The sequence below is a fragment of the Clostridium saccharobutylicum DSM 13864 genome (assembly GCF_000473995.1).
GTDB classification, from domain to species: Bacteria; Bacillota; Clostridia; order Clostridiales; family Clostridiaceae; genus Clostridium; species Clostridium saccharobutylicum.
In genome coordinates this window covers 1142501-1257843 of record NC_022571.1, presented here as the reverse complement: position 1 = coordinate 1257843, position 115343 = coordinate 1142501, and the positions used below count along the sequence as shown (strand labels likewise).

Below are 115343 nucleotides of genomic sequence, written 5' to 3'. Positions count from 1 at the left end.
CAAATTTGGATTGATGTCTCTAACAAAGGGGCTAATAAAGGTGTTGCCTTAAAAAATTTAATGGATACTGATAATATATTAAAAGAAGAAACAATGGTTTTTGGAGATTACTATAACGACATAGAGATGCTTAAACAAAGTGACTATAGCTTTGTAATGAAAAATGCTCCTGAAGACATGAAACAATATGGAAAATATGAAGCTGCAAGTAATGTAGAACAAGGTGTACTAAGAGCAATCGTAGAATACGCTCTTTAATTACAAGTTTTGCGATACATCACCGAAATTAGCCACATATTTGTTCCATAGGACTAAGAAAATTTCGCTGGGAACATCTAAATGCCAGATTGCACCCACTTCAGTTTGCTCCAAATATGAAATTTGGACAAACTAAAGTGGAACAACCTAACATTAAGATGCTTCAACAGCTTATTTTCAATGCCTATTTAACAAATATGTGGCTAATTTCTCTGTTTGTACTAAACTTTAAATTATAATTAATCATTAGCCGAAATGCTTCGCATTTTACTAAAATTATCACAAAACAAAGAAATATTACACATATATGTGGAGTAGGTATTGGAAAATGAATTGCTAGAGTTACTTAATGAGAGGTTGTTCACTTAAAGATTGTCCCAAGCTTGTCTTTGGAGCAATCTTTAAGTGGTGCAACCTCTCATTTAGTAACTCCCAATGAAATTTTCCTAATCCTGCGAAACATATATGTGTAATATTTCGGTTGGTGCTGCGAGACTTTAAATTTCAACTCTATTTCTTTGTTCGCCTCTATTGTATGCACTTATATTTTCTAATAAATCTGCAAATAATCTATTTCTTGCTTCTTCACTTGCCCAAGCTACATGTGGAGTTAATACTATTCTGCTTTTATTTTTAATAGATAGTATTGGATTTTCAGCTGGCATTGGTTCGCTTTCAAATACATCTAAAGCAGCTCCGCCTATTATTTCCTCATCTATAGCTCTTGCTAAATCTTGATCAACTACTATAGGGCCTCTTCCAACATTAACTAATATTGCATCCTTTTTCATCTTACTAAAAGCTTCATAATTCATTAACCCTTTAGTTCTTTCATTTAAAGGCGCATGTATTGAAATAACATCTGATTCTTTTAATAACGCTTCAAAGTCTACTCTTGCATAATCTGGATCAGAATTTTTTCCAGATGTTGAATAGTAAATCACTCTAGCTCCAAATGATTGCGCAATTTTTGCTACTCTTTTACCAATAGCTCCAAGTCCAATTATTCCCCATACTTTTCCGCATAAATCTCTATAAGGAACTTCTATATTTGTGAACATACCCGATTTAGAATATTCTCCGCTTTTTACAAAATTATCGAAGTAACTTATATTATCATAAAGATGTAATAACATTGCAAATGTATGTTGAGCTACGGTATTAGTAGAATATCCAGCAACATTAGTTACTGCAATATTTTTTAATTTTGCATATTCTATATCTATATTGTTATATCCAGTAGCCATTTCGCATACTAATTCTAAATTAGTTGCATCCTTTAAATTATCTGCATTTAACACAACTTTATTTGTTAATACAATATTAGCGTCTTTTACTCTCTCTGCAACTTCTTCTTTTAAAGTTGAATCATAATATATTACTTGTCCAAATTCGTTTAGTTTTATATAGTCTACATTACCTAATGTTTTTCCATCTAACACTACTATTTTCTTCATAAACATTCCTCTTTTCTAAATTTTTGTCTTTCAAATGTCTCTTAATTTAATAATATCTTAAATAAATTTAGTTGTAAACTTTGGCATAAGAATTCCTATACATTATATGGCATCTAAAACCATTCTAACAAACTCAATTTAAATTAGAATAAAAAAAATATATTTTTTATAAAAAGTAAGACTTATAGAAAGTGTGTGTTTGCACTAAAACTATAAGTCTTAATCTTTATTTTAATATAATTAACTCCACCCTAAGCGCATGAAAGAAAATAACAAGTCCAAAATGTTATGCTGAAAAATAGATTTGGTAGATGGACTTGTTATTTTTTTGAATGTGGCTTAAATATAGTTACTTTGATTATACATTCTCGAGGTTACGATACAATCAAAAAGTTAAATTTCATATAGATGCATCTTTAAAAGTTATTGGTTTTATGTCCCAGATTTCATCAGCATATTGCTTTATTGTTCTATCACTTGAAAATATCCCTGCATTACAAAGGTTAGCAAAACATTTTTGTGCCCATTTCTTCTTGTCTTTATAATCTTTAAACACCTTTTCTTCTTCTTTTTTAAATAATTCAAAATCTGCAAGTACATAATATTGATCTCTTTCTTCTAATAGCGCATTATATAAATCTTCAAAATATCCACATCCACCATCATTTAATGTACCATTAATGAGAGCATCTACAACTCTTTTAATGCTTGGATTTTCTCTATAATACCACTTAGGATTATAGCTATGCTTTATTTTTTCAATGTCTTCAACTCTTAATCCAAATATATAATTGTTTTCTTCTCCACTTGCTTTTACAATTTCTATATTTGCTCCATCATAAGTTCCAAATGTAGGAGTTGCATTAAGCATAAACTTCATATTCCCAGTTCCAGATGCTTCCTTTCCAGCTGTAGAAATCTGCTTAGATAAATCTGAACCTGGAAATAATTTTTGTGCATAAGAAACTCTATAGTTATGAACAAATACAACTTTAATCTTCTTTGAAACAACTTCATCACTATCAACAAGTCTCGCTATTTCATTTATAAATTTGACAATTCCCTTAGCTCTTTTATATCCAGGAAATGCCTTAGCTCCAAATATAAATGTAGTCTTTGGAATATCCAAATTTGGATTTTCTTTTATTCTATAATATAAATCTAAAATATAGAGAGCATTTAATAATTGCCTTTTGTATTCATGAAGTCTTTTTATTTGAATATCAAAAAATGAATCTGGATCAATTTCTATTCCTTCCTCTTGTTTAATATAAGAAGCTAACTGTACCTTTTTTTCATGTTTAATTTTCATAAGGTTCTTTAATACTTCGTCATCATCTTTATATTTTTTCAATCCCTTAAGCAATTCTAAATTTTTAACCCAATCTTCGTTTCCTAACAAATCTGTTATAAATTTTGATAGTTCACTATTGCAAAGTCTAAGCCATCTTCTTGGCGTAATTCCATTAGTTTTATTTTGAAATTTATTAGGATATAACTTGTACCAGTTATTTAATTCGATTTTTTTCAAAATTTCTGTGTGGAGTTCAGCAACTCCATTTACAGCTCTCCCTACAAATATTGCCAAGTTAGCCATTCTCATAACATTATTTGCAATAATTTTAAAATTCCAAATTGCTCCCTCATCATATCCCTTTTGCCTTAGTTCTTTCATTAATTCATAATCTACTTGGTATGCAATTTGTAATATTCTTGGAAACAATCTTTCAATTAATCTTATATCCCATTTTTCTAAAGCTTCTGCTAATATAGTGTGATTGGTATATCCAAAGAATTCTTTTGCAATTGATAGTGCATTATCAAAACTAACCTTCTCTTCATCAACTAATATCCTTATAAACTCAAGAATTGAAATTGTAGGATGAGTATCATTTAATTGAGCGACATTATATTTTGCAAATTGTGAAAAATCATTTCCAAAGTTAGCTTTGTATTTACTTATTATATCTTTCATTGATGCACTTGAAAAAAAATACTGTTGTCTCAATCTCAATATTTTACCTGCTTCTGCTGTATCATTAGGATATAATACCCTTGATATATCTTCTGCTTTGTTTCTTGCAGATACAGCCTCAATGTATTGTTGATTATTAAATAGATTAAAATCGAATTCTCTTAATGCTTCACACTGCCATAATCTTAAGGTATTTATATTTTTAGTTTTGTATCCAATTATGGGTACATCATACGGAACAGCTTTTACTGTCATATCTGAATATTCTATTATTTGAATTTCATCTTCCTTTCTTATGCTCCACGCTTCTCCATATTTAAGCCATGTATCTTCACATTCAGTTTGAAATCCATTTTCTATGTTTTGTTTAAACAAACCATTACTATATCTTATACCATATCCAACTAAAGGCATATTTAAAGTTGCAGCTGATTCCACAAAACATGCTGCAAGCCTTCCAAGTCCTCCATTTCCAAGACCTGCATCTTCTTCAATTTCTTCAATCTTATTTAAATCTATATTTAATTCTTGTAGTACCTCTTTAACTTCATCATATATTCCTAAATTCATTAGATTATTTCCAAGAGCTCTTCCCATTAAAAACTCTGCTGATAAATAATATGCCCTTCTTCCTTTATTATAAGTTTCAGTTGTATTATTCCAATTATCTATAATATCTTCTAATACCGTTAGAGATAGCGCATTGAATATTTGGTAATCGTGAGCATCTTTTAATTTCACTCCATGCTTTACTTTTAAATATCTTTCAATACCTTCTTTTATTTTTTGTTTCTCCATCATTAATCACACCTTCCATAAATCTTAGTTAATCTATAAATCTTATTTGCCAATTCATTGGTAAAACTTCCGTCTTTTGCTCGCCATGTCCAATTTTTTTCCATTGTTGAAGGCAAATTAAGTCTTGCTTCGTTTCCTAGATTTAAAAAATCCTGCATTAATGCTATGGATACATTTGCTACACTACTCCATACCCCCCTTATAAATCCCCAATTATACCCTTCTTCTTTTGTTAATCTTAAATATTCAATTGAATTTTTAACTTCACTCCTAGTACCCGAAGAATCAAACCAACCCTTTACTGTATCATTATCATGGGTTCCTGTATAAGCTACAAAATTTCTTTCATAATTATGAGGTAAGTACAAATTGTTATTTTTACCATCAAATGCAAATTCTAAAACCTTCATTCCTGGAAAACCTGTTTTCTTTATAAGCTTTATAGTTTCTTCTGTTAAGAAACCCAAATCCTCTGCTATAATATCTATTTTTCCTAATTCATTTTTTATAGCATCAAATAGCTTCATTCCTGGACCTTTAATCCATTCACCATTTTGAGCTGTTTTATCACCATATGGTACAGCCCAATATGCTTCAAATCCTCTAAAATGATCTAATCTTATTACATCATATAACTCTAAACTTTGTTTAACTCTACTTATCCACCACTTATATCCAGTTTGTTCAATATAGTTCCAATTATATATAGGATTTCCCCATAGCTGGCCTGTAGATGAGAATATATCCGGAGGACATCCCGCTACTTTTAATGGCTTTAACGTGTTATCATCTAGTAAAAATATTTTTCGATTACTCCATACATCTGCACTATCTTCTGCAACATATATAGGAATATCTCCTATGATTTTAATACCTAAATTATTTATATACGTTTTTAATTTTCTCCATTGCTTGAAAAATTCATACTGTATAAACTTCCAATAACATATTTCATCCTTAAGTTCTTCTTTATATTTTTTTAATGATATCTCACTTCTAAACTTTATATCATTATCCCAACCCTGCCAGCTATTTAGATTAAATTTAACTTTTACTGCCATAAACATAGCATAATCATCTAACCAATATGATTCTTCTGATTCAAATTTTTCTAAATCACTATTATTAATTTTTTTAAAGTTTTCATATGCTTTTCTTAAAATTTTTGTTTTTTCATTAAATAGAAGTCCATAATTTATAATTTCAGTATTATCTTCAAAATTTATTTTTTCATAATCTGCTTTTTTCAGTAATCCATCTTCAACAAGAATATCAAAGTCTATGAAATATGGATTCCCAGCAAATGCTGAAAATGACTGATATGGTGAATCTCCATAACTAGTATGTCCTAGGGGAAGTATCTGCCAATATCTTTGTCCAGCTTTTTTTAAAAAATCACTGAATTCATACGCTTTTCTACCGAATGTACCTATTCCATATTTCCCGGGTAAAGATGCAATATGCATAATAACACCACTACCTCTTTCCATTTTCAATCCTCCTAAACATTACTTTTTTAACAATAATATACAATAAATAAAAATATAAGTCCATTTAAGGCGCACAAAAATAAATAACATGTCCAATTTGCTGCAGATATTTTTTCTCAGGCAAGAAGGTGAATTGTCCTCTTAGCCGGTCCTATTAGTCCCATTTGTGGCCGAAGCATAATGACAAATAGGCTGGCAAATGGACTTGTTTTTGAATGTGCCTAACTTAGTGATTGATTAAAACTTATTTATCTAAAACTCATATTATACAAGTATGCTTCCTTATCTAATTAGAAATATGCATCATGCTATAAACTTATCATCTTCTTTTATATGATCAATCTATAATTATCACCTAAAAATACCTAGGCGCATACAATAGTATATTCTTTTATTTTTTAATAATGTTAATCTTCTGAATATTTTTGTGTTTATTTTAAATAAACAACTTAATATCTTGACTTATGTGGTAATTTTATCGAAATCAAATACATTTTGTTCCACACCACTATAAAACATTCATTATAAGTTTCTAAATAAAATATTGCCCCATTCCTGCCTTATTCTCAAGTACATTAAGAATAAGCAGAAATGGAACAATATCTTATCAATAAACTTCCTCAACTAATTTTTAAATATCTATTTCACAAAAATATATTTGATTTCTAGTATAGATCTATAGATGATATCCAAAAGTAGAAATAGAGGGCATGCATTTGTGTAGCGTTACGTTAAAAAATTTTGATAGCTATGCTTCTTAGATTGTAAGTTGTTCCACATGTGCTTGTTCACAGCATGTCTGTGAAGCAAGCATTGTGGGTACAACTTGCAATCTTAGAAGCATCTATCAAAGTTTTCAGTAACCGAAACAAATGCATGACCTCTATTTCGGTTATTTATTGCATATGTCTACGACTTAATTTAGATATCTATATAATTTAACTTAAATATGTCTATTCATAATATCCTTTTGGTGCTGATGGGTAGCTTTTCCTATCCCAAACATAATTATTATCTAACAAAAAATTATCTCCTACTAAAAAGTATTTATCTTTTTTAATTGAATCATTATTAGTTATATCCAAATTATACCATTCTCCGTCAATCTTAACACAATTCCACGAATGAGAAATGTTTCTGGCCGTTCCAACAACAATTCGATTTTCAATTCCTGCGTAATTTAACATTTTATATGCTGCCATGGAGTATCCCTGGCAAATAGCAACCGAAGTAGTTAATGCTGAATATGCACTTTTTGATTGAAGTGTATAATCATATTCAAACCTATTAATAATATAATCATTTATTGCTTTTACCTTTTCAAAATCAGACATTCCTGAATTAGTAACTTTTGCTGTTTCTTTTATTAATTCATTATTAACATAATCCTCTTGTTCCTTGGTTGTTAAATAAGTTGCATTTATAGTAGTTTCAATCCCTTGAGTTGTAACTTTTCCTTGTGGACGCAATTCCACCCATGATCTTTCCAAATAGTCATCCTTTGAATATGCATCCTTTATAGCTTGTCTTATGTTTTGCTGAAATTCCTCTTTTGTTCCTGTATATAAAAATGAAAAGTTTGCATCCCTATTTACAAAATGATGATACATATCATTTTCTATGTCGTTCCAATTAGAAAAGGTTCCCTCTGCAAATGCGGCTATTGTCATAACTTGCATAATAATTAATGTTATTATTATAGTCTTAAAGAATCTTTTCATAATGCTGTCCTCCTAAAGTAATTTTTATCTTTTACTATTCTCATATGTATGTGAGCTTTTATTTCTAAATTTAAAATCTTCAATAATTCCTTCTATGATATATGCTTTGATTTAATAACACTTGTACTTATTATATATTACAATCACCTTTATATAAATAGGGTCTTTTTTATTTAATCATAAAATAATTAATTTGTATCATTGAATTAATTCTATAAAAATATATTTATAAATATAAACAATTCTGGGAGCTAAATATGTATAATTTACGTACTTGTAATTTATATTACGATCCAAGTGTAGAAAATTATTTAATTGAATATAGAGGTAACTTTAAAGAACAGATAGATAAGATTACTTATGCTTGTGGAGCTATAATCACTGATACTATTGGAATTGTAGCAGTGAGTGCAAATGATTTAGATAGATTGATAAAGGATGTTCCAACAATTGTTTTCGTTGACTTTAGACCAATGTTTGTATTACAAGATATTTCGCCTTCTTATGTAGATAACATAAATAATATAAAAATGAATCCATATTTAAATTTAACAGGACGAAATGTTTTAATAGGAATTGTAGATACCGGAATAGACTATCTTAACCAAGAGTTTATAAGGGAAGATGGTACGTCAAGAATAGCTAGCATCTGGGATCAAACTATTCAAAACAGCAACAATGAATCTGTATATATTGGTGAAACTTATTCTAACGAACAAATTAACGCAGCAATAAATGCCTCTAAAAATAATCAAGATCCTTATAAAATTGTTCCTTCAAAAGATGTTATTGGACATGGAACAAATATGGCTGGAATTATGGGCGCCAGAGGGTATACTAATAAATTTCAGGGAGTTGCAAATGATGTGGAATTTGTAGTTGTTAAACTTTTCGAATCCTCTAATTTCAGAAAAATGTTAGAAGAAAATAATGTAACATACGCACCAGTTTATAACAGTTCTGAAATTGTAGCTGCATTAGAATATTTAAAAAATATGTTTTTAAAACTAAACAAACCTATGGTTATATATTTAGGTGTCGGAACAACAGAAGGAAGTCATGATAGTGCAAATCTAATCTCCAGATATTTAACAAGCATAGGAAACTTCAGAGGACTTTGCATAGTGACTGGTGTTGGTAATGAAGGTGCTGCGCAAGGACATGTATCGGGATATATAAAAACAAAAGGTGATAAAAAAACATCTGAATTAAAAATCCCTAAAGAATTAAAGTACTTTTCATTTAACATATGGATTCAAAGACCAAATAGGGCTTCTATAAATGTAATTTCGCCTACTGGAGAATCATCAAACGTTATACAATCTAAAATAGATGCACGTGAAATCTATAATTTTGTTTTTACAGATACTAAAATGTTCGTACGATATTATACTCCTGAGCACTTTACAGGACATGAAGTTATTCAAATCATATTTAATGACATAAAACCAGGCATATGGAAAATACAGCTAACTGGAAGTTATATAGTAAATGGACGATACGACATATGGCTTCCTCCCCATAATACTTTGCCTGAAAATCTAGTTTTCCTTGAACCAGATCCTTTTAATACATTAACTATCCCTGGAACAGTTGCAAATGCAGTTACTGTTGCATACTATGGAACTGGTAATTCACTTATAGCCTCTTCAGGCAAAGGATTTAATGCTAATAATGTAATCAATCCAGATATTGCAACTATAGGTGTTAACATTATAACAACAAAAGTTTCAGGCGGAACTACCGCTGTTTCCGGGAGCTCTGCTGCTACTGCAATAGTTGCTGGAGCCTGTGCTCTTTTATTAGAATGGGGAATAATTAACGGTAATGATACTACTATGTATTCTCCAAAAATAGTAAGCTATTTAATTTATGGTGCATATAGAAATGAATTATACAAATTCCCTAACAGAGAGACTGGATATGGAGATTTTGATTTATTAGGAGTCTTTAATGTTATTAGCAGATTATACAGAAATAATAGTCGTGGTATACCAATTCATACCTCACACAATCTTGAAGATGATAAATTTATAGAATATTACGTAAATAAATTATTCATAAGAATTCCCCAAAATGATTTCGGAGGTTTTTTTAATGGAAATGAAATTTAAAGTTCCAGAAAACATTTTTAAAGATGTAAATTATTATAGTTATATTGTTCAATATCAAGGAGATATTCAATCAGAAGTCTCTAAATATCCTGGTTATTATGTAATAATAATAAACAATAAATACGCTATCGTAACTGTTAAAAGGGAAATAATATTACAAGGTAATGACATCAACTTAGCAGGGCCTCATTTTTCAACTATTGTATATGTAAAACCGGCTGAAATGTATACACTTGAAGAAATTTCGCCTCTACAGGCATCTAAGGCTGAATTTTTAACACTAGATTTGCCCCTAAATTTAACTGGAAGAGGAGTCAATGTAGCAATTATTGATTCCGGTATTGATTATTTAAGTGATGAATTTATGAATTCAAATGGTGAAACTCGAATTGAATATATTTGGGATCAAACAATAAGTCCTGCATCAGAAATTGAAAACAACATAGTTCCATTTGGAAGCGTATATACTAAAAGCCAAATACAAGAAGCAATAAACGCTTATAAAGAAGGAAAGTCTCCTTATGAAATAGTTCCAACCAGAGATGAACTTGGACATGGAACGAGTATGGCTGGAATTATTGGAGCAACAGGTCAAAATCCTAATCTAAAAGGAGTCGTTCCAAACTGCAATTTCGTAGTTGTAAAGTTAATTGAAGATTTACCATTTGAAGCATGGTTTAACGTAACAGTTCCAGTATTTAATATAACAAGTATTTTTGCAGCTTTAGAGTTTTTGTATAGATATTCGTTAAGAAATAATAAACCACTGGTTATTTACCTTCCTCTTGGCAGCACTTTGGGTGGTCATAAGGGCAAAGGTATTTTAGAACAATTTATAGAGTCTATTTGTATAAATAGTGGAATAACCGTTGTTACAGGTGCTGGAAACCAACGTGTAGCTGGTGGACATGCTTCTGGTATAGTATCTAGTGTTAATAGTATTAGTTCTATAGAATTAAATATTGCTCCTGAACAAAAAGATTTATGGGTTGAAATTTGGATTGATTCTCCAAATATTATGTCTCTGGACATTATATCTCCTTCTGGTGAAAACACAGGCACACTAACTGCTTTAATTAATAATACTGAAGTTTATACATTTTTATTTGAAAAAACAACGACTAAAGTTAATTATTATTTACCAGAAGAAAATACCGGTGATGAATTAATACGTATTCGATTTTATGATTTACAACCTGGCATATGGAAACTAAGGTTAATTGGCAATTCAATTTTAGATGGTAAATATAATGTTTGGATACCACAAAGTGGTATATCCATTGGTGGTACTAGATTTATACCTGCTGATATTTATGGAACAGTTACAATTCCAGGGACTTCGAATTATGCTATCACTGTTGCTGCCTACAATCAAAACAATAATAATATTGTTGATTATTCCGGTATGGCATTTATAAATGATTACATTAATGTAATCAATGTTGCTGCTGGTGGAGTAGATGCAGTTACTGTCGCTCCTGGTAATAAAACCACAGTAGTAAATGGTACCAGTGTTTCAGCTGCAATAGTTGCTGGTGCTTGTGCTATGTTGTTTGAATGGGGAATTGTTGATGGCAATGATCCATTTATGTACTCTCAAACAATAGCCACTTATCTTTCACGTGGAACTTCTACACGTGTTGGCGATATATATCCTAATCCACAATGGGGATATGGGATGTTAAATATATTAGCAATGTTTCAAAATATGACATAAAATTAATAATTTTTACCACTACCATATTTTTTCTACAAATAATAAACATTTTTTTATAATTTCTGCATAACTTCGAATATACAACACATAATATTTGTATGTGTTGTACTACAATGGATGATAAGCAAATTTAATATGCTTTTCAATAATTAGGCAAGAGTTTTTTCATTGATTATATTTATTTACGAAAGAAGGTCAGATTTTTGAAAATTTCATCAAACTATTTAGAAAATATGGAACAAATCAACTCGCGATTAACTGTAAAAGAAAGTTTTGATATTATTGAACGAACCATAATCATTGGTGGAAAACATGCTTTAATTTATTACTTATCAGGATTTGTTAAAGATGATATTATGCAGCAGATACTAAGAAATTTTTTTAATAATATATCTGAATCGAGAATGGAGTCATATACAGATATTAATAGTTTTATAGACAATGAAATTCCTCATGTATCAGTAGAACCTCAAAAAGACTTAGATAAGATGATAGATGGGTTGCTCACTGGTCAGACAGTAATAATTATAGATGGTTTTGATTCATCTATAGTTATGGATTTACGTGCTTATGCTGGCAGAAGTACATCCGAACCAGCTAAAGAAAAAACTTTAAGAGGTTCAAAAGATGGTTTTGTTGAAAAAATTATTCTTAATTCAGCATTAATTAGAAGACGAATAAGAGATCCTAGATTAATATGTGAAATGCATTCTATCGGTTATATATCAAAGACTGATGTATGTTTAGTATATTTAGATAAGGTTGTTGATAAAAGAGCCCTTGACGTCATAATTCAAAAAATCAATAGCTTATCTATAGGTGCTCTAACTGTTGGTGATCAAAGTTTAGTAGATTTGCTACTTTCAAAGAATTGGCTTAATCCATTACCTAAAATTAGGTATACTGAACGACCTGATGTTGCTGCAGCTCACATTGTTGAAGGAAAAATAGTTATATTAGTTGATAACTCTCCTACTGCTATGATTCTTCCAACTGGAATTTTTGATTTTCTTCAAGATGTAAATGATTATTATTTTCCCAATTTTACTGGAAATTATTTAAGACTTATAAGAAATGTTGTAATATTTTTCAATATATTTTTAATTCCAGTCTTTATCTTATTTGCAAATGGGAATATTACTTTGCCGAGTTCTTTTGATTTTATACGGCCAGAAAAACCCTCTGCGGTTTCTATAACCACACAATTCATAATTTTGGAAATTGCTGTTGATGGCTTAAAATTGGCTTCATTAAATACGCCTGATCCGCTTGGAAGTTCACTTTCAATAATTGGCGGATTGATACTTGGACAATATGCAGTAACAACAGGTTGGTTTACAAATGAAACCATACTTTATTCTGCTGTGGTTTCACTCGCAGGCTTTGCACAACCAAGTATAGAACTGAATTATGCCTTTAAATTTCTGAGAACACTGTTAATAATATTGTGCGGAACAATTGGATTTTGGGGGCTCATACTTGGAACGGTAATAGGTCTTATAGTAGCTGCAAGTTCAAAGACAATAACTGGCGAGCCTTATTTTTATCCTTTGATTCCATTCAATTGGATAAAACTTAAAAACTTAATTTTTAGAACAAGAATTTCAAACAAAGTTCAATAATAATTAATTTAATTACATAAAAATACAAAGCATAAAGTAAAGACTTCATACACGAATAATATGAAGTCTTTACTTTGTGCTTTATATTTTTTCTTAAAATCATTAAGCAACATCTACATATATTTTCATTATATATATATGTTCACGTTCTACTTTTAATATTTTTAATAAGTTATTTTTCCATATATACTCAATTGCTTCATCAAAATCCTGAATACTTAAATTTGCATTATTACTAGATAATATTGCTATTGATTTTTTACCAGATTGTATTGTTGGTGATTCTTTTACTTTTTCTAATACTATATTTACATTGGTTTCTATATTATCCATACTGTCATCCCTCTCCTACAACTATTATATAATAATAATCCCATTTTTTTCTAATAAAAGTCAATAAAATATTTATACGTTTTTTTGCAAATTAGTTCTGTTATCTTTTAAATTTTTCTATAATACACTAATCTTCTCTCAAAACTTTTTATATTCGCTCAAATAGCTATCCTTCAAGTTCAATAATTATCCTATCACTTAAGCTAAAATATAAATTCTATGATATTCTCTTAATAAAATCTAATATTTTCCTCAAAAATATTTTTTTAAAAATAGCCGTCGGAGGAATCAAAAAAATTATCCTTCTATTCTATAAAATGTTTTGCACGCAAAAAAAGCAAGGTAAATTTAAAGGAAAATACTCAAACAGTATTCCTCAAATCCTTGCAATTACTTGGCCATGCAGATTTGAATACCACGAAATATAAAAATTTATTTTATCAGAAATCAAGTATTTGTTATTACTTTACACATGCAACTATTTATAATGAAAATAGATAAACTTTATTATGATGACCATATCTTAATAATAGTCTATTAAATCAAACCATACATAATGATGAAAATTCCATAGTTAATGCTAATTTCACTTGCAGATTTTTACTTTCATTTTTTTTCAGCATATAAATGTGAATTAAATACCTTTGCAGATTGGTAGAAACGTACATAATCATTGTTTTCCTCAAATACTACATATCCAGCATCCTTTAATAATTCAATTTCTTTTTTGAACCTTTTAATTGAAGTATCTTCCCTAAATATTTCTATTACTTCCCTAATTACCACAAAAGCCTCACCTTTCTATAAATATTATTCATTATTTCTATCAAGTTGTTTTTTGTATGCTTCAATAATAACCGCATCCCATTTTTTTACTTGATTTTGATATATAACCATTATTTAATTCTTTATTATTAGTTATTGTATTATATAACATGTGTCTCCACATATCTAATTCGGATGATGTTTTTTTAATAAAAATTTCTACTAGTTTATTTCAGAAATATACTTCAATTATTTTATTCTTATACAATTTTGTTATAAATATTAAATTTTTGTATATTTTTCATTTTTTTCATTATATCAATTCCAAATTTTAACGTCAATACAAAATATCATTTTAAAAAATATTTTCATATCAAATGTCAATTTTGTTGATATTTACTTATATTATTTCACTTAAATAACATCACAAAAATAGAGTATCCTTTAGATACTCTAAATAAATCTACGAAAATAGTCTAAATTTAACGAAAGGCCCTATTTCTAACATTTAACGTATAGCAAAGTATATAATCAGTTGTTACGTTAAATAGTTCTGCTAATTTCAAAACATTTTCTATTGTTAATCCTGATGATCCAGACTCATATTGCGATATGGAATTTGTTTTAACATCTAAATATTTAGCAACATCACTTTGACTTAAATTATTTGATTTTCTTAATGATCTAATTCTTTGACCTATCTTTTTATTCAATGGTATGCTATTTCCTTTAAAAAATTCTATTGATTTTATTATCGCTTCTATATATACGATTATTTTTTCAAAATCCCCTGTCTTTTCAATGTATCCTTGTATATCCATTTCATCTAATGACTTCATCGCTGGAACTTCTTCTGCGTATCCTGTTAATAATGTTATGTACATTGATGGATTAAATGATCTTATTTCATCAACAATTTCCTTGCCATTTAAATCATCAATAAAGTAGTCTAATATTAATAAGTCAAAGTCACCTTTTTCTAATGCTGCCAATCCCTCTTTTGAACTTATAAATCCTTCAACATAATATTTATCACCTAGAAAAGATTCTAGTGTATCAATTATTCCTATTTCATCATCTATTATGGCTATACTTATTCCTTTATTCATTTTTCTGCTCCTTTGTTGGTATTTTTATAAAAAAAGTAGTCATCTCATTGTCACTATTAAAATATATATCACCTTTAAATCTACTTTTTATAATAGATTTGGCTATATATAGACCTAGTCCTGTCCCATCCTTACCTTTTGTAGTGATCATCTCTGTAAATATTTTCTTCTGAACGTGTTCTGGTATAATATTCCCTTCATTAGTCACAGCAAATACAATATTTTTACTTTCCTTATAAACACTTAAAGTTATATTTGTATTATATTTTACTGCACTTATAGCATTACTTATAAGATTATTTAATACTTGAATTAAAGAATTAATATCACCAGCAATTTCTATTGAATCATCTATATTTATTTCTTGTATTAATTTACATTTATTCTTCTTTAATTCATACGACATTAATAAAACTATATCTTTAATAACATCCTTTATAAGAAAATTTTCTTTCTTATTTTGATCGAAATCTTTTAACTGACTTTTAATTGCGTTAATAATATCAGTCATATAACGTAGATATGCTTGTCCTCTTTCATGCCAGGAATTTATTTCCACCATTAATTTTTCAATATCATCATTATTGTCATCGTTGAAATAAGGATATAGTTTATTAGTATCTTTTTTTATTATTGAAAGACCTCCTGCTACACTCATAATTGGAGTTTTTAAATTGTGTGCTACTCCTCCAATAAGTTGGCTTAAAGACATTAATCTCTCTTTTTCTATCATAAGTTCCATGTTCTTCTTTTGAGCAGTTATATCTTTAAAGAAGACTATTGTACCAAAATAATCACCCTTTACTATTACACAATTTACCTGTACTTCAAAATAAGCAACTTCCTCAGCTACAACTTCTATTTGCATAGATTGATTAGTTCTTGTCATATGAGCCTTATCTATTAAATTAGTTAATAACTCCTCATAATTTCTCAAACTACTCTCTCTTATCAAGTTTTTATATTCCTGATATTCCTTCTCCTTATTAAGTTGAAACTTTTTGTAAAATATATTATTAACTTCTTTTACTATTAACTTTTCGTCTATGATAATAATCGAATCGGTAATATAGTCAATAATATTTTCAAAAGCAAAATTATATTTATCAAATTTCATAGTAACCCCAAATACTGCAAACTTATTTGCGAAGTAAATAAATATCAAAAAATGTATTGGTATTAAAATAGAAAATGCCTTCCAAGAATTTTCCATTCCAATAGCCCTTAATATAAAATTAAATAAAATTATGTAAACAAGTCCTGGTACTATAACAACTATATTAACTAACTTATACTTTTTTATTAGATAAGATTTTTCCTTTACAAAGGAATATATTAATAACGCAATAGAAGAAAATAAATAAGGCAACTCAACAATACATAATATTCTCATGTAGTTTAAAAATTCTGTTGTTGTTTTTAAATCGTTATTTTTTATTGGTAATAATATATAGCATAAAATTTCTGGAATAAATAGTAGCATATATACTATTTTATTACTTTTTAAATTTGAATAAATCATTGAATAAATCAGTATACAAACTGGTGCTAAATAATGAGCAGAAACTGATAACCATGCACTAATATAATATACTAAATCCATAGTTTTAGAATCTACTTTATTAATAAATAAATTTGTAGTTATAGATGAAAATGCACCTAAACCGCATAAAAGTAAAAAGCCTGCTAACCACCATGTAGATTCAGTTTCATTATCTTTTATTAATATTATAATTCCAGTTACAACTAATCCGAAAATTGTACCGACCATATACATAACAGTATCACCTTTACAATTCTTTATTTATAAAGTCTATAACTTTATTTCTAATTTCCTTTTTATTAATAACAATCCCTGAATGCCCGCATTTTAATAGTTCATTTTTTATTCCCCAATTTTCAGAAATTTTCCTAGTATCTTCATATAAAACGTATTTATCATAATCTCCTTGGATTAATAATATTTTATTCAAATCAATTATAGGCTTGTTCAAACTTGGATTTATAATTGTCCAAATTTCACTTAACTTATTAAATTCAAAAGATTTTTCTAAAAAGTCCCTCTTTACATATTTCCCTACTTCTGATTTAAAACTTGTGAATGCTAAACTATTTGCTGGAAATATAGATATAAGCAAATCAATATTTTTTTCACATCCTGCTATTAAATTTGCTACCAATCCACCCAAAGATAATCCAATAATAACAACTTTATTATTATTCTCTTTTAGATATGTAATTAAAGCCCTTATATCATTAACAGACTGCTTAATTGATTTCAATGTCCTATTAATATTGGCACTATAAAAATATTCTCCACTATAATTTAATTTATCACATCTATCCATGTGATAAGGTAAAATATACCTATATGTATTATATTGTTTCTTTTTAAATTCGTCTAAAAACACAGGTTCTAATCTATTTAACTTTTCAGATCTCCAACCATGGATCATTATAATACTTACATTTTCTTTTGTTTCATTTGAATATAAATCGGTATAAAATATAGCATCCCTATTACATTCTTCATTATGTACCTGGCTTTTAAATATAATCCTATTATTTTCAAACTTAATTTTAGGTAAATCTGGCTTAAAATAAAACTTTTGATAATCACCTATTAATTTAGCGATTTCAATTTCATCATAATGAAATTGATTAATTTTGCTATATGTTTTATTTAAGTCCCATAATCCATAACTATCTGCTATGGATGATATAATTTTTTTCAAAGTAACATCCCCCACATTTCATGATCATTTTATTACATTATTACCAATTTTTATCTTTTTTTATATATACCTACAAGGTATCAATTTGTTTATACTCGTTTAATAAGTTAATCAAATTAAATCATTTATTATAACTCTATTACAATCTCATTATCTATAGTTTCATCAATGCGAGATAAACTATATTCTTTAAAAATCAATTTAATTCCAGAAATATTATCAGGTAGTAAAGGTGATACAACAAAGTTATAATGAGAATGTCCATTACCTCCACACATGTCGAGTATTCGACAATCATAGTTTTCATTTATAGACAATCCAAAACTAGTATGTCGTGGCTGGTTTTAGGATGAATTGCTTATATTGTTCAAATCTATGCAAAAACCCACAACACTGGAATTTGAATACTGACGAATAAAAATTATAGAAAAAAAGGCGGTTATCTCTTTCTATTAATTTTAACACTGGTAAATTCTTTTGGCCTAACTACAGGTTTATATAATTTTTCATTCCAAAACGATTGAAATACTGATTTTAATAAATCCTCATATAAATCAAATTTTTTTGCCCAGTTAGAAATGTATTCAAAAGGTGGATAACCTGGATCATTATCTGAAGCATTCTTACGTTTATTAATTAGTTCACATATTTTTTCATCTAGTTCTTTAATTCTTTCATCATAATGTGTAGTTGGTCGTTTATATGGCATTCTTTCCAATTTTAATACCTCCAAAAACTTTCCCATTCTTAAAATTTATTATTGTGATTTTCTTATAAATATGTAACTATTATAGCATATTATGTAAATAATGCATGTTAAATAGGGAACAACTTTATTTTATAATATTTCCATAGTGATTTATAAAAGTAATAATTTTTTAGTTAACAAATTAAATTCTAATCTATAAGCAATTTCAAACCATTTTACTGAATCATATGCTGCATCTACAAGTATTAAAAATGGGTTATAAATTTAGCTTCATATAGTAAATCTGAGACTTGATTGTCATAAACATTAGCTGTTATTAAATCAAAAACCAAGGGAATTATAATATCACTAACAGCTGCAATACAATGCAATTTATAACCTTTATAGTATCCAAGACGTGTACCCTTACCAGATTTAGCTTTGTTATCGTATTTTGAACTTCTTAAAGCAGTGCCATCTATTGCACACAGTCTAGTTTCAGGATTGATAAGTTCAACAAACATAGCATAAATACCACAATATATATGCGTCTCTAAAATTTTAGTTCTTAATGATAATGGATTTACTTTCAAGGAGTTAGAAAAAAGATTTTATAAATATGCTTGCGATGAAGCTTGCAAGGTCTTGAAAAGCATATCAAAGTCTTTGGATGAGTATTTAAGGATGGACACTATAGGAAATGTGTCTATAAATCTCGTTGAAACTATTTTAACTAACGTGACGGAGGTTTCTTTTAGAAAGGCATCTGATAATATTAAAACTATGTGCAATCAAGAAATTAGCGCTCAAGGCGTTTGGAACGTAGTTCAAACAGTTGGAGAAAAGATTAAAGAACTAGAAAATCGTAAAATTGAATTAAATGACAAAGGTATATTAAAAGGCAAAAAGGAAATATATGTATTATTCCAGAAGCAAGATGGCGTTTGGCTCTATCTTCAGGTAAGGATAGAACGAAAGGGAAAAATAAAAAGAAAAAGTTAAAACTAGCAGTATCATATATCGGCTGGACTTTACGTCCGGGCAGTAAAAAGGAATATGTAGTTGTTGATAAAACTGTTTGTGCAAGCTTTAGCAATTCTAATCACTTTAAAAAGCTTACTGGCGCAACAATTGCAGAAAAATACAATGTAGATGAAATTCAAACTAGAATATTAAACGGTGATGGAGCAAGTGGATTAAAGCAACTTGTGAGGATCAAGGCATTCATTTTCAATTAGATCTATTTCACATAAGCCAATCAATTATACGTAAAATAAGTGATAAAAGATTTCAAAAGCAATTACTAAAGCTATTTAGGGAAGGTAAAATTGATGAAGGTCTAGAAGTTATTGTAAATATGCTGATACTTACTAATGAAGAATATATTGCATTTAAGAAGCTTATAGAATTATATGATTATTTAGTTCACAATAGAAATGGATTAACACCGTACAAATTAAGAAGTGACATAGAAAAATATATTCGTTGGCATGATCTTAGGCATAGTAATGCAACCATATTATTGAAAAGTGGCATATCAATGAAAATAATTCAAGAACGTTTAGGTCATTCTATAATGCAGACAACATCAGATATTTATGCTCACGTAACAAAAGAAATGAATACCGAAGCTACAGATATTCTATCAAATGTTTTGTACACAAAAAAAGCAAGGGAAAGTTAAGGGAAAATACCCAAACGGTATTCCTCAAATCCTTGCAATTACTTGTTGCGAGATAAGCCATAAGCCGAGTTCTGTATTAAGCAATCATCTATCTAGGCTTATTGTTGCCAATAAGCTCAAGCGACGCACCCAGAGGCGGGACGGGCAGCCCCTTAATGCCTCTCTATTCGGTCTTGCTCCAAGTGGGGTTTACATAGCCGTGAAGTCGCCATCACGCTGGTGAGCTCTTACCATCACCTTTCCACCCTTACCTAAGAAAATCTTAGGCGGTATATCTCTGTTGCACTTTCCTTCAAGTTGCCTTGACTGGACGTTATCCAGCACCCTGCCCTATGGAGCTCGGACTTTCCTCTCCTAGATCTAGTCTAGCAGCGATTGCACGTCTTACTCGCAAGATATATACTAACATACTTTTTTTAATTATACAAATGTTTTTTTAATTATATCAAAATAAATATTAATATTAATAAAATTATTATTATTAATCCATATATGCTAACACCACAAAGTAATAATGTTAAGGCTATTATTCCTGCAACAATTAATTTCGGATAACATAGCATAACCCAAGGTGATCTGGGCTTAAAAAATGGTGGTCCTCCAAATGGAGGTCTTCTTCTATCACATCCATTTCCCCTATTTCCCCCTCGAAAAAATCCCTTAACTAATCTTTTGCTATGTTTTAATATATTTGAAAAATCTTTTTTCAAAGCATTTCCAGCACTATTTTTTAAATCATCATCTTTACTCATCGCGCTTATATAGCTCCATAAAATTATTATCAAAATAATATATGCACATATACCATGATTTAGTTCTTAAACTTTATGCAGTTTGCGACAGATTAAAGTTTTGAAATATCTGTAGCTTAAGCAAACTCATATGGATCTTGGCATGTTTTTGATGCCATAAATTCTACATCATTAAATTCTTTCTTTAGAAATTCTAAAGTTTTTAAAAATGCTATATACTCTGTTGAGAAATGTCCTGCATCAATTATACTTATTCCCATTTCTTTATAGTCTAATGCAAAATGATACGTTGTATCTCCAGTTATAATACAATCAGCTCCAAAACTTTTAGCTAATGGAAATAAATCTTGCCCACTTCCATTTATTATTGCTAAAGTAGTTACCTTTTCATTTCCTTTAACAATTTTCATATTATTTATATTTAATGTCTTTTTAATTAAATCTACGAGATTGTTTAATGAAATTGGATTATCCAACTTTATCAATCTTCCTATTCCATCTTCTTTATAATTTCTGCTTTCATTAGGTTCTAAAGTTATGCATGAATTAAAACCAAGCATTTTAACTATTGTTTCATTAATACCATCTTTTGCAGAATCTAAGTTTGTATGACATGAATACAGAGTTATATCTTCTTTTATTAGATTAATTACTTTATTCCCTAAAAGATCTTTTTTTACTATGCGTTTAGGTTTTCTAAAAAATAAAGGATGATGTGTTATCATCAAATCGCACTTAAGATTTGTTGCCTCTTCAATTGCATCATTAGTACAATCTAAAGATAATAACACTCTTTTTACTTCCTTTTCATCATCTCCAACCATTAATCCTACATTATCATAATCTTCTTGAAGACATTTAGGTGCAAACTTTTCAATTTCTCTTATAATATCTTTTATCTTAGTCATAATAACACCCCTTAAAAAGCTTTTAGTAGTTTTTCTAACGTGTTGATTTTTTTATTTAATTCTTCTTTTCTTTGTATTGCATGTTCGGTATTTTCAGTAATAAATTCTATAACCTTCTTACACTTCTGAATTTTATCTTCTATGTATTCCTTTAAAACTAAAGATTTTTTATTTAAAAGAGAAGGACTTATTTCATAAAATATAGGCTCTAATGATATATAATCTCCTTTTTTATATTTTACTTTAAATAATTCGTAGTATTTCCCTTCATCTTTACATATATCTTCTTCAATAATTTGATAATTATTAGTATATAAATATTCTCTTAAAACTTCTGGATTTTGTGCAGGTTGAAGGATTAAATAATCCATATTTTTAACTTTTTTTAAATCTGCTTCTAATATATCTCTAATAAGATTTCCGCCCATACCAGCAATTATTATTCCTTGTGCTTCTTTATCATTTAACGGAGCTAAACCTCCACCTAATCTTAAATCTATTTTATCTAAAACTCCATCTAACGTTGCGTTGATCTTTGCTTTTTTTAGAGGTTCTTTATTTATATCTGATGCAATAACCTTGCTTGCTATATTGTTCTTAACTAAATATATAGGAATATATCCGTGATCTGTCCCTACGTCCATTATAACCTCACACTTATTGAGCTTTCCTACAATCCAATCTAATCTCTTACTTAATTCCATTTTTACCTCACCTTTTTATAAAGTAGTACACTATGAATTTTTATCATTCAAAATATTTAATTAATAATTGAATTTTTTTCAAATTATTAACATTTTTAACTGTTAACAGACATGAAAGGAAATAATAAATCCAAAATGTCATGAATATTTTTCATCAGAAAAAAGCAAATTGTTCTCATAGCAGACTATTATACGAATTTGATAACATGTACTGAAAAGCCCACGATTTAATGATAATTGCTTGCCCTGTGAATACTCATTAAGCATATACGAATCAAGCTTCCTTTAATTCAAAATATACTTAGCATATAAATTTATTATTTTTTTAATGTACCTAAAATATATTACTTAAAAAGAAGCACCTTGTGCAAGGTGCTTAGTCTAAATAATCCTTTAATTTTTTACTTCTTGACGGATGTCTTAATTTTCTTAATGCTTTAGCTTCAATTTGTCTAATTCTTTCTCTAGTAACATTGAATTCCTTACCTACTTCTTCAAGAGTTCTAGCTCTTCCATCATCAAGCCCAAATCTTAATCTTAATACTTTTTCTTCTCTAGGTGTTAAAGTATCCAATACATTAATTAGTTGTTCTTTAAGCATTGTAAATGCAGCCGCTTCAGCTGGTGCTGGTGCTTCATCATCTGGAATAAAGTCTCCTAAATGTGAATCTTCTTCTTCTCCTATAGGAGTTTCTAAAGAAACTGGCTCTTGGGCAATCTTTTGGATTTCACGAACTTTATCTACTGGAAGTTCCATAACTTTTGATATTTCTTCAGGGAATGGATCTCTTCCTAATTCTTGCAATAATTGTCTTTGTACTCTTATTAATTTATTTATAGTTTCAACCATATGAACTGGTATTCTAATTGTTCTTGCTTGGTCTGCAATTGCTCTAGTTATTGCTTGCCTAATCCACCATGTGGCATAAGTTGAAAATTTATATCCCTTTCTATAGTCAAATTTTTCAACAGCTTTTATAAGACCTAAGTTTCCTTCTTGAATTAAATCTAAAAATAACATTCCTCTTCCAACATATCTTTTAGCTATACTTACAACTAATCTTAAATTTGCTTCTGCCAATTTCTTTTTAGCTTTTTCATTTCCTTCTTCAATTTGTTGTGCATATGTTATTTCTTGTTCAGAAGATAATAGAGGTACCTTTCCAATTTCTTTTAAATACATTCTAACAGGATCATCTATAGCTATACCTTCCGGTACTGATAAATCTATTTCTTCTGGAGCTTCTTCTGCTTCATGTTCGCCTCCAATAATTTCGACTCCCATTATTTCTAAAGCTTCATAGATTTTTTCTATTTGTTCTGGACTTAAATCAATATGATCCATTGCTTCCATTATTTCTTTATATGTTAATGAACCAGTCTTCTTACCTTTATCAAGCAATTCCTTTACAGCTGCCATTTTAGCGTTTTTATCTTTTTTATCATCCACCGGTTTTACTGCTTTTCCTTTTACTTTTTGTTCCATTTTATTATTGCCTCCTTCCGTCACAACCTTTAACCTCTCTCTCCCTTTTTCAATGCTACTGATAATTTAGTGAGCTCCATTGCAATCCTTATAGATTCTTCAATTTGACCATTTTTTTCAAATTTACTTTGTTGCTTTTTCAAGTCTTCAATCTTTAATTGCAATTTAAATTTTTGAACTTGCCTTAGACAATCATTAATCAATCTATCCTTATCGGTTAAATCTAAAATTTTATGTTCTTTTATTTTAATCAATTCCTTAGAACTTTCTATGTCATCACATCGGCTCTCTACATAAGATATTATATTATTAGTATCTTCACTTTTACCCTGTAATATTAATGAATAAATTTTATTATGTGCATCTAACACAAAATCTCCATATTTTACAGACTCCTTAAGTTCATCATAAAATTCATCATACAGCATCAATTTTATCAATACTCTTTCAGCTTTTAAATATCCTGGTTCTACATATAATTTTGTTCCAAAATATTCCTTTTTATTCATAAAGTTATCTTGTTTTTGTTTTTTTGCCATTACTTGTGAAAGTAAGTCATATAATGCCTGTTCTTTAATAGATGTTTGCTCTGAAATTTTCTTTATATATACATCTTTTTCTATCGGATTTAAGTCAGCCAAAATTTCTGCAAATCTTTCCCCATATTTTATAAGCTCATTCCCATCTTTTATGTTTATGCCTTCTGCTGCTTTTTTAATCCTATATTCAATTAATGGCAGTGCTTCATTTGCTAATCTTAAAAATGCATCTTTTCCATTGTTTCTTACAAATTCATCTGGATCTTTACCCTGTGGTACTGTTAATACCTTGACATCAAATCCAGCATTTCTTAAAATCTCAAGTCCTCTAAGAGTAGCTGTTTGACCAGCTACATCAGCATCATAAGAAATTATAACCTTGTTTACATACCGCTTAAGAAGTCTTGCTTGATTTACAGTAAGTGCAGTTCCTAATGATGCTACCGTGTTTGTTATACCATACTGATGAAGTGATATTAAATCCATATATCCTTCAACAATAATCATATAATCCTTAACTAAACCATTCTTAGTTGCAAAATTTAATCCATAAAGATTAATTCCTTTTTGAAAAATCATTGTTTCTGGTGAATTTAAATATTTTGGTTTTGAATCATCTAAAACCCTGCCTCCGAACCCAATAACTTTTCCTCTTACATCAAATACAGGAAACATAACTCTATTTCGGAATCTGTCATAGTTCTTCCCTGTTTTTTCACTTTTAGAAGTCAAACCTGCATCAAGTAATAAATCATCTTTATATCCTTTTTTTCTTAAATAATTTATTAATCCTTGCCAACTATCATGTGAATAACCAAGTCCAAATCTTTTTATGATTTCTTCCTTTATTCCTCGTTTTAAAAAATATTCTTTTGCATCTTTAGTTCTTTGCAAATTGGCAAAAAAATATCTGGCAGCTTCTACGTTAACCTTATATAAAAGTTCTTTTTTTAAAGAAATTTTATTATTTTCCTGCCCTGATGTTTGTAACGGAATATTAACTTTATCTGCTAAATACTTTGCAGCTTCTAGAAAAGTAAGCTTTTTGTATTTCATAACAAATGTAATTACATTTCCTGCTTCTCCGCAAGAAAAACATTTATATATCTGTTTATCTTGAGAAACACTCAATGATGGAGATTTGTCATTATGAAATGGACATAATCCTATATAATTTCTGCCCGATTTCTTAAGTCTTACATGCTCTGAAACAATATCTACAATGTCATTTTGATCTTTTATTTTTTCAATTACTTCTTCTGGTATCTGCAAGGAGACATCTCCCTCTCTACTGCTTTTTTAACAATTATATATTATTCGACAGTATTATAATTTTTCCTTCTAAATTATAATAAAAAAATATTAATTAATATATTTATAATAATTTATTTAAAGCACTATTTTTAAATAATTCTTTTTTTTATTTTAAAATCCTCTTTAATTTTCAAAATTTGTTTGATATTATAAAATTTATTTTAAGAGATTAGAAATAATTTGCACTATTTACAAATCTATTACTACCTTTGGAACAAATATTCTATTAAACAATAACAAGCAATAATCATCGCTCATCCCTGCAATATAGTCCGCAACGCCTCTTTGTAGTCCTTCTTTTTCCACTATATCAACATAAATATCTGGCATTTCATTAGGATTATTTTCAAAATACTTTATTAATTGCGATAATATAAATTTTGCTTTATTTCTCTCAACTTTTAATGTATTCCCTAAATATATATTTTTAAACATATATTTTCTAAGTTCTATCATAGCTTCATTAATTTCCTTACTTAGTCCAACTTCTTTTATTCCATTCTTAATATTAAAATTTGAAGTTTTTATAAAATCTTTTATCAAAGTATTTAATCTTTCAGTTGAATTATCACCTAATATTCTAACAATATCCTTAGGCAAATCCTCTTTTCTTAATAATCCTGCTCTTATTGAATCATCTATATCATGATTCAAATATGCCATTTTATCGCTAACTTTAACTACAACGCCTTCTAGAGTTATAATATCTTTTACAGTTCCAAGTCCGCTATGATTAATTATTCCATTAATAACCTCTTGAGTTAGATTCAATCCTTTTCCATCATTCTCAAGTTTTGTTACAACTCGTGCACTCTGTTCATTATGTCTAAATCCACCTTCTAAATAACCATTTAATACTTCTTCACCTGTATGCGCAAATGCAACGTGACCTAAATCATGCCCTAAAGCTATTGCCTCAATTAAATTTTCATTTAATCCAATTCCAACGCCTATATTTCTTGCAACTTGAGCTACCTCTAATGTATGTGTTAATCGAGTTCTATAATGATCCCCAGAGGTTTTTATATAAACTTGTGTTTTGTGCTTAAGACGCCTAAATGATTTACTCTGAATAATTCTATCTCTATCAACCATATAGCAAGTTCTAATATCATCATCTTTTTCCTTTATCTTTCTTCCTAAGGAGTTTGATGAAAAAGCAGCTTCTTTAATTAGTGTCAAGCTTTCAAAACTCTGAATTTTTTCTCTTATATTCATATATTATCACCTCTTTTTATGTATTCTATATTTATCATTATATTCCTCTATTTATAATGCATATATATTATTTGCAAATATTTTAAAAATAATATATATAATCTACAAAATTTTATATTTTTATCAAACAGTTTATGTATATTCCCGAAATATATTTAATATTATTAATAATGAAGATTTTTATCACACACTAAGGCAAGTAAAAAAAATGACAAGTCAGCCTTTTATATTATAGTCTCGTTTGTGCAATACAATATCAAAGTATATTTTTATTGCTAGTTCACGTCCTCTATTAAAAAATATATATTTATCATTTTGTTTTACATGCCTAATCACTTTATAAAGGAGAATATTCATGAGTATTGAGATTTTACCTTCAAAAAAATCTAATCTTTCACCTGAAATTATAAAACAAAATGTTTTACCATATTATAATTTAGAAAACGCTCACGTTTCTATAATTAAATTTAAGAATACAGATAAACAAAGAGCCGTATATAGAGTCGATTTTAAAGAAAAAAGTTATTGTTTAAAAAAAGTGTATTATGATTTGCAAGATTTGTTATATGTATATTCTGCTATTGAATGGCTATATAGAAATAATATAAAAGTACCAAAACTTATACCAACCATTGACAAAAATAGATTTGTCTCTTATGATAATATGCTTTTTATACTTACTCCTTGGATTGAGGGTGAAAAATGTAGTTTTGATAATATTAATCATGTAAAACTTTCTGTCAAAAAACTTGCTATCATCCATTCAATATCTAGAGATTTTCATCCTATTTTAGGCAGTTCATTACGGGAAGGATTTGATGATTATTACATAACAACCTTAAAGCACTTTCAAGACCTATTACATGCTTCTAATGAATCCTTTAAATACAAAGATAAATTTTCAAGACATTTTATCTTAAATTTTGATCTAAATTTAAAGCTTGCTCAAATATCGTTAGATATCTCTAATAATATTGATAAAAATAATCTAAGTAAATCTTTATGCCATGGGGATTATGTAAATAAAAATTTAATTTTTAATAGTGCTACAGATCCATGGATAATAGATTTTGATAAATGCAAAGCTGATTATTGTGCAAAAGATCTTGCTTATTTTATGCGTAGAATTTTAAAACGTGAAAATACTAAATGGAACATTGAATTAGCACTTACTATATTAAAAAGTTATAATGAAATATGTCAATTTACACAATCCGATTTAAAATATTTAATATCCTACATTTGTTTTCCACAAAAATATTGGAAAATATCAAGAGATTATTATAAAAATGTTCATAAATGTAACAAACCAGCTTTTTTAAGCCTCCTTTCAAATGCAACATCTAAAACGAAGTCTCAATATGATTTTTCACTAAACATAATAGATATAGTTCAAAATGAATTTAATGTAACATTGCTTTAACTATTTTCTTAATACTAACAGAAATAAAACACATATCTGTTAGTATTGAGAAACTTTTATTGATATTCACTAAATGAGAACTTGAATCTATCACCATTTGTTTCAAAGACAAACTTCTGATAATGCTTAATTGAATAACTTTTCATTAAATAACTTTTTCTTTTTTAAAATTTAATTTTATATAAAAACAAAGGTATTGTAATTAAAATCAATAATGAAATTAATCACAATACCCTTATTTTTTATAGTTTTGATAGCTTCAATCCTTTATAATAAGACTTTTCAGCCATGCTTAACTTATGCTATTTGTTTTATTTTTATCTCTTATTTTTTACTTGTGCTTGCGCTGCTGCAAGTCTTGCAAGAGGAACTCTAAATGGTGAACATGATACATAATTTAGTCCTATATTGTGACAGAATTCAATTGATGATGGATCTCCACCATGTTCTCCACATATTCCAAGATGAATATCAGGACGTGTAGATTTTCCTTTTTCTACTGCAATTTTAATTAAAGAACCAACCCCTGTTTGGTCTAATTTACCAAATGGATCTTGTTCATAAATCTTTTTGTCATAGTACGCTGATAGGAATTTAGCTGCATCATCTCTAGAGAATCCAAATGTCATTTGAGTTAAATCATTTGTACCAAATGAGAAGAATTCTGCTTCTTTAGCTATTTCATCAGCTGTCAATGCAGCTCTTGGAATTTCAATCATGGTACCAACTTTATATTCTAAAGTCACACCTTTTTCTTCCATTACCTTTTTAGCTGTATCTACAATTACATCTTTAACATATTTTAATTCTTTAATTTCTCCTACTAATGGAATCATTATTTCAGGAATAATATTGTATCCTTTATCCTTCTTAACTTCAATAGCTGCTTCTATAATTGCTCTAGCCTGCATCTCAGCTATTTCTGGATAAGTTACAGCAAGACGGCATCCTCTATGACCCATCATAGGATTGAATTCATGTAAATCTTGAACTGTAGATTTTAATTCCTCAAAAGTTATTCTCATCTCATTCGCCAATGATTTGATGTCTTCATCAGCACTTGGTAAGAATTCATGTAAAGGTGGATCTAGTAATCTAATTGTAACTGGCTTACCTTCTAATGCTTCATAAATTCCTATGAAATCTGATTTCTGCATTGGTAATATTTTAGCCAATGCTACTTTTCTTTGTTCTAAATCTTTAGATGTAATCATTTGTCTTACAGCCATAATTCTATCTTCTGCAAAGAACATATGCTCTGTTCTACAAAGTCCTATACCTTCTGCTCCGAATTCAACTGCTTGATGAGCATCTCTTGGGCTATCAGCATTAGCTCTAACTTTTAATTTTCTTATTTCATCAGCCCAACTCATAAATGTTGCAAAATGTCCTAAAATTTCTGGAGTAACTGTTTTAATCTTTTCTCCATAAACATTACCAGTAGTACCATCAAGTGAAATAGAATCATCTGAAGTATAAATTTTACCATTTGCTTCAACGGTTCTCTTTTCCTCATCTACTTTAATAGCTCCACATCCTGCAACACAGCAAGCTCCCATTCCTCTGGCAACAACAGCAGCATGAGATGTCATACCACCTCTTACTGTAAGAATTCCCTTTGCAGCTATCATACCTTCTATATCTTCTGGAGAAGTTTCAAGTCTTACAAGTATTACATCTTCACCAAGAGCTGCTCTCTCTTTAGCTTCATCTGCGCTAAATGCAATCTTACCACATGCTGCTCCTGGAGAAGCTGGTAACCCCTTTGCTATTGGAGTAGCATTCTTTAAATCTTCGGTATAGAATGTTGGATGCAATAATGTGTCTAATTGTTTAGGTTCAACTTTTAGAATTGCTTCCTCTTTAGTAAGCATTCCTTCTTCAACTAAATCAACAGCAATTTTTAAAGCTGCTTGAGCTGTTCTTTTACCATTTCTAGTTTGTAAGAAATATAGCTTTCCTTCTTCTATAGTTATTTCCATATCTTGCATGTCTTTATAATGTTTTTCTAATGTATTAACTATATTTTCGAACTGCTCATATATTACAGGATCCTGTTCTCTTAATTTAAGTATTGGAAGTGGTGTTCTAATACCAGCAACAACGTCTTCACCTTGTGCATTCATCAAGTATTCACCATATATTCCTTTTTCTCCAGTAGCTGGATTCCTTGAGAAAACAACACCAGTTCCTGATGTTTCTCCCTTATTACCAAATACCATTTGTTGTACATTTACAGCAGTACCCCATTCTCCTGGAATATCATTTAATCTCCTATAAACTATAGCTCTTGGATTTTCCCACGATCTAAATACTGCCTTTATAGATTCAACTAATTGTACTTTTGGATTCTCAGGAAATTCTTCTCCTTTTTCCTTTTTGTAAATTTCTTTGAATTGAGAAACTAAAGTCTTTAAATCATCAGCATTTAATTCTGTATCAAATTCAACACCTTTCTTCTCTTTAATTTCATCAATTTTGTTTTCAAATAATCTTTTTTCTATTCCCATAACAACATCAGAGAACATTTGAATAAATCTTCTATAAGAATCATACGCAAATCTAGGATTATTAGTTAGCTTAGCTAAAGCTTCCACTGCAATATCATTTAATCCTAAATTTAAAATAGTATCCATCATACCTGGCATTGAAACTCTTGCTCCAGATCTTACTGATACTAGCAAAGGATTTGTATTATCTCCAAACTTCTTTCCTGTTGCTTCTTCAAGCTTCGCTAGACTCTCATAAATTTGATCAAGTATTTCTTTTGAAATCGATTGACCATCCTCATGATATTTAGTACATGCCTCTGTTGTAACAGTGAAACCATGTGGTACTGGAATTCCTATGTTTGTCATTTCAGCCAAATTAGCACCTTTACCACCAAGTAGATTTCTCATCGAAGCATTTCCTTCACTAAATAGATATACATACTTATTTGTCATCTCAATACTCCCTCTTTTCTTATAAATTTCTCAATATATTTACTATCGATGTCTATGTAATTCACTTTGAAAAAATAACAAGCTAGTATACCAGTTTATTTTATGCTTTACTACATCAGTATGTTTATCCACTATACTCTCACGAGTTAACCATGCTACTTCGTGCTGCAAAAAATATACATTATTTCTTTTACTTATCATATTATCAAATGTGCTCAAGACTTCGTAGTTACCCTTTAATAATTAATCCTCATTTTTTCCAAGCTTAACAAATAACTTTGTTATATTAGTTTTAGAAACTTTCCCAATTATTTTCATTTGATCTTTTCCATCTGTATTATTGATTATCTCAACAACCGGAATGCTGTCAATTTCATGTTCTATGATTTTCTTTGCCAAATCATAAGCATTATCATTTTCGTTTGCACAAATTATATTTGGCATTCTAGTCATGATCACTCCAACTGGAACCTTGTGTATATCCGTCCCTCCTATTGAGATTTTCAAAAAATCTTTACGTGAAACGGCACCTGTTAAAACCCCATTATTTTCAATGAATAATGTTCCTACATCATTGAGAAACAAGTATACGATTGCATCATATACCATTGTATCTTCGCTTACTGTAATAGGTTTTGACATTATTTCAGATACTTTAATTTTACTAATATGCTGATAAACTAATCCACTAGAAGATTTTCCAAGATATACATATCCAACCTTAGGTCTAGCATCCAAAGTGCCTATCATTGTAAGCACCGCCAAATCAGCTCTTAATGCTGCTCTAGTGACACCAAGTCTTTCAGCTAAGCTTTCACTTGTTATCGGTTGATGTTCTTTAACTAAGCTTATTATTTCTTCTTGCCTAGGTGATAATTTCAATCTTATCCCTCTTTCTATAAATATAAGAAATATATGTCTAATATTCATAATTTTATATTACAATCTAATTATATCATTTAATTATTGTTTTACTACAATTAATTTTCAGAAAAATCAAATAAATTAATCAAATATTTGTCTTATAATAATTTTATACAACTTTTAGACTTGTTTTTCTCTATATTTCTTTCTATATCATTTATTTTTCTTCATTATCATCATCAAATTTAACAGTATAGCTATATACTGCTTCTCCACCCTTGTATGACTTTTTATTTGTATTTTCATTATTGCTTTTATTCTCATATTTTACTTCATTAACTTTATTTTTTACTTTATCTGCAAAATCACTCGCTTTATTTTTTACATCATTGGCAACTTTAGAAACATACTTATTTATTACTTCAGTAGAACCATCTTCCTTAGTGATTTCTATAGTAATTTTAGCTGCTACTGCCACTATAAATGCTGCTGCAAGAATTTGTGGGATTATAATAGCTATAACCCCTGCTGCAACACCTGCATTAACAGGAATATCAGCTAATTCCATATCATCTTTTTTTATCTTTATCCTTGTTATATTCCCTTTTTCTATAAGTTCCTTTAAAAAAGTTTTTAATTTATCTATAGAAATTTCCACTTCATTTTCTTCATATTGACTATAATATTTTTTATCTTTATTTATATCCTGATGTTGTTCAATATATACTAAGGCATCTAAAACATTACCTTGACATATTTCTAAAGCTTCCTTTGCCTTTTCATAGCTAACACCTGTTCTTTCACGCACTATATCAACTTTTTCTAAAGTTATATCTTCCATAAACAATCACTCCTTAATGAATTTTAACATTTCTAAACTCTTTGGTTTTTTAGCATAATTATTTGATATTAGAAAAGTTGTAACTTTCTCTATTTCAGCTTTTACCTCAGTACTTAAATTTAATCTATATAATTTATCTACACTAATATTCATTAAAAATCTCAAAGCATTATATGCGCCTTTAGATATGTATAGCCCATGCTCCTTAGGACATTCATCACACACCCCACCATAGTAAGATAAACTTATATAATTTGCAGCTGATATCTTTTTTCTGCAAATACTACAATTATCTAATGTTAAATTATAACCTGTACTTCTCAACAATTTTAATTCAAACGACCTTATTAACAATTCATAATCTAATGCATCTGTACTTAATAGATATAGTGTTGTAACCAAATTTCTAAAAAGTTCATTACTAATTTCATTTTCAGTACAAGCTATATCTATTAACTCACACAAATATGATGAATATGTAAGTTTATTCAAATTATCTAAAAGCCCTTGAAATGAATTTAAAATTTTTCCTTCTTGAAGTGTATACAAATTCTTGCCTTTATATACCATATATTCTCCATAACATAGTGGCAATGTAAGAGCCAAAAATTTACTTTTACTTCTTTTAGCACCTCTAACTACTGCAGTGATTTTTCCTAATTTTTCAGTATAGAACCAAACCAGTTTATCATTTTCTTTAAAATCCTGCGTTTTTATAATTACAGCTTTAGTTTCAAAAACTGACAGATCAATCATCTCCTATAAAGAATTAAGAATTAATGATGAATCATTAATTGAAGATAAAATTGCTTTTTAAATTTATCCTGTCATCCTTTATCATTCATTAATTTTACTTATTTTTCTTATAACCTAATTCTTTTAATAAAAGTTGATTATCTCTCCATTCTTTTCTAACTTTAACCCATATTTTTAAGTTAACTTTAGCTCTCAAAAATCTTTCCAATTCATATCTTGAATTTTCTCCAATTCTTTTAAGTGTTTGACCATTTTTCCCTATTATTATTCCTTTATGAGAATCCTTTTCACATATTAAATCTACTTCTATGTGATATGTTCCAATATCATTTTGCTTCATTTGAATTATATCAACGGCTATACCATGAGGAACCTCATCTCTTAATGTTCTCAAAGCTTTTTCTCTTATTATTTCTGATACAACAAACTTTTCTTGTACATCAGTTATCATATCATCTGGATAATATTTCGGTCCTTCTGGCATGGCTTTTTTCATAAGTTCTACTAAAGCATCTACGTTTTTCCCTTTAATTGCAGATATCGGAATTATCTCATTAAAATCAAATTCCTTAGAATACATTTCCAAACTCTTTGCAACTCTATCTTGTGTACTTTCATCCACTTTATTTAACACAAGAAATATTGGACACTTTTTACCTTTTAATGTTTCTAATATAAATTTATCTCCTCTTCCAATCTCCTCATCTGGATTTGTTAGAAACAATACTAGATCAACATCTTTAGTTGATTCCTTTGCAGAGTTCACCATATATTCACCTAATTTATGTTTAGGCTTATGTATACCTGGAGTATCAACAAATACAATTTGATAATCATCCCCTGTTAATATTGTTTGAATATTATTTCTTGTTGTTTGCGGTTTATTGGAAACTATTGATAGCTTTTCTCCCATAATATAATTTAATAAAGTTGATTTTCCTACATTAGGTCTCCCAACAATTGTAACAAATCCCGATTTAAACATTTTTCCTCCTTAATTAGCTTAATCTTATAAATCTCATTAAGCTTTCTTTTCTAAAGTTTTAGTTAATTATATCTTGCGTAGTTTTATAATTAGTATACTCTATTTATATACCAATTGACAATGTATAGCAAATAATGAATAACTCGCCATAGCATTTTTCTAAAATGTCCAATAAGTTCATTTTAATATAAATTAAGATAATAACTTATTTTTCAATAGCACATTATTAAATCAAAGCCTAAACACAGTAAATATTAATAAAGTTAATAATATTCCAAATGATGCTCCAACTACAACCTCTATGATACTATGAACTTCAGAATCAACCCTGCTTTGTGCTGTTATGAATGCTAGTAAAAAGCTAAGTAATATACAAATAGGTTCTTCTGTTATTAAAGATATTGCTGTTGCAATTGAAAATCCTAAAGCACTATGACCACTAGGCATTCCACCTTTTAAAGGTGTTCCTTCTCCAAATATAGCTTTAGCTATTATTGTAGCAATGCATACTATAGCTAATACAATAAGTATTGTGTATGGCTCTGAATTTTTAACTTTAGTAATTAATACATATGATAAATTAGCTAGCTTATCCCAAAATATTACATATCCAACTATCAGTGCATTTATTGCTGTAATAAGAACAGCTCCTGCCGCTGCATTTTTTGCAATCTTTGCTAATGGATGATAATAATTAGTAGTCATGTCTATTGCTGCCTCTATAGCAGTATTCACTAATTCAGCTGCTATAACCATAGATATCGTAACTGCTAAAACAAGAAATTCATATCTAGTTATATCAAATAAAAAACATGAAACTAGGACACCAAGAGAAATTATAAGATGTATCTTCATATTCTTCTCTGTTCTAACTGTATTTATAATACCATTTATTGCATTGTTAAAGCTATCTAAAGTTTTATTTATCTTCATTACCTTCACCTACTTATTTTATATTTGATATACGGTAGATATATAAAAAATCATTTGTTCATAATATAAAATATATTTACTGGTAAATATCACAATATATTTTTTCATGATTGACTATTTCTTCAAATATGACACGAAAGCATAACATGAAACATACTGATATTTAAATTTATTACTTTTTAATATATCTAAAGAAGTAAAAGTGAAATTTAAGAAGTAATTTTCTATCTAGTTATGTTAAGTTTGTTTAGTATTTCTTCCTCTCTACTTCTCATAATTACTTTATCTTCCTCCTCAATATGATCATATCCTAAAAGATGCAACACTGAATGTACAACTAAATATGATGCTTCTCTTTCGTATGAATGATTAAATTCTTTACTTTGTTCTAATGCTTTTTCTAAACTAAGCACTATATCACCTAGTACTAATTCATTTCCATCAAAATCACTTTGTGAAAATTCATAATTCTTATACAATTGTTTGAATACTTTTTTATCCTGATATTCTAGCATAGGAAAAGATAATACATCTGTTTCTCTATCTATACTTCTAGTCTCATTATTAATTTCTCTGATTTCTTCATTATCTACAAATAATAACGAAACTTCACATTCTACATCAACTTCTTCTTCCATTAATGTGAATTGTATTACTTTTTTCAAATTTTCTATTAATATCTCGCTTACTTCTATTTTTTCTTGTCTGTTATCTACATAAATCATTGCTAAATTACTCCTTAGTTTTAATTTGATTTTCTTTGTCATTTAACTCTTTAATTTTTTCTTTTGGATATTCTATTCTATGATGGTATATACTATTTAAAGTTGTTAAAAAACATGCTTTTATTTTTTCTATATCCTTTAATGTCAAATCACAGTTATTTAGTTGTCCTGAAGATAACTTATCGCTTATTATATTATTAACCATTTCAGTAATCTTATCTTTATTAGGTTCCTTAATCGATCTAACAGCTGCTTCAACACTATCGGCTAGCATTACCACTCCAGATTCTCTCGAACTTGGAATAGGACCTGTGTATTTATAATCTTCCTGTTTTATTTCTTCTGGATTTTGTGAATTATTTTTCATTGTATAATAAAAATATTTAACCAATGTAGTACCATGATGTTCTGCTATAATATCCTGAATCACCTTTGGTAAATTGTGCTTTTTAGCAAGTTCAATCCCATCTTTAACATGAGCTATTATTATCATAGTACTTAAGTTAGGTGTTATATTATTATGAGGATTATCTCCACCAATTTGATTCTCACCAAAATAATATGGTCTTTCGGTTTTTCCTATATCATGATAATAAGAACCTATTCTTGCAATTACAGGATTAGCCCCTACATGTTCTGCTGCCATTTCTGCAAGATTTGCAACAAGCATACTATGATGATATGTTCCTGGCGCCTGCATTAACAATTTCTTTAAAAGTGGATTATTAGGATTAGATAATTCTAGTAATTTTAGTGTTGTAACTTCATTGAAGGTTCCTTCTAAAAATGGCAATATCCCTAGAGCAAATATACCAGATAGAAGACCGCCTATAACTGTAATTCCAGATTTCAGCATTACATCTCCAACATTACTAGACACCAAAATTCCAGTAGATAAAGTAAGTATTGCACTAACTACCGCAATATATAATGTTGAATATAATAATTCATTTCTTTGCTGCATCTTTTTTAAAAGAGTAGCTCCTAAAAGTGAATTCACTAAACCTATTGTCATTATCTGAATATCAAATCCATTTAACGCACATATAATTATTACATTTAATGTGCTTAACATAAGTGATATCTTATAGTTGAGTAAAAGTGTAAGCAACATAGGTGCACAAGCAAAAGGGATCAAAAATGGCGAAATCATTCCTATTGCTCTTCCAAGTATTAATGATACTATGTTAATTACACTTATCAATATTAACTTTTTAGTACTTTGAAATATTTCTTTATAATTTAATCTAAGATAATTATATTGAAGGAACAGTATTATTGCTAAAAACATTGCAATAACTAAATAGACATATAAATTTACTGCTGCATTCTCATTATTCAGCATTCCTAAATCTGATAAAATATCCAGTTGATCCTGTGTTACAGGTTCCCCTTCTTTTACTATAATTTGATTTTGTTTTATTATTACCTTAGACACACCTTTTTGAGCTTCTTTTATTTTTTCTTCAGTCTTTTCTTTATCATAAAATACATTAGGCATTATTTGAGTCTGAACAATTGCTTTCAATGTATTTGACACATCTGCTGATAAATTTAAAGAATCTATCTGCGTAACTGCAAGATATTTTGCATTTTTAAGTGCGACATCATCATTCTCATCTATTCTATTTTCATATGCTTTGTCAATTACCTTTAATATTTTCACTTCTAAATCAGCCAAATTATCTTTAGGAATATTAACCAACACTTTACAATCACTTTCACTTAGTTGAACTTCTGTTAATTTCTCTAATTGTGTTATTTTTTCATTTTCTTTAGCTTCAGTTGTTGTTGATGTGGAATTCCCACTAGCGTTAATGTCTTCTAGTTTATTAAACAAAGCTTGAATATTATCTTCTGCTTGTTTCTTAACCTCAGTTCTCAATGTATATTGCTGTCCAACCTTATCTATAGCTTGATTTTCCTTTTCTTTAGTAGCTTTTTCATCTACAGTATCTCTTGGTGCCTTTATATCAGTTCTTGGTATTTCTCCTTCTTTTAGATTATATTGCTTCGGAGCTATTGCTGTTGCAATCAGTATATACCCAATACAATACACTACTATGAACAATATAATTCTTTGAACTTTGTTATTTTCCCATTTATTCTTATTTTCTTTAACCTTCATGTTATTCACCTTTTCATCCCATAATAAAGTAATTACGATATATTATTTGCAATATCTTGTTCTACAGTAAATATAACTCGAACTAATATCTTTCCTTCTCCAATATCCTCTACTGTAGCTTTATTATCTATAATTTTAGCATTATTACTTAATGTTTTCCCTAATGATTCCTTTAATTTATCTGAAGCTTCTTTTATTGCACTTTCTTTATCTACATTAACAGGCTTTCCTTTTTTTTCAAAGTAAATTACTTTATTAAAAATTCCATTCTTTTCTTCTATTTTATCATAAGATTCAAAACGATTTATAGCTTTTTTCAAGTAAATTTTTTTTCCAAAAATATTTAAATAAATATCACCATCTTTTTTACCAGTTCTTTCAAGCTTATCTCCACTTATCTGAATCTCCATAAATTTTTCATAAAAAGTGTTAGCAATAACCGTTCCACTTGGCTTTACTTCTTTTTCAAATCCTTCCCTACCTTGAACTGGCAAAATTAAAACATCACCAGTCTTTACTATATCTCCAGGAACTACAGCTGCATTGCCAGAAGTAGTATATACTCTTTTTATTTCTCCATCCATTTTAGCTACTACTGAATTAGGTAATGTTTTTTCTGTAGATGGTGGATTTACTTTTTCTTCTATTACCAATTTCAATGTTGAACCTTGTATTCTTACTCTAATCCACATTATTTGATCATTTAAATCTTCTAATTTTCTTTCTATATCATATACATTTATCTGTGATTTCTTAAGTCCTGGTTTGATTCCAACTGCTGTAAGCTGCTGTCTAACCTCAAATGGTGACAAATTATTTTTAGTTTGTATGTCTATAGCCCATATATAATTAGATAGGCAGTATATTACTAAAAAAAATACTCCTGCTCCAATAACTAAAGACATTCTTCTTTTCAAATTTAATAATAAAACTATCATACCACTTTTTCCGATTACTTTCATTTTTAGCTTTTGCTTTTTAATTAACATCTCTGTTTCATTGTAATCTTCAAAAGCAATATTAAATCTAATAGTTGTTAAATTAATTTTAACTACTTTGCATGTATAAATTCCATTGTTCCAAAGCACATTTAATATTTTTTCTGGCATCAAAGCACTGACTTCAATTGTTATTTGTCCTGATTTAATTCTATTAAAAAACATTATTATTACCCCTCATATGAAATACCATTAAAAATTCCATTTATCGTAATACTTGTTTCTCCTATAAAGGTTATTTCAAAATCTTTACCCCTTATTATAATAGAACCGATTCTGGAATTTATTTTAACCATATTAGTATCAAATACTTTTATTCCTTTATGATTTTCAATAGTTATTTCTCTATTTCCAACTACTATTATCTTAGGTAAATCTAACGCAATATCTGTTGGAAAATCTAATTTATCAAGTATTTTCTCTTTTCCCTTTTGAATTTTTTCTTCCATGCCTTTCCCTCCTACATAAACTTCTTCATTGTAATTTATGATATTAGAGTAGAAAAAAGCACCTTAACAGAATAATTTTTCACATTTTATCTTTGTAATATCTTTAAAATGTATGAGAACAAATAACAAAATAACAATTGTCCATTCCTATATAGTTTTATCTTTTCATTATTCGTAAATAATAAAAGAACTCAAGAAAGTCTTGAGTTCTTTTATTATTTATTATTTAAATATTCTTTAATAATTTGACTTACAAGTTTTCCATCAGCTCTACCTACTATTTTAGGTCTTACAACTGACATAACTTTTCCCATGTCTTTAATGCTATTTGCACCCACTTCTTCAGCTGATTCTTTTACTATTTGTTTTATTTCTTCTTCACCTAACTGCTGAGGAAGGTATTTTAACAAAATTTCAATTTCAGCTTTGCACTGATCTACTAAATCTTGTCTATTTCCTTTTTCAAATTCAACCATAGACTCACGTCTTTGCTTGACTTCTTTAGCTAATATAGTAATAACTTCTTCATCTTCTAGCTTTCTATTATCAGTTTTTTCAACTAATAATATAGCTGATTTAGCAGTACTAATTACGTTAGCCGTGAATTTATCTTTTGTCTTTAAAGCAGCTTTCCAATCTTCTTGTAATCTATCTTTAATTAATGACATTTTTGTACCTTCTTTCAAAAGAAATCATCACTATTTGAATTTTCTCTTTCTAGCAGCTTCTGATTTTTTCTTTCTCTTAACGCTTGGTTTTTCATAATGTTCTCTTTTTCTAACTTCTGAAATAACCCCAGCTCTAGCACATTTTCTCTTAAATCTTCTTAACGCACTTTCAAGTGTTTCGTTTTCTCCAACTTTAATTTCTGACATTTAATATCCCTCCCTCCGCTAGCTTAAATTAACTCAGCTATGGGCTTAATAACACATATTGTATTATACAGCATTTAAACAATCACTGTCAAGAAATTAAGCAAAAATCTATATCGATTTCTAACTTATTTTCAACATTTTTTTTAACCTGGTGGCCATTGTAAACTTCTGCCTCCAAGTACGTGAAAATGGAGATGATTTACGGTTTGACCGCCATCTTCACCACAATTATTTACAATTCTATAGCCTTTATCTGATATTCCAAGATCTACTACTAATTTATTAATAACCATAAATATATGTGAAATAATATCTACATTTTTTTCATTCAAAGCATTTGCACTTTCAATATGATCCTTAGGTATCACTAAAAAATGTGTAGGCGCTTCTGGATTTATATCATAAAACGCATATACTTTATCATCTTCATATAATTTATTGCTTGGAATTTCTCCATTTACTATTTTGCAAAATATACACCCTTCCATAATTTCACCTCCTTAAATGATAAGTGAGAATCCAAATTTTACATTTGGTTATTCCACCTTAGTTAACTTATGTATATAAGTTAACTTCCTTTTTCATATATTGGTTTCCCCGAACGTAAATTTAGTTGTCTATGATTGTAATTATACAAAATGCTATATTAATTTTCCAGTAAGGTAATCTCCATTTGCCTCTTCTATTTTACAATTAACTATTTTACCTATCATATCCTCATTACCATTAACTATTTCAACCTTTACATAGTTTCTTGTATATCCTTCAAATATATCTTTCTTTGTAGGAACTTCTTGTTCTACTAAAACATCCATTTCTCTTCCTACTAAAGATTTACTAAACTCAGATTCATTCTTTGCATTTAATTCAATCAAGTCCTTACTCCTTTTTTCTTTAACAGTACCATCTACTTGATCTGGCATATCTGAGGCCTTAGTTCCCTTTCTAGGACTGAATTTAAATATATGAGTTTTAGTTAATTTGATTCTCTTTAAATATTCATATGTTTCATTAAATTCATCTTCAGTTTCTCCTGGAAATCCTACAATCACATCAGTTGTTATAGACGCATCTTTTAAATTATTTCTTATCTTATTAACTGCATCTTCATATTCTTTAGCTGTATATCTTCTATTCATCCTTTTTAAAGTTGCATCACAACCACTTTGAAGAGATAAATGAAATTGTGGGCAAAGTTTTTTCATATTTTTTATTTTTTCTATAACCTCATCTGTAAAGAAACTTGGTTCAATCGATCCAATTCTCACTCTTTCTATTCCATCAATCTTTTCAATATCTTCTAATAATGTTACTAAAGTGATATTTCCATCTAAATCAACACCATATGACGCAGTATGAATTCCTGATAATATTATTTCCTTAAATCCATGATCTGATAATTTTTTTATTTCATTTTGCACTTTTTCCGGATTCTTTGAACAAGTTGTTCCTCTTGTATATGGTATTAAACAATACGCACAGAATCTATTGCACCCATCTTGTATCTTTAAAAACGCCCTAGTCTTATCTTGGTATTCTTCTATATTTAAATCTTCAAATTCTTTATTCTTAAGTACCTCCGCAACTACTATTTGCTGCTTTTGTTCATCTTTTGCTTTATTCACATAATAAACAATATCGCCTTTATTTCTGCTTCCAAGTACTACATCCACACCTTCAATTTTTGAAACTTCTTTAGATGCAACCTGTGCATAACAACCAACTGCTGCAATTATTGCGTTTGGGTTCTTTCTTCTTGCTCTACTTATTATTTGTCTAGATTTTTTATCACTCATATTAGTTACTGAACATGTATTTATAACATAAACATCTGAATAATTATCAAAATCTGTAACTTCATAACCTTCTCTTATGAATTTTTCTGCCATAGCTTCTGTTTCATAATGATTTACTCTACATCCTAATGTAGCAAAAGCTACTTGTTGTTTTCCATCAACATTTTTATTAAGTTGTTTCTTAATGTTAAGTTTATCATTACTCGATCTAACTATTTTCATTTGGTTTTCTCCCATTACAGTAACTTTCCTCCTAAATCTCCTAATTCATATTGAATTAAAGCTGTTGCTGTAAATCCAGCTGTTTCCGTACGTAATATTCTATTTCCAAGTGTTATAATATAAGCACCTTGGTCTTTTAAAATTTTAATTTCTTCTTCCTCAAATCCACCTTCGGGACCTATTAAAATTCCAACATTATTTATTTTATTTAAATCTATATTATTCTTATTAAGATCTTTTATAAGACTTTTTATACCAAAGTCTTCTGCATTTTCATACGGAATTAAAATTAAATCCATGTCTTTTAACTCTTCCAATGCTTCATCAAAAGTAACAACTTCTTTTACCTTAGGAATTATACTTCTTTTAGATTGCTTTGAAGCTTCTAACGCTATTCTATTTAATCTATCAAGTTTTTTAAATTCTCCTTTTAACTTTACATCAACTCTTGAAGTAATAGTAGGAATAAATTCAAACACTCCCAATTCCGTTCCCTTTTGAACTATTAAGTCCATTTTTTGTCCTTTTGGCAACCCTTGAAAAAGATGAATTTTAACGGTACTCTCATTATCTATATCTAATTTGCTAATTATGTTAACTATAACTTCACTTTTTGTTATAGAGCTTATTGTTCCTAGATATTCTATACCTTCACAATTATTTAATATTACTTTTTCTCCTTCAGATAATCTTAAAACCTTATATATATGTTTTACATCATCACCATGGATACGTCCTTCTGTTTCAGTAATATTATGAGACTCTGTAAAAAACTTATGCATATTCGCTCCTTATCCAATAGATTTTGCAACTATACAGTTCCATTCTCCATCTTTATTTATTTCCATAACTTCAAATCCACATTCTGCAAACTTTTCTTTAACCATATCTACTCTATCATGAATTATACCTGATACAATGAATAATCCACCTTCATTTAAAGCCTTTTTAACATCTTCTGTTAATACACAAATAATTTCTGCTATTATATTGGCAACTACTATATCTGCTTTTCCACTAACTACATCTAAAAGGTTTCCTTCTAAAACTTCAATGTTATTCAAATTATTGAATGATATATTTTCCTTAGAAGAATCAACTGCAACAGGATCCAAATCAACTCCTACTACATGATTAGCTCCAAGCTTTGCAGCTGCTATAGCAAGTATTCCTGATCCACATCCAACATCAAATACTGTTGTATTAGGTTTCACATATTTATCTAATGCCTTAATACACATTCTAGTAGTTTCATGAGTACCAGTTCCAAAAGCCATTCCTGGATCTAATTCTATTATTAGTTCATCATCTTTCTTTTCATATTCTTCCCAAATAGGTTTAATAACAATTTTATCTGTTATTTTTACCGGCTTGTAATATTGTTTCCAATTATTAGCCCAGTCTTCTTCGTGCATTTTTCTATAAGTTACTTTTCCTTCACCTATATCTAGTCCAAGAGACTTAATCTCTTCAAGTTTTTGTCTTACAGTTTCAACAACCTCATCAATATTATCTTCTTCTGAGAAGTAAGCTTTAACTACAGCTGCATTCCCCTTATGTTCTAATATATTTATATCTGCAAAATCCCAAGTTAATGGACCTTGTTCTCTTGAAAGTAAATCTTCTGGATCTTCAATAGCTACATTTGGGCAGCCTAATCCATAGAATATTCCTGATATAGGTTCCAAAGCCTCACTTTTAGTTATTACAGTAACCTCAATCCATATTCCATTCATGTTTATCATCCTTCCTACTTCTCTAATAATATATTATAATTATCATATTTTTCTACTTAATATAATTACTTTCTTTATATCTATATAAAGAAAACTTTATTCTTTGACCGCAATTAAAAACTTAGTTTTAATTCCCTGCTCTGTAAACATCTTTTCATGTTCAGTTTCTACATTCCCTACAAAATCGCTATTATGAAGATCATATGTTATATATTTAATTCTAAACTTACCTTCCTTAAAATATTCAAGAGATTCTTCAAATAATTCATCATCATCTGTTTTAAAGTAAATCTCTCCTTCATTCTTTAAGAAAAGTCTATATTGTTCTAACTGCCTTGTATGAGTTAGTCTTCTCTTTTTATGTTTCTCCTTAGGCCAAGGATTGCAAAAATTTATGTATATTCTCTCTATTGAATCATCTTCACCCAAGATTTCATTAATAATTCTAATTTCTTGAGCCATTAATTTTACATTATCTACAGTTCTATGTTTTTCCTCATATGCTTTTTCAATATTTCTTTTGGCTAAACCCAAAACTTCGTCTTTTATGTCAACAGCAATATAATTAATATCTGGATTTTCAGAACCATGCACTGCCATAAAAGTTCCCTTTCCGCAACCTAACTCTAAGTAAATAGGATTATCATTTCCAAACACTTCTTTCCATTTACCGTTATACTGCTTAGGATTTACAACAAAAAAATTACAACTTTCCAGTTCAGGTCTTGCCCATGGCTTTTTTCTCATTCTCATGTTCATTCACTCCATCTTTTATCATTCATAATAATTATACATATATTAAATTATATTGCAATTTTTTAATACAAACTTTACATGTATTAATAAACAGTAAAGTTTTCTGATGCCAACCGAAATGTTACATATATATATTTCGCATGACTAGGAAAATTTCATTAGGAGTTACTAAATGAGAGGTTGCATCACTTACAGATTGCTCCAAAGGCAAGCTTTAAACAATCAACGAGTGAACAACCTCTTATTTATCAACTCTAACAATTCATTTTTCAATAATTGCCCATATATATGTGCATTTTTTTGTTTCGTACTCAAATTCAAATTAGGATAACGACTTATATTGACTTGATTTTGATAAAAAATTTAGAGGATTTTATGCAAAACTTATTAGTAATTTAATTATAAAAAATAACAAGTCAATTCATTAAATTATATTTTACGTATTTGACTTGTTATTTTCTTTCTTTTCCCTACTTCATTATTTTTTATATTTATTTGTTAATTCGTTTAACTCTTTTTCATAAATATTAACATATTCACTGAAATTAATATTTTTATTTTCTACAAGTAATGCTAGTTCATATAAAAATTGTGGAACTTCACATGCAAGTATGTCACCATAAACCTTTCCAAGTCTTGCATTATTAGCTTCAAATGATCCATTAATATGAAGTTCAAATACATCTTCAACATTTCCATCCACTCTTTTACGCTTTCCTGTCAATCCAATTGGAACTACTTCATGAATTCCACATGAATTTCCACAACCTGATATGTGAATTCTAGGCAATATATCTTTTTTATATCCCTTTTCATTAAAATAATTAATTATATCATTAAGGGTCTTTTGGCTTTGTAAAATTCCAACCTGACATATTGGCACACCAATACAAGATACACTTTGCTCTAGAGCTGTTTCCCCACCAATATTTTGTGTTATACTTAAAACTTTCTTAGCTTCTTCACCATTTAAATTTCTAAAGTATATTCCTTCTGTCATTGTTAATCTTATTTCTAAATCTTCTATATCTTTTATATCATCTAAAATTTTTCTTAATTTTTTGATATATATTTGCCCTCCTATTGGATGGAAGTATACACTATATAATCCTTTTTGTTTTTGCTCAACTAGTCTAGGATGCTTTTCATCTATTTCTTTACCTTTTTTAGTATATTCTTTTAAACTTACATTCAAATCAAGTCCGCCATTTTTCATAATTTCTTGTAAATGCTCTTTGTATGCTTCTATAAATTTTTCTTTTCCCATTCGCTCTACAATGTATCTTATACGAGCCTTGCTTCTATTTTCATAATCTCCTTCGTTTATAAATAAATTTGTCATAGCCTCTACATGATATAAAACTTTGCTTGGCTCTATAAGTTCATCATATTCAATAGAAATCTTAGGATCTCTTCCAAGACCTCCGCCCATATAAACTTTAAAGTATTTTTTATTATCTTTAACAACTGCCAAGAAACCTAAATCTGTAGCATTACAATGTCCTAAATCCTTATTACTGCTTGAAAAACCAACTTTAAATTTTCTAGGCAACTTATATGTTGTTATTTTGCTTAAAAAATGATTGTTAACAGATAAAGCATATGGCGTTACATCAAAAGCTTCTTCCTTATCTACCCCAGCCAATGGAGACATAGCAACATTTCTAGGATAATTTCCACCTCCACCTCTAGAATATATATTATTTTCAATTCCATCTTTCATAATTCCACAAACTTGGTCTATTGATAGATTATGATATTGAATCGCCTCTCTTGTAGTCAAATGAAATTTTTCTAGTTCATATTTTTCAGCTATATCACATAACCAATTCATTTGATCTAGACTGCTTATTCCTGAAGGAATTCTAAGTCTTATCATGAAATCCTTCTTACTACGTTCTGAATACACGCCCATTCCACCAGAAACTTTTTTGAAATCTCCAACTGAAACTTCGCCATCTAAAAATTTATTTCCCAATTCTTTAAAATTTTCCACTTCACCTAATAATTTTTCTTTTAAATTATCCAAAATTTTTCCCCCTTATATTAATTTGTTTTTAATTTATTATAACCTAATTTTATAATTCTTACTACATTTATAGGTTTTATCGGATAAGTTTTAAAAATTTATATTATAACCAAATAAATATATACATTAATTTATTAACTTATTAATACTTTGTATGTTTTTTTATTATTTTTTTATTCAAAGTCATTACTTTTTTAAATCCACATAAATTTTATTATAATATTTGTAATAGTATCATGTATCTCTAAATAAAAATATTGGACATATACAGATTCTAATATTAATAATTTTAAACTAAATAATTGTGATGTTATTATAAAAATACATAAACTTCAAGTCATTTCACATAGAATCACGAAATTAACTACTTTCTTATTATTGCAAATCATATATATGGTTATGTAATCTATATAAATAAAAAAACCACCTAATATTAATTTATTATCATAATTAATATAGATAGTTTTTTTATTTAGGCACATTCAAAAAATAACGAGTCCATGTACCTTATACTTTTTTATTTATTTTTCCCAAATAATTTTTTCTTATGAGGCGTAACATCACCAGATGATTCTCCTGATGCTTCCATCAAATCATATAGTGCTTTTTTCTGTCTCTCATTTAATGTCTTAGGAATATCAACAATTACTTTTACATATTGATCTCCATTACCACTTGAATTTACTCTTTGTATTCCCTTACCCTTCAATCTAAACATTGTTCCAGATTGAGTACCTGCTGGTACTGTATATTTTACGTTTCCATCTACAGTGGCTACAGTTATTTCCGTACCTAGAGCTGCCTTAGCCATTGAAATATGAGCGTCTATATATACATCATTTCCTTTTCTTGTAAACACTTTAGATGGTGTCACGTTGATTCTTACATATAAATCCCCTGGACTTCCACCTCTTAATCCATGTTCGCCTTGTCCTCTTAAAGGCATTACATTTCCTGTATCAACCCCTGCTGGTATGTTAACTTTTATCTTTCTAGTTTTTCTAACATTCCCATTACCCCTACATGCATTACATGGCTTTTCTGTAATTTTGCCTGAACCTCCACATTGATCACAAGTAGAAGTTGAAACAAAATTTCCAAGAGGTGTTTGTCTTTGAACTCTTACTTGGCCTGAACCTCCACATTTAGGACAAGTCTTGACACTTGATCCCGGTTCTGCTCCAGAACCATGACAATGTTCACAATTTTCACTTCTAGTAACTGAGATTTCCTTTTCAACACCAAAAACTGCTTCTTCAAAAGTTAATGTTATTGTATATTCAATATCATTTCCTCTTACTGGACCATTTCTTCTTCTAGAGCTTCCACCTCCGCCCCCAAAGAATGATTCAAAAATATCTCCGAAACCACCCATATCAAATCCATCAAATCCACCGAAGCCGCCGCCTCCAAATCCACCGCTTCCATCAAATGCAGCTGATCCAAATTGATCATATCTTGATTTCTTTTCAGGGTCCGAAAGAACTTGATAAGCTTCATTTATTTCTTTAAACTTTTCTTCTGCTTCTGTGTTTCCTTGGTTTCTATCTGGATGATACTTTACAGCTAATTTTCTAAAGGCTCTTTTTATTTCGTCATCACTTGCACCTTTTTGAAGTCCAAGCACTTCATAATAGTCTTTATTTGCCATTTGTTTTCATTCACCACCTAGTTTTATTTTATTGAACAAAATATATATTGTAGTTAACAATTTACTAATATTTTATTCAAATCATCACAACTTATCTTTCCCGTAACTTTAGAAAAAGGAAGACGAGCTTGCCTTCCCTCTTCCTATTATATTAAATAAATATATTTTAGTAAATCTTATTTATCTTCATCTACTTTAAAATCTGCATCTACTACATTATCATCATGTGGTGCACTTTGAGCTCCAGCATTTGCATTTGCATTTGGATCTGCTCCTTCTGCTGCTCCAGCTTGTTGATACATCTTTGTAGCTATTGGATAGAATGATTGATTTACAGCTTCAATTGCAGCTTTAATAGCTTCTACATCATCGCTATCTTTCACTTTCTTAAGTTCTTCGATTTTAGCTGTAACAGCAGCTTTTTCATCTTCTGTAGCTTTATCTCCAACTTCGTTTAATGTCTTTTCTATTTGATAAATTGTTTGATCTGCATTATTTACAGCTTCAATCTTTTCTTTTCTCTTCTTATCTTCTTCAGCAAATTTTTCTGCTTCTTTTACAGCCTTATCTACTTCATCATCACTTAAATTAGTTGAAGCTGTAATTGTAATATTTGCTTCTTTTCCAGTTCCTTTATCTAATGCTGATACTTTAACAATACCATTAGCATCTATATCAAATGTAACTTCGATTTGTGGAATTCCTCTTGGAGCTGGAGCTATTCCTGATAATGTGAATTGTCCAAGTGACTTATTATCCATAGCCATTTGTCTTTCACCTTGAACTACATTGATTTCAACTGATGTTTGATTATCTGCTGCAGTTGAGAATACTTGGCTCTTCTTTGTTGGAATAGTTGTATTTCTTTCAATTAATGGAGTAGCTATTCCACCTGCTGTTTCAATTCCTAATGTTAATGGAGTAACATCAAGTAGTACTATATCCTTAACTTCTCCTGTTAATACACCTGCTTGAATAGCTGCACCGACAGCAACACATTCATCTGGATTAACGCCCTTAGAAGGTTCTTTTCCTGTAAAGTTCTTAACTGCTTCAACAACAGCTGGAATTCTTGTTGATCCACCTACTAAGATTATCTTATCTATATCGCTTAATGAAAGTTTAGCATCAGCTAATGCTTTTTTCATTGGCTCAATACTTCTTTGAACTAAGTCATGAGTTATTTCATTGAATTTAGCTCTAGTTAAAGTTAAATCTATATGCTTTGGACCAGTTGCATCAGCAGTAATGAATGGTAAATTAATGTTTGTTTGTGTTGAAGATGATAATTCAATTTTAGCTTTTTCAGCAGCTTCTTTTAATCTTTGAAGTGCCATCTTGTCTTGCATTAAATCAATTCCATTTTCAGCCTTGAATGTATCAGCTATATAGTGCATGATCTTTTCATCAAAATCATCTCCACCAAGCTTTGTATCTCCGTTAGTTGATAATACTTCAAATACTCCGTCTCCTAAATCAAGGATAGATACATCGAAAGTACCACCACCTAAATCGTAAACTAAAATCTTATGAGCTGAATCTAATTTATCTAAACCATAAGCTAATGATGCAGCTGTTGGTTCATTGATTATTCTTAATACTTCTAGACCAGCAATTTTTCCTGCATCCTTAGTTGCTTGTCTTTGGCTATCATTAAAGTAAGCTGGTACTGTAATAACTGCTTGAGTTACAGTTTCTCCTAAATAGCTTTCAGCATCAGCTTTGATTTTTTGAAGTACCATTGCTGAAATTTCTTGTGGTGAATATTGTTTATCATCTATATTAACTTTGTAACTTGTTCCCATATGTCTCTTTATTGAGATAACAGTTTTGTCTGGATTTGTGATTGATTGTCTTTTTGCAACTTGGCCAACTAATCTTTCACCATTTGCTTGGAATGAAACTACTGATGGAGTAGTTCTTGCTCCTTCTGCATTAGCTATAACAGTTGGTTCTCCACCTTCCATAACTGCTACACATGAATTTGTAGTTCCTAAGTCAATTCCTATAATCTTTGCCATTATATATTCCTCCTAAAACTTTAATTAGTTTATTTTCAATTTTAATTTTGTGTTTTAATTTTATTTTCAAATTATTAATTAGCTACTTTTACCATTGTGTGTCTTATAATTTTATCTTCTTTTTTATATCCCTTTTGGAATACTTCTGCTACTACATTTTTACCTAAGTTTTCATCTTCAATATGCATTACTGCATTATGATAATTTGGATCAAATTCTCCACTGGCATCTATTTCTTCAACACCAAGCTTAGTAAATGAATCTTGACAACCTTTCATTGTCATTTCAATACCTTTCTTTAGATCCTCTAAACTTCCTTCAGCATCTACAGCTCTCTCTAAGTTATCCATAATTGGAAGTATTTCTTTTAATACATCAACATATGCATCACTATAGATTCCTTCTTTTTCTTTTGTTGTTCTTTTTCTGTAATTATCATATTCTGCTGTCAATCTTAAAAGTCTATCCTTTGCTTCATCTAATTCTTCTTGTAATTTCTTATTTTGTTCTTTTAACATACTAAGATCATCCTCTTCTGCATTTTCAGCCTCTTCTGAAGCTTCATTAGCTTTTTGAGTTTCTGCTTCATCGATAACTACATTTTCTTCAGTATTATTTTCAGTTTCTTCAACTATCTCTTCTTTAATTTCTTCATTTTTAATTTCTTTATTATCTTCCATATATTTTAAAATACACCTCATCTCTCGAAATATAGTAATTATATTTTTTGATTGTTTAATATATTGTTAAGCTCTTTTATAACCTCAGCCATAATTGTTATTACTTTTGAATAGTTAATTCTTCTTGGACCAATTAATCCTATTTTTCCTATTGGTCTATTTCCAAATGAATATTCTGCAGATATTATACTGCACTCCTTAGCTTGCGGTTTATAATTTTCATCTCCTATACTAATAGTTATATCCTCCTGTGGATTAAATAAATCCAGTATAGTTTCCTTATCATTAAGGAGAGAGAGCATTTCCTTAGCTTTATTAATGTCATTGTATTCTGGATAGTTGAATATATTTGTTGCACCTTCCATAAATACTTCTGATGAATCTGATACATTTAATGTCTCATATAAAATAGGTAAAATGGCATTAAATATCTCTTCATATTCACCTAAATCTCTTTTTAAATTATTAATTACTTCAAGATTAATTTGTTCTATTGAAAGACCAACAAGTCTATTGTTAATGACTTCATTTATTCTAGTTAAAGTTCTAACATCTGGCGCTTTATTAATTAACTTCATTATATGATTTTTTATAAGCCCTGTATCTGTTAAAAATACTGAAACTATATTATGCTCATCAACCTTAATAAGCTGAATGGATTTAACAAAGCTTTTTTTTACTGATGGTGTTTCAATTACACAAGTTAATTTTGTAAGTTCTGATAATAGAGCACTTGTTTGCCTTACTATCTTATCCACTTCAAGCATTGCAGAATCAATTATATATTGTTTTATCTTCAAGTCTTCTTCTTCAGTTAATCTTTGATTATCCATAAGTTTATCAACATATAATCTATACCCCTTACTTGAAGGAATTCTTCCTGCTGAAGCATGAGGTTGTTCTAGGTATCCCATATCCTCAAGGTCAGCCATTTCATTTCTTATTGTTGCAGAACCAATACCTAAATCATAGTTTTTAGCTATAGTTCTCGATCCTACGGGATCCCCTGTACGAATATAGTCATTGATAATAGCTTGAAGTATTTTTATCTTTCTATCATCAATACTCATAACCTCACCTCTTTTTATTAGCACTCGTTAAGATTGAGTGCTAATGACTATGCTTTTAATATATTATTTATGAGGTTTTTTGTCAATTCCATTTATATTTAATCTAAGTATTTATAGAGAATATTCACGGATTTTTTAGAATTTATCTTTATATATCTCTTAATTTCTTTCATTTTCTATTTAATATGCTTTTAAATTTATTATTCATTATAATGTATTTGTTCAATTTCATTACAATACTCTTCATATTTGCTATTATTACTAAAACTTAGAACTTACATTATTAAAAACAATATTTGTATATTGATTTTTTTAATTAATATCATGTTAGTATAAAATCGCTCATTACATAATTTGAAAGTTCAATTCCCTTAGACGATAGGTATAGCTTTCCCGAATCATAAATTAATAATCCTTCATTTATATTTTTTTCAATTACTTCCTTATAGACTTCGTATATATTTTTATTAAATCTTTCTTTAAAATAATCTATGCTTATACCTTCAATCATTCTAAAACCCATAAACATAAATTCTTCTATATCATCTTTCATATCATTTACGTGAATTTCATCTTCAACACTTTCATTGTTATTTATTCTTTTTATATATTCTCTAATATTATCTATATTTTTTATTCTCTTTTTATCTATAAATGAACTTGCAGATACTCCGAGTCCTAAATATTCATTACATTTCCAATATGCTTTGTTATGAAAACATTCATTTCCCGCCTTCGAAAAGTTTGATATTTCATATTGATGATATCCATGATTATTTAAAATTTTCTTTGTATATGAATACATAAGTCTTTCCTCATCTTCTGATGGAAGTTTTAATTTATCTTTTTCATACAAATCGTAAAAACATGTTCCCTCTTCTATTATTAAGCTATATGCTGAAATATGCTCTGGATTAAGTTTAACTATTTCTTCTAATGATTCTTTCCATTCATTAACTGTTTGATCAGGTAATCCAAACATTAAATCCACATTTATATTTCTAAATCCTATCTTTCTTGCTAAAAAATAATTCTCCTTAAATTGTTCATAATTATGTACTCTTCCTATATTTTTTAGAATATTATCTTTTGTAGACTGTAATCCCATACTAAGTCTGTTTACATTATATTTCTTCATAATTTCTAGATTACTTGCATTTAAAGTTCCTGGATTACATTCCACTGTAAATTCCAAATCATCTTTTAAATTTAATTTATTTAATGCACTTAATAATTTATTCAAATTATCATCATTCAGATAAGACGGTGTTCCTCCGCCAATAAATATACTACTAATTATATAATCTTTTCCTTTTTGTAATATTTCTTTGTTTAATGATTCAATATATTCATCAATTAAAATTTCTTTCCCTGCATACGAAGGAAAATCACAATATAAACATTTTTGCTTACAAAATGGAATATGTATATATAAAGATATTTCTTTCATTAAAATTCCTCCTCTTTTTTCAATATATACGGTATCGTGAAACATTAAAGTTTAGCGATACCAACCGAAATATTACACATATATGTTTGGCATGACTAGGAAAATTTAATTGAGAGTTACTAAATGAGAGGTTGCATCACTTACAGATTACTCCAAAGGCAAGCTTTAGACAATCAATAAGTGAACAACCTCTCATTAACTAACTCCAGCAATTCATTTTCCAATGCCTGCTGCACATATATGTGTAATATTTCTTTGTTTTGTAATAACTTTAAGTATTCTGTATATATATACATTGTAAATCGCCCTCATGCCCTAAATATATATAAGAAATTAATCACTTTTATCTATAGTTAATGAATCAAATCAATAGTTCTAACTATATTAATTTTTAATATTCATTATTATTCTAATTTAAAGTTTAGTACAAATAAAGAAATTAGCCACGTATTTGTGGAATAGGCGTTGAAAATAAACTGTTTGAACATCTTGATATCAAGTCATTCCACTCTAGTTTGTCTAAATTTCATATTTGAAACAAACTAAAGTCGGTTCAGTTCAACCTGATATTTAGATATTTCCAGCGAAATTTTATTAGTCCTATAGAACAAATATGTAGCTAATTGGGTAAGGTATTACAAATCTTTCGTGTTTGTAATACCCATAAATATGCATTATATTACTTTTATTAATAAAACATACTAAAATTTATTATTGTTAATCTACTTTTAATACCGCCATAAATGCTTCTTGTGGAACTTCAACAGAACCTACCTGTCTCATTCTCTTCTTTCCTTCTTTTTGCTTTTCAAGCAATTTCTTCTTTCTTGAAATATCTCCACCATAACATTTAGCTAATACGTCTTTTCTCATAGCTTTTACTGTCTCTCTTGCTATAATCTTAGACCCTATTGCTGCTTGGATCGGAACTTCAAACAATTGTCTTGGAATTATTTCTTTTAATTTTTCAGCAATTCCTCTTCCTTTATGATAAGCTCTCTCATCCGGAACTATCATTGACAGTGCATCCACAATATCTCCATTTAATAAAATATCAAGCTTAACTAACTTAGTTTGAGTATAGCCCTTAAATTCATAGTCTAAAGATGCATATCCTCTAGTTCTAGATTTTAATGTATCAAAGAAATCATATATTATTTCATTTAATGGAATATCATAATTGACAACTGCTCTAGTTTCTTCTATATATTGCATATCAATATATGTTCCTCTTCTATCTTGACATAATTCCATAACAGCGCCAACATAATCTTTAGGAGTAATTATAGATGCTTTTACAACTGGTTCTTCCATATAATCAACTTCCGTCATTTCTGGAAGATTTGTAGGATTAGTTATTTCTAATACTTCCCCATCTGTTTTTATTACTTTGTAAATAACGGATGGTGCAGTTGTAATGATATCTAAATTAAATTCTCTTTCAACTCTTTCTTGAATTATTTCCATGTGTAATAATCCTAAGAATCCACATCTAAATCCAAACCCTAATGCAATTGATGTTTCTGGCTCAAAGCTTAAAGCTGCATCATTTATCTGTAATTTTTCTAATGCTTCTTTTAATTCATCATATTTAGCTCCATCGACTGGATATATACCTGAATAAACCATAGGAATAGCTGGCTTATATCCTGGGAGTGCTTTTTCAGTTGGTCTGTTATCTTCTGTTATTGTATCACCAACTCTGGCATCTCTAACATTTTTAATTGATGCTGTGACGTAGCCTACATCTCCTGCACTTAATTCTCCTATAGGAAGTACATTTGGCGTAAATACTCCAACTTCAGTAACATCATAAACTTTACCTGTTGCCATAAGCTTAATCTTAGTTCCAACTTTTATCTTCCCATCAACCACTCTTACAATACATACAACACCCTTATAGCTATCATAATACGAATCAAATATTAAGGCTTTTAATGGCGCTTCTTCATCGCCTTCTGGTGCTGGAATATTTTTGACAACAGACTCTAATACATCTTTTATATTAAGTCCTGTTTTAGCTGATATCATAGGTGCTTCTTCAGCATCTATACCTATAACATCTTCAATTTCTTGTTTAACTTCGTCTGGTCTTGCAGATGGTAAATCAATTTTATTTATTACTGGTGCAATTTCTAAATCATTGTCTAATGCTAAATAACAATTAGCTAGAGTTTGAGCCTGAATACCTTGTGTCGCATCAACAACCAATACAGCACCTTCACAGGCTGCTAAACTTCTAGAAACTTCATAATTAAAGTCTACGTGACCTGGAGTATCAATCAAGTTAAAAATGTATTCTTGACCATCATCTCTTCTATATATAAGTCTCGCTGCTTGGGACTTTATTGTTATTCCTCTTTCTTTTTCTATTTCCATATTATCTAGAACTTGCTCTTCCATTTCCCTTTTTGTCAAGGTTCCTGTAGTTTCAAGTAATCTATCAGCAAGGGTTGATTTACCGTGATCAATATGTGCTACTATTGAAAAATTTCTGATATATTTTTGTCTTTCACTTTTCATATGCATAACTGCCATTCTATACTTAAGGCAGTTCCTTCACCCCCGTTATAATTAAATCAGCTAAATTATAACATATAACTATTTAAAAATGCTATTAAAATTTAACTTAGCTAAATGAAATAACATAATAAAACCAATATGCAATATATAATTTATATATTACGCTAACTTTAATGTCCATAATGACTTAATAACAGCTAAACTTTATTATATATAATGATTCAAAATTAATAATTATATTAACTGCTATTTTTAATGTACTTTTATTCTTATATTATAATTAAAATGTACTATAATATTTTGTCTATAGTTTCTTTAGCTCCATTTATTCCATGTGAAATATTATTAAATACACCTTGTATCTTTTTTAAAAAGTTAGATTGATTTGTTATTCTAAAATCACTATTTCCTAGTCTTATTAATATATCATCTCCATCTTCCTTATATATTTTTAAAAATGAATTATCTTTAATAAAATTAGAGAAATCTTCTCCAAATTCTTCACTAACAATTTTATAATTTTCATTTGTATTTCCAAGTGGTGATAATGCATTTGTGTTAATTACATCTACCTTTATTAATCCCATGACAACAATAATTATCATTAAACACCCTGGCAATATTTTTCTAAAAACATAATTTTTTAGAATATTCTTCACTGCAAAACATCCTTTTCAATTAGTTTAGGAACATAAAAATAAATAACAAGTTACAATTTACTGTTGATATTTTTCATAAGGCAAGTAGGTAAGTCGCCCTCATAGCGGGCCTATTATGAAAATTTGACGACGTAATATAATGAAAAATAAGCCAGCAAATGGACTTGTTATTTTTTGAATGTGCCTTATAAATATTTATTATTTAAATTCTCTCCAAACTTTAAAATTATTATTCAAATAAAAAAATTACAACATTACCAAATCACTGACTAAAAAAAAAGAACATCAATACTTAAAATAAAGTATTAAAATGGTCCCTATGTCAAGGACATTTTGAAAAAGGCTAGGCAGCTAAAAGCTGGTCCCGATATTGAACAGGGGCCAGCTTTTTAAGTCCCCATTGGTATCTGTAATTATTATAGTAATCCATATAATTATTAATTGTTGATTCTAATTCGTAAAATGTTGTACAAATTTTTAAGTCTATTTCATCTTTCATATGTCCAAAAAATGATTCCTGCGGGGCGTTGTCCCAACAGTTTCCGCGTCTAGACATGGATTGTCCAATTTTATATTTCTTAAGAAGTTTTTGAAATCTAGGACTAGTGTAATGAACGCCTTGATCTGAATGAATAAAAACATCTTTATCAAGTAATTTTTTATGATTCCTCATCAGCTTTTTAACAGTTTCAGTAGCTATATCTAATGTAAGACTTTCTGAAAGATGATACGAGAGAATTTCATTTGTAGAAGCATCTTTAATAGTAGATAAATAGGCTCTATTAGATGCTCCATATGTTAAATAAGCTATATCAGTTAATAATACCTTACCGACCAAACCTTGTTTGAATTCCCTGTTCAAAGTATTAGGTAGAACTGTATGTTCTTTAGTAGCTTTCATCATTCTACGATAAGGGTTTGCCTTTCTAATTGGACACACAATATTATATTTTCTCATAATTCTTTGTATACACTTTCGATTTATTACTCTATTAAATTCATGTTCTAAAACCATTTTTATAGAGCGTGATCCTTTCTTGTAGCCTCTATGATTAAATGCTTTAAGAATTATATGCTTTAATTCTAAATCCTTTTCATCTTTAGAATTACGCTTATTACTTGAATTTAAATAATTATAATATCCTGATCTAGAGACTTCAGCTATTTTGCATAAATGAGAAATTATATTTTTATAACTGTATTTTGAAATTATACTCTGTATGATCTTGAATATTGATGTTGAACTTAATTTATTATTTTTCACCTGCCTTTCTTGCAGCTCGATTTTTTTTAATAGTTCTGCCTCCGCTTTCCAATAAGCAATTTCAGCATCTTTTTTAGCTATTATTTCATTCACGGTTAGTTCACGTTTTAGTGGACGACCACTATTTAATTTTCGAGAATCTCTCAATCCAAGCGCTCCTGATTCATTATAAATATTACGCCATCTTTTACTTGCGCACCAAATTCTATTATTTCCAATAACATCTGTATCAAATCCTGCATCCTGAAAAATATAAATAGGTAGTTTACCTTTGCTACGCTCAGCGATAAAAAGTATTTTAAATTCATCTGTATACGTGATTGCTTTATTTGTGACGTTTTTTATATATTTATTCTTTGATAACAATTCAATTTCTTTATTAGTAAATAGTTTTTTACTCATTAGTTCACATCCTGACTGAATTTATACTTGATTTTATTGTACAAAAAAAGAACCTATAAAAATAGTCTTTTTTAAGTGTCTATTTCATAGGTTCCATTTTATATAAATGTTCTTTTCCTTTATTATTTTTTATTTATAATTTCTGCAATCACCCTAGCCATACATTGCGCAGTTACATGTGTTTCTTCAGGTGTATTTGAATCCGATCCAATTTCAAAGAGTACACACGCATCACTTTTACTCTGATTAAATGCATTTTTTCCTCTATTATATGTTAATATCTTTATTGGTAAGGTTGGGAACAATTCAGAAGTCTTATTAAATATTTGTTCTGTAAGGGCTTTATTTTTTCCATATCTTGTACTATTTTTTGCATTTACAAACATTATCTTTGCCGCACTCATTCCATATATGTCTGTTGTTGTTGCCGATTTATCTATTCCTGAATCTCTATGCAAATCAATTATCAATTTAAAGTCTCCATACTTTTGTAAATACTTGTCAACAGTTTCCCCTGATCTTGTATAACTATCATTGTAAGACACAGAATGATTAGTTTTGTCATGTATAACTGAAATTCCATAATTATCCTCAAGTTCTTTAGAAAGAACATCACCTGCTCCAACTACATTGGTATTCTCATCTGAACTATCTGGTTGAGTCTGAGAATAATTTTCTGTAGTATGGCTATGATAAATTAATACTTCTGGCTTTGATTCATCTATCTCCTTTTTTAAACTCGGATTATATATTTGTGTATTTTTGCTATCAGTAGTTGTTGGAGTTGATTCTACTTTAGATATACTATCATCACTCACCTGAAATGGATTAAATGTAAATACTGCATCCTTTTTAGGATTTGATATATTGGTATTAGTTAAATAACATAATTCACTTTCTAATATTCCCTTATAACTAATATTATTAAAGCCTAATACATCAAAACAAACATTTCTTAGTGATAACTTATTCTCTGTATAACTCCCCTCGTCATAAACCTGAGTTTCTATTAACGGCATTCCAAAATTCAGCAATTGAACATATGCAAATGCACCTCTTTCCTTATTATCTTTTAAAACTCCAACAAGTCTTACAAAAAATATCATTACTAAAGTTACAAGGATTAATACACCTATATTAGGTTTCGCTCTACTGCGTTTATTTGAACTACTATTTTTTACTCTTCTATTAAGATACATGACTTTAACCCCTCCCCCTTGTACTCCTTATATTTATATTAGGTATTTTACATAATTATTCTAACTATACATATTTTAATATTGAATATATTATATTAACCCATAAACTTATTTATTTCCTCCATATCCATGTTAGGTTGAACAGCCATATTTATCCCATTTGCTACTATCTTTGAGAGTGAATTTATTACTAAATCAATATCCTTAGGAGTAACTATCATATCTCCAAGAACCTTAGACTCTAATACTTCTCTTATTAAAGCCCCCTTTTCATTTTTATCAAGATTCTTAAGCATTTTATAAAAATCACTCCCATTTGATGAATTACTTATTAATGAATCCACAACTAAATCTATAGTATCATTAGCAATCGTAACTGCATCTACAACCGTTGGAACTCCAATTGCTATAACTTTAACACCTAAATTCTCTTCATTTATTTGTTTTCTATTATTTCCAACACCAGCACCTGGTGATATTCCTGTATCTCCAATTTGAATTGTTGTATTTACTCTTTCAACTCTTCTAGCTGCTAGTGCATCTATGCATATTACTAAATCTGGCTTAACTCTTTCCACAACCCCTTTAATTATTTCCACTGTTTCAACTCCTGTAACACCTAAAACTCCAGGTGCTATTGAGCAAACTGGCCTAACAGAATCATCAATAACTTCAGGCATGACAGTTTTCAAATGTCTTGTTATCATTATTCCTTGTGTTACCTTTGGGCCTAAAGCATCTGGAGTTACCTGCCAATTTCCAAGACCTACAACTAATACTGTTTTTTCACATTCAATCTTTATCAACTTTTCTAAAGCTTTTGCAACTACCTCAGAAACTCTATTCATTGTTTCTCCATCATATGCTGTAAAATCGGGAATCTCTATTGTTATATAATTTCCAGTTGGTTTTCCAATTTTTTTAGCTCCTTCTTCATTTTTTACTTTCACTGTTGTTACCTTAATATCATCTTTTGTCTCTTCAATAAATTCAATTCCATCTATTTCTTTCTCTTCCTTATGCTTTTCTTTATAAATTTCTCTTGCTTCTAGTGCTAGATCTGTTCTAACATCTATCATATAAACACCTCACTTCATAAATTAATCAGTATTATTTTTCCTTTATATTTAAATTTAATACTTGAATTACATAACTTCTGATGCTATAATAAGGTTTGTTGAATATGAACTCGTACGCAGATTTCCCCAAAAACTGCAGAGACCCTATAAAAATCTAAGGGGGTGAATTAAGAATGGCAAATATAAAATCAGCAAAAAAGAGAATTAAAGTTACTGAAACTAAGACTTTAAATAACAGAATGATCAAATCTGCTTTAAAGACTGCTATAAAGAAGTTTGAAGCTGCTATAGAAGTTAAAAACGTTGAAGAAGCTAAAACTTTATATACATCAGTAGTTAAGTCATTAGATATGGCTACTTCTAAGGGAGTTGTTCATAAGAACATGGCTGCTAGAAAGAAATCAAGATTAGCTGCAAAATTAAATGCTATGGCATAATCTGTTAAACCCACCTAATTAGGTGGGTTATTTTTTATGCAAAAAAGACACTGTAAAAATATCAAACTTTTACAATGTCATTAAGGCATATTGTAAAAAATAACAAGTCCATTTACCATAACGCTGTATCGGTAAATTAGATTTGTTATTTATTTTCACGTACCTAAATTATTTTTTCACTGTAAGTGTATTTATAAGAAGGAACTCCATTTCCATAGTTTTATCTATACCTGTAGATTTCATTTTAGTCTCTGTACTAACACAAAGCTTAATAAGTTCTGTTAATTGCTTTTCAGTAAATCTGCTGCTTTGCCCCATTAACTTTTCGCATACAAATTGAGGAAGTCTTAATTCAGATATAAAGTTCTCTACTCTTTTCCCTTGTAACACACCTAATTTTATTTCATATAATCTCAAAAAATGCCTTTGAATCGCACTTATCATAAGCATATGTTGATCTGACTTATATAATATTTCCTTTGCTATATCTATAGCTTTGTCTATCTTTCTTTGAGCAATTAATTCTACCAAATCAAAAATATCATCTTCATTAGAACTTGATATAAGTAAATCAATATCGGATTTCTTTATCTCTCTATCTTCACAATACGATATAATTTTATCAATTTCTCTTTTTATAATATCAAAGTTATTATGTACCTTCTCCGAAAAATAAATTAATTCAGTTCTTCCAATTGCTTTTCCTTTCTCTTTAAATATTTCACCAATCTTTTTAATGTATCTGTCTTTTTTTAATTTATCACAATATACTATTGATGCAAATTTACTTAGAGCAGTTATTTTTTTATTTTTATTTGGCCTCTCTCTTTTATCTTTAAATAAATAATACATAACTAAAATTGTGTATGGTGGAATATTAGATATGTACTTTTTTATATCATTATATAACTTTGTTCCTGCCGAATCACTTTTATCCTGCAAAAAATTAGCTCTATAAATTAATACAACTTTTTTTTCACTCATGAAGGGCATTGTTTCACAGGCATTCATAATAGTATCAAAATTAGCATTCATACCATCAATTTTAATTAAGTTTAACTCCTTCGCTTCATCATTTATCTCCTTTTTAACTATTAGATTTATCCCTTCTTTAATAAGTTCTTCATCTAATCCGCAAAATATATATCCGTTTATTATATTTCCTTTTTCAATTTCTTTTTCGTAAACTTCATAATTAATCAAATCAATTTTCCTCTCTAATATATTCATATATCTCAAGATTATTGAAAAGCCCTTATAATTTTTCCATCTAAAATAAATATTCTTTTTGTAGGCCCATCTTTAAAATTTATTATACCATAATCCTTTGATTCATTTTTATTACTTGTCATTTTTAGCAGGTATTTTTCATTATGTGTATCTAAAAGATAATTATCACCTTGTGGTTTAATATTACAAATATTATCAATGTTTATTGATTTTCTCTTTCTATAATAACTAGTTGCAAGCGCAGCCTTTGACAGTCTTTCCAAATCAATTTGATTTTTATTAGAAATAAGTATTCTTTCTCCTCTATAATTAACTAAAATAGCTCCTTCATCATAATACTTTATGTTTGGAATAGGACTATACAATTGAACTGCTATTATAAATACAGCTATAAAAGGCAAATATATGAATTTTTTATATCCTTTATTAATAAAATATATACTTATTAACAAAAACAAATAGAGAAAAACTACATACTCATTTCCATAAAACATTGGCAGTGAAAATTTATCAATTGTATTTAATGTCAAATCAAATATTTTTATAAGGTTCAAATTTAAATAACTAATAAAATCAAATAGAGCTGGCCATGCATATACTACGCACAAAACATTTCCTAAAACAACCATCATATCAACAAAAGGAACGAGCATCAGATTTCCAACTATAAAATTCATTGAAAAATCCTTAAATATTAGCATTAAATATGGCAAAGTAAAAACTTGAGCACTTAAAGTTAAACTTAATGACTCTCTTAACTTTTTGGGAATTTTATACATTAAATTATTAAATTTTTTGTTAAGAATTATTATACCTAAAGTTGCTAAATATGATAAATCAAATGATACTTCAAATATACTATATGGTTTGTATATTATCAAAATTATAGCTGATAAGCAAAGTGCTGAAATAGAGTTATTATTTCGTTTAAGTATATGTGCGCCCTCAATCGAACTAAGCATTACAAATGCTCTTATACTTGGATAATTATACCCTGTAAAAATAACATAAAAAACAGTAGCTAAAAGTCCTAATTTTCTACCCATTAGTTTTCTTACTAATCCATAAACAATAACTACATGTAATCCTGAAACACTTATACTATGTATAATCCCCCAATTTTTCATGTCATCTTGATCTTCTGGGTCCAAATAATCACAATATCCAAATGCAATTGATGATATTAATCCTGCTTTCCTTCTTCCCAAATTTTTTTCTAATCTATAATAAATATTTTTTCTTATTTCATAAAGCTTAGCAGTAAAATCACCATTATTCTTACTCATATGCAAAACTTTCACCTCTCCTACAATTCCACTGCTCATGTCTTGCACTTTCTCAATTTCACCTGTTATATTATATTTTTCTCCAATCTCTAAATTTTCTATAGCGTTTTTTAATATTATATTTTTACCTTCATAGCTCCCTATAGTCTTGTAACTACTTATTTTAACAATTCTCACTTCTCCATTTATTTTATTCCCAATATTATAATAAGAGTTATTTATATACAATCCTACTAAAAAAAATATAATCATCATAGAGCTAAATTTAATTCCACAATAATAAAATATGCATATAAAAAAGAAGACTCCAATAAATATTGTGAGTCCTCTAAAATCTTCTTTCATCCCATAGCAAATCGAACTAACTGCTAAAGATAAGAAAATATATATTATGGGATTTCCTACTTCTTCTATTTTCTTAGAAAGCATTAACTCACCTCATTAATGAGTTTTTCCACTTTCTCGATAAAATTTCAAAAATAATTAAAAATATAATTGAAACTATTAATTCAATAATAATTATATCTCTAAGAACTATCCCATTAACAATAATAATACATCCTACAGATATAAGAATTAATATAAATGATATAATCGCTAATTTCAATTCATTCGAAAATTTTCTTAAAGAGACGTTATTATTAGATAATGTTAATATCAACATACCTATAGATATAATTGTTAGAGGTATTATTGTTGCTTCTTTTCCATTAACTTTATAAATTGAAATCATCGTAATTATGCTTAATATTAATGATTTTATTACAATTTCGTTTTTGCTAATATTTCTACCTTCATTCAATATGTTAATTAATGATAATGGTACTAATAAGATTCCATTTAAAATTAATACATTCCAAAAATCTAAACCTTCCGTTTGTCCTATTATAATACTTCCAATTAAAATAAATAACTCGGAAAGAATCATAATATAAAATGTACTAAAAGTTCTATCTATATTTTTATTAAGAGCTCTTGAAAAATCTCTTATTTTAAAAAATCCATCTAAATAATTCTCCTTAATATAAACATCTGATATTTTTTTAACTACAGGCGATACATTTCCTTTAGCTATTCCAACATTAGATAAATTAAGTGCTGGTAAATCTCCAAATAGTTCTCCGGTAGTCACTACCTGATGACCATCCTTTATAAACAATGATATTATTTTTGATTTAATTTCAGAAGTTACCCTACAAAAAACCCTAACTCTGCATAACAGCTCCTTAAGTTCTTGTTGATTTAAAGAATCCAACTCTATACCTGCTACTACTTGATTACTGTTTTTTATTAGATTTGCTTTTTTAGCATTTGTTATAGCACTTAATTTACTTTCTTCAGTAAATATAATTGGCACTAATCCTTTGTCTTTAATTTTATTTAAACTAATATGTAAATCGTCTTCTAACGGATTTTCAAGTCCCACAATTCCTACAAAAACCATGTTACTTTCTATATTTTCATCACTTGATGGTTCATATGTAAAATTCCTATAAGCAAAACCTTGAGTTATTAATCCTTCTATGGAAAAATTCATATCCATAGTTTTTATTTTTGTCTTATATTCCTCTGTGAGTTCCCTCTCAACACCTTCAATCATAATATATGTACATTGTTCTAAAACTGCATCAACATTACCTCTTGTATTTGCTCTATATCTGTTGTTTAATCTAGTTACTATAGTTAAAAATCTTTTGTCAGAATCCATTGGTATTTCTATAATTCGTGAATATGCATTATCTATACGATATTTAGAAAATTTCTTTCTTGTACCATATCTTAAAAAAGCTATTTCATCCAATCCGCCAACTTCACTCTTAACTCCCATATCATATGAAGCATTGTTGCATATCAAAGATATTTCTACAATTCTATCGAAAGTTGTTTCCTTCAGATAAGGATCATCAGTAGATATCAAATCATCGTTAATAAATAATTTTTTAACTACCATTTCTTTTTTACTTATAGCTCCAACTTTATCTAAAAACAAAATATTTACATCTTTTATTAAATTAAATACAGAAAAGTTAAGAATATCAACATTTTCATTTGCGAATTTCTTAATTACACCTTTAAAACTAAGAAAAGCTATTATTCCAAATGGTAAACATCCAAGAGCAAATAATGCTGTTGCTACACATTTTTTTTGTATATCTTGTCCAAAATATATAAAATATGAACCTAAACTTATAATTGCTAATAAATAAATTAATAAATCCTTTTCCATTTTTTTAAAAATCATTTCTGCGAAATTATGTTTTCTACTACTTGAATATATTAACATCGCAAGTATTCTTCCTAACTGAGTTGACTTTCCTGTTGCAATAACTATTCCTAATCCGTTACCACATTCAATTTTAGATCCCTTAAATAATATATTCTGCATTTCTTTCAAGGAATCAATGCTTCCTATTATTTTCTGTTCATTTTTTTTCTTATGCTGCTCATCTCCAGTTATAAAGTTTTCATCAACTTTTACGTCATTTGCATTTATTATTCTTAAATCTGCTGGAATAATAGAATCTGTAAAAAACTTAACCATATCTCCTACTACCAATTCATCAGACTTGATAACTTTCTCAATTCCATCCCTTATAACTATCGCTTCTGTAGAGGCTAGTTTTTGCAAACGAACAATTTCCTTATTTCTTTTTATAGTATGTAATATTGCTATTGACAAATTTAATATTAAAAATCCTCCTACAACCGAACTAAATAAATAATATTTTAGCAAAAGTAAAATTATTAAAATAATTAACTGTAACATTAAAACTTTTTGTTTTAATGCATTAAACATATGCACATAAAGTTTATTTGCACTTGGTAAATCCATTTTATTTCCACCATATTTTTGCCTTATTGCAGCACAATCCTTATCACTAATACCTAGTTGAATATCACTATCAAACCATTCAACTATTTTCGTCCAAGAATTAATACAATATTTCTCCAAAATTCTCCCCCCGTCCTCAATTAGTTATTTAAAATTATTAGATGACTTATCATGCTAAATCATTATTAATTATTCTATTAATAGTATAATTATACGTGTTCATGCAAGAAAAGGCAAAATTAAATCACCTGTTTATTTTCGTCATATTATATCTAATACTTAATACTTATTTTTTAGTCTTTGGATTAAATATAAGAGCCATTAAATATCCAAAAAATATTGCTGCTGTAATTCCTGCCGCAGCTCCTTTTATTCCTCCAGTAAATGCTCCTAAAAGCCCAATTTCTTTTACTTCTTTTAATGTTGCCTTTGCTAATGAATTTCCAAAACTAGGTAGAGGAATTGTGGCACCTGCACCACCAAATTCAATTAATTTATCATACCATCCAAAAGCACCTACTATTACTCCTAGACTGACAAATACCACTAATATTCTACCAGCTGTTAATTTAGTTGTATCTATTAATATTTGACCTATTACACAGATAAGTCCTCCAACAATAAATGCTTTTACATAATCCATATTCTTATACCATCCTTTCATGTTCTTATTTTAATAAGATATATGTAAATATAAGACTTTATAAAGCTTTATTTATAATAATTAATTCATCTCAATAGCAACTGCATGTGCTATTCCAGGAATAGTTTCACCTTGAAGTGATGATGTTGTACTCATAAGCGCTCCTGTTGAAACTAATAACACTTTTCTTATTTCTTTCTTCATTAATTTCTTATATAAATACCCAGTAAATACAACTGCTGAACATCCACATCCACTTCCACCTGCTTTAGTATTTTGCTTTTCATTATCAAATATAATCTCTCCACAATCAATATGCTGTTGTCTAATATTATATCCATACTCATCCATTAACTTATCTGTTAATTCTCTTCCTATTTTTCCCAAATCCCCTGTTGCTATAATATCATAATCACTTGGTTTTCTTCCTGTATCTTTAAAATGACTTACTATGGTATCTACTGCTGCTGGTGCCATTGCAGCTCCCATGTTATTTGCATCTTTTTGTCCAAAATCTTTTACTTTCCCTGTTGTTACATAAGTTACTTGTGGGTATTTGCCCTCATGTCCAAGTACTAAAGCACCTGATCCAGTTACTGTCCATTGAGATGTCTGAGCTCTTTGCGAACCATACTCTAGAGGAAATCTAAATTGTCGTTCTGCTGAACTAAAGTGAGAAGATGTTGCAGCAACTACATAATCAGCAAAACCTCCATCCATGATTATAGAAGCTAAACTTAAAGATTCTGACATAGTAGAACATGCTCCATATAATCCAAAGAATGGTATACTAAATTCTCTTGCTGCAAAAGTTGAGGAAATTATTTGATTTAATAGATCGCCAGAGAATAAATAGTCAATATCCTTCTCTTTAAGTTTTGCTTTTTTTAATGTTTCACTAATAGCAGTAAACATCATTTGACTTTCTGCTTTTTCAAAACTTTCTTTTCCACATGTATCATCATTTAATATTTGATCAAAATATGAGCTTAATGGACCTTGACCTTCCTTTGGCCCTACTATTGAATATGTTGATATTATTTTAGGCGGATTTTCTAATTTTACAGTTTGCCCACCTATTTTTTTCTTCTTTATTGTCATATCAAAACACTCCCTAAAATAATATAGTTATGTAATAAATTATTCCAACAATAACTGATGTACCTATTCCATAAACTAAAACAGGTCCAGCAATTGTAAACATCTTTGCTGCAACTCCAAATATAAATCCTTCCTTTTTAAATTCTATAGCTGGTGCAACTACAGCATTTGAAAAACCTGTTATAGGAACAACAGTACCCGCTCCACCAAAGTTAGCTAATTTACTATACAGTCCTGTTCCAGTTAAAAGTGCTCCTAAAAAAATCATTATAATAGGTACAATATTGTTAACCTGATCTTTTGAAATTCCATAGTTAATTGCTATATTATAAATAATCTGACCAACATCACAAATCAAACCACCAACTAAAAAAGCTCTTAAACAATCTCTCATTATTTTAGATTTTGGTGCTACTTCATTAGCCATAGTTTCATATTTCTTTTTTATTATCGCTTCTTTTATTTCTTTATTGTTACTCAAAATAATTCACACTCCTTTTTGATGCACACGAAAGACAATCATAGCCCAAAGAATGCCACGTATATTTTGTGTCACACAAGTAGAAAATTGCAATTAATAGCGAACTATTAACCAAAATTCACAACACAATATAATGCAAAATAGGGCCGTATACTGGTTTATTATTTTTTAATTACGCCTAACTATACATTTATTATTTGTAAATATTCAAAAATTAACTATGTTACTTTATGGAAATATATTTAATAATAAAAAAATAGAACATCTACATACTTATTAGACATAAAACTTGACTTTTGATATATAATTATTGATATTTATGATATTAGATTACTACAATCTATTACTTAGTAATAATCTTAAATTTTCATAAAACTTAATTAAATATATCTAGCAAAATTTTATCATCTATTTTTGCATATATATGTCCTATACTTTGTTTACATTATAAAATTTAAACTTTAATTTATAATGATTTTAACTCACTATTCTTCTTCCAACTTTTTTTTCATTTGAGAGAGTACCTTTTTTTCAATTCTGGATACTTGAACTTGACTTATACCAAGCATTTTAGCTACTTGAACTTGTGTCTTATCCTTAAAATACCTTAACATTATGATTTGTCTTGCTTTTTCATCTAAGCTTCTTAATGCTTCTTTAAGCGCTATTCTTTCAATTAGATTATCATTATCATCACTTTTTTCACTTAATTTATCTATTAAGAGAACTGGTGCACCATCATCCTGATGTATTGTATCATATAAATATTGAAGACTATTTGCAGACTCTATCGCAAATAAAATTTCTTCTTTATCTACGCCTGCATAATCTGCAAGCTCATCTATGGTAGGTGATCTTTTAAGGTTTTTTGTTAATTGTTCTTTGTAGAAATGAATTTTTCTCGATAACGTTTTAACATTACGACTCACCTTTATCATTCCGTCATCTCTCAAAAATCTTTTAATTTCTCCTATAATCATAGGAACTGCATAAGTTGAAAATTTAACATTATAAGTTAAATCAAAATTATTTATTGCTTTAACTAACCCAATTGAACCTATTTGAAATATATCCTCATAATCATATCCCCTATTTAAAAACTTTTTGCTTATTGATGATACTAATGGTAAATTCATTTCTATCAACCTATTCATAGCATCACCATCACCACCTCTAGCTAATGACAACAATTCTGGGTTTTGATCATAATTATAATCCTCTCGTTTTAAATTCTCTTTTTCCATTCTATTTCACCTAACTTACTACGTTAAATTTCTTCTTAATTACCACCTTTGTACCCACGCCCTTTTTACTCTCTACACTCAAATTATCCATAAATGTTTCCATTACTGTGAATCCCATACCTGACCTTTCCAAATCAGGTCTTGATGTATACAATGGCTCCATAGCTTTTCCAATATCCTCAATTCCAATTCCTTTATCAACAATTGCTATAGTTACTTCATTATCATGAATGTCTGCCTCAATTCGGATTATACCATCCTCCTTATTTTCATATCCATGTATGATAGAATTAGTAACCGCTTCTGATATTGCTGTTTTTACATCACTTATTTCATCTATTGTTGGATCTAATTGAGCAACAAAAGCTGCAACAGCAACTCTTGCAAAACCTTCATTTTGGGATTTGCTTACAAATTCCACACTCATTTTATTATCAGACATGATAACCCCTCCATCTAAATGCACCTTACTGCTTCATCTACAGTATTATATTTATTAATAACCTTATATAAACCTGCTAATTCAAATATTCGATCAACATTTTTATTTGCCTCAGCAATGCAAAGATTTCCACCCTTATTACATAGTTTCTTATATCTTCCAACTACAGCACCAATACCTGAACTATCCATAAAAGTAACACCCGAAAAATTTAGCACAACTTTTTTTATATTATCAATATCAATCTTATTATCAATCTTTACTCTGACCTCTTCAGCACTATTATGATCTAACTCTCCACTAAGACTTGCAACTAAAGTTTCTCCTTGCTTTTCAAAACTTAAATACATATTAATTAGAATATTTTAAAATACTATTTTAAAATATCCATCCTTCACCTCCTCATCTTGATTTAATTTCTATCCTTTTTACCATATTTTAACATACTAATTTATTCGTAGTCAAACTTTTTATTCCATTTTATGTATTTTTATTTTCTAATTACATAGAAAAATACCTTAGATTATTTTTCTATTAACCTAAGGCATCTTTCACAATAACTTATTCTTATCTATTTGTTTTTCTTTTTTCCACCTTTATACTTTAAAATCTCATCTTCTATTTCTTTAAAAAAGCTCTTTACTGATTCCCCTTCATCTAGAATTAATACTTCAATAGCGTCTTCTAATGTGTCCATTGTATAAATATGAAATTTATTATTCTTAATATCTTCTTCTACTTCTGATTTTAATATTAATTCACTTACATTTGTACTTGGAATTAATACACCTGTTCCTTCAACTTCACCTATTATACTGCACACTTTATGAAACCCTTCTATTTTTTCATTAACTCCTCCAATAGGTTGAATTTCCCCTAGTTGGTTTATTGAACCTGTTACTGCAATATTTTGCCTTATTCCTTTCTTACTTAAAGCAGATAAAATACAAATTATTTCAGCAACAGATGCACTATCCCCCTCAATCATTCCATAAGTTTGCTCAAAGCTTAATTGAAGATCCACTGGAAGCTTTTCGTAAGGACTTATCAAAGAACTAACAAGTCCTTTTAATATGCTTATTGATTTTTCATGAATATTTCCACTCAATCTGCACTCTTTGTGAATATCAATTATTCTTCCTTCACCTTGAAGTGCTAAACAAGTAACTCTCATAGGCTTTCCAAAACTATAACAAGATGTTCCAACTACTGCTAATGCATTTATTATTCCTACTTTTTTACCACTAGTAGTTATAAGAATTTTATTATCTTTATAACTATCCATTACCTCTTCTAAAATTTTCTCTTCTTCATAAGCAATATCTCTTATATCTTGCTTATCTATATTTTTTTTACCTGCTATCCTTGCATTATTATTTGATAGATATAGCAATTTATTTATATAATAATCATCAACAGATACTTTGTTTCGTTCCCCTACAACTCTAGCTAAATATTTTATTATTTCTTCATATGCATCATCAGTTACATTTAATAAATTATCTTTATTTATTTTATTCTTAACCATCCCTATGATAGCATTTCTTACAATTTCATTGTATTTTATATCACTATCTGCATCAATTCTTAATGGAAATATTCTCTTGAAATCCTCATCTTTATCATATAATATCTCAAAACTTTCGTAATCTCCTATTAATATAACTTTTAACTTAATTTGAATAGGCTGTGGTTTTAATCCAGTAATCGATAGCACATCCAAATAACTTCTTGTGTAACTATAATCTACTTGTCCATGAATTAACGCTTTCTTCAAATAATAATAACTTGATGGACTATTTATTAGCGATGATAATCGCACTATTAAACAGCCTTCATTGGCTTTTACTAAACTTCCAGCAGTAATTAATGATATATCTGTAGTATATCCGCCATTATTGTTCCTGTATTCAATATTTCCTATTAAATTACCAATAGTTGGATCATCCTCATAAATCACTTTTGGATGATGCAGCTCTGAATTATCAACAATTACATTCACTACGTACTTCGAGAAAATTTTCTGTATATCCTCTTCATCATCTTCTAAATTTATTGTATAACATTCTATTATTTCATCTTCTAAATAATCAAATGTTTCTATTAAATATCTATATACACTGTCGTCGGATATGAATTCTAGTAAAAGATCATCTTTGTATTTTTGCATAGAATCTTTTATATAAATTCTATACAAATCTTTAAGTTTTTCAATTGATTTTAATTCAATATCCTTTAATTTCTCTAAAATAGCCTCTGCTTCTTTTTTTAAATTTGATGCTTGTTTTTCAATGCTTTCTTGCGTATCATTTTCTAATTCATCATACTCATCTTGAGTCATCTCAATGCCTTCATCCTTTAAAGGAATAAATACAAATCCACCACTAGTTGATTTAACATCAAAATTTTTAGATTTAGCCATAGCCATCAATGCAGATATATAACTATTTCTTTTTTCATTTATTTCTTCTAGTATATTCTCTTTTTCATCATCTGAAGAACTACTATAAAAATCAACTATACACTTAAGATATTTTTCTTTAATATCTTCAATCATATCTTTTAACAAGGTACCTTTACCATTTTGCAAAAATAAAACTATTGGTTTTATTTTTTCTTGAGATGTTACATAGCAAATATCCTTAGGAGCCGGATAATTTTCATATATACCATCAATATATTTTTGTAAAAATTCTAATTTTTCTTTTGAAAATGAATCTACATAATATATATTGTACCCATCTTTATCAATAGTTAAAGCTTTCTTTATTTTATTTAATGTAGTCATAACTTCCGGTATTCTATTGATACTACTCTGTTTTATTGCATCCTTACATGATGCACAAAAAATAATTTCATTTGGAGTTAACTCTTTCTTCATACCTTATCCCACTTTGAATTTACTATTCTCTATTTTAGTTGCATTTCCAAAGTAGTCTCCTCCTTAAATTAATAGTATATAATATTAATATTCTTTAAATACTAAAATAGGTATAGTTTTTTCAAATAAACTTTAAATAGTTATTTTGCCAGTGTTGTAAAATATTAAAGTTTCGTAATGCTAACCGAAATTAGCCACATATTTGTTCCATAGTACTAAGAAAATTTCGCTGGCAATATCTAAATGTTAGGTTGTACTACTTCAGTTTGCTCCAAATATAAAATTTAGACAAACTAAAGTAGTACAACCTAACATTAAAATATTTCAACAGCTTATTTTCAATGCCTACTCCACAAATATGTGGCCAATTTCTCTGTTTATGAGACTTTATGTTAAAATAAGTATAGAATGATTCCACAATACAAATCAAATTTATACAAAAAATCGAGTACAATATATATAATTTAATCTTTAATATCTAATAGACCTTGGTTTAAACCATTTTGCAAAATTGCTTAATTTAGTATCCAAGTCAAGTTAGTTAAATATGTTTGATTGTAATACCAAATATTTCAGTTTATGCATGTTCTCTTATTATAACTTTAAAATAAAATTTTATTTATCACATACTCCTTGGCATGAGATAAATTTAGATTGGGTATCTATATGCAAGATACTCAAAGTTATTGCAATACAAAGAAAGAGAATACATATATGTGAAGCATACATTGAAAAATAAGCTGTTGGCATATCTTAATGGAGAGTTGTTCCATTTTTAGATTGTCCCAATCTTGCATTGGGAGCACTCTGAAATGGATGCAGCTTTCCATTTAGATATGCCCAGCGAAATTCTTCTAGTATGCGAAACATATATGTATTCTCTTTCGGTTAATTTTTGCCAAACCCTGGGCATTTTACAACATCTATTGACATGATTAAATTTACATTTCTTTACTCAATAATTTCTCCTGCTGTTGAAATAGTTACTACTTGCCATGGAATCATTTTATCACTTGATCTTAATGCATTTGTTACTGCATTTACTATTCCACCACAGCATGGTACTTCCATTCTAACTACTGTAATATTTTTTATATTATTTATTTTAAAAATTTCTGAAAGCTTTTCTGAATAATCAACTTCGTCAAGTTTTGGACATCCTATTAATGTGATTCTATTTCTAATAAACTCATTATGAAAATTTGCATATGCATAAGCTGTACAATCAGCTGCTATAAGTAGACTACAATTATTAAAAAATCCTGCCTTAGGAGATACAAGTTTAATCTGTACTGGCCATTGACTTAATTGTGATGACATGGCACTAATATCTTCATCTTTTTTAATGTTTATTTTATTACGCGTTATCATTTTTGCTTGAGCTCCTGGGCATCCAAATGATATTTTTTGATTTTTATCTGTATTTTCTTGTTTTACTTTTCTTTCTTCAATATTTCTCTTTACTGCTTCTTCATCATATGGTGCTGCTTCACGTTCTTCAAATGTAATAGCACCAGCTGCACATGAAGGTAGGCAATCACCAAGTCCATCACAATAATCATCACGTAATAACTTAGCTTTTCCATTTATTATTCTAATAGCACCTTCATGACAAGCACTTGCACAAAGTCCACACCCATTACATTTTTCTTCATCTATTTTAATAACTCTTCTTATCATAAAATTCACCATCCTAATATAATTTTATATATTTGATTTATTGTCTTTAGTATACTTTAATTTAAATATATTCTCTGTTTCATTTGAAACAAACAATTGCATTTTACTAATAAAAAAAAATCTCTTGCTAGCTAAAAAACTTGCAAGAGATTTTAATAAAACATCTGAATTATAAATTAATCTTATCGTTTTTGATTTTATATAATTCATAAACTTCTTTAAAACGAATTCTATATAATTTTAAAACTTTACTTAATTCTTATCTCTAATTATCATCAGAAATCTTAAATTTAGTTACTAATTCATTAAGTCTGTCTGAAAGTTTTGATAATTGAGTAGCAGTATTTCCAATTTCATCCATGGCAACAGATTGTTCTTCCGCAGATGCAGATACTTCTTCAGTTGCAGATGCCGTCTGCTCTGAAATAAATGATGCTTCTTTCATTTCTGTAACAGTACTTTCTGCTGTTTCAATCATTACTTCTGTAGCAGAAGATACATCACGAACAACATTAAAAATATTACTGATAGCTTTTTCAATATCTTCAAAATGCGTTTCAGCTTGTAATGCTGTCTCCATACCACTTGTAATTTCCTTAGAACCAGTATTCATACTATCAGTTATACATTGAATCTGTTGTTGTATGCCATTAATAAGATTAGATATTTGACTAGCTGCAACAGATGACTGTTCTGCAAGCTTTCTTACCTCATCAGCAACAACAGCAAAACCACGACCTTGTTCTCCTGCACGAGCTGCTTCAATAGCTGCATTAAGTGCAAGTAAATTAGTTTGATCTGCAATACTAGTAATAACCTCAACAATTTTACCAATCTCAGATGATTTTGCAAGTAATATTTTACTTTCATTTAAATTATCATTATTGTTTTCAACAATTATTTTCATGCTGTTTACTGCTTTATCTACAGCTTCAAAAGCTACAGCACTTATATTATGCGATTCCTCAGCCTTTTCAAGCATATAATTACATTTACTTGTAACATTCTCACTTGTCTCTTTCATCTCAACAGTCTTATCTGTAGATAAAGCGACTTGTCTTGCTTGTTGAGTAGTGTTTTCTGCAACAACTTGTATAGCTTTAGAAACTTCAGTTGTCACCACACTAGAATCTTTACAGGAAGCTGCAAGATCACTTGAAAGATTATTAACCTTTTGAGACTCCGTGTTTATATCCGTTAATATACTTCTCAGTGCTTGTACTGTATTATTAAATGCTGTGGCAAGGCTTCCAATTTCATCTTGCGATTCAACCTCTATAGAACCACTTAAATCTCCAGTAGATACATTATTAGCAAAATTACTAAGACGAGTTAATGGTTTAACAAGTTTACTTGCTCCTAAGTATATAGCTAATGATAAAACAATTGTAATTCCTAATGCTATTATTAACATAATTATTATTAACTTATTAGATGCAGCAAAAAGTTCATTTTCATAAACTACATTAACTACAGTCCAATCAGCTATTGGAGCCTTAGCGTAAAATGCAATTTTCCTATCGTTTCCTTCACCAAAGCGGAATATTCCAGGATTACCACTCGCAATAAGTTCACTTAATTTTGTAAGCTCAGGATCATTAACTGTAGTAATCTTTTCTTTCATTGCCCAATCTTTGTTTGGATGAACAATAAAAGTACCATCCTTTGCTAATAACATTCCATATCCCTTTTGTCCATACTTCTCATTTTCTACTATCTTTTGTATAGCTTCTATTTTTAAACTCGCACCGGCACCACCTACAACATTACCATTCTCATCCTTTTGCCATGCAAGCATTAGTACCATATTAGCTGAATATGCGTCAGAATATGCTGGTTTTAATATAACATCATAAGGAACACCACCATTTTGAGAAAACCTTTCTGATGCTTCTGCTACTGCTGCCTTTGCCCAAGGAGAAGTTTTACATTGTCCATCTTTTACATTAACATATCGTGCTGTAAGCTTAGTTAAACTATCAGCATTATTCCATTGATCTTTAGGTAATGAATTTACAATATGTAAAGCTGCATATTGATCTGGATATGTATCTTTAATAAATTGCCATCTAGATAGATTTAGTTCATCTATCAATTTTGTAGATTCATCATCTTTGCTTAAGTCCAGACTAGGATTACTTTCTAAAATACGTTTCATCATAGGATTTTGAGCTGTTTCACGTACTTCCCCAAGTCTTCCTGTCAACCAAGTATTGATGTGATCTGTAGCTTCAGTCGTTCTCATTGACATTGAATCCATTATTTCTTTTTCGATTATCTTGTTAAATTTAACATATGCAATTCCTGTTAGTGACAATAAGCCAACTATAACTAATGGTAAAACTAACAACATAAACTTAGATTTAAAAGACATTTTCATATTTTCTAATCCCCTTATAAATATTAAAAATTTTACTTGTATATATTTTATTTTTGAAATTCGTTATTATAAAACCATATATGATTTAATTCTTCTTCATTCTTATCTAAATTTTTTCTTCCTCTTATAACCTTTGCAGGCACACCTCCCACTAAAGCATTATCCTCTACATTTTTATCTAGTAGAGAACACGCAGCTACTATTGATTGCTTTCCAATTGTAACTCCTGGCAATATAGTTGAATTCGAATATATTTTAGCATAATCCTTTACAATTACAGGAGCATAAGTCCTTAATTCATGATCATCTTCAGTATGTGAATGAGTAAATATTGTTACCCCCTCAGTTATTACAATTGAATCCCCTAATATTACGCCTCCCTTTGAATCTAAAAATACCCCCCTATTCAGAAACACGTCATCTCCTATTTCAATGTTATCTGGAACATTAAAACGAACATTTTCCTCCGCCACAAAATTCTTTCCACATGATTTAAATAATTTGTTTGCTAATATCCTTCTAAATGGAATAGAAAAATTAGCTGCAAGGCACATCGGAGATTTATCCAATGCATCCCATAAAAAATGCAAATATCTCTTTTCTTGTGAAAAACCTATTTCTTGATTTTTAGGCAAATAATCTCCATACAATTTAAGTTCATCCAATATTTCAATCGGAAAAGAACATTTTAAAGTATTTAAGATTTTAATAACACCCTCTTTAGTTATCCCATTATTAACAATGCATTCCACTTCGTTCAGTAAATTATTTATTTTATTCATATGTTAGTTTGATTATTAAAATCGTAATAAAAATAATCAATCCTCCTCTCAATACAAAATCATTAACTATACGATTTTATTGGCTATTAAGCACAGTATAATACCAAAAATAATCTCTTATACCTATGTGCAATTATTGTATATTTTAAATTAAAAGGTGCCTATTATATATAGACACCAAAGTTAAAACAAATATAAAATTCATGAATTTAACTATATTTTGGCAACCTGACAATCATAGAAAATAAAATTTTCCTTAGACTCATAGCTTTGTGGCCCTACTTTTCAGTAAGTGTACTATTATCATTATAAAGTTTTAATCTTCTAATAAACATTATTACACTTTTTGTGGCAAATTTCAATATAATAAATTAGATTTTTCCAATAATATTGTTATTTTTACTTAATTATATATTTTTTACATATTAGGATAATTACAATTTTTATAGAACTCAATAAATATTAAAAAAAGCAGTTGATATTATATGAACTGCCCCCTGTCAAGTAGACAGATGAAAAAATAAAAAAATTATGAAGCTAAGGTCTGATTTCGATATTCAATTGGAGTCAGACCTTTTAAATTTTTCTGTAACCTCTTTGTATTATAAAATACTATGTAATCATCAATCGCTTGTCTTAATTCTTCATAAGTATAAAATTTTTGCAAATAATACATCTCGCATTTGAGAGTTCCCCAAAAACCTTCCATTGGTCCGTTGTCGATACACCTACTGACACGTGACATGCTTTGAGTTGCATTAATCTTATCAAGTTTAGCCTTGAAAGTTCTATTAGTATATTGAAATCCCCTATCACTATGAAAAAGTGGCTTTGCAGTCGGATTAGCAATTACTGCTAAGTCAAGTGTATCAAAAACAAGTTGATTGTTATTTGAGTGACCGACCACATAAGAAATAATGCTTTTATCAGATAAATCAAATATTGCACTGAGGTAAGCCTTTTGACCATTAAGTATCTTAAACTCAGTAACATCTGTTAACCATTTTTCATTTGGTTTCTTTGCATAGAATTCTCTATTTAATTTGTTTTCTGCCGTTATTTGTGGAGTACTTTGTAGATAAGACTTTCTCTTTTTTCTTATAACTGATTTCATGTTAATAGACTTCATTAATCTATAAATTCGTTTATGATTATACTGTTTATTAAGAAGTCGATTTATATTCATTGTTATCCGACGGTATCCATAGATACCATGTACATCTTCATAAAGCTTAACAATTTCTTTTAGTATTATTGAATTCTCTTTATCTAATTCAGTCTCTGAACGGTTAATCCATTTGTAGTAAGATGATCGTGCAATACTAGCTAAATTGCATAAATCAGCTATTGGATAGCCATTTTCCTCATGTAATTCTTTTATAGAAATATATTTATATTCTTGGATGATTCTAGTGCTTATCGCCTTCTTTCTACTTCCTTCAATTTTTTTAAGAAATCATTCTCCATCTTTAAACGTCTATTTTCTGCTTCAATAAGTTTTAGTTGTGCTGATAATTTATCAGACTCAGTAAGCTCCTCAGGCTCTTTACGCTTACCGCGACGGTCCATTAACTCTTCATATCCATTAGATTTATATTTTCTTACCCATGTATAAACTTGTTGATAAGAAACCTTAAATTTATCAGCAGTGGCTTGATAATCATCATTATTCGAAATGCAGAATGCAACAATCTCAATTCTTTCTTCATAAGTGGTTTTTCTTCCATTAGTCATAATTCTATCCCCTTGCTTATTGTGAGATTTAAATATCTTATGACTATTATACTTCTTAATCCATTGTTGGAGACTATAAATTGATGGAATTTCATATTTAGTGCATATATTTTCCAATGAACCGTTGCCATCAAGATAATCATGAATTGCCATATATTTGATTTCTTCTGAATAAATTTTATTTTTATGAGTAACAACTAATCCGTTTTCACCATTCATATTATACTTACGAATCCAATTCCTAAATGATTGATTATGGATGCTAAAATCAGAACATATTTGTGCAGCACTTTTTTCACCTGATAGGTAAGATTTAATAGCTCTTAGCTTTTCTTCAATAGAAACTTTTTCTTTTCTGCCCATAAAAAACACCCCCTTTATAGAAACAGTTTTATTATTTTAACTGTCTACTATAAAGGGAGCATATCAATATTCCAACTACTTTTATCATTAATTATTATTCAACTTAAAAAAGACCAAAACTTTTTTGTAGCCATTTAAAAATTTCACTTACAAAATTATTCAATTAATTTACCAACGTACCATTTGAATCTAATGCATAACAATCAATTGTTGTATCTTTTGCCATTATCCCTGAATCATATAAGTAATACCATTTGTCGTTTAAATTAATCCAGCCCGTTTGCATTGTCCCTGATGTATTTAAATAATACCAATTACCATCTATACATTGCCAACCAGTTTTCATAATACCACTTTGATTAAAATAGTACCATTTATCAAATTTGTTTAACCATCCAGTTTTCATTATTCCATCATCTTGTAAATAATACGTGTTTCCATTGCTCCTATCAGTAAACCATGAATCTTTTAATGGCGTTCCTGTTTCATCATTATACATCCACTGATTGTTATTCTTAACCCATTGACTACATTTTCCTGATATATTTTTTAATATTACGTCTTTATCGTCAGATGTATTTGTTTCAGTTCCTCTTACTATATTTAATATATATGTCCTCTGTTCATCATTATCTGGATTCTTAACCTCTATCCTTATTGCATTTTTTCCTCTAAACAATGATATATTTTTAGTATAATTATAATTATCATTGCTTACTTCTGTACCATCAATTGTTACTACATAATTTTCATTTTCTGGTTTTGCTTCAATTGTTATTTCTTGCAAATTATCTTTAACTGATAAATTGTAAATATTTTGACTTGTTAGAGAATCTACATTATCACTTCCAACATTCAATGATTTTAGAAAAACATTTCCCTTATGTAAATCTTCAACTTGATCTGAAGTTGAAGATTTGGAATTTGATTGCTCTGCATCTCCTCTTGTTACATTAAGTGTATATGTTTTTTCACTATCATCTTCACTATTTTTAACTTTTACAGTTATAGTGTTTTGTCCATTTTCTAACTTTATTTTTCTTTTGTAGTTATCGTCCTCATCAACTTCTGTCCCATTAATTATAACATTATAAGAATCTTCTTGTGGTGTTGCAGTAACTCCAAGTTCATCAACAGATGAATCTACATTAACATCGTAAGAATATTGTGTCGAAGAAAAATCAATATTTCCATCACTTAATTCAACCGATGATAAATGAACATCATTTATCTCCTCATCTAAATCTGCAGAACTCGAACTACTGCCTCTAGTTATATTTAAAGTATAAATTTTTGTTCTACTTCCATTTATAACTTTTATCTTAATTGTATTTTCACCTTTATCTAATTTTACATCTGTTTTATATTCACTGCCTTCAGTAACTGTTTCTCCATCAATCGTTACTGTAGTATAATCTGTATTTGCCGGTACTGCTTTAATTGTTACATATTCAACTGAAGATTTTACATGTACATCATATGATGTTGTGGTTCTGCTAAAACTAATACTACCATCACTTAAAGAAATTTTACTCAAAAGATCACTATTATCTGTTGAAGCATACACTTTCTCATTAGTTAAATTCAAATATTTAACAGGTTCAACTACCGAGAATACGCCTATAGCAAGTGTTAAAACTACTACATGCTTAATACTTTTATTCATAAAATATCCATCCTTTTTAATTATCCATACTTTACTATTCATATCTCAACGCTTCAATTGGATCAAGTTTTGCTGCCTTCTTAGCTGGATAATATCCAAAGAATACACCAATAAACATTGAAAATGTGAAACTTATCAAAATTACCACTGGCGATATTGCTGCTGCATATCCCATTGCTTTTGAACCCATTGTACCAATTATCACACCTAGCAGTATTCCAAGAATACCGCCTATTGAACATATTATAATTGATTCGACTATAAATTGCATTTGTATGTGAGTACTCTTGGCTCCAAGTGCTTTTCTAGTTCCTATTTCTCTTGTTCTTTCAGTAACAGAGACAAGCATTATATTCATTACTCCAATTCCACCAACTAAAAGTGATATTCCGGCAATTGCAGATATGGCAATTGATATTGTACTCATCATTGATGTTCTCGATTCAAGCATACTTTCCATATTACTTGCCACTGCTTCAAACTTTTCATTTTTTTCATACAACTTAGATAAATAACTTGTAACTTCTGTTGTAAATGATTGAACATCAACACCGTCTTTAGGCTTTATTGTAAATGTCTGATAATTTTTATTAGTTGCAGTTTTCTTTACAACTGTTACTGGAATATATAAATCAGTTGTTAAATTATCATCAGATGTTGTTCTACTTGTTCCTGAAGCTTTATACGTATAAACACCAACTATAGTATATGTGTAAATTGCATTTGATGTATACACCTTAATATCTTGACCTATTGGATCAACACTATCTCCAAATATTTTGGTTACCAATTTATCTGAAACTACTGCAACATTCTTTGACTGATCAATATCATTTTGTGCAATATATCTTCCTTCCTTCATAGATATACTTTTAACATCTTGATATCCAACATTTGTTCCTATTGTACTTATATTAGCATATGTGCTACTACTTTTAACTTTACCAGAAGAACCATTTTCAGACATACTTATTGTACTTATCTTATCACTAAAATTATCTTCTAATTCATTTATCTGCTCCATTGTCATAAGATCTGTATCTTTTTCAGTACTACTGGATTTTCCTTGCCTTCCACCTGGGCCACCACCAGGACCACCGCCGCCACCTGGCATTCCACCACCGCCGCCTAACATTCCAGATGTTGATGATCCACCGCCTCCAGCTTGTGCGCCTTTATTTCCACCTTGTGAATTACCGCCTTCCTGTGATCCTTTATTGCCACCTTTTGAACTACTACCTGATTGTTTATCACTGCTATTGCTTTTATTAATAGTATTTGTTGTACTAGTCGTACTTTTTTCTTGAACATTAACCGTAATATTAGTAGCACCCATTGAAGACATTGAACTTGTTACAGAAGACGTCATTGCATTACCTACTGAAACAACACCTATTACAGATGCTATACCTATTATGATTCCAAGCATTGTAAGTAATGAACGCATTTTATTAGATTTAAGGCCTGCTATAGCAAGCAGTATATTTTCTTTTATAAACATATTTTTTCCTCTTCTTTGAATCTTCTATAATACTTTTCATTCTCTGCTACCGATGTTATATTTCCATCTTTTAGTGTTATAATTCTTTCCGTTTCATCTGCAAGTTCATTATTATGAGTTATAAGTACTATTGTTTTTCCTTCTTGTTCATGAATTTTATGAAATAAATCCATAACCATTCTTCCAGTTGCAGAGTCAAGAGCTCCTGTTGGTTCATCTGCAAGTATTATACTAGGATTATTTACAAGTGCACGGGCTATTGCGACTCTTTGTTTTTGTCCTCCAGATAATTCATTAGGTTGATGAGACATTCTTTCTTTCATTCCAACAAGTTCTAAAAGTTCTTCTGCACGTTGTCTTCTATCTTTTTTATTCACACCATAATAAAGCATTGGTAATTCAACATTTTTCAATGCTGAACTTCTTGGTATTAAATTATAAGTTTGAAATACAAATCCTATTTGCTTATTTCTTACTTCGGATAAACCATCATCTGATATGTCATTAATATTGGTATCATCTAACATATATTCTCCCGATGTTGCTCTATCAAGTGCACCTATAATATTCATCAAAGTACTTTTTCCTGAACCTGATGTTCCAATAATAGATACAAATTCCCCTTCTTTTACGGTAATGTCAATTCCTTTTAAAATATTCAATTCATTTGGAGTTCCTATATAAAAGCTCTTTATAATATTTTTCATCTCTATTATATTTTTACTCAAAAAAACTCACCTCTACTTTAATTTTATTGGTACAGTACTTCCTGGTGATATATTTGATGGATCATTAAGTATAATCATCCCATCTGAAAGATCCGTGCCCTCTATCTCAACATTAGCTGCAGATTCTATACCTTTAGTTACAGGAATTTCTTTAACAACATATTGTCCACCTTGTTTTTCTGCAGCATAAACTTCACTTTGCCCATTATTATTAATTACAGCTGCATATGGTACTGAATATATATCGCTCTTTTCATCTGTAATAATATTTACTACAGAATTCATTCCAACCTTTACCTTATCATTTTGACCAGTTAATTGTACTTTAACAGTAAACGATACATCACTACTTGTTGAATTACTTGTAGTGCTAGTCGAAGTACTACTTTTACTATTACTGCTGCTACTGCTAGTACTACTAGTACTTGCACTAGCAGTGCTAGAAACTGGTTCAACGCTTACAACTTGTCCTGCAATAATATTAGAACCTGATGCATCTGTTGTTATTTCTGCTCTTTGTCCAGCTTTTACATTTGCAACATTTGTTTCATCAACACTTGCATTTACTATTAGATTACTTAAATCTTGAATTACAAATAGTGCTCCACTGGCTTGTACACCAACTACTGCATTTACATTAGTTACTGTTCCATCTACGGTTGCAATTACTTGTGCATCTTGTAATTTTTTCTTCTTATCTTGTAATGCTAATTGAGCAGTTTTATCATTTACAACTGCTTGTGCACTATCCAATGCTGCTTTGTAATTTTCTATCTCTTTTTGAGCTGAAAGCTTTGCTGCTTCTAAAGAAACTTCATCTTGATTGCAAGCTTTTTGTTCATTTTCATAACTTATTTGTGCTTGGTTTACATTATCTTGTGATTCGCTTCCATTCTTTAACATTTCATTTTTATATTCATAAGTTTTCTTACTTTCATCAAGCGCAAGTTTATCTTTATTAAGAGTTGTTTCTGCACTCACTATATTTGTATTTAAATTATTATCATATAAATATTTTGCATTATCATAATTTTTTTGCGATTGTGCTAATGCTGCTTGATTCTTTGCTTGATTTGCAGTAAGAGTTTGTTGTGCCTCAGCAATTTCTTCTTCTAAGGTTGTAGTATCTATTGTTGCAAGAACATCACCTTTTTTTACTACATCTCCAACTTCTACATTAATACTTGCAACATTATATTCCAGATTTGAATATATATTTGTAGAATCCCCACTTTTTATAGCTCCAGAAGAACTAATAGATGTTGCAATATTTGTTTTTTCAAGATTAGTATATTTAACACTACTTTGTACTGTATTTCTTTTTTTAGCAAACTTCACCTTGTAAATTGTAAATCCTGCACCTGCAATAAGTAGTAGGCATATTGCACCGATAACCTTTTTATTTATCTTACTTTTAGAAAAGTTTTTTGTTTCTATTCCCTTTTCACTTATTTCATCCTTTTTTAATGACTTTCCTATCTTAAGTGGTAACTTCAATTTAATATCCCTCCTTCATTTGAATATAATGTAAATAATTTAAATATAATTGATTCTTTTGATTATCTATGACAGAATTTTGATCCGCTATTTGAGTATTTAAATCATCTACTTGTTGTTTAGATGCGAAGCCATATGAATATTCAGCATTTATAGTATTAAATTGTGTTTGATAATTTTTTAAAGCATCATAATCGCTTTTTAGTGTATTGTATGAAGTCATAAGCGCATCATATTGACTTTTAAAATTTGTTTTAGCATCAATAGTTTTTTGTTCCAATGAAATTTGAGAATTATCAATCTCATACTCACTTACACTTGAATCATCTTGATCTTGTTTATTGTTTAACTCATCGATTGATAAATTTTGAAGTTGTATATTAAAATTATTTTCAAGCATTGTTTTTGTATCTTCATCGAAATTTATTTGTAATATGTCTTGTAAATCTTTATCTATTGAATTATCAAATTTAATTTCTGTATTTTGATCTACACCTAATACAGTCTTCAAATCTTTCAAAGCTACATCAGCTTTAGTATTTATTTGTGATAAATCATTCTTTAAAGTAGTTTCCTTTAAATTAAAAGCATCACCATCATTTTTAGCTGCGAAGCCTTGACTATACTTTAACTTAAAAACACTTAAATCTCTTTCATTACTTTTAATTTCATTTTCCTTTGTTTCTTTGCCTTCTAATATAGATAGATAATTTATATAATCTTGTTGTGCTGCATATACTGCTTTTTCCACTGTTTGATTATATGTAACAGTTGCGGTTTTAACCGCATATCTCTTAGTAGTTTTTTGTTGCTCCAAAGTATCCAAATCAGTATTTAATTTATTTAAATCATTAGTTGCAGTTTTAAGATTTGTTTTTAAAGTTGTTAAATCATCACTATTAGATCCATCTTCAGCAAGCTTGAAATTACTTATTTCAGTATTATAATTACTTATTTCAGTTTTTTTAGCTGTTACTTCATCTTCCTTATCATTTACATCATCTAAAAGATTGTTATAATCTTCTTCTGCTTTCTTCTCATTATTGTCTGCTGTTTGCATATCTAAATTATTTTCAAGTATTATAGGTTTTATATTGTCTAAAGATAATTCAATGCTACTACTATCCGCCCATGCAGCAGATGTGTTACCTAACATTAATGACATCATTAGAAACATTATAAATGTCTTTTTCACTTGTATGTCCTCCTCAAATTTATATTTGTTCTAAAGTTGTTTGTTATTTCATATTCAAAAATAATAATTCACTATGCTATCCTATTTTACATATTTGATTTATTATTTTTTATATGTAATAAAAATTTGCTAAATTTAAAAATAATTCTCTATATTCTATATATCTCCTAGTATAAATTGAATTTATAACTTTAAAATAAACCACTTATAAACAAAATATAAACAACTGTAAAATATACCTACATTTTAAAAGCATAAAAAAACTATATTTGTAATTATAAATTGCCAACATTATGCATTCATAATTATAAATATAGTTCTCATTTTGCATTTCCTTATAGATACCTAATTTATAAATTAAATCTATATCCTGCTCCCCATACTGTTTCTATGTATTGAGGATTACTACTATCTATTTCAATTTTTTCTCTTATTCTATTAATATGTACTGTAACTGTTGATGTATCTCCAAAAGATTCTGTTCCCCAAATTCTATCTAATAATTTATCCTTGGAGAATACAATATTAGGATTTAGACATAAGAACAACAATAATTCAAACTCTTTATTAGCTAATCTTATCTCTTCATCATCTATATATACGCGTCTCGCTTTAGTTAAAATCTTCAATCTGCCTATTTTAATTGAATTATGTTCATTATCATTACTTTTATCAATTGTTGTAAGACGTTCATATCTTGATATATGTGCATTTACTCTAGCAACTAATTCACCAGGGCTGAATGGCTTTACAATATAATCATCAGCTCCAATTCCTAACCCTTTTATCTTGTAAATATCTTCCTTTCTAGCAGTAACCATTAAAATAGGAATTTCCTTGCTTTTTCTTATTTCTTCACAGACCTTAAATCCATCCTTACCTGGAAGCATTACATCTAGTAAAATTAAATCAAATTCCTTATTTAGTGCAAAATCCACCCCAATATATCCAGTTTCCGCAATTTCAACTTCAAATCCGTTAATCTCTAAATAATCTTGTTCAAGTTCTGCAATACTCTTATCATCCTCTATTATTAACACACGTTTCATTAACATTTCCCCCAGTATTATATTTACTTAGGCACATTCAAAAAATAACAAGTCAATTTGTCAGCAGAGGAAGCTCGACTCGCATTCGCTCACTGAGTGCTCTCTGAGTGAGCGACCATCATCAAATCATAGATTTGAGATGTCTGCTTAACCGATTCACACCAAATCTATTTAGAAAGGATGCTGACTCATGAATGAGTTAGCTAAGTTCAAGAAACAAAATCATAGATTTGGACTTTCACTTAGCTGCTCATCGGAAAATTGACCTAATAGGCCCACTATGAGGACAATTCGCCTCCTTGCCTGATGAAAAATATACATGGCAACTTTGGACTTATTATTTATTTTCATGCACCTTAATTACTTTTGGAAGTATTATTTTTATTATAAGTCCATTCATATTGTATGCTGAAATTTTACCTCCATGATCTTCCACAATACGTTTTGCTATGGCAAGTCCTAATCCACTTCCCTCACTAGGATTTGTACGTGATGTATCTCCACGATAGAAACCAACAAATAAATTTTTAAGTTCTTCATCTAATACCCCTTTGCCATTATCACTGACTTCTATAACTACTGAATCATCGGTTTCATATAATAATATTTTTGTCTTTACTAAAATATTATTATTATATTTTATACTATTTTCCACTATATTGAAAAGAACTCTATTCATTTCTTGAAAATCCACTTTTATCTTAGTTAAATTACTACACTTATTTTCAAAACAAATATCAATGTTTTTTCCATAAAACTCACTTTTAGCAATATTATAAAAACTTTCAATATAATAACTTGCACTCATAACATTAAACTTAAAAGGAAAACTTCCTGTATCTAATTTTGAAAACAAAAACAAACTATCAACAAGTACATCCATATCACATGCTTTTGTATAAATAGTATTTAAATATTTAAATTGCTTTTCAGGGGTGTTCGCTATACCATCACGTAACCCTTCTACATACCCTTTAATTGCTGTTAAAGGTGTACGTAAATCATGAGATATTCCTGCAACTAATTGCTTTCTATTTTCTTCAAATTTTAATTGTTTTTCAACCGAATCCTTCAATCGTAATCTCATATCATTAAAATCACTGCACACTTGTCCGAATTCATCATCACTCTCATAATTCATTTCAAAATCAAGATTTCCATCTTTAATTTGTTCCGAACCATAACTTAGAAGTTCCAACGGCTTTATTAATTTCTTATAAATTTTAGAACTTAATATAACATTCGTAATAGTAATTATAATAATCGAAATTAAAAACACAACACCTATATAACCAAACATAACATTTTTCATTTCATCTCTCATATTAAATCTTACTGGAACATATGATGAATTTATTGCAATAACATTAATAACTTTGTTATCTTTTTTAAAGCTATTTTTAACAAAGCATGTAGAATTCATTTCAAGTACTAAAGAATTAGACTTAAAAACCACATCATCTCCAATTTGAGAAATTGCCTTCCTATCTTCATCGGTAATATCGGATGAAACAATTTCACCATCATATGTTACTATTAAATTATATCCCTTAGGCTCAAGAAATTTTTGAACCTCTACTATAAAATCATTTAAATCCTCTTTACGAATAATTTTATCCATTTCAAATCTTAATTTATCTTGAATTGCATATGCATAAGGGTCTTTTAATTTAAACTCTTCATTTTTTTTATCATATATTTTCATAAAAGGTTCTTTCATAGCACTTGCAACTCCAAATATAAGTACAAGAGGTATAATTAACATCAGAATATTAGAAATTGTTAACCGCTTTTTTATCTTCATTAAAATTAATCCTTTCTATTAGGCACATTCAAATATAATAAGTTCATCTGCTAAATCTATTTCGCATTATGCTTAGTAATGAGATTTCCATAACAAACCAGCTACGATACCAACCTAAATTCTTCTCTAATAAAATATAATTTGGGCATTTCGTACTTGTTATTTTCTTTCATGTTCCTTATTATTTTAATATTATATCATTACTTTATTCTCTATAATATCATTAGTAAATTATTTTAATAGTCTTATTGAATTAAACTATTTATCTTCAATAAACTACTATATTATGTAGCATCTCCTGTATTAACATACTTATTTTGATTAACAAAAAAACAGACGAAATTTTTATCTTTCATCTGTTATACTGTAGTTCAATTTAAAATTTTAAGATTTTTCATACTTAAATCAAGTATTTTTGCTGAATGAGTTAATGCTCCTACTGAAATGTAATCTACTCCTATTTCTGCTATCTGCCTAATATTATTTAATTCAACATTTCCTGAAAATTCAATTAATGCTCTTTTATTTATAATTTCTACAACTTCTTTTGCTAAGTCTAAATTCATATTATCAAGCATTATTATATCTACTTTTGCTTCTAAGGCTTGTTTTACCATTCCTATACTTTCAGTCTCAACTTCTATTTTTCTAACAAAAGAAGAATTTTTTCTAGCTAACTCTACTGCATTTTTTATTCCACCTGCTGCTTCTATATGATTATCTTTAAGCATAACTCCATCTGATAGATTAAATCTATGATTATATCCTCCACCAACTTTTACTGAATATTTTTCTAATATTCTAAGATTTGGTGTAGTCTTTCTTGTATCCAATAATTTAGTCTTTGTATGCTCTATTTCTTTTACAAATTTGTTAGTTAAAGTTGCTATACCACTCATTCTTTGTAATAAATTTAGTGCTGTTCTCTCTCCTAATAGTATATTTCTAGTACTTCCCTTTAAAAATGCAATCTTCTCTGCTTTGTATACTTTATCACCATCTTTTTTGCACAGCTTAACTTGCACATCTCCTAAGATATCAAATACTCTTTTATAGATTTCTAATCCTGCTATTATTCCTTCTTCTTTGCATAATAGGTCAACCGTTGATATACTATTTTCATCTACAATTGCATTAGTTGTAATATCTCCATTTGGTGCATCTTCAATAAGTGATTCTCTTATTATTTTATCTATGACTAAGTAATTCATCATCTAATTTTCCTCCCATGGATTTTATCGTATTTCTAACCAATTCCTCATTTTCTCTTGATAGTTTTTCTAAGGGCTTATCTATATTCTTTACAACTGAAACTTTATTTTCTATATTGTCTATTTCACTATTTATTAAGTTTGCAGCTCTCCTTGAAAATACTAATCCTTCAAGTAAAGAATTACTTGCGAGTCTATTAGCTCCATGAATTCCTGTACAGCTTGATTCTCCTACTGCATATAATTTTTTCATAGATGTCAATGAATTTAAATCAACCTTTATTCCGCCCATAAAAAAGTGTTGAGCTGGAGATACCTTAATACATTCTCTAGTTATATCTGTTCCTCTTTTTAAACATTCCTCATATATAGATGAAAATCTATTAATTATATATTCTCGTCCTAAAAATCTTATATCTAAATTTACATAGGGAGTTTGTGTTTCTTTTATTTGCTTGTACACTGCTTCTGAAACTACATCCCTAGGCAAAAGCTCATTTACAAATCTTTCTCCACTTATATTAGTAAGCTTTCCTCCTTCTCCCCTTAAAGATTCAGATATTAAAAGTCTTTTGTCATCTATTTCCTTATCATAAAAAGCTGTTGGATGTATTTGAATATAATTTATATCTTTTAACTCTATATTATGCTTTACTGCAGTTGCTATTCCATCACCCTTTAGTATTCTTTGATTGGTTGAATTATTGAATAATCCTCCTATTCCCCCAGTTGCAAGGACTACTGATTTTGCATAAACATTTATTTGTTCATCATCTTTTATTAATATAGCACCGATACACTCATTCTCTCTTTCTATTATATCTATAAAATAAGTATATTCATAAACTGCTATATTCTCTCTATGTTTTACATTATCAATAAGGATGTTAGCTGTACTTTCTCCTGTGTTATCTTTTGTATGAACTATTCTATTAATTGAATGTGCACCTTCTTTTGTAAAATTTAAACTTCCATCATCATTTCTATCAAATTTTAATCCCATATCTATTAATTGTTTTATGTTATCCATTGATTCTGATGTTAAAACTTTAACTGCTTCAACATCATTTTTATATTTTCCCGCTTTTAAAGTGTCTTCTATATATAAAGGTATGTCCTCTATACCTCTTGCAACAGATATACCTCCTTGTGCTAAATAAGTATTAGTACAACTTATTTTATCTTTGCATACAACTAATACATTCAAATCACTTCTTAAATTTAATGCACAATAAAGACCTGATACCCCTGAGCCTACTATTAATACATCTACAAATTTATTCATAAGTAATCACCTATCTTACTTCCGATTCTAATATTACTGTAGCTTCTGCAGATCCTAAAAGATGCATATTTTCTAGTGATTTTAGAGCTTTTATTCTAATATCTTCATCTAAAATCATCTCATTTTTCATATTTAATAAGGCATCATACAAATTTTCAAGGGTTGTCTTTTTCATGTCTTGACAGCATATCCTATCTCCAGGAATAAAGAATTTTTTATTTGGATTTTTCTTTGTTAATTCGTGTAAAATTCCTTCTTCTGTTCCTATTATAAATTCACTTCCATCATCATTAGTTGCATAATTTATTATTCCACTTGTACTTCCTACATAATCTGCCATATCTCTAATTTCCTTTGGACATTCTGGATGAACTAAAACCTTAGCATTATTATGTTCCTGTTTTACTTTTAATATATCATCCTTGCTTATTTTATTATGGCATCTACAAAATCCATCCCATAATATAAACTCCTTTTCTTTGAAAAACTCCGAAACATATTCTCCTAAATTCCTATCTGGTAAAAACATTATTTGTTTATTAGGTATGTTTTTCAATATTTTTAATGCACTTGAAGATGTTACTGCAACATCGCAATGAGCTTTTACATTACATGTTGAATTTATATAACATACAACATAAGCCTCAGGATATTTCTCCTTTAACTCTAGCAATGCTTTTCCACTAGCCATATCTGCCATAGAGCATCCTGCACTAGCACATGGCATCAAAACTGTTTTTTGTGGTGATAAAATTTTTGCACTTTCAGCCATAAATCTAACTCCACAAAACATTATAACTTCTTCTTTACAATCTCTAGCTATTTCACTCAAATAATATGAATCGCCCACAAAGTCTGCTAATTCTTGTATTATTGCTGGTTGATAGTAATGAGCAAGTATAACTGCATTTTTTTCTTTTTTTAACTTTAAAATTTTTTGTATTAAATCCGTTCCCATATTTACACCTCTTCTTAAATTTTTAAGTGTATATACACCTGTAAACACAATTATATCACCTTGCATTTTTATCTTCAACATGTTTAATAAATATTAATTCATAGCCTCAAATATTTAAAATTATAAAAACTCAATTATAATCAAAATTTCTTTGCATTCTAAATTATTATAATTAAATATAAAAAAGTTATCTCAAATTACTTTGAGATAACTTTTTTGATAAAAATATTTATTTTAAATTATCCATCATATTCACCAATTGATCTACAATATATACAGAATCTTGAATATTCTCGCTAACCGCTTCCATTGCTTTTGATTGTTCTTTCGTTGTATCTAGAGTTATTTGAGAATTCTTTATTGTTCCATTAACTGATTCCTGTATTTTATTTGTTAAATCTGAAATACTCTTTGCTGTTTCTTTTGAATTTTCAGCTAAATTTCTTATTTCTTTTGCAACAACAGAAAATCCTTTTCCTACTTCTCCTGCACGTGCAGCTTCAATAGACGCATTAAGACCAAGCATTTTAGTTTGAGCTGCTATTCCTTTTATTGCATCAAGTATACTATTAATCTGTTCTGTTATTACTCCTACTTGAGTAATTTCACTATTCAAATCTTCTTGTTGAGTTGAAATATTATTTGCTGATGCAGAAAGTTCTTCCACTGTAGCAGATACTTGCATAAAATTATTTGCTAATTTTTTGGATACCATATCTAAATGAATTTGATTGTATCCATTTTTAGCAAGTGAGTTTACAACAATAAATAATACATTTGCAGCTTTTTCTATATGTTTTAGATCTACAATGTTAACTTCTCTTGCTGATTCAGAAAGCGAATTTCCATCTACATCTATTTCTTTTGCAATCTGAATAAATTCATGCGGTTTTGGAGGTTCAGTTAACATTTGTCCCCCCAAAACTGTTCCTATTAATTTTCCTTCAACAATAATTGGTGCAGCAAAATCCACAAGCCCAGCATGACATTTTCCTATATAAGGTTGCCCTGTCCTTGCTGCCTCTTCTCCCATTCTTTTGTGTGAAGCTGCACATCTGTCATCCCCCTTTTTAGTTGAATGAATAAATTTATCGCAAAATCTTGTGTAAGAGCTAGGATTTGTTACTGGATCTCCATTTTTATCTACAGTAACACTGGCACAATTCATTGCAAATGCAAAGTCATCTTGAAATCTTTGTAATAATTTGATATCAATTATGTCTTGTATTTCTAATGCATCCATATCCAATTGATTATTCTGTAACATTTTTATCATACAATCTCTCCTTTTTAATTTTTAAATTTTTATTATAAGGCAATTTCTTTTTTATAAAGTTCCACAATGATAATAAATGTGCTTTAAATTAAACAGATTATCGTATTGCTAATGTTTAGTTACATGTATACTTAATTCTCAATTATGAACTCTATAATGCAGACCACTTATGAAAATGTTTTACTTTACATTTATTATCGGATTTTTTTAACTTATCTTAATAGACATAATCTATGATTTTTATATTTTAAGCACATGAAAGAATAAGATTTATTATCATTTTACAATTCTATACTTCAAAGTATAGAAAAAATCTTTTAATTTAATTATTTTGCTACTATTTTAAAAATTTCATTGACAATTAATAACATCAGCTGTATTATTGTATTAACAACTTAGTACAATAAGACAGCAATAAAAGGAGTGAGACTATGTCATGGAATTTTAATGACGATAGACCTATTTATATTCAATTAATGGAACAAATACAACTTAGGATTTTATCTGGTGTATATAAAGTTGGAGAAAAACTTCCATCTGTTAGAGATATGGCAAGTGATGCATCAGTTAACCCTAATACCATGCAAAAAGCGCTTACAGAATTAGAACGAACTGGGTTAGTATTTAGTCAAAGAACAAGTGGTAGATTTATTACGGAGGACAGAGACATGATCAAAGATATTAGAGATAATTTAGCAAAAAATCAAATCGAAAAATTTCTTCACAATATGGAAGAGATAGGATATACAAAAAAAGAAACAATTGAATTAATAGAAAATTTAGCAGAGGAGATGAAATAATGAATAATGATAATAATGAAATTTTTAATAGTAATAATGAAGCTGTTAGAAACTCTAATCCCGCAAATAGTAACGTCAATAATAGCCCTATTTTAGAATGTAGAAGCTTAATTAAAAACTTCGCAGGTAAAGAAGCATTAAAAGGCATAGATTTAAAAATTGCACGTGGTAGAATTGTCGGACTTCTTGGACCTAATGGTAGTGGTAAAAGTACACTTATAAAACTTGCGAACTCTCTTTTAACTCCAACAAGTGGTGAAATATTGATCAATGGAAAAAAACCTGGAATTGAAACAAAAAAAATTGTTTCTTACTTACCAGAACGAACTTATCTAAATGATTGGATGAAAGTTTGTGACATTATTGAGTTTTTTGAAGATTTCTATGATAATTTTAATTCACAAAGAGCTTATGATATGCTCCAAAAGCTAAATATTAATCCTAATGATAAATTAAAAACTATGTCTAAAGGTACAAAGGAAAAGGTTCAACTTATACTAGTCATGAGTAGAGAAGCAGATCTTTATTTACTTGACGAACCTATAGCCGGTGTTGATCCTGCTGCTAGAGATTATATTTTAAATACAATATTAAACAACTATAATGAAAATGCAACTATTATTATATGCACTCACCTTATTTCAGATATAGAAAGAATATTAGATGATGTAGTATTTATATCTTACGGAAAAATATTCCTAACAAAAAGTGTTGATGAAATTAGAGAAAATGAAGGAATGAGTGTTGATGCTCTATTTAGGGAGGTATTTAAATGTTAGGTAAATTAATGAAATATGAAATAAAAGCAACTGGTAGGACTCTAATACCACTTTATATAGCACTATTAGCTTTTGCTCTTATTAATAAAATTTTTATTGGTGCTGGTCTTGCAGATGAAATTCGAAATCTTGGTTCAATAGCATTTGTACTAAGTATACTAGCTTATGGCTTTACTATGGCTGCTGTTTTTATAGTTACATTCTTTGTAATAATACAAAGATTTTATAAGAATTTACTTGGAGATGAAGGATACTTAATGAATACGCTACCTGTATCAACAGCATCAAATATTACAAGTAAAATTTCCATTGCAACATTTTGGAATATAATAAGCGGAATTGTAGCTATAATTTCAATAATTATTATAACTTTTGATGCAAATGCATTTAGTAAATTCTTCACTTACTTTTTCAATGCACTTTCACAAAGCTTTTCTGAAATTGGAGTACAACTTTATATAATTATTATCGAAATAATAATTTCTATTTTAGTGCAACTTATAAAATCTGTTACAATGATTTATGCTTCTATGTCAATTGGTCATTTATTTAATAAACATAGAATCTTATCTTCATTTGGTGCCTTTATAGTTTTAAATATAATTTCAGCTACAATATCATCTACCATAGGAATAACTTTTTCACATTCAAATATAATCTCATTACTTAATAATGTTGAATCTTCTTGGCCAGTTCATGCATTTTTAATAGGTACTATTATCTTTAATTTAATTTTCTTTGCAGCTTATTTTGCAATAACTCATTATATCTTAAAGAATAAATTAAACTTAGAATAGTTTGCTGGTATTGCGAAATACTCAACGTTTCGTGATATCAACCGAAATGTTACACATATATGTTTCTCAGGACTAAGAAAATTTCATTAATAAATTATGTTATAAGCTTTAAATATATTAAAAATTATCGATACTTTGAATTTTTATAGATGAATATATAAACATAGAAATTAGCCACATATTTGTGAAATAGGCATTGAAAATAAGGTGCTTAAACATCTTAATGTTAGGTTGTTCCACTTTAGTTTGTCAGAATTTTATATTTGGAGCAAACTGAAGTGGGTATAACCTGGCATTTAGATGTTCCCATTGAAATTTTCTTAGTCCTATGGAACAAATATGTGGCTAATTTCGGTAAGGTATCGCAAAACTTTAATGTTTCGCAATACCTATATTTTATTCATTAATTATGTAAGGTACAATTACTATTACAACATTTCTCATTTTTAATATTGATCTTCTTAAAAATAAAGATGTTTGATTATGTAAGGTTTGATGCCACCATTTATGTATAATGAATTGAGGCATTACTATTGTAATTACTTCATTCTTTTTTAATTGTTTATGTTTTTCTTGTACATAAGCAACTAATTTATCATTAATATTTCTATATGGTGCATTTTCTATTATAAGCTGTGCAGCTATTCCTAGCTCACCATATTTTTTTATTAACTTCTTTGTTTCCTCTTCATTTGTACTTACATGATAAACTTCTATATTTTCCCCCATAGTTAAAGCATAATTTAAGCTTTTTATGAAGGATTTATTTATTGTTTGAACTGGTACAATAACATGCTTAGTTCTAGCTTCTTTTATAATTAACTCATTTGAGTGTAAATCAATTTTAAGATTATCTCTTACTTTATTATAATGCCTTCTAATTCTTAACATAATTGTCACGATCACTGGTATACATATAAGTACAATCCACGCTCCATGTGCGAATTTTTCTATTCCTATTATTATACATGTTGCTGCTGTTACAGTTGCTCCTAATCCATTGATAAAAGCTTTATGTCTCCAATTACCTTCTTTACTTTTCATCCACTTTTTAAACATTCCAAACTGTGATAATGTGAATGATATAAAAACACCAACTGCATATAATGATAGCAACATGTGTTGACTGCCATCTACAATATATACTAAGAATGAAGATGTTAAAAATAGTACTATTATACCTTTTGAAAAGCTTAATCTTGTCCCTCTACTTCCAAGTTGTCTTGGTACATATCCATCCTTTGCTAATATTGATAATAATAAAGGCAAGTCTGAAAATGCTGTATTAGCTGCAAGTACTAAAATAATTGCTGTTGTTGCTTGTACTGCAAAAAACATAAAACTATTTTGTCCAAAAACTTGAATTGCTATTTGTGCTATTACTGTAATATCTTGTCCAGGAACTGCTTTATACATTGTTGATAAATATGATAATCCACCAAATATTATAAAAACAATCCCAGCTAACATAGCTAATACAATTTTAGCATTTCTTTGTGCTGGACTTTTAAAATTTGGAATTCCATCACTTACTGCTTCAATGCCAGTTAATGCTGTACACCCTGAAGAAAAGGCCTTTAAAAATAGCAATAAAGTCAAATCTTGTGTAGATTGTTGCAATGGATATAATTGCACTGGTATTTCTTTTAAAATTACCACTTTAAAAATTCCTGTTATTATCATTATTACTATTGATAATATAAATAAATACGTCGGTGTTCCAAATACTCTAGCTGATTCCTTCATTCCTCTAAGATTACCTAAAGTTATTATTCCTATTAATAAAATAGCTATTAAAGCTTTATGTTGTAAAAGTGCCGGAATTGCAGATGTTATTGCTGCTGATCCTGCACATGTACTAACTGCAACAGTTAAAACATAATCTATCATTAAAGAAGACGCCGCTACTAATCCTGGTATTTTACCTATATTCTCACTAGCAACAATATATGATCCTCCACCATGTGGATAATTATCAATTATTTGTCTATATGAAAATATAAGTACAAACAATAAAGCAGAAATTGCAATAGCTATTTCTATCATCGATCCATATGCATACATGCCCAATACAGGCACAAGAACTAATAATATTTCTTCACTAGCATAAGCCACCGATGAAATAGCATCACTTGATAATATTGGCAACCCCCAAATAACATTAAATTTTTCACCAGCTAATTCTGTTGTTTTAAGAGCTTTTCCAATCAATAATGATTGAATTTTTTTAAACATTATTATTCCTCCATATTACGTTAAAACTAACTAATTTTATCAAAATATTATATATCAATTATCCAAAATATTTTATTCAACTTACAGTTGGATATTGTTACAATACTACAGATTATATATTCATATTTATTTATTGTAAATATATTTATTTTCACTTAATACGTTTTCATTGATATTTAATTAAAATTTATTTTTCGACATAAAAAAACATCTCAAGAAACTTTTATAAATTAATCAAAATTCATAAAAATCTCTTGAGATATTATAATAAACTAAATTATAAATTTTCTATTGCATTATTAATTCTTATTACTATTAAATTTTCAACTCTTAGTTTATTTAGTTTTTCAACTGTAAATTTATAGTTTTTATAGTTGATACTTTGATTTACTTTAATATTTGCTCCTAATTTGTAATATAACCATCCACCTATACTATCAAAACCATTATGTTCAATATCAATATCAAAATATTCATTAATTTCGTTTATGGATGTTCGTCCATTAATTATATATGTATTATCATTTATTTGTTTAATATCCAGAATTTCTTTATCAAACTCATCCTGAATATCACCAACAATTTCTTCAAGTACATCTTCAATTGTAACTAATCCTGATGTACCACCATATTCATCTATTACCACTGCTATTTGTGATTTTTCTTTTTTTAACTTTTCAAACAGCTTATTTATTGCCGTCATTTCTGGCACATATATAATTTCTCTTAATATATTTTCTACATTAATTTGATTCTGTTTAAATTTTTGGTTATACAAATCCTTTATATGAACAAAACCTAATATATCATCTTTATCCTTCTCAACAACTGGATATCTGGTATATCCTGTTTCCTCTATTATAGAAAATATTCTCTCTTCACTATAGTTTTTCTTTATGCAAATCATATCAGTTCTTGGTATCATTATCTCTCTTACCATTTTATCTCCAAATTCAAATGCATTATCCACAAGTTGTTGTTCTGATTCGTCTATTAAACCACTCTTATAACTTTCTTCTAATAATAAACGTAATTCATTCCCCGTATGTGGATCATCAATCTCTTCTGCCTGAGAATATCCAAAAGGTTTAAGAAATAAATTAGTACTAGAATTAAATAAGTATATTATTGGATACATCAACTTATAAAATCCTAAAAGTAACAATGAAGTATTTAACATTATCTTTTCCGTATTATATAGTGCTAATGCTTTTGGAACCAATTCTCCAATTACAACTTCTAACATTGTTATTATAATGAATGATATTACTATAGATATCCCATGAGTAATACTTTCACTTAATTTTAAAATTTTCATTACTGGTAATATTAATTTTGATATAGTTGATTCACCCATCCAACCTAATCCAAGTGAACATAATGTTATTCCCAATTGGCAAGCAGATAAACATGAATTTAAATTTTCTTTCACAGATCTGCAATATTTTGCTCTAATGTTCCCTTCTGATATTAATGTTTCTATTCTTGAATTTCGAATCTTTACCATAGCAAATTCACATGCTACAAAAAATCCATTTATAACTATTAAAATAGCTACTATTACTACATTTATTATTTCCGTCATATAAAATTGGTTCTTTATTTACATACAATCAAATGAAGCACAAGTCAATTTGTCAGCCTATTTCCCATCATCCATCTTCGGAAAATTGCCTTAACAGCCTGTTATAATTGCAATTTTACTCCTTGCCTGATAAAAAATATCCATCACAACTTTGAACTTGTTATTTATTTTCATATGCCTTATTACAAGAACCGCTCCTCCCCATCTTTTTATTCTAAATTTTCAATACTTCATATTATCTCATATGTTACCATATTTTAATGTATATTTTCAAATTTTAATGTTTTATTAATTTTATAACATTCTATTTTTGGACTTAATATCTTCTATAATAAAAAAAGATGAAGTTTTCTTTAATTAATTCAGAAAACTTCATCATAAAATCCTTAAATATAATATATTTTATATTTAAATTTTTTTTTTATTTTAAGAACATTTCTATATCATCTTCAACATTTGTAATTCCACCAATACCAAAGTTTTCTACTAAAACATTAGCTACATTTGCTGAAAGGAATGCTGGAAGTGTTGGTCCTAAGTGAATATTCTTTACTCCTAAGTGTAATAAAGATAAAAGAACTATTACTGCTTTTTGTTCATACCATGCAATATTAAATGCTATTGGTAATTCATTTATATCTTCAAGTTCAAATACTTCTTTTAATTTTAATGCAATTAATGCTAATGAGTAAGAATCATTACATTGTCCCGCATCTAATACTCTAGGAATTCCACCGATATCTCCTAAGTCTAATTTATTATATTTGTATTTCGCACAACCTGCTGTTAATATAACAGTATCTTTTGGAAGAGCCTTTGCAAAATCTGTATAATATGATCTAGTTTTGTGTCTTCCATCACAACCTGCCATAACAAAGAATTTCTTTATAGCTCCAGTTTTAACTGCTTCAACTACCTTATCAGCTAACGCTAATACTTGATTATGAGCAAATCCACCGATAATTTCTCCTTCTTCTATTTGAGTTGGAGATGCACATTTCTTAGCTTGTTCAATAATTACTGAGAAATCTTTCTTTCCATTTTCATCAGCAGCAATATGAGTACATCCTTCAAATCCTGCTGCACCTGTAGTATACATTCTATCTTTATACTCATCTTTATCAGTTGGAGGTACGATACAGTTAGTAGTCATAAGTATTGGTCCATTAAAACTTGCAAATTCTTCTCTTTGCTTCCACCAAGCATTTCCGTAGTTACCTACTAAATGAGAATATTTCTTTAATTGTGGATAGTAATGAGCTGGTAACATTTCAGAGTGAGTATAAACATCTACTCCTGTTCCTTCTGTTTGAATTAATAATTGTTCAATATCTTTCAAATCATGACCTGATACTAGTATTCCTGGATTTTTACCAACACCAATATTAACTTTAGTTATTTCTGGATTACCATAGCTTTCTGTATTAGCTTTATCTAGTAATGCCATTCCATCAACACCAACTTTACCTGTTTCTAAAGTTAATGCTATATATTCATCTATTGTTACATTATTATCAGCTGTTAATGATAATGCTTTTTGCATAAATGCACATATATTTTCATCTTCATATCCTAATGCATTTGCATGTTTCATATATGCTGATAATCCTTTTAATCCATAAGTGATAAGTTCTCTTAAACTTCTTATATCTTCATTTTCAGTAGATAATACTCCGACAGCTTTAGCTTTAACTTCCATTTCTTCTCTTGTAGTAGCATTCCATAAAGCAGCTGAACTTAAGCCATCTTTATTATTTAATTTAGCTAATAATTCTTCTTTTAAATCTAAAGTTTCTTTTACTCTGCCGTAGAATATTTCATTATCAAAGTTAGCATTAGTTATAGTAGTGAACAGATTCATTGTTACCATTGTATTAATAGCTTGTGATACTTTAATTCCTTCTTCTCTAGCTTTTGTAGCTACTTCTGATAATCCTCTAGTTACATATATTAATAAATCTTGCAAACCAGCAAGTTCTGGAGTTTTTCCACACACACCTTTTATAGTACAACCTGTACATCCTGCTGCCTCTTGGCATTGAAAACAAAACATCTTATTTTCCATACTTAATTCTCCTCTACACACATAATTTTATTTTAATAAATTTTTATTTTTTATAATGTTATTTATAAGCGATTGCTTTTAATCACCTTATGAGATTATTTTATATGGAAAATAGAAATTAATCTGTAACATTCGTTACTAAAAAAATATATCTAAAAAATTTATTTTATTTAGCAATTTTAAGCCCAATAAAAATATCTCAATTTGAAAACATATATTTTCAAATTGAGATATTATTCATTGGTTTGATTTTTTTTTAGTATTCTCCTGTTTGTTGTCCTTGTATAAGACTGATTGCTGAACTTGTTCCTATTCTTTCACAACCTTCATTTAAGAATGCTTCAAGATCTTCAACGCTTCTTACTCCACCTGCTGCTTTAATCTTAACATTCTTTCCAATATGTTTCTTAAACAATCGTACATCTTCTATTGTTGCACCACCTGTACCAAATCCAGTAGATGTTTTAATATAATCTGCACCTGCTTTAGTTACAGCCTTACACATTTCTATTTTTTCTTCTTCTGTTAAATAACAAGTTTCAATAATAACTTTTAATATCTTATCTCCAACAACTTTCTTTAAAGTTGCAATTTCTTCAGTAACTTTTTCATATAATCTATTTTTAACATCTGAAATATTAATTACCATGTCAATTTCATTTGCACCATCTTCAAGTGCTTTTTTAGTTTCAGCCACTTTTGCTACTGTTTCACTATAACCTAAAGGAAAACCTACTACAGTACAAATATTAACTTTATCTCCGTACTTTTCGTGAATACGTGAAATATAACAAGCTGGTATACATATAGAAGCTGTTTTATATTCAATAGATTCATCACATATCTTTTGAATATCCTCCCATGTAGCAAATGCTTTTAATAAAGTGTGATCAACGTGTTTTAAAATTTCTGAACTTGTCATAAATAACTCCATTTCTCCAGCGATAAATATTTTGCGAATATACTTATTAAGAACTTTTATTTATTCACTGGTAAAATAAAAGTTCTATACTTTTAAGTATTATCTATATATAGATTATCCTCCAAATGTTATATTGTCAACACATATTGTTCTAACTCTAACATTTTTCTATTTCATATAATCCCAATACGTGTTTTATTACAATTATAAATAATAATTTTCTTCTATTTTTGCATGTAATACAAAATAATGTTAGAATATAAACAATTAACAATATTAATTAACATTCAAATACTAAAGAAATGGTGGTTAAATGAGTAAAAAATTGCAACGTACAAATAAAATTATAGAAATCTTAAAAGAGAAAAATGGTGCCTCGGTTAAAGAATTAGCACTTACATTAGGGGTATCTGAAATGACAATACGAAGAGACTTAGATGTTTTAAAGTCTAACAATATTGTTAATAATGTTTATGGTGCAACAATTTATAATCCATCAAATAATATTCAAAAATTAGATAACTTATATGATATTACAGATGAAGTTGTAATAAATGAAGATAAAAAATCAAAAATAGGTAAAGCTGCCGCAAGTTTAATAGAACCTGATGATCTTATTATTATTGATACAGGTACTACAACTGAGAAACTGGCTCAAAATATTAGTGATGATATAAATCTAACTGCATTATTCTATAATACTAATATTTTAATTGCCTTAAAAAGTAAAAAAAATATTAATTTAATTTTTTCTGGCGGATACTTTCATACTAACACACAAATGTTTGAAAGCCCTGAAGGAATTTCAATTATTGAAAAAACAAGAGCTGCAAAAGCCTTTATATCTGCTGCTGGAATCCACAATCAATTAGGCGTTACTTGTTCTAATAATTATGAAGTAGCAACAAAACGTGCAATAATAAACTCCTCTGTTGAAAAAATTCTTTTAGTTGATTCTCAAAAATTTGATATAGTCAAATCTTCATATTTTGCTGATTTAAGTGAATTCACTACTATTATTACTGATAGTGAGCTTTCACAAGAATGGATTCAACATCTAAAAAACTTAAATATTCGTTTAATTATTGCTTAAGGTACATTCAAAAAAAAAATAATAGACTAGTTATCCTTCGAATCATATTATGTTGTTAAGTTTCATTAACAGCCTGTATTAGTAAAGTTAACTACCTTGCCTGGCTGAAAATATAAGACTCATCTTTAATCTATTATTTTCTAAAACGTACCTAAAATATGAGGCATTACCAAACATTAAAATTTAGTAATGCCTCATATTTTTCATTTAGCCTCAATCCCAAAAATAGTCATAGCATTTTGGACTTGTTATTTTCCTTCATGTGCCTAATCAAAAAGTTCCTCTTCTAACTCTTCAACCTTTAAAATTATTATTGTATTTCTATCAAATTCTATATATTCCATATCTCTAAGATTCATTAGTTCTCTTGATAATGACGGTCTTGGAATTCCCAGCATAGATGCAATTTGTTCTTTGTTTATTTTTAATTTAATCGTATCACTTTTTTGTACTTTTCTTTGCTCCAGTATAAAATTAATTACTTTATGTTTTACACTTTTTAATGATATACTTTTTATTTTTCTATTTAGCATAAGTATTTTATTACTTAATAATGACATAAAATTATTTAATAATTTTTCTTGCTTTGCACACAACGTTACTATATCTTCTTTTTTTATAAAAAATATACTACAATTGGTTACAGCGACAACTGTAGCTGGATAAGTATTCTTTTTAGAAAAAACTATAACTTCTCCAAAAACTTCACTAGTACTTAGCCTTTTTAATACAATATATTTTCCACTTGAATATATTCTTTGAATTTCAATTATCCCATCTATAATAAGGCCTAAATTATTACATTCATCATCCTCAGATGCAATAATTTCTCCCTTTGCATATGATTTTATACAATACTTACTAGTTTGCATAAGTTCCTCTATCTCTTCTTTAGTAATTCCGTTAAATAGTTCATTTTCTAATAATTGCTTAATTATATCTTTCATACACTATTACTATAGGATTCTATCTTGATATCAAAACATATAAATTACTGCAATTTCGGAAATATCAATATTTTTTTATTTCATACGTTTGAATCTCAATGAATAGGCCTATACTACACCTTTCTACAAAAATAGAACATATACTTAAATTAGCATATGTTCATTGTTTTATTTCTTATTATATCATTAATTCTTAACAGTATTCTCTAAAATCACATTATCATACATACATTGTAAAAGAGAATATTTAAATCATTGCTTTTCCCATTATTCCTTTACTCTAAAGATTTCAATAAATCATCTAGTGATTTTTTTAATTCTATAGCTTTTTCTTTATCAAGTTTTACTTTAGCTACCATTTCACATGGTACACAAATAATCTCATCCTTTAATTCTTTCCCCTTGTCAGTTAATTCAACAATAACTACTCTATCATCCTTTACATCTCTATATCTATTTATTAGACCCATACTTTCAATTTTCTTTAATAAAGGAGTTAATGTACCTGAATCTAAATGAAGTTTTTTTCCTATTTCTTTAACTGTGCTTTTTTCATCCTCCCATAACACAAGCATTGCTATATATTGTGTATATGTAAGATTGAATTTATCAAGACATGGCTTATATAACTTAATTATCTCTCTTGACGCTGCATATAAAGAAAAACAAAGTTGGTTTTCTAATTTGATATTATCATACTTTCCCATACTATCTCCTGCTTACATTTATAAAATTTAAGTTAATTAAAAAAATTATATATTTAAAACTATAAAATTCTCGTCATTATAAAAAATAAATTATCTCAAAATAGACCTATTGTCTATTTTGAGATATACTTAGTTAATTCTATGTTATATTAACTTTAAAATAGATTCTTGAATTCTTTCCTTTGGTAAAAAGCCTACCAGCATATCTGCTTTTTGACCATCTTTAAAAACAATCATAGTTGGTACACTTGATATTTGAAATTGATCAGCTAAATCTGGACTTTGATCTATATCTACTTTTATAATCTTAGCTTTCCCTTCCATTTCACTTGACAATCCTTCAAGTACTGGTGCTAGCATTTTACATGGTCCACACCAAGTTGCAAAAAAATCTACAAGTACAATACCACTTTCTATTTCATTTTTAAATTCAGTACTATTAACTATTTTCATAATAATTCCTCCATTTTTATATCTATCTTTTAATTTATTTTCATTATATATTTTTAACTTCCTGACAATTAGTATACATTTTTCAAAATACTATTTACAAAAATTAAATTTAATACAATTTAACTATACTTTATCTTATATGTATTGTCAATGGATTTATTATAAAAATTAAAGTCTTTATTTAAATTCTACTATATTAATCTAAAAACCAATATAACATTCTTATTAACAACTAAGTTTTTATAATTTATCTGCTAATTCCCCTAGAATTTTTGAGGTAGCATTTAATTCCATTATAGAGGCTGTTATATGCTGTAGCGCTGCAGATTGACTTTGAGAAATAACATTTGCTGAATCAAATTTATGGTTTATATTAGTTATAGATGTAGAAATATCTCTTATAACAGATTCAATTTTCTTTATAGATTCACTTGAAGAATTTGATAATTTTCTAATCTCCTGTGCAACAACATTAAATCCTCTTCCAGCCTCTCCAGCTCTTGCTGCCTCAATTGCAGCATTTAATCCTAACATATTTGTTTGCGATGAAATACTTTTTATAAATTGTACTACTTCATCAGTATCTTTTGCTGTTTCATTTGCCTGATTGGTATCTTTTAAAACTTCTTCATTCATATTCGCTAAATTCTGAACTCCATCTGAAACTTCACTTATTCCTGATGATATTTGATCTAATGACTCTATCAAAGTTTTTGTAATTTTTGTTACAGCATTTTTCTTACTTAAACTTTTTCCTACAACAAAAACTCCAACAACACTATCATCATCTTTTATAGGAATAGCAAATGATTTAAATTCTTTTCCATATACGTATTCCGGTACAATTTTTATTATTGTTTTTTCACTTCTCATTGCAGCAATTACAGCTCCATCTTCAGGTATACGATCGCCTTTCTTTGCATTTAAAATTAAATCATCACAACATTTTGAATATAAATACTTTTCTCTATCCGTTATGGCATAAGATATTTCTCCTTCAAATACAGCTTCCATATATGAAACTGCATTATATATTATATTTATTTCATCATTTTCACAAAGTTTGTTTAGCATATTACCGCTCCTCTTATAAAATATCATTAACACAATATATAATTATACCCCTTCTCTTACTTTTTTTCTATTAATTGTATTATTTTTATCTTTTTTACAAATAGTAGCTTTTTTACTTTTATAAAATACTTAAAATTGTCGTATCTTTTAATAAATTTAAAAATATGGAATTCTTAATTAATATATTATTAAATATTTTACTGGAACAAAAGTATAAACAGTACAAATAACTGCTTATCCTTTTATTCCAGCAAAATATTTTTTATTCTATCTATTTAAAAAAACTTTTGTATTAATTTAAATGTTAATATTATTTAAGTTATCTATTTTATATTATGATTCAAATGCCTGTGATAAATCATAAATTATGTCATCAATATGTTCAGTTCCTATTGAAAGGCGAATTGTATTTGGCTTTATTCCTTGTTCTTCTAATTCTTCTTCATTTAATTGTGAATGAGTTGTACTCGCTGGATGAATTACTAGTGATTTAACATCAGCTACATTAGCAAGTAGTGAAAATATGCCTAACTTATCAATAAATTCTTGTGCTTCTTTTGCAGTCCCCTTAATTTCAAAAGTAAATATTGAACCTGCACCGTTTGGGAAATATTTATTATATAGTTTGTTATCTGGACTATCAGGTAATGATGGATGATTTACTTTCTCAACCTTATTATGATTCTTTAAGAAATCTATAACTTTTAATGTATTTTCAACATGACGTTCTACTCTAAGAGAAAGAGTTTCTAAACCTTGTAACAATATAAATGCATTAAATGGACTTATTGTTGCGCCAGTGTCTCGTAAAAGAATTGCTCTTATTCTTGTCACATAAGCTGCAGCACCTGCTGCCTCTGTAAATTTAATACCATGATAGCTTGAATCTGGCTCTGTTAATTGTGGAAATTTGCCTGATTCTATCCAATTAAACTTGCCTGAATCTACAATTACTCCACCTAAGGATGTTCCATGTCCACCTATAAACTTAGTTGCCGAATGAACAACTATATCTGCGCCGTGTTCAATTGGTCTAAATAAATATGGTGTTCCAAATGTATTATCAACTATTAATGGAATCTTATGTTTATGCGCAATTTCTGCTAATGCATCAACATCTATAATATTTGAATTAGGATTTCCTAATGATTCAATAAATATAGCCTTTGTATTATCATTAATTGCATTTTCAAAATTTGATAGATTTTCTGGATCTACAAATGTTGTAGTTACTCCATAAGAAGCTAGTGTGTGTGCTAATAAATTATATGTTCCTCCATATATTGTTTTGGCAGCTACTATATGATCTCCTGCTCTTGTTATATTTTGAACTGCGTATGTTACTGCTGCAGCCCCTGATGCAACAGCAAGTCCAGCTACTCCACCTTCTAAAGCTGCCACACGCTTTTCAAATACATCCTGAGTAGAATTTGTTAAACGTCCATATATATTTCCTGCATCTTCTAGCCCAAATCTAGCTGCTGCATGTGCTGAGTTTCTAAATACATATGAAGTCGTCTGATATATTGGTACTGCTCTAGCATCTGTTGCTGAATCTGGTTTTTCTTGCCCCACATGTAATTGTAATGTTTCAAATTTTAACTTTCTTTCTTGATTACTCATAATTTTTGCCCCCATTTACTTATTACTTATTTCTTATATTTCTGATAAATTTACTATGATTTGTATATTACCGCTTTATATTCTAATTGTCAAGTCCTCATTATGTTTTTATATTTAATTCATTCTATCTTTTTAAATGCATATAAATTTTTATTTTAATAATAAAAACTACTTTTTATGCAAAAAGTAGCCTTTAGTTTCTACATATTATACTGTAAATTAGCTGAAATATCTTCATATACTAATTCTCCATTAAAATAAGTTTTTAGAACTTTAATATTGCATATGTCTAATGGATGTACAGTAAATATATTTTTATCTAAAACAATGAAATCAGCCTTTTTTCCAACTTCTAAGCTACCTATTTCATCTTCTCTTTTTAATATATACGCTGCATTTATAGTAAAAGTTCTTATGGCTTCAATTATTGATACTTTTTCTTTTGGATTTAATCTATATATTGGAGAACTCATGTCTATTTTTCTTGGAAATCCAGCAGATGTAAAAGTATATAAATTTCGTGTTGTTGCACATTCTATAGCCTTAAATGGATTAAGTATTTCTGAAACATTATAATCTGAAGCTCCTGCAGTAACAATCCCATTATCCACTAGTGACTTAAATGGATATTCTCTTTGAACCCTCTCCTCACCTATAACTAATGTTTCATTTTTAGTTGCTAATGGGTTTTTATAGAACCAAAATGGTTGTATTATTGCATTTATATTTAATAATTTCATTCTTCTTATATAATATTGTGTTATTAAATCAATACAAAGTAATGAATTTCTACAATTATGATTTTCATTATTTTGATTTGAATATTCTATTCCATCTATTGCTAACTTACATGCAAGATCACCCTTTGCATGAATACAAACATCAAATTCAAATCTATTTGCCATTTTTATAGCTTCCTTAAATTCAGAAATATTCCACATAAATAATCCGCGATGATCTAAAGAATTCTTAAATACTTCTCTATAATCATTGAATAAATAAGCTGTAGCCATTTCTGTAATTCCATCAGCAAAAAATTTAACTCTCGATAAATCAAATAAATCTGTTTTATAAATTATTTGATCTCGTTTTATCTTATGTAATTGTTCATAAATAGATCTCCCACATATTTCTTTAGGCATAATAGTAAAGCCATGGCTTATTCTTAACTTAAGTGTATTAGTCTTTTCTAATCTTTTATAAATTTCAAGTGGCATTTCCAATTGTCCATTATTAATCGGGCTTATTGTTGTAACTCCATATGAATGAAGTTTATTCTGATATTTTACAAATCCATTAAAATATTCATTTTCATCATATTGCACACATTGTCCTAAATCAACTAATCTAGTTGCATTCCCTTTTAAAGTGCCCCACAATTCGCCCTCATCATCTAATTCTATCTTTCCTCCAATAGGAGCTTTAGTATTTTTGTTTATATTAAAATATTCAAATGCCTTATCATTCAACCATAATGCATAATTTCCACATCCTTGTAACACTATTGGTTTATCGGTATTTATATTATTCAACCATTTTTTTTTGGGTCCCTTAAATGCTTCACTATCTTCAAAGAATTCACAATTCCATCCTCCGCCATAAATTATTTTATTTTCAGCATGACAATTTATATAATTTTGAATTAACATTAAATATTCTTCTATACTTGTTGAATTAAATAATGATAACGAATCTTTTTTCATAATATTTCTTTCTGATATATAACTGTGCGCATCTATAAAACCTGGTAAAACTAATTTTTGCTTTAGATCAATTATTTCTGTTTTCTCTGATACATATTTATTTATTTCTTTGTTTGTTCCTAAACCTATTATTTTTCCATCTTTAATTGCCATTAATTCATATTTATTATTATTGTTATCAATACTATATATACTTCCATTTATAAAAATTTTATCTGCACTACAAATTTTTTCTTGACTTAAATGCACGATTCAATCCCCATCCCTTAATTGCTATTTATTAAACACCTCTTCCTATTATATCCACTTATGTACATAATTATTAATTTTTATTTTTACATTTATCTATTACATTCTACAAGTTAATATATATTTATTTAATTAATATAAAAAATCTGCAAAATAAAAAATGGATTACTACAATTCACTTTTTGTTTACAGATTTTTTTATATTCCACATCATTATTTAATTCATTTTTTAATTTCTTGTTAAAGTACAATATTAAAATAATTTTATTTACATAAAAAAAAGCGATAGCTATAATAACTATCGTTTATGCTTACCTCGCGACGTCCTACTCTTCCACACAGTCTCCCATGCAGTACCATCGGCGCTATAGACCTTAACTGTCCTGTTCGGAATGGGAAGGAGTGTTACCTCTATGCCATCACCACGAGATTTTGAAAGTTTTGCTCTTTCAAAATTGCACACAGTTCTTAATGTATTACAACTTGATTATATTGGTCAAGCCCTCGACCTATTAGTATCAGTCAGCTAAATACGTTGCCGCACTTACACCTCTGACCTATCAACCTTGTAGTCTTCAAGGGGTCTTACTAGCTTATGCTATGGGAAATCTCATCTTGAGGTGGGCTTCACACTTAGATGCTTTCAGCGTTTATCCCTTCCCGACTTAGCTACCCAGCTATGCTTCTGGCGAAACAACTGGTACACCATAGGTCAGTCCATCCCGGTCCTCTCGTACTAAGGACAGCTCCTCTCAAATTTCCTACGCCCGCGACGGATAGGGACCGAACTGTCTCACGACGTTCTGAACCCAGCTCGCGTGCCGCTTTAATGGGCGAACAGCCCAACCCTTGGGACCTACTTCAGCCCCAGGATGCGACGAGCCGACATCGAGGTGCCAAACCTCCCCGTCGATGTGAACTCTTGGGGGAGATCAGCCTGTTATCCCCGAGGTAGCTTTTATCCGTTGAGCGATGGCCCTCCCACGAGGTACCACCGGATCACTAAGCCCGACTTTCGTCCCTGCTCCACTTGTAGGTGTCGCAGTCAGGCTCCCTTCTGCCTTTGCACTCTTCGAACGATTTCCGACCGTTCTGAGGGAACCTTTGGGCGCCTCCGTTACATTTTAGGAGGCGACCGCCCCAGTCAAACTGCCCACCTAACAATGTCCTGTCACCAGTTTCATGGCATCCAGTTAGAATTTCAATACTATCAGGGTGGTATCCCAACAACGACTCCACTAAGGCTGACGCCCTAGTTTCCCAGTCTCCCACCTATCCTGTACAGACAATACCGAAATTCAATGCTAAGCTACAGTAAAGCTCTACGGGGTCTTTCCGTCCAATCGCGGGTAGCGAGCATCTTCACTCGCACTACAACTTCGCCGGATTTGCAGTTGAGACAGTGCACAAGTCATTACGCCATTCGTGCGGGTCAGAACTTACCTGACAAGGAATTTCGCTACCTTAGGACCGTTATAGTTACGGCCGCCGTTTACTGGGGCTTAAGTTCACACCTTCACTTACGCTAAGTGTTCCCCTTAACCTTCCAGCACCGGGCAGGCGTCAGCCCCTATACATCAGCTTTCGCTTTAGCAGAGACCTGTGTTTTTGTTAAACAGTTGCTTGTGCCTATTCTCTGCGGCCTGCCGTAAAGCAGGCACCCCTTCTCCCGAAGTTACGGGGTCAATTTGCCTAGTTCCTTAACTGCAATTCTTCCGTCGGCCTTAGGATTCTCTCCTCATCTACCTGTGTCGGTTTGCGGTACGGGCACTACTTCTCTCTCTAGATGCTTTTCTTGGAAGCATGGAATCAGATACTTCGGTTCCGTGGAACCTTCCCCATCACGCCTCAGAATTGTTAGAACGGATTTGCCTATCCTAACTCCCTAAACGCTTAGACTAACATCCAATAGTTAGCACATCCTATCCTTCTCCGTCACACCATCGATAATAACGATTATAGTGGTATTGGAATATCAACCAATTGTCCATCGACTACGCCTTTCGGCCTCGCCTTAGGTCCCGACTAACCCTGAGAAGACAAACTTTACTCAGGAAACCTTAGATATTCGGCCTGTAGGATTCTCACCTACATCTCGCTACTAATGCCAACATTCTCACTCGTAATCAGTCCACCGCTCCTTTCGGTACGACTTCAGCCCGATTACGACGCTCCTCTACCGCTCACAATAAATTGTGAACCCGTAGCTTCGGTGGTAAGTTTGAGCCCCGGACATTTTCGGCGCAGGATCTCTTGACTAGTGAGCTATTACGCACTCTTTTAATGAGTGGCTGCTTCTAAGCCAACATCCTAGTTGTCTTAGAAATCCCACATCCTTTTCCACTTAACTTACACTTTGGGACCTTAGCTGACGATCTGGGCTGTTTCCCTTTTGACCATGGAACTTATCTTTCATAGTCTGACTGCCGGACTGATAGTATATGGCATTCGGAGTTTGATAAGGTTCGGTAAGCGCTATGCCCCCTAGCCTATTCAGTGCTCTACCTCCACTACTCACATTTTCCGACGCTAGCCCTAAAGCTATTTCGAGGAGAACCAGCTATATCCGAGTTCGATTGGAATTTCTCCGCTATCCACAGCTCATCCCATGCTTTTTCAACAGCAACGTGGTTCGGTCCTCCACGAGGTTTTACCCTCGCTTCAACCTGGCCATGGATAGGTCACCCGGTTTCGGGTCTACAGCATGCAACTAGTCGCCCTATTAAGACTCGGTTTCCCTTCGGCTCCGTACCTTAAGTACTTAACCTCGCTACATAC

At 29.0% G+C, this 115343-nt stretch carries 96 protein-coding genes, 2 rRNA genes, 1 other RNA gene and 1 riboswitch (2 of these 100 running past the window's edge); of the genes, 13 read left to right on the top strand and 86 right to left on the bottom strand.

What is annotated here, in order from left to right; genetic code table 11:
- On the top strand, positions 1–258 hold the 3' portion of the coding sequence (locus CLSA_RS05500) for a Cof-type HAD-IIB family hydrolase (RefSeq protein WP_041716115.1). 528 nt of this gene lie to the left of the window's left edge; only the last 258 of its 786 coding nucleotides appear in the window; the start codon falls outside the window, past its left edge; its stop codon occupies positions 256–258.
- A 497-nt stretch (positions 259–755) separates the two neighbouring features.
- On the opposite strand, the gene CLSA_RS05495 is transcribed toward CLSA_RS05500, so the two are convergent.
- The 4 genes from CLSA_RS05495 to CLSA_RS05480 form a co-directional block, all read right to left on the bottom strand.
- Complete coding sequence (locus CLSA_RS05495; RefSeq protein ID WP_022744415.1) at positions 756–1715, bottom strand: D-2-hydroxyacid dehydrogenase; 960 nt, start codon at positions 1713–1715, stop codon at positions 756–758.
- A gap of 400 nt (positions 1716–2115) precedes the next feature.
- Positions 2116–4488 (bottom strand): glycogen/starch/alpha-glucan phosphorylase, encoded by a 2373-nt coding sequence (locus tag CLSA_RS05490; RefSeq protein WP_041716481.1) that lies wholly within the window; start codon positions 4486–4488, stop codon positions 2116–2118.
- A 2-nt stretch (positions 4489–4490) separates the two neighbouring features.
- Positions 4491–5978, bottom strand: a complete 1488-nt coding sequence (gene malQ, locus CLSA_RS05485) for a 4-alpha-glucanotransferase (protein WP_022744413.1) — start codon at positions 5976–5978, stop codon at positions 4491–4493.
- 953 nt (positions 5979–6931) lie between these two features.
- A complete protein-coding gene (locus CLSA_RS05480; RefSeq protein ID WP_022744412.1) occupies positions 6932–7699 on the bottom strand; it encodes a transglutaminase domain-containing protein in 768 nt (255 codons plus the stop codon).
- A gap of 257 nt (positions 7700–7956) precedes the next feature.
- On the opposite strand from CLSA_RS05480, the gene CLSA_RS05475 reads away from it, so the two are divergent.
- The 3 genes from CLSA_RS05475 to CLSA_RS05465 all read left to right on the top strand — a co-directional run bounded on the left by CLSA_RS05475 (position 7957) and on the right by CLSA_RS05465 (position 13152).
- A complete protein-coding gene (locus CLSA_RS05475; protein WP_022744411.1) occupies positions 7957–9813 on the top strand; it encodes a S8 family peptidase in 1857 nt (618 codons plus the stop codon).
- Entirely contained in the window at positions 9797–11530 is a 1734-nt protein-coding gene (locus CLSA_RS05470; RefSeq protein WP_022744410.1) for a S8 family serine peptidase, read from the top strand. Before CLSA_RS05475 ends, CLSA_RS05470 begins: the two co-directional genes overlap by 17 nt.
- 203 nt (positions 11531–11733) lie before the next feature.
- Complete coding sequence (locus CLSA_RS05465; protein ID WP_041716113.1) at positions 11734–13152, top strand: spore germination protein; 1419 nt, start codon at positions 11734–11736, stop codon at positions 13150–13152.
- A 102-nt stretch (positions 13153–13254) separates the two neighbouring features.
- Here CLSA_RS05465 and CLSA_RS05460 read toward each other — a convergent pair whose 3' ends face one another.
- The 8 genes from CLSA_RS05460 to CLSA_RS05430 form a co-directional block, all read right to left on the bottom strand.
- Positions 13255–13485: a hypothetical protein gene (locus CLSA_RS05460; RefSeq protein WP_022744408.1), complete on the bottom strand. Its 231-nt coding sequence runs from the start codon at positions 13483–13485 to the stop codon at positions 13255–13257.
- Positions 13486–14091: 606 nt separating this feature from the next.
- The gene (locus CLSA_RS05455) at positions 14092–14271 is read right to left on the bottom strand and encodes a hypothetical protein (RefSeq protein ID WP_022744407.1); all 180 of its coding nucleotides are present in this window, start codon (positions 14269–14271) and stop codon (positions 14092–14094) included.
- 461 nt (positions 14272–14732) lie between these two features.
- Entirely contained in the window at positions 14733–15359 is a 627-nt protein-coding gene (locus tag CLSA_RS05450; RefSeq protein WP_022744406.1) for a helix-turn-helix domain-containing protein, read from the bottom strand.
- The gene (locus tag CLSA_RS05445) at positions 15352–17136 is read right to left on the bottom strand and encodes an ATP-binding protein (protein ID WP_022744405.1); all 1785 of its coding nucleotides are present in this window, start codon (positions 17134–17136) and stop codon (positions 15352–15354) included. The genes CLSA_RS05450 and CLSA_RS05445 overlap by 8 nt, the downstream gene beginning before the upstream one ends.
- A 13-nt stretch (positions 17137–17149) precedes the next feature.
- On the bottom strand, positions 17150–18094 hold the full coding sequence (locus CLSA_RS05440; protein WP_022744404.1) for an alpha/beta fold hydrolase: 945 nt from the start codon (positions 18092–18094) through the stop codon (positions 17150–17152).
- A 128-nt stretch (positions 18095–18222) separates the two neighbouring features.
- The gene (locus tag CLSA_RS23770; RefSeq protein ID WP_236903302.1) at positions 18223–18372 is read right to left on the bottom strand and encodes a hypothetical protein; all 150 of its coding nucleotides are present in this window, start codon (positions 18370–18372) and stop codon (positions 18223–18225) included.
- A 161-nt stretch (positions 18373–18533) separates the two neighbouring features.
- Positions 18534–18812: a hypothetical protein gene (locus CLSA_RS23765; protein WP_236903300.1), complete on the bottom strand. Its 279-nt coding sequence runs from the start codon at positions 18810–18812 to the stop codon at positions 18534–18536.
- A gap of 236 nt (positions 18813–19048) precedes the next feature.
- Positions 19049–19375 carry a hypothetical protein gene (locus CLSA_RS05430; RefSeq protein ID WP_022744402.1) on the bottom strand — a complete coding sequence of 109 codons (327 nt, stop codon included), beginning with the start codon at positions 19373–19375 and terminating at the stop codon, positions 19049–19051.
- Positions 19376–19427: 52 nt separating this feature from the next.
- Between CLSA_RS05430 and CLSA_RS05425 the strand changes: the two genes are divergently transcribed.
- From CLSA_RS05425 to CLSA_RS05415, 3 genes are all read left to right on the top strand, one after another.
- Positions 19428–19784 carry a hypothetical protein gene (locus CLSA_RS05425; RefSeq protein ID WP_140395210.1) on the top strand — a complete coding sequence of 119 codons (357 nt, stop codon included), beginning with the start codon at positions 19428–19430 and terminating at the stop codon, positions 19782–19784.
- Entirely contained in the window at positions 19727–20020 is a 294-nt protein-coding gene (locus CLSA_RS05420) for a hypothetical protein (RefSeq protein WP_041716109.1), read from the top strand. Before CLSA_RS05425 ends, CLSA_RS05420 begins: the two co-directional genes overlap by 58 nt.
- Positions 20021–20139: 119 nt before the next feature.
- Positions 20140–20466 carry a tyrosine-type recombinase/integrase gene (locus tag CLSA_RS05415; RefSeq protein ID WP_022744401.1) on the top strand — a complete coding sequence of 109 codons (327 nt, stop codon included), beginning with the start codon at positions 20140–20142 and terminating at the stop codon, positions 20464–20466.
- A gap of 44 nt (positions 20467–20510) precedes the next feature.
- On the opposite strand, the gene rnpB is transcribed toward CLSA_RS05415, so the two are convergent.
- The 7 genes from rnpB to CLSA_RS05385 all read right to left on the bottom strand — a co-directional run bounded on the left by rnpB (position 20511) and on the right by CLSA_RS05385 (position 27387).
- Positions 20511–20857: RNase P RNA component class A (rnpB, locus tag CLSA_RS22310), an RNA gene on the bottom strand.
- 49 nt (positions 20858–20906) lie between these two features.
- Positions 20907–21218, bottom strand: coding sequence for a hypothetical protein (locus CLSA_RS05410; RefSeq protein ID WP_022744400.1), 312 nt, complete (start codon positions 21216–21218; stop codon positions 20907–20909).
- 116 nt (positions 21219–21334) lie between these two features.
- On the bottom strand, positions 21335–22126 hold the full coding sequence (locus tag CLSA_RS05405) for a Nif3-like dinuclear metal center hexameric protein (RefSeq protein WP_022744399.1): 792 nt from the start codon (positions 22124–22126) through the stop codon (positions 21335–21337).
- 11 nt (positions 22127–22137) lie between these two features.
- A complete protein-coding gene (locus CLSA_RS05400; protein ID WP_022744398.1) occupies positions 22138–22830 on the bottom strand; it encodes a tRNA (adenine(22)-N(1))-methyltransferase in 693 nt (230 codons plus the stop codon).
- Positions 22831–23206: 376 nt separating this feature from the next.
- Positions 23207–24316, bottom strand: coding sequence for an RNA polymerase sigma factor RpoD (gene rpoD, locus CLSA_RS05395; protein WP_041716107.1), 1110 nt, complete (start codon positions 24314–24316; stop codon positions 23207–23209).
- A 29-nt stretch (positions 24317–24345) separates the two neighbouring features.
- Positions 24346–26127, bottom strand: a complete 1782-nt coding sequence (gene dnaG / locus CLSA_RS05390; RefSeq protein ID WP_022744396.1) for a DNA primase — start codon at positions 26125–26127, stop codon at positions 24346–24348.
- A 231-nt stretch (positions 26128–26358) separates the two neighbouring features.
- Positions 26359–27387, bottom strand: a complete 1029-nt coding sequence (locus CLSA_RS05385; RefSeq protein WP_022744395.1) for a deoxyguanosinetriphosphate triphosphohydrolase — start codon at positions 27385–27387, stop codon at positions 26359–26361.
- A 355-nt stretch (positions 27388–27742) separates the two neighbouring features.
- Between CLSA_RS05385 and CLSA_RS05380 the strand changes: the two genes are divergently transcribed.
- Complete coding sequence (locus CLSA_RS05380) at positions 27743–28810, top strand: CotS family spore coat protein (protein ID WP_022744394.1); 1068 nt, start codon at positions 27743–27745, stop codon at positions 28808–28810.
- A gap of 317 nt (positions 28811–29127) precedes the next feature.
- Here the strand turns inward: CLSA_RS05380 and ppdK are convergent, their stop codons facing one another.
- From ppdK to gpr, 28 genes are all read right to left on the bottom strand, one after another.
- Positions 29128–31755, bottom strand: a complete 2628-nt coding sequence (ppdK, locus tag CLSA_RS05375; protein ID WP_022744393.1) for a pyruvate, phosphate dikinase — start codon at positions 31753–31755, stop codon at positions 29128–29130.
- Positions 31756–31998: 243 nt separating this feature from the next.
- Positions 31999–32637, bottom strand: a complete 639-nt coding sequence (gene ccpN, locus CLSA_RS05370; protein WP_022744392.1) for a transcriptional regulator CcpN — start codon at positions 32635–32637, stop codon at positions 31999–32001.
- Between the two features lie 199 nt (positions 32638–32836).
- Positions 32837–33460 carry a DUF4342 domain-containing protein gene (locus tag CLSA_RS05365; protein ID WP_022744391.1) on the bottom strand — a complete coding sequence of 208 codons (624 nt, stop codon included), beginning with the start codon at positions 33458–33460 and terminating at the stop codon, positions 32837–32839.
- A 6-nt stretch (positions 33461–33466) separates the two neighbouring features.
- Complete coding sequence (gene recO, locus CLSA_RS05360) at positions 33467–34216, bottom strand: DNA repair protein RecO (protein ID WP_022744390.1); 750 nt, start codon at positions 34214–34216, stop codon at positions 33467–33469.
- Positions 34217–34310: 94 nt separating this feature from the next.
- Positions 34311–35201, bottom strand: a complete 891-nt coding sequence (gene era, locus CLSA_RS05355; protein ID WP_022744389.1) for a GTPase Era — start codon at positions 35199–35201, stop codon at positions 34311–34313.
- A gap of 231 nt (positions 35202–35432) precedes the next feature.
- Positions 35433–36134 (bottom strand): diacylglycerol kinase, encoded by a 702-nt coding sequence (locus tag CLSA_RS05350; protein WP_022744388.1) that lies wholly within the window; start codon positions 36132–36134, stop codon positions 35433–35435.
- A gap of 224 nt (positions 36135–36358) precedes the next feature.
- Entirely contained in the window at positions 36359–36859 is a 501-nt protein-coding gene (gene ybeY / locus CLSA_RS05345; RefSeq protein WP_022744387.1) for an rRNA maturation RNase YbeY, read from the bottom strand.
- 7 nt (positions 36860–36866) lie between these two features.
- The gene (locus CLSA_RS05340) at positions 36867–38987 is read right to left on the bottom strand and encodes an HD family phosphohydrolase (RefSeq protein WP_022744386.1); all 2121 of its coding nucleotides are present in this window, start codon (positions 38985–38987) and stop codon (positions 36867–36869) included.
- A 32-nt stretch (positions 38988–39019) separates the two neighbouring features.
- A complete protein-coding gene (gene yqfD / locus CLSA_RS05335) occupies positions 39020–40150 on the bottom strand; it encodes a sporulation protein YqfD (protein WP_022744385.1) in 1131 nt (376 codons plus the stop codon).
- Between the two features lie 5 nt (positions 40151–40155).
- Positions 40156–40434, bottom strand: coding sequence for a sporulation protein YqfC (gene yqfC / locus CLSA_RS05330; protein WP_022744384.1), 279 nt, complete (start codon positions 40432–40434; stop codon positions 40156–40158).
- 215 nt (positions 40435–40649) lie between these two features.
- Positions 40650–41102: a GatB/YqeY domain-containing protein gene (locus CLSA_RS05325; protein ID WP_022744383.1), complete on the bottom strand. Its 453-nt coding sequence runs from the start codon at positions 41100–41102 to the stop codon at positions 40650–40652.
- 30 nt (positions 41103–41132) lie between these two features.
- Positions 41133–41309, bottom strand: coding sequence for a 30S ribosomal protein S21 (gene rpsU, locus CLSA_RS05320; RefSeq protein WP_002581942.1), 177 nt, complete (start codon positions 41307–41309; stop codon positions 41133–41135).
- A gap of 143 nt (positions 41310–41452) precedes the next feature.
- Positions 41453–41797, bottom strand: a complete 345-nt coding sequence (locus tag CLSA_RS05315) for a histidine triad nucleotide-binding protein (RefSeq protein WP_022744382.1) — start codon at positions 41795–41797, stop codon at positions 41453–41455.
- Positions 41798–41950: 153 nt separating this feature from the next.
- Positions 41951–43342 carry a tRNA (N(6)-L-threonylcarbamoyladenosine(37)-C(2))-methylthiotransferase MtaB gene (gene mtaB, locus CLSA_RS05310; RefSeq protein ID WP_022744381.1) on the bottom strand — a complete coding sequence of 464 codons (1392 nt, stop codon included), beginning with the start codon at positions 43340–43342 and terminating at the stop codon, positions 41951–41953.
- Positions 43342–44109, bottom strand: coding sequence for an RsmE family RNA methyltransferase (locus CLSA_RS05305; protein WP_022744380.1), 768 nt, complete (start codon positions 44107–44109; stop codon positions 43342–43344). The genes mtaB and CLSA_RS05305 overlap by 1 nt, the downstream gene beginning before the upstream one ends.
- 9 nt (positions 44110–44118) lie before the next feature.
- Positions 44119–45063, bottom strand: coding sequence for a 50S ribosomal protein L11 methyltransferase (gene prmA, locus CLSA_RS05300; protein WP_022744379.1), 945 nt, complete (start codon positions 45061–45063; stop codon positions 44119–44121).
- A gap of 96 nt (positions 45064–45159) precedes the next feature.
- The gene (gene trmB, locus CLSA_RS05295; protein WP_022744378.1) at positions 45160–45816 is read right to left on the bottom strand and encodes a tRNA (guanosine(46)-N7)-methyltransferase TrmB; all 657 of its coding nucleotides are present in this window, start codon (positions 45814–45816) and stop codon (positions 45160–45162) included.
- A 481-nt stretch (positions 45817–46297) separates the two neighbouring features.
- Positions 46298–47848: a nitrite/sulfite reductase gene (locus CLSA_RS05290; RefSeq protein ID WP_022744377.1), complete on the bottom strand. Its 1551-nt coding sequence runs from the start codon at positions 47846–47848 to the stop codon at positions 46298–46300.
- Positions 47849–48365: 517 nt separating this feature from the next.
- Positions 48366–49499: a molecular chaperone DnaJ gene (dnaJ, locus tag CLSA_RS05285; protein ID WP_022744376.1), complete on the bottom strand. Its 1134-nt coding sequence runs from the start codon at positions 49497–49499 to the stop codon at positions 48366–48368.
- Between the two features lie 176 nt (positions 49500–49675).
- Positions 49676–51520 carry a molecular chaperone DnaK gene (gene dnaK / locus CLSA_RS05280; protein WP_022744375.1) on the bottom strand — a complete coding sequence of 615 codons (1845 nt, stop codon included), beginning with the start codon at positions 51518–51520 and terminating at the stop codon, positions 49676–49678.
- Positions 51521–51594: 74 nt separating this feature from the next.
- On the bottom strand, positions 51595–52200 hold the full coding sequence (grpE, locus tag CLSA_RS05275) for a nucleotide exchange factor GrpE (RefSeq protein WP_041716103.1): 606 nt from the start codon (positions 52198–52200) through the stop codon (positions 51595–51597).
- Between the two features lie 38 nt (positions 52201–52238).
- Complete coding sequence (hrcA, locus tag CLSA_RS05270; protein ID WP_022744373.1) at positions 52239–53270, bottom strand: heat-inducible transcriptional repressor HrcA; 1032 nt, start codon at positions 53268–53270, stop codon at positions 52239–52241.
- Between the two features lie 322 nt (positions 53271–53592).
- Positions 53593–54720: a radical SAM family heme chaperone HemW gene (hemW, locus tag CLSA_RS05265; protein ID WP_041716101.1), complete on the bottom strand. Its 1128-nt coding sequence runs from the start codon at positions 54718–54720 to the stop codon at positions 53593–53595.
- A gap of 717 nt (positions 54721–55437) precedes the next feature.
- Positions 55438–57243 carry a translation elongation factor 4 gene (lepA, locus tag CLSA_RS05260; RefSeq protein WP_041716479.1) on the bottom strand — a complete coding sequence of 602 codons (1806 nt, stop codon included), beginning with the start codon at positions 57241–57243 and terminating at the stop codon, positions 55438–55440.
- A gap of 290 nt (positions 57244–57533) precedes the next feature.
- Positions 57534–57902 (bottom strand): hypothetical protein, encoded by a 369-nt coding sequence (locus CLSA_RS05255; RefSeq protein ID WP_052334786.1) that lies wholly within the window; start codon positions 57900–57902, stop codon positions 57534–57536.
- A gap of 343 nt (positions 57903–58245) precedes the next feature.
- A complete protein-coding gene (locus tag CLSA_RS05250) occupies positions 58246–59568 on the bottom strand; it encodes an IS3 family transposase (protein ID WP_022744368.1) in 1323 nt (440 codons plus the stop codon).
- Positions 59569–59690: 122 nt separating this feature from the next.
- Positions 59691–60767, bottom strand: coding sequence for a stage II sporulation protein P (locus CLSA_RS05245; RefSeq protein WP_022744367.1), 1077 nt, complete (start codon positions 60765–60767; stop codon positions 59691–59693).
- A 95-nt stretch (positions 60768–60862) separates the two neighbouring features.
- The gene (gpr, locus tag CLSA_RS05240; protein ID WP_022744366.1) at positions 60863–61846 is read right to left on the bottom strand and encodes a GPR endopeptidase; all 984 of its coding nucleotides are present in this window, start codon (positions 61844–61846) and stop codon (positions 60863–60865) included.
- Between the two features lie 173 nt (positions 61847–62019).
- Between gpr and rpsT the strand changes: the two genes are divergently transcribed.
- Positions 62020–62283 carry a 30S ribosomal protein S20 gene (rpsT, locus tag CLSA_RS05235; RefSeq protein ID WP_022744365.1) on the top strand — a complete coding sequence of 88 codons (264 nt, stop codon included), beginning with the start codon at positions 62020–62022 and terminating at the stop codon, positions 62281–62283.
- A 168-nt stretch (positions 62284–62451) separates the two neighbouring features.
- Here the strand turns inward: rpsT and holA are convergent, their stop codons facing one another.
- The 27 genes from holA to CLSA_RS05100 all read right to left on the bottom strand — a co-directional run bounded on the left by holA (position 62452) and on the right by CLSA_RS05100 (position 95533).
- A complete protein-coding gene (holA, locus tag CLSA_RS05230) occupies positions 62452–63486 on the bottom strand; it encodes a DNA polymerase III subunit delta (RefSeq protein ID WP_041716099.1) in 1035 nt (344 codons plus the stop codon).
- A 38-nt stretch (positions 63487–63524) separates the two neighbouring features.
- Positions 63525–65228 (bottom strand): ComEC/Rec2 family competence protein, encoded by a 1704-nt coding sequence (locus CLSA_RS05225; RefSeq protein WP_022744363.1) that lies wholly within the window; start codon positions 65226–65228, stop codon positions 63525–63527.
- Between the two features lie 4 nt (positions 65229–65232).
- Positions 65233–67752 (bottom strand): P-type ATPase actuator domain-containing protein, encoded by a 2520-nt coding sequence (locus CLSA_RS05220; protein WP_022744362.1) that lies wholly within the window; start codon positions 67750–67752, stop codon positions 65233–65235.
- Between the two features lie 166 nt (positions 67753–67918).
- On the bottom strand, positions 67919–68275 hold the full coding sequence (gene spoVAE / locus CLSA_RS05215) for a stage V sporulation protein AE (protein WP_022744361.1): 357 nt from the start codon (positions 68273–68275) through the stop codon (positions 67919–67921).
- A gap of 81 nt (positions 68276–68356) precedes the next feature.
- Complete coding sequence (spoVAD, locus tag CLSA_RS05210; protein WP_022744360.1) at positions 68357–69376, bottom strand: stage V sporulation protein AD; 1020 nt, start codon at positions 69374–69376, stop codon at positions 68357–68359.
- 13 nt (positions 69377–69389) lie between these two features.
- A complete protein-coding gene (spoVAC, locus tag CLSA_RS05205; protein ID WP_022744359.1) occupies positions 69390–69857 on the bottom strand; it encodes a stage V sporulation protein AC in 468 nt (155 codons plus the stop codon).
- A 485-nt stretch (positions 69858–70342) separates the two neighbouring features.
- On the bottom strand, positions 70343–71101 hold the full coding sequence (gene sigF / locus CLSA_RS05200; RefSeq protein ID WP_022744358.1) for an RNA polymerase sporulation sigma factor SigF: 759 nt from the start codon (positions 71099–71101) through the stop codon (positions 70343–70345).
- A gap of 10 nt (positions 71102–71111) precedes the next feature.
- Positions 71112–71543 carry an anti-sigma F factor gene (spoIIAB, locus tag CLSA_RS05195; RefSeq protein ID WP_022744357.1) on the bottom strand — a complete coding sequence of 144 codons (432 nt, stop codon included), beginning with the start codon at positions 71541–71543 and terminating at the stop codon, positions 71112–71114.
- Positions 71544–71557: 14 nt separating this feature from the next.
- Positions 71558–71893, bottom strand: a complete 336-nt coding sequence (spoIIAA, locus tag CLSA_RS05190) for an anti-sigma F factor antagonist (protein WP_022744356.1) — start codon at positions 71891–71893, stop codon at positions 71558–71560.
- 221 nt (positions 71894–72114) lie between these two features.
- Positions 72115–74424 (bottom strand): AAA family ATPase, encoded by a 2310-nt coding sequence (locus tag CLSA_RS05185; protein ID WP_022744355.1) that lies wholly within the window; start codon positions 74422–74424, stop codon positions 72115–72117.
- Positions 74425–75375: 951 nt separating this feature from the next.
- Positions 75376–76104 (bottom strand): ATP-binding protein, encoded by a 729-nt coding sequence (locus tag CLSA_RS05180; protein ID WP_022744354.1) that lies wholly within the window; start codon positions 76102–76104, stop codon positions 75376–75378.
- 24 nt (positions 76105–76128) lie between these two features.
- The gene (locus CLSA_RS23060; RefSeq protein ID WP_022744353.1) at positions 76129–76314 is read right to left on the bottom strand and encodes a hypothetical protein; all 186 of its coding nucleotides are present in this window, start codon (positions 76312–76314) and stop codon (positions 76129–76131) included.
- A gap of 55 nt (positions 76315–76369) precedes the next feature.
- The gene (locus tag CLSA_RS05170; protein WP_022744352.1) at positions 76370–78484 is read right to left on the bottom strand and encodes a methyl-accepting chemotaxis protein; all 2115 of its coding nucleotides are present in this window, start codon (positions 78482–78484) and stop codon (positions 76370–76372) included.
- A 47-nt stretch (positions 78485–78531) separates the two neighbouring features.
- Entirely contained in the window at positions 78532–79266 is a 735-nt protein-coding gene (locus CLSA_RS05165) for an acyltransferase (protein ID WP_022744351.1), read from the bottom strand.
- Positions 79267–79485: 219 nt separating this feature from the next.
- Positions 79486–79575: riboswitch (cyclic di-GMP riboswitch) on the bottom strand.
- A 220-nt stretch (positions 79576–79795) separates the two neighbouring features.
- A complete protein-coding gene (locus CLSA_RS05160; RefSeq protein ID WP_257788124.1) occupies positions 79796–80671 on the bottom strand; it encodes an IS3 family transposase in 876 nt (291 codons plus the stop codon).
- An 11-nt stretch (positions 80672–80682) separates the two neighbouring features.
- On the bottom strand, positions 80683–81363 hold the full coding sequence (locus CLSA_RS05155; RefSeq protein ID WP_022744350.1) for a helix-turn-helix domain-containing protein: 681 nt from the start codon (positions 81361–81363) through the stop codon (positions 80683–80685).
- A 163-nt stretch (positions 81364–81526) separates the two neighbouring features.
- Positions 81527–83029 (bottom strand): N-acetylmuramoyl-L-alanine amidase family protein, encoded by a 1503-nt coding sequence (locus CLSA_RS05150; protein WP_158380591.1) that lies wholly within the window; start codon positions 83027–83029, stop codon positions 81527–81529.
- Positions 83030–83063: 34 nt separating this feature from the next.
- Positions 83064–84530, bottom strand: coding sequence for an ABC transporter permease (locus CLSA_RS05145; protein ID WP_022744348.1), 1467 nt, complete (start codon positions 84528–84530; stop codon positions 83064–83066).
- Positions 84521–85258 (bottom strand): ABC transporter ATP-binding protein, encoded by a 738-nt coding sequence (locus tag CLSA_RS05140; protein WP_022744347.1) that lies wholly within the window; start codon positions 85256–85258, stop codon positions 84521–84523. The genes CLSA_RS05145 and CLSA_RS05140 overlap by 10 nt, the downstream gene beginning before the upstream one ends.
- Before the next feature lie 12 nt (positions 85259–85270).
- Positions 85271–86755, bottom strand: coding sequence for an efflux RND transporter periplasmic adaptor subunit (locus CLSA_RS05135; protein ID WP_022744346.1), 1485 nt, complete (start codon positions 86753–86755; stop codon positions 85271–85273).
- Between the two features lies 1 nt (position 86756).
- Entirely contained in the window at positions 86757–87950 is a 1194-nt protein-coding gene (locus CLSA_RS05130; protein WP_022744345.1) for a hypothetical protein, read from the bottom strand.
- 350 nt (positions 87951–88300) lie between these two features.
- Complete coding sequence (locus tag CLSA_RS05125; protein ID WP_022744344.1) at positions 88301–88999, bottom strand: response regulator transcription factor; 699 nt, start codon at positions 88997–88999, stop codon at positions 88301–88303.
- Between the two features lie 337 nt (positions 89000–89336).
- Complete coding sequence (locus CLSA_RS05120) at positions 89337–90803, bottom strand: HAMP domain-containing sensor histidine kinase (RefSeq protein WP_022744343.1); 1467 nt, start codon at positions 90801–90803, stop codon at positions 89337–89339.
- A gap of 371 nt (positions 90804–91174) precedes the next feature.
- Positions 91175–92014: a carboxylating nicotinate-nucleotide diphosphorylase gene (gene nadC, locus CLSA_RS05115; RefSeq protein ID WP_171770632.1), complete on the bottom strand. Its 840-nt coding sequence runs from the start codon at positions 92012–92014 to the stop codon at positions 91175–91177.
- Entirely contained in the window at positions 91992–93299 is a 1308-nt protein-coding gene (locus tag CLSA_RS05110; RefSeq protein WP_022744341.1) for an L-aspartate oxidase, read from the bottom strand. The genes nadC and CLSA_RS05110 overlap by 23 nt, the downstream gene beginning before the upstream one ends.
- 10 nt (positions 93300–93309) lie before the next feature.
- A complete protein-coding gene (gene nadA / locus CLSA_RS05105) occupies positions 93310–94257 on the bottom strand; it encodes a quinolinate synthase NadA (RefSeq protein ID WP_041716477.1) in 948 nt (315 codons plus the stop codon).
- A 229-nt stretch (positions 94258–94486) separates the two neighbouring features.
- The gene (locus CLSA_RS05100) at positions 94487–95533 is read right to left on the bottom strand and encodes a PocR ligand-binding domain-containing protein (protein WP_022744339.1); all 1047 of its coding nucleotides are present in this window, start codon (positions 95531–95533) and stop codon (positions 94487–94489) included.
- 431 nt (positions 95534–95964) lie between these two features.
- Between CLSA_RS05100 and CLSA_RS05095 the strand changes: the two genes are divergently transcribed.
- Genes CLSA_RS05095 through CLSA_RS05085 form a run of 3 tightly spaced genes read left to right on the top strand, consistent with a single transcriptional unit; the run spans position 95965 to position 97909 of the window.
- The gene (locus CLSA_RS05095; protein WP_022744338.1) at positions 95965–96333 is read left to right on the top strand and encodes a GntR family transcriptional regulator; all 369 of its coding nucleotides are present in this window, start codon (positions 95965–95967) and stop codon (positions 96331–96333) included.
- Entirely contained in the window at positions 96333–97112 is a 780-nt protein-coding gene (locus CLSA_RS05090) for an ABC transporter ATP-binding protein (RefSeq protein ID WP_022744337.1), read from the top strand. Before CLSA_RS05095 ends, CLSA_RS05090 begins: the two co-directional genes overlap by 1 nt.
- Complete coding sequence (locus tag CLSA_RS05085) at positions 97106–97909, top strand: hypothetical protein (protein WP_022744336.1); 804 nt, start codon at positions 97106–97108, stop codon at positions 97907–97909. The genes CLSA_RS05090 and CLSA_RS05085 overlap by 7 nt, the downstream gene beginning before the upstream one ends.
- A gap of 396 nt (positions 97910–98305) precedes the next feature.
- Here CLSA_RS05085 and CLSA_RS05080 read toward each other — a convergent pair whose 3' ends face one another.
- The 4 genes from CLSA_RS05080 to deoC form a co-directional block, all read right to left on the bottom strand.
- Positions 98306–100144 (bottom strand): APC family permease, encoded by a 1839-nt coding sequence (locus tag CLSA_RS05080; RefSeq protein ID WP_022744335.1) that lies wholly within the window; start codon positions 100142–100144, stop codon positions 98306–98308.
- Positions 100145–100421: 277 nt separating this feature from the next.
- Positions 100422–101729 (bottom strand): hemolysin family protein, encoded by a 1308-nt coding sequence (locus CLSA_RS05075; protein ID WP_022744334.1) that lies wholly within the window; start codon positions 101727–101729, stop codon positions 100422–100424.
- Between the two features lie 421 nt (positions 101730–102150).
- The gene (gene hcp, locus CLSA_RS05070; RefSeq protein WP_022744333.1) at positions 102151–103794 is read right to left on the bottom strand and encodes a hydroxylamine reductase; all 1644 of its coding nucleotides are present in this window, start codon (positions 103792–103794) and stop codon (positions 102151–102153) included.
- Between the two features lie 256 nt (positions 103795–104050).
- On the bottom strand, positions 104051–104716 hold the full coding sequence (deoC, locus tag CLSA_RS05065) for a deoxyribose-phosphate aldolase (protein WP_022744332.1): 666 nt from the start codon (positions 104714–104716) through the stop codon (positions 104051–104053).
- Positions 104717–105029: 313 nt separating this feature from the next.
- Here deoC and CLSA_RS05060 point away from each other — a divergent pair, with 313 nt between their 5' ends.
- Positions 105030–105809, top strand: a complete 780-nt coding sequence (locus tag CLSA_RS05060; protein ID WP_022744331.1) for a DeoR/GlpR family DNA-binding transcription regulator — start codon at positions 105030–105032, stop codon at positions 105807–105809.
- Positions 105810–106075: 266 nt separating this feature from the next.
- Here CLSA_RS05060 and CLSA_RS05055 read toward each other — a convergent pair whose 3' ends face one another.
- From CLSA_RS05055 to CLSA_RS05020, 8 genes are all read right to left on the bottom strand, one after another.
- Positions 106076–106756, bottom strand: coding sequence for a Crp/Fnr family transcriptional regulator (locus tag CLSA_RS05055; RefSeq protein WP_022744330.1), 681 nt, complete (start codon positions 106754–106756; stop codon positions 106076–106078).
- A 275-nt stretch (positions 106757–107031) separates the two neighbouring features.
- Positions 107032–107463, bottom strand: coding sequence for a MarR family winged helix-turn-helix transcriptional regulator (locus CLSA_RS05050; protein WP_022744329.1), 432 nt, complete (start codon positions 107461–107463; stop codon positions 107032–107034).
- Positions 107464–107607: 144 nt separating this feature from the next.
- Complete coding sequence (gene trxA, locus CLSA_RS05045; RefSeq protein WP_022744328.1) at positions 107608–107916, bottom strand: thioredoxin; 309 nt, start codon at positions 107914–107916, stop codon at positions 107608–107610.
- A 240-nt stretch (positions 107917–108156) separates the two neighbouring features.
- Positions 108157–108990 carry a methyl-accepting chemotaxis protein gene (locus tag CLSA_RS05040; RefSeq protein WP_022744327.1) on the bottom strand — a complete coding sequence of 278 codons (834 nt, stop codon included), beginning with the start codon at positions 108988–108990 and terminating at the stop codon, positions 108157–108159.
- A 333-nt stretch (positions 108991–109323) separates the two neighbouring features.
- Positions 109324–110613: an O-acetylhomoserine aminocarboxypropyltransferase/cysteine synthase family protein gene (locus CLSA_RS05035; RefSeq protein WP_022744326.1), complete on the bottom strand. Its 1290-nt coding sequence runs from the start codon at positions 110611–110613 to the stop codon at positions 109324–109326.
- A 200-nt stretch (positions 110614–110813) separates the two neighbouring features.
- A complete protein-coding gene (locus CLSA_RS05030; RefSeq protein ID WP_022744325.1) occupies positions 110814–112565 on the bottom strand; it encodes an amidohydrolase in 1752 nt (583 codons plus the stop codon).
- Between the two features lie 313 nt (positions 112566–112878).
- A 5S ribosomal RNA gene (rrf, locus tag CLSA_RS05025) occupies positions 112879–112995 on the bottom strand.
- Positions 112996–113057: 62 nt separating this feature from the next.
- Positions 113058–115343 (bottom strand): 23S ribosomal RNA (locus CLSA_RS05020) (it continues 624 nt past the right edge of the window).

Bases quoted from the DNA above. Each gene is read 5' to 3' on its own strand.
- CLSA_RS05315 (WP_022744382.1), bottom strand. From the start codon at position 41,797: ATGGAAGGGTGTATATTTTGCAAAATAGTAAATGGAGAAATTCCAAGC.
- CLSA_RS05125 (WP_022744344.1), bottom strand. From the start codon at position 88,999: ATGAAACGTGTGTTAATAATAGAGGATGATAAGAGTATTGCAGAACTT.
- CLSA_RS23060 (WP_022744353.1), bottom strand. From the start codon at position 76,314: ATGAATTATATAAAATCAAAAACGATAAGATTAATTTATAATTCAGAT.
- CLSA_RS05050 (WP_022744329.1), bottom strand. From the start codon at position 107,463: ATGGGAAAGTATGATAATATCAAATTAGAAAACCAACTTTGTTTTTCT.
- CLSA_RS05250 (WP_022744368.1), bottom strand. From the start codon at position 59,568: ATGAGTAAAAAACTATTTACTAATAAAGAAATTGAATTGTTATCAAAG.
- trmB (WP_022744378.1), bottom strand. From the start codon at position 45,816: ATGAGAATGAGAAAAAAGCCATGGGCAAGACCTGAACTGGAAAGTTGT.
- CLSA_RS05470 (WP_022744410.1), top strand. From the start codon at position 9,797: ATGGAAATGAAATTTAAAGTTCCAGAAAACATTTTTAAAGATGTAAAT.
- CLSA_RS05490 (WP_041716481.1), bottom strand. From the start codon at position 4,488: ATGGAGAAACAAAAAATAAAAGAAGGTATTGAAAGATATTTAAAAGTA.
- era (WP_022744389.1), bottom strand. From the start codon at position 35,201: ATGTTTAAATCGGGATTTGTTACAATTGTTGGGAGACCTAATGTAGGA.
- CLSA_RS05060 (WP_022744331.1), top strand. From the start codon at position 105,030: ATGAGTAAAAAATTGCAACGTACAAATAAAATTATAGAAATCTTAAAA.
- ybeY (WP_022744387.1), bottom strand. From the start codon at position 36,859: ATGATTTATGTAGATAACAGACAAGAAAAAATAGAAGTAAGCGAGATA.
- CLSA_RS05450 (WP_022744406.1), bottom strand. From the start codon at position 15,359: ATGAATAAAGGAATAAGTATAGCCATAATAGATGATGAAATAGGAATA.
- spoVAE (WP_022744361.1), bottom strand. From the start codon at position 68,275: ATGGATTATGTAAAAGCATTTATTGTTGGAGGACTTATCTGTGTAATA.
- CLSA_RS05340 (WP_022744386.1), bottom strand. From the start codon at position 38,987: ATGAAGGTTAAAGAAAATAAGAATAAATGGGAAAATAACAAAGTTCAA.
- CLSA_RS05110 (WP_022744341.1), bottom strand. From the start codon at position 93,299: ATGAATAAATTTGTAGATGTATTAATAGTAGGCTCAGGGGTATCAGGT.
- spoVAD (WP_022744360.1), bottom strand. From the start codon at position 69,376: ATGACAATAAAGAAGAAAAAAATAGGTGGGCAAACTGTAAAATTAGAA.
- sigF (WP_022744358.1), bottom strand. From the start codon at position 71,101: ATGGAAAAAGAGAATTTAAAACGAGAGGATTATAATTATGATCAAAAC.
- CLSA_RS05100 (WP_022744339.1), bottom strand. From the start codon at position 95,533: ATGATAAAAATGTTACAGAATAATCAATTGGATATGGATGCATTAGAA.
- CLSA_RS05405 (WP_022744399.1), bottom strand. From the start codon at position 22,126: ATGACTAAGATAAAAGATATTATAAGAGAAATTGAAAAGTTTGCACCT.
- CLSA_RS05475 (WP_022744411.1), top strand. From the start codon at position 7,957: ATGTATAATTTACGTACTTGTAATTTATATTACGATCCAAGTGTAGAA.
- hcp (WP_022744333.1), bottom strand. From the start codon at position 103,794: ATGGAAAATAAGATGTTTTGTTTTCAATGCCAAGAGGCAGCAGGATGT.
- CLSA_RS05385 (WP_022744395.1), bottom strand. From the start codon at position 27,387: ATGAATATAAGAGAAAAAATTCAGAGTTTTGAAAGCTTGACACTAATT.
- CLSA_RS05325 (WP_022744383.1), bottom strand. From the start codon at position 41,102: ATGTCATTAATTAAAGATAGATTACAAGAAGATTGGAAAGCTGCTTTA.
- hrcA (WP_022744373.1), bottom strand. From the start codon at position 53,270: ATGAGTATTGATGATAGAAAGATAAAAATACTTCAAGCTATTATCAAT.
- CLSA_RS05165 (WP_022744351.1), bottom strand. From the start codon at position 79,266: ATGAATAAAATAAATAATTTACTGAACGAAGTGGAATGCATTGTTAAT.
- grpE (WP_041716103.1), bottom strand. From the start codon at position 52,200: ATGGAAGATAATAAAGAAATTAAAAATGAAGAAATTAAAGAAGAGATA.
- CLSA_RS05185 (WP_022744355.1), bottom strand. From the start codon at position 74,424: ATGAAGAAAGAGTTAACTCCAAATGAAATTATTTTTTGTGCATCATGT.
- CLSA_RS05075 (WP_022744334.1), bottom strand. From the start codon at position 101,729: ATGACGGAAATAATAAATGTAGTAATAGTAGCTATTTTAATAGTTATA.
- dnaJ (WP_022744376.1), bottom strand. From the start codon at position 49,499: ATGGCAAATAAAGACTATTATGAAGTGCTTGGACTTCAAAAAGGTGCA.
- CLSA_RS05055 (WP_022744330.1), bottom strand. From the start codon at position 106,756: ATGAAAGATATAATTAAGCAATTATTAGAAAATGAACTATTTAACGGA.
- CLSA_RS23770 (WP_236903302.1), bottom strand. From the start codon at position 18,372: ATGTGTGGAGGTAATGGACATTCTCATTATAACTTTGTTGTATCACCT.
- CLSA_RS05155 (WP_022744350.1), bottom strand. From the start codon at position 81,363: ATGGGCAGAAAAGAAAAAGTTTCTATTGAAGAAAAGCTAAGAGCTATT.
- CLSA_RS05400 (WP_022744398.1), bottom strand. From the start codon at position 22,830: ATGGAATTAAGTAAGAGATTAGATTGGATTGTAGGAAAGCTCAATAAG.
- CLSA_RS05145 (WP_022744348.1), bottom strand. From the start codon at position 84,530: ATGTTTATAAAAGAAAATATACTGCTTGCTATAGCAGGCCTTAAATCT.
- ppdK (WP_022744393.1), bottom strand. From the start codon at position 31,755: ATGACAAATAAGTATGTATATCTATTTAGTGAAGGAAATGCTTCGATG.
- nadA (WP_041716477.1), bottom strand. From the start codon at position 94,257: ATGGGAACGGATTTAATACAAAAAATTTTAAAGTTAAAAAAAGAAAAA.
- CLSA_RS05480 (WP_022744412.1), bottom strand. From the start codon at position 7,699: ATGAAAAGATTCTTTAAGACTATAATAATAACATTAATTATTATGCAA.
- mtaB (WP_022744381.1), bottom strand. From the start codon at position 43,342: ATGGGAGAAAACCAAATGAAAATAGTTAGATCGAGTAATGATAAACTT.
- CLSA_RS05090 (WP_022744337.1), top strand. From the start codon at position 96,333: ATGAATAATGATAATAATGAAATTTTTAATAGTAATAATGAAGCTGTT.
- recO (WP_022744390.1), bottom strand. From the start codon at position 34,216: ATGATTGATCTGTCAGTTTTTGAAACTAAAGCTGTAATTATAAAAACG.
- gpr (WP_022744366.1), bottom strand. From the start codon at position 61,846: ATGATAGATGTTAGAACAGATCTAGCACTAGAAGCAAGAGAAATTTAT.
- CLSA_RS05120 (WP_022744343.1), bottom strand. From the start codon at position 90,803: ATGAAGATAAAAAAGCGGTTAACAATTTCTAATATTCTGATGTTAATT.
- CLSA_RS05095 (WP_022744338.1), top strand. From the start codon at position 95,965: ATGTCATGGAATTTTAATGACGATAGACCTATTTATATTCAATTAATG.
- CLSA_RS05460 (WP_022744408.1), bottom strand. From the start codon at position 13,485: ATGGATAATATAGAAACCAATGTAAATATAGTATTAGAAAAAGTAAAA.
- CLSA_RS05150 (WP_158380591.1), bottom strand. From the start codon at position 83,029: ATGAATAAAAGTATTAAGCATGTAGTAGTTTTAACACTTGCTATAGGC.
- CLSA_RS05085 (WP_022744336.1), top strand. From the start codon at position 97,106: ATGTTAGGTAAATTAATGAAATATGAAATAAAAGCAACTGGTAGGACT.
- lepA (WP_041716479.1), bottom strand. From the start codon at position 57,243: ATGAAAAGTGAAAGACAAAAATATATCAGAAATTTTTCAATAGTAGCA.
- deoC (WP_022744332.1), bottom strand. From the start codon at position 104,716: ATGACAAGTTCAGAAATTTTAAAACACGTTGATCACACTTTATTAAAA.
- nadC (WP_171770632.1), bottom strand. From the start codon at position 92,014: ATGAATTACTTAGTCATAGATAAAATAATAAGAGAATCACTTATTGAA.
- CLSA_RS05415 (WP_022744401.1), top strand. From the start codon at position 20,140: ATGCTGATACTTACTAATGAAGAATATATTGCATTTAAGAAGCTTATA.
- CLSA_RS05035 (WP_022744326.1), bottom strand. From the start codon at position 110,613: ATGAGTAATCAAGAAAGAAAGTTAAAATTTGAAACATTACAATTACAT.
- dnaK (WP_022744375.1), bottom strand. From the start codon at position 51,520: ATGGCAAAGATTATAGGAATTGACTTAGGAACTACAAATTCATGTGTA.
- CLSA_RS05170 (WP_022744352.1), bottom strand. From the start codon at position 78,484: ATGAAAATGTCTTTTAAATCTAAGTTTATGTTGTTAGTTTTACCATTA.
- CLSA_RS05380 (WP_022744394.1), top strand. From the start codon at position 27,743: ATGAGTATTGAGATTTTACCTTCAAAAAAATCTAATCTTTCACCTGAA.
- CLSA_RS05245 (WP_022744367.1), bottom strand. From the start codon at position 60,767: ATGTATCTTAATAGAAGAGTAAAAAATAGTAGTTCAAATAAACGCAGT.
- CLSA_RS05080 (WP_022744335.1), bottom strand. From the start codon at position 100,144: ATGTTTAAAAAAATTCAATCATTATTGATTGGAAAAGCTCTTAAAACA.
- malQ (WP_022744413.1), bottom strand. From the start codon at position 5,978: ATGGAAAGAGGTAGTGGTGTTATTATGCATATTGCATCTTTACCCGGG.
- yqfC (WP_022744384.1), bottom strand. From the start codon at position 40,434: ATGGAAGAAAAAATTCAAAAGGGAAAAGAGAAAATACTTGATAAATTA.
- prmA (WP_022744379.1), bottom strand. From the start codon at position 45,063: ATGAATGGAATATGGATTGAGGTTACTGTAATAACTAAAAGTGAGGCT.
- CLSA_RS05040 (WP_022744327.1), bottom strand. From the start codon at position 108,990: ATGCTAAACAAACTTTGTGAAAATGATGAAATAAATATAATATATAAT.
- CLSA_RS05445 (WP_022744405.1), bottom strand. From the start codon at position 17,136: ATGTATATGGTCGGTACAATTTTCGGATTAGTTGTAACTGGAATTATA.
- trxA (WP_022744328.1), bottom strand. From the start codon at position 107,916: ATGAAAATAGTTAATAGTACTGAATTTAAAAATGAAATAGAAAGTGGT.
- spoIIAA (WP_022744356.1), bottom strand. From the start codon at position 71,893: ATGTATTTAAGTTTTGAAAAGCAAGGAGAAACTTTAGTTGCAAGTCTT.
- CLSA_RS05365 (WP_022744391.1), bottom strand. From the start codon at position 33,460: ATGGAAGATATAACTTTAGAAAAAGTTGATATAGTGCGTGAAAGAACA.
- hemW (WP_041716101.1), bottom strand. From the start codon at position 54,720: ATGAAAGAAATATCTTTATATATACATATTCCATTTTGTAAGCAAAAA.
- rpoD (WP_041716107.1), bottom strand. From the start codon at position 24,316: ATGGAACAAAAAGTAAAAGGAAAAGCAGTAAAACCGGTGGATGATAAA.
- CLSA_RS05410 (WP_022744400.1), bottom strand. From the start codon at position 21,218: ATGAGTAAAGATGATGATTTAAAAAATAGTGCTGGAAATGCTTTGAAA.
- CLSA_RS05350 (WP_022744388.1), bottom strand. From the start codon at position 36,134: ATGAAGATAAATAAAACTTTAGATAGCTTTAACAATGCAATAAATGGT.
- rpsU (WP_002581942.1), bottom strand. From the start codon at position 41,309: ATGTCAGAAATTAAAGTTGGAGAAAACGAAACACTTGAAAGTGCGTTA.
- CLSA_RS05495 (WP_022744415.1), bottom strand. From the start codon at position 1,715: ATGAAGAAAATAGTAGTGTTAGATGGAAAAACATTAGGTAATGTAGAC.
- CLSA_RS05305 (WP_022744380.1), bottom strand. From the start codon at position 44,109: ATGCATAAGTTTTTTACAGAGTCTCATAATATTACTGAAACAGAAGGA.
- spoIIAB (WP_022744357.1), bottom strand. From the start codon at position 71,543: ATGTCTGATAATAAAATGAGTGTGGAATTTGTAAGCAAATCCCAAAAT.
- CLSA_RS05225 (WP_022744363.1), bottom strand. From the start codon at position 65,228: ATGCTTTCTAAGAAAATAGAAGAAGTAGGAAATCCCATAATATATATT.
- rpsT (WP_022744365.1), top strand. From the start codon at position 62,020: ATGGCAAATATAAAATCAGCAAAAAAGAGAATTAAAGTTACTGAAACT.
- CLSA_RS05180 (WP_022744354.1), bottom strand. From the start codon at position 76,104: ATGATAAGAAGAGTTATTAAAATAGATGAAGAAAAATGTAATGGGTGT.
- yqfD (WP_022744385.1), bottom strand. From the start codon at position 40,150: ATGTTTTTTAATAGAATTAAATCAGGACAAATAACAATTGAAGTCAGT.